106 protein-coding genes, 1 tRNA gene and 1 riboswitch (2 of these 108 only partly in view) are annotated in these 113,287 nt (G+C 63.8%); of the genes, 52 read left to right on the top strand and 55 right to left on the bottom strand.

Going from position 1 to position 113,287, the window contains the following annotated elements; genetic code table 11:
* From ACXAJV_RS13100 to ACXAJV_RS13090, 3 genes are all read left to right on the top strand, one after another.
* Positions 1-966, top strand: partial view of a type III PLP-dependent enzyme gene (locus tag ACXAJV_RS13100; protein WP_475085873.1) — the 3' portion only. Its footprint begins 288 nt before the window's first position; only the last 966 of its 1,254 coding nucleotides appear in the window; the start codon falls outside the window, past its left edge; it ends in the stop codon at positions 964-966.
* Positions 963-2,009: a 1,9-bis(guanidino)-5-aza-nonane synthase gene (locus ACXAJV_RS13095; protein WP_475085872.1), complete on the top strand. Its 1,047-nt coding sequence runs from the start codon at positions 963-965 to the stop codon at positions 2,007-2,009. Before ACXAJV_RS13100 ends, ACXAJV_RS13095 begins: the two co-directional genes overlap by 4 nt.
* Positions 2,010-3,588: 1,579 nt before the next feature.
* On the top strand, positions 3,589-3,984 hold the full coding sequence (locus ACXAJV_RS13090; protein ID WP_475085871.1) for a hypothetical protein: 396 nt from the start codon (positions 3,589-3,591) through the stop codon (positions 3,982-3,984).
* An 84-nt stretch (positions 3,985-4,068) separates the two neighbouring features.
* Here ACXAJV_RS13090 and cysN read toward each other — a convergent pair whose 3' ends face one another.
* The 3 genes from cysN to ACXAJV_RS13075 all read right to left on the bottom strand — a co-directional run bounded on the left by cysN (position 4,069) and on the right by ACXAJV_RS13075 (position 8,207).
* The gene (gene cysN / locus ACXAJV_RS13085) at positions 4,069-5,964 is read right to left on the bottom strand and encodes a sulfate adenylyltransferase subunit CysN (RefSeq protein WP_475085870.1); all 1,896 of its coding nucleotides are present in this window, start codon (positions 5,962-5,964) and stop codon (positions 4,069-4,071) included.
* Positions 5,964-6,932: a sulfate adenylyltransferase subunit CysD gene (gene cysD / locus ACXAJV_RS13080; protein ID WP_475085869.1), complete on the bottom strand. Its 969-nt coding sequence runs from the start codon at positions 6,930-6,932 to the stop codon at positions 5,964-5,966. Before cysD ends, cysN begins: the two co-directional genes overlap by 1 nt.
* Positions 6,933-7,079: 147 nt before the next feature.
* A complete protein-coding gene (locus ACXAJV_RS13075) occupies positions 7,080-8,207 on the bottom strand; it encodes a DegT/DnrJ/EryC1/StrS family aminotransferase (protein ID WP_475085868.1) in 1,128 nt (375 codons plus the stop codon).
* A gap of 276 nt (positions 8,208-8,483) precedes the next feature.
* Here ACXAJV_RS13075 and ACXAJV_RS13070 point away from each other — a divergent pair, with 276 nt between their 5' ends.
* Both ACXAJV_RS13070 and ACXAJV_RS13065 read left to right on the top strand, forming a co-directional pair.
* On the top strand, positions 8,484-9,245 hold the full coding sequence (locus ACXAJV_RS13070; RefSeq protein WP_475085867.1) for a glycosyltransferase: 762 nt from the start codon (positions 8,484-8,486) through the stop codon (positions 9,243-9,245).
* Positions 9,173-10,504: a glycosyltransferase family 2 protein gene (locus ACXAJV_RS13065; protein WP_475085866.1), complete on the top strand. Its 1,332-nt coding sequence runs from the start codon at positions 9,173-9,175 to the stop codon at positions 10,502-10,504. The genes ACXAJV_RS13070 and ACXAJV_RS13065 overlap by 73 nt, the downstream gene beginning before the upstream one ends.
* 55 nt (positions 10,505-10,559) lie before the next feature.
* On the opposite strand, the gene ACXAJV_RS13060 is transcribed toward ACXAJV_RS13065, so the two are convergent.
* The 5 genes from ACXAJV_RS13060 to ACXAJV_RS13040 all read right to left on the bottom strand — a co-directional run bounded on the left by ACXAJV_RS13060 (position 10,560) and on the right by ACXAJV_RS13040 (position 16,935).
* Complete coding sequence (locus ACXAJV_RS13060; RefSeq protein ID WP_475085865.1) at positions 10,560-11,408, bottom strand: FkbM family methyltransferase; 849 nt, start codon at positions 11,406-11,408, stop codon at positions 10,560-10,562.
* 49 nt (positions 11,409-11,457) lie between these two features.
* Positions 11,458-13,317, bottom strand: coding sequence for an exostosin domain-containing protein (locus ACXAJV_RS13055; protein ID WP_475085864.1), 1,860 nt, complete (start codon positions 13,315-13,317; stop codon positions 11,458-11,460).
* Between the two features lie 65 nt (positions 13,318-13,382).
* Complete coding sequence (locus ACXAJV_RS13050) at positions 13,383-14,306, bottom strand: sulfotransferase family protein (RefSeq protein ID WP_475085863.1); 924 nt, start codon at positions 14,304-14,306, stop codon at positions 13,383-13,385.
* A complete protein-coding gene (locus ACXAJV_RS13045; RefSeq protein ID WP_475085862.1) occupies positions 14,303-15,979 on the bottom strand; it encodes a hypothetical protein in 1,677 nt (558 codons plus the stop codon). The genes ACXAJV_RS13050 and ACXAJV_RS13045 overlap by 4 nt, the downstream gene beginning before the upstream one ends.
* The gene (locus tag ACXAJV_RS13040) at positions 15,976-16,935 is read right to left on the bottom strand and encodes a hypothetical protein (protein ID WP_475085861.1); all 960 of its coding nucleotides are present in this window, start codon (positions 16,933-16,935) and stop codon (positions 15,976-15,978) included. Before ACXAJV_RS13040 ends, ACXAJV_RS13045 begins: the two co-directional genes overlap by 4 nt.
* 176 nt (positions 16,936-17,111) lie before the next feature.
* Here ACXAJV_RS13040 and gmd point away from each other — a divergent pair, with 176 nt between their 5' ends.
* On the top strand, positions 17,112-18,185 hold the full coding sequence (gene gmd / locus ACXAJV_RS13035; protein WP_475085860.1) for a GDP-mannose 4,6-dehydratase: 1,074 nt from the start codon (positions 17,112-17,114) through the stop codon (positions 18,183-18,185).
* Between the two features lie 3 nt (positions 18,186-18,188).
* Positions 18,189-19,142, top strand: coding sequence for a GDP-L-fucose synthase (gene fcl, locus ACXAJV_RS13030; RefSeq protein WP_475085859.1), 954 nt, complete (start codon positions 18,189-18,191; stop codon positions 19,140-19,142).
* Between the two features lie 12 nt (positions 19,143-19,154).
* Here fcl and ACXAJV_RS13025 read toward each other — a convergent pair whose 3' ends face one another.
* Positions 19,155-20,132, bottom strand: coding sequence for a hypothetical protein (locus ACXAJV_RS13025; protein ID WP_475085858.1), 978 nt, complete (start codon positions 20,130-20,132; stop codon positions 19,155-19,157).
* Positions 20,116-20,808, bottom strand: coding sequence for a sulfotransferase family protein (locus ACXAJV_RS13020; RefSeq protein ID WP_475085857.1), 693 nt, complete (start codon positions 20,806-20,808; stop codon positions 20,116-20,118). Before ACXAJV_RS13020 ends, ACXAJV_RS13025 begins: the two co-directional genes overlap by 17 nt.
* A gap of 99 nt (positions 20,809-20,907) precedes the next feature.
* Between ACXAJV_RS13020 and ACXAJV_RS13015 the strand changes: the two genes are divergently transcribed.
* Positions 20,908-21,711: a sulfotransferase family protein gene (locus tag ACXAJV_RS13015; protein ID WP_475085856.1), complete on the top strand. Its 804-nt coding sequence runs from the start codon at positions 20,908-20,910 to the stop codon at positions 21,709-21,711.
* Here ACXAJV_RS13015 and ACXAJV_RS13010 read toward each other — a convergent pair.
* From ACXAJV_RS13010 to gspG, 5 genes are all read right to left on the bottom strand, one after another.
* A complete protein-coding gene (locus ACXAJV_RS13010; protein WP_475085855.1) occupies positions 21,704-22,906 on the bottom strand; it encodes a type II secretion system F family protein in 1,203 nt (400 codons plus the stop codon). The genes ACXAJV_RS13015 and ACXAJV_RS13010 overlap by 8 nt on opposite strands.
* 3 nt (positions 22,907-22,909) lie before the next feature.
* The gene (locus ACXAJV_RS13005) at positions 22,910-24,724 is read right to left on the bottom strand and encodes a GspE/PulE family protein (protein ID WP_475086003.1); all 1,815 of its coding nucleotides are present in this window, start codon (positions 24,722-24,724) and stop codon (positions 22,910-22,912) included.
* A 185-nt stretch (positions 24,725-24,909) separates the two neighbouring features.
* Positions 24,910-26,343, bottom strand: a complete 1,434-nt coding sequence (locus ACXAJV_RS13000; protein WP_475085854.1) for a hypothetical protein — start codon at positions 26,341-26,343, stop codon at positions 24,910-24,912.
* Between the two features lie 351 nt (positions 26,344-26,694).
* Positions 26,695-27,114: a prepilin-type N-terminal cleavage/methylation domain-containing protein gene (locus ACXAJV_RS12995; RefSeq protein ID WP_475085853.1), complete on the bottom strand. Its 420-nt coding sequence runs from the start codon at positions 27,112-27,114 to the stop codon at positions 26,695-26,697.
* The gene (gspG, locus tag ACXAJV_RS12990) at positions 27,111-27,620 is read right to left on the bottom strand and encodes a type II secretion system major pseudopilin GspG (RefSeq protein WP_475085852.1); all 510 of its coding nucleotides are present in this window, start codon (positions 27,618-27,620) and stop codon (positions 27,111-27,113) included. The genes ACXAJV_RS12995 and gspG overlap by 4 nt, the downstream gene beginning before the upstream one ends.
* A 138-nt stretch (positions 27,621-27,758) precedes the next feature.
* Here gspG and ACXAJV_RS12985 point away from each other — a divergent pair, with 138 nt between their 5' ends.
* From ACXAJV_RS12985 to ACXAJV_RS12955, 7 genes are all read left to right on the top strand, one after another.
* Complete coding sequence (locus tag ACXAJV_RS12985; protein WP_475085851.1) at positions 27,759-28,397, top strand: PulJ/GspJ family protein; 639 nt, start codon at positions 27,759-27,761, stop codon at positions 28,395-28,397.
* On the top strand, positions 28,394-29,437 hold the full coding sequence (locus ACXAJV_RS12980; RefSeq protein WP_475085850.1) for a hypothetical protein: 1,044 nt from the start codon (positions 28,394-28,396) through the stop codon (positions 29,435-29,437). Before ACXAJV_RS12985 ends, ACXAJV_RS12980 begins: the two co-directional genes overlap by 4 nt.
* Complete coding sequence (locus ACXAJV_RS12975; RefSeq protein WP_475085849.1) at positions 29,391-30,473, top strand: hypothetical protein; 1,083 nt, start codon at positions 29,391-29,393, stop codon at positions 30,471-30,473. The genes ACXAJV_RS12980 and ACXAJV_RS12975 overlap by 47 nt, the downstream gene beginning before the upstream one ends.
* Positions 30,470-31,036 (top strand): hypothetical protein, encoded by a 567-nt coding sequence (locus ACXAJV_RS12970; protein WP_475085848.1) that lies wholly within the window; start codon positions 30,470-30,472, stop codon positions 31,034-31,036. Before ACXAJV_RS12975 ends, ACXAJV_RS12970 begins: the two co-directional genes overlap by 4 nt.
* Positions 31,033-31,542, top strand: a complete 510-nt coding sequence (locus tag ACXAJV_RS12965; protein WP_475085847.1) for a hypothetical protein — start codon at positions 31,033-31,035, stop codon at positions 31,540-31,542. Before ACXAJV_RS12970 ends, ACXAJV_RS12965 begins: the two co-directional genes overlap by 4 nt.
* Positions 31,539-33,659, top strand: a complete 2,121-nt coding sequence (locus tag ACXAJV_RS12960) for a secretin N-terminal domain-containing protein (RefSeq protein WP_475085846.1) — start codon at positions 31,539-31,541, stop codon at positions 33,657-33,659. Before ACXAJV_RS12965 ends, ACXAJV_RS12960 begins: the two co-directional genes overlap by 4 nt.
* A 631-nt stretch (positions 33,660-34,290) precedes the next feature.
* A complete protein-coding gene (locus ACXAJV_RS12955) occupies positions 34,291-34,716 on the top strand; it encodes a hypothetical protein (RefSeq protein WP_475085845.1) in 426 nt (141 codons plus the stop codon).
* Here the strand turns inward: ACXAJV_RS12955 and ACXAJV_RS12950 are convergent, their stop codons facing one another.
* The 7 genes from ACXAJV_RS12950 to glmM all read right to left on the bottom strand — a co-directional run bounded on the left by ACXAJV_RS12950 (position 34,717) and on the right by glmM (position 43,623).
* Complete coding sequence (locus tag ACXAJV_RS12950) at positions 34,717-35,466, bottom strand: FkbM family methyltransferase (RefSeq protein ID WP_475085844.1); 750 nt, start codon at positions 35,464-35,466, stop codon at positions 34,717-34,719.
* Between the two features lie 50 nt (positions 35,467-35,516).
* Positions 35,517-36,317, bottom strand: coding sequence for an ABC transporter ATP-binding protein (locus ACXAJV_RS12945; RefSeq protein ID WP_475085843.1), 801 nt, complete (start codon positions 36,315-36,317; stop codon positions 35,517-35,519).
* 9 nt (positions 36,318-36,326) lie between these two features.
* A complete protein-coding gene (locus tag ACXAJV_RS12940) occupies positions 36,327-37,154 on the bottom strand; it encodes an ABC transporter permease (protein ID WP_475085842.1) in 828 nt (275 codons plus the stop codon).
* Positions 37,155-37,327: 173 nt separating this feature from the next.
* A complete protein-coding gene (glmS, locus tag ACXAJV_RS12935) occupies positions 37,328-39,151 on the bottom strand; it encodes a glutamine--fructose-6-phosphate transaminase (isomerizing) (RefSeq protein ID WP_475085841.1) in 1,824 nt (607 codons plus the stop codon).
* A gap of 175 nt (positions 39,152-39,326) precedes the next feature.
* Positions 39,327-40,847, bottom strand: a complete 1,521-nt coding sequence (locus ACXAJV_RS12930) for a phosphomannomutase/phosphoglucomutase (RefSeq protein ID WP_475085840.1) — start codon at positions 40,845-40,847, stop codon at positions 39,327-39,329.
* 27 nt (positions 40,848-40,874) lie between these two features.
* Entirely contained in the window at positions 40,875-42,185 is a 1,311-nt protein-coding gene (locus ACXAJV_RS12925; RefSeq protein WP_475085839.1) for a UDP-glucose dehydrogenase family protein, read from the bottom strand.
* A 91-nt stretch (positions 42,186-42,276) separates the two neighbouring features.
* Positions 42,277-43,623 carry a phosphoglucosamine mutase gene (glmM, locus tag ACXAJV_RS12920; protein ID WP_475085838.1) on the bottom strand — a complete coding sequence of 449 codons (1,347 nt, stop codon included), beginning with the start codon at positions 43,621-43,623 and terminating at the stop codon, positions 42,277-42,279.
* A gap of 140 nt (positions 43,624-43,763) precedes the next feature.
* On the opposite strand from glmM, the gene galU reads away from it, so the two are divergent.
* A complete protein-coding gene (gene galU / locus ACXAJV_RS12915; RefSeq protein WP_475085837.1) occupies positions 43,764-44,624 on the top strand; it encodes a UTP--glucose-1-phosphate uridylyltransferase GalU in 861 nt (286 codons plus the stop codon).
* 76 nt (positions 44,625-44,700) lie between these two features.
* Here galU and ACXAJV_RS12910 read toward each other — a convergent pair whose 3' ends face one another.
* Positions 44,701-45,675, bottom strand: coding sequence for an NAD-dependent epimerase/dehydratase family protein (locus ACXAJV_RS12910; protein ID WP_475085836.1), 975 nt, complete (start codon positions 45,673-45,675; stop codon positions 44,701-44,703).
* A gap of 226 nt (positions 45,676-45,901) precedes the next feature.
* Here ACXAJV_RS12910 and rfbC point away from each other — a divergent pair, with 226 nt between their 5' ends.
* Together rfbC and rfbD are read left to right on the top strand one after the other, a co-directional pair.
* The gene (rfbC, locus tag ACXAJV_RS12905) at positions 45,902-46,480 is read left to right on the top strand and encodes a dTDP-4-dehydrorhamnose 3,5-epimerase (RefSeq protein ID WP_475085835.1); all 579 of its coding nucleotides are present in this window, start codon (positions 45,902-45,904) and stop codon (positions 46,478-46,480) included.
* A 177-nt stretch (positions 46,481-46,657) separates the two neighbouring features.
* Complete coding sequence (gene rfbD, locus ACXAJV_RS12900; protein WP_475085834.1) at positions 46,658-47,575, top strand: dTDP-4-dehydrorhamnose reductase; 918 nt, start codon at positions 46,658-46,660, stop codon at positions 47,573-47,575.
* Here rfbD and ACXAJV_RS12895 read toward each other — a convergent pair.
* The 5 genes from ACXAJV_RS12895 to ACXAJV_RS12875 all read right to left on the bottom strand — a co-directional run bounded on the left by ACXAJV_RS12895 (position 47,572) and on the right by ACXAJV_RS12875 (position 56,921).
* On the bottom strand, positions 47,572-51,315 hold the full coding sequence (locus tag ACXAJV_RS12895; RefSeq protein ID WP_475085832.1) for a cadherin domain-containing protein: 3,744 nt from the start codon (positions 51,313-51,315) through the stop codon (positions 47,572-47,574). The two genes, rfbD and ACXAJV_RS12895, sit on opposite strands and share 4 nt — an antisense overlap.
* A gap of 172 nt (positions 51,316-51,487) precedes the next feature.
* Positions 51,488-52,795: a TolC family protein gene (locus ACXAJV_RS12890; RefSeq protein ID WP_475085830.1), complete on the bottom strand. Its 1,308-nt coding sequence runs from the start codon at positions 52,793-52,795 to the stop codon at positions 51,488-51,490.
* A gap of 9 nt (positions 52,796-52,804) precedes the next feature.
* Positions 52,805-54,124 carry an HlyD family type I secretion periplasmic adaptor subunit gene (locus tag ACXAJV_RS12885; RefSeq protein ID WP_475085828.1) on the bottom strand — a complete coding sequence of 440 codons (1,320 nt, stop codon included), beginning with the start codon at positions 54,122-54,124 and terminating at the stop codon, positions 52,805-52,807.
* The gene (locus ACXAJV_RS12880; RefSeq protein WP_475085826.1) at positions 54,121-55,818 is read right to left on the bottom strand and encodes a type I secretion system permease/ATPase; all 1,698 of its coding nucleotides are present in this window, start codon (positions 55,816-55,818) and stop codon (positions 54,121-54,123) included. The genes ACXAJV_RS12885 and ACXAJV_RS12880 overlap by 4 nt, the downstream gene beginning before the upstream one ends.
* A gap of 134 nt (positions 55,819-55,952) precedes the next feature.
* Positions 55,953-56,921 carry a KpsF/GutQ family sugar-phosphate isomerase gene (locus tag ACXAJV_RS12875; RefSeq protein ID WP_475085824.1) on the bottom strand — a complete coding sequence of 323 codons (969 nt, stop codon included), beginning with the start codon at positions 56,919-56,921 and terminating at the stop codon, positions 55,953-55,955.
* A gap of 412 nt (positions 56,922-57,333) precedes the next feature.
* Between ACXAJV_RS12875 and gpmA the strand changes: the two genes are divergently transcribed.
* Genes gpmA through ACXAJV_RS12860 form a run of 3 tightly spaced genes read left to right on the top strand, consistent with a single transcriptional unit; the run spans position 57,334 to position 60,068 of the window.
* Positions 57,334-58,059 (top strand): 2,3-diphosphoglycerate-dependent phosphoglycerate mutase, encoded by a 726-nt coding sequence (gene gpmA / locus ACXAJV_RS12870; protein ID WP_475085822.1) that lies wholly within the window; start codon positions 57,334-57,336, stop codon positions 58,057-58,059.
* Positions 58,060-58,061: 2 nt separating this feature from the next.
* Entirely contained in the window at positions 58,062-58,715 is a 654-nt protein-coding gene (gene ribD / locus ACXAJV_RS12865) for a bifunctional diaminohydroxyphosphoribosylaminopyrimidine deaminase/5-amino-6-(5-phosphoribosylamino)uracil reductase RibD (protein ID WP_475085820.1), read from the top strand.
* A 51-nt stretch (positions 58,716-58,766) separates the two neighbouring features.
* Entirely contained in the window at positions 58,767-60,068 is a 1,302-nt protein-coding gene (locus tag ACXAJV_RS12860; RefSeq protein WP_475085818.1) for a pentapeptide repeat-containing protein, read from the top strand.
* Positions 60,069-60,162: 94 nt separating this feature from the next.
* On the opposite strand, the gene ACXAJV_RS12855 is transcribed toward ACXAJV_RS12860, so the two are convergent.
* The gene (locus ACXAJV_RS12855; RefSeq protein WP_475085816.1) at positions 60,163-60,639 is read right to left on the bottom strand and encodes an Hsp20 family protein; all 477 of its coding nucleotides are present in this window, start codon (positions 60,637-60,639) and stop codon (positions 60,163-60,165) included.
* A gap of 222 nt (positions 60,640-60,861) precedes the next feature.
* Here ACXAJV_RS12855 and ACXAJV_RS12850 point away from each other — a divergent pair, with 222 nt between their 5' ends.
* A complete protein-coding gene (locus ACXAJV_RS12850) occupies positions 60,862-61,806 on the top strand; it encodes a class I SAM-dependent methyltransferase (protein ID WP_475085814.1) in 945 nt (314 codons plus the stop codon).
* Positions 61,803-62,495 (top strand): hypothetical protein, encoded by a 693-nt coding sequence (locus ACXAJV_RS12845; protein ID WP_475085813.1) that lies wholly within the window; start codon positions 61,803-61,805, stop codon positions 62,493-62,495. Before ACXAJV_RS12850 ends, ACXAJV_RS12845 begins: the two co-directional genes overlap by 4 nt.
* Positions 62,496-62,591: 96 nt before the next feature.
* On the opposite strand, the gene hisN is transcribed toward ACXAJV_RS12845, so the two are convergent.
* The 3 genes from hisN to ACXAJV_RS12830 form a co-directional block, all read right to left on the bottom strand.
* Complete coding sequence (hisN, locus tag ACXAJV_RS12840) at positions 62,592-63,389, bottom strand: histidinol-phosphatase (protein WP_475085812.1); 798 nt, start codon at positions 63,387-63,389, stop codon at positions 62,592-62,594.
* A 68-nt stretch (positions 63,390-63,457) separates the two neighbouring features.
* Positions 63,458-63,844 carry a helix-turn-helix domain-containing protein gene (locus ACXAJV_RS12835; RefSeq protein WP_475085811.1) on the bottom strand — a complete coding sequence of 129 codons (387 nt, stop codon included), beginning with the start codon at positions 63,842-63,844 and terminating at the stop codon, positions 63,458-63,460.
* A 120-nt stretch (positions 63,845-63,964) separates the two neighbouring features.
* The gene (locus ACXAJV_RS12830; protein ID WP_475086002.1) at positions 63,965-64,750 is read right to left on the bottom strand and encodes an N-formylglutamate amidohydrolase; all 786 of its coding nucleotides are present in this window, start codon (positions 64,748-64,750) and stop codon (positions 63,965-63,967) included.
* 226 nt (positions 64,751-64,976) lie between these two features.
* Here ACXAJV_RS12830 and cpdR point away from each other — a divergent pair, with 226 nt between their 5' ends.
* Positions 64,977-65,342, top strand: a complete 366-nt coding sequence (gene cpdR / locus ACXAJV_RS12825) for a cell cycle two-component system response regulator CpdR (RefSeq protein ID WP_475085809.1) — start codon at positions 64,977-64,979, stop codon at positions 65,340-65,342.
* 130 nt (positions 65,343-65,472) lie between these two features.
* On the opposite strand, the gene ACXAJV_RS12820 is transcribed toward cpdR, so the two are convergent.
* Positions 65,473-68,802: a TonB-dependent receptor domain-containing protein gene (locus ACXAJV_RS12820; RefSeq protein WP_475085808.1), complete on the bottom strand. Its 3,330-nt coding sequence runs from the start codon at positions 68,800-68,802 to the stop codon at positions 65,473-65,475.
* A 301-nt stretch (positions 68,803-69,103) separates the two neighbouring features.
* On the opposite strand from ACXAJV_RS12820, the gene ACXAJV_RS12815 reads away from it, so the two are divergent.
* A tRNA-Val gene (locus tag ACXAJV_RS12815) sits at positions 69,104-69,178 on the top strand.
* Between the two features lie 121 nt (positions 69,179-69,299).
* Positions 69,300-70,391, top strand: coding sequence for an Mrp/NBP35 family ATP-binding protein (locus ACXAJV_RS12810; protein WP_475085807.1), 1,092 nt, complete (start codon positions 69,300-69,302; stop codon positions 70,389-70,391).
* Between the two features lie 6 nt (positions 70,392-70,397).
* Here ACXAJV_RS12810 and ACXAJV_RS12805 read toward each other — a convergent pair whose 3' ends face one another.
* The 5 genes from ACXAJV_RS12805 to ACXAJV_RS12785 all read right to left on the bottom strand — a co-directional run bounded on the left by ACXAJV_RS12805 (position 70,398) and on the right by ACXAJV_RS12785 (position 76,123).
* On the bottom strand, positions 70,398-71,168 hold the full coding sequence (locus ACXAJV_RS12805; protein ID WP_475085806.1) for an ABC transporter ATP-binding protein: 771 nt from the start codon (positions 71,166-71,168) through the stop codon (positions 70,398-70,400).
* Positions 71,165-72,151: a FecCD family ABC transporter permease gene (locus ACXAJV_RS12800; protein WP_475085804.1), complete on the bottom strand. Its 987-nt coding sequence runs from the start codon at positions 72,149-72,151 to the stop codon at positions 71,165-71,167. The genes ACXAJV_RS12805 and ACXAJV_RS12800 overlap by 4 nt, the downstream gene beginning before the upstream one ends.
* Positions 72,148-72,945, bottom strand: coding sequence for an ABC transporter substrate-binding protein (locus ACXAJV_RS12795; protein ID WP_475085802.1), 798 nt, complete (start codon positions 72,943-72,945; stop codon positions 72,148-72,150). Before ACXAJV_RS12795 ends, ACXAJV_RS12800 begins: the two co-directional genes overlap by 4 nt.
* Positions 72,946-72,967: 22 nt before the next feature.
* Positions 72,968-74,866, bottom strand: coding sequence for a TonB-dependent receptor plug domain-containing protein (locus tag ACXAJV_RS12790; protein WP_475085800.1), 1,899 nt, complete (start codon positions 74,864-74,866; stop codon positions 72,968-72,970).
* 108 nt (positions 74,867-74,974) lie between these two features.
* A riboswitch (cobalamin riboswitch) is annotated at positions 74,975-75,186 on the bottom strand.
* Positions 75,187-75,238: 52 nt separating this feature from the next.
* Positions 75,239-76,123, bottom strand: coding sequence for a WecB/TagA/CpsF family glycosyltransferase (locus ACXAJV_RS12785; protein ID WP_475085799.1), 885 nt, complete (start codon positions 76,121-76,123; stop codon positions 75,239-75,241).
* A 145-nt stretch (positions 76,124-76,268) separates the two neighbouring features.
* Here ACXAJV_RS12785 and ACXAJV_RS12780 point away from each other — a divergent pair, with 145 nt between their 5' ends.
* Positions 76,269-76,514 carry a hypothetical protein gene (locus tag ACXAJV_RS12780; protein ID WP_475085797.1) on the top strand — a complete coding sequence of 82 codons (246 nt, stop codon included), beginning with the start codon at positions 76,269-76,271 and terminating at the stop codon, positions 76,512-76,514.
* Between the two features lie 9 nt (positions 76,515-76,523).
* Here the strand turns inward: ACXAJV_RS12780 and mnmC2 are convergent, their stop codons facing one another.
* From mnmC2 to motA, 3 genes are all read right to left on the bottom strand, one after another.
* Entirely contained in the window at positions 76,524-78,260 is a 1,737-nt protein-coding gene (gene mnmC2 / locus ACXAJV_RS12775; RefSeq protein WP_475085796.1) for a tRNA (5-methylaminomethyl-2-thiouridine)(34)-methyltransferase MnmC2, read from the bottom strand.
* 6 nt (positions 78,261-78,266) lie between these two features.
* Positions 78,267-78,818 carry an RBBP9/YdeN family alpha/beta hydrolase gene (locus tag ACXAJV_RS12770; protein ID WP_475085794.1) on the bottom strand — a complete coding sequence of 184 codons (552 nt, stop codon included), beginning with the start codon at positions 78,816-78,818 and terminating at the stop codon, positions 78,267-78,269.
* A gap of 102 nt (positions 78,819-78,920) precedes the next feature.
* Positions 78,921-79,793, bottom strand: coding sequence for a flagellar motor stator protein MotA (motA, locus tag ACXAJV_RS12765; RefSeq protein ID WP_475085792.1), 873 nt, complete (start codon positions 79,791-79,793; stop codon positions 78,921-78,923).
* Between the two features lie 209 nt (positions 79,794-80,002).
* On the opposite strand from motA, the gene ACXAJV_RS12760 reads away from it, so the two are divergent.
* A complete protein-coding gene (locus ACXAJV_RS12760) occupies positions 80,003-81,277 on the top strand; it encodes an MFS transporter (RefSeq protein WP_475085790.1) in 1,275 nt (424 codons plus the stop codon).
* Between the two features lie 41 nt (positions 81,278-81,318).
* Here ACXAJV_RS12760 and ACXAJV_RS12755 read toward each other — a convergent pair whose 3' ends face one another.
* From ACXAJV_RS12755 to ACXAJV_RS12740, 4 genes are all read right to left on the bottom strand, one after another.
* Positions 81,319-82,530 (bottom strand): lytic murein transglycosylase, encoded by a 1,212-nt coding sequence (locus ACXAJV_RS12755; protein WP_475085788.1) that lies wholly within the window; start codon positions 82,528-82,530, stop codon positions 81,319-81,321.
* A complete protein-coding gene (locus ACXAJV_RS12750; RefSeq protein ID WP_475085787.1) occupies positions 82,527-83,306 on the bottom strand; it encodes a DUF1194 domain-containing protein in 780 nt (259 codons plus the stop codon). The genes ACXAJV_RS12755 and ACXAJV_RS12750 overlap by 4 nt, the downstream gene beginning before the upstream one ends.
* A complete protein-coding gene (locus ACXAJV_RS12745) occupies positions 83,303-84,049 on the bottom strand; it encodes a DUF1194 domain-containing protein (RefSeq protein ID WP_475085786.1) in 747 nt (248 codons plus the stop codon). Before ACXAJV_RS12745 ends, ACXAJV_RS12750 begins: the two co-directional genes overlap by 4 nt.
* A gap of 106 nt (positions 84,050-84,155) precedes the next feature.
* Positions 84,156-84,785: a LysE family translocator gene (locus ACXAJV_RS12740; RefSeq protein ID WP_475085784.1), complete on the bottom strand. Its 630-nt coding sequence runs from the start codon at positions 84,783-84,785 to the stop codon at positions 84,156-84,158.
* Between the two features lie 307 nt (positions 84,786-85,092).
* Here ACXAJV_RS12740 and ACXAJV_RS12735 point away from each other — a divergent pair, with 307 nt between their 5' ends.
* From ACXAJV_RS12735 to ACXAJV_RS12680, 12 genes are all read left to right on the top strand, one after another.
* The gene (locus tag ACXAJV_RS12735; protein WP_475085782.1) at positions 85,093-86,148 is read left to right on the top strand and encodes an SDH family Clp fold serine proteinase; all 1,056 of its coding nucleotides are present in this window, start codon (positions 85,093-85,095) and stop codon (positions 86,146-86,148) included.
* 109 nt (positions 86,149-86,257) lie between these two features.
* Positions 86,258-86,383, top strand: a complete 126-nt coding sequence (gene ykgO / locus ACXAJV_RS12730; RefSeq protein ID WP_075188610.1) for a type B 50S ribosomal protein L36 — start codon at positions 86,258-86,260, stop codon at positions 86,381-86,383.
* Positions 86,384-86,487: 104 nt separating this feature from the next.
* Positions 86,488-87,093 carry an HAD family hydrolase gene (locus ACXAJV_RS12725; RefSeq protein ID WP_475085780.1) on the top strand — a complete coding sequence of 202 codons (606 nt, stop codon included), beginning with the start codon at positions 86,488-86,490 and terminating at the stop codon, positions 87,091-87,093.
* A 171-nt stretch (positions 87,094-87,264) separates the two neighbouring features.
* Positions 87,265-88,446, top strand: coding sequence for an acyl-CoA dehydrogenase family protein (locus tag ACXAJV_RS12720; protein ID WP_475085779.1), 1,182 nt, complete (start codon positions 87,265-87,267; stop codon positions 88,444-88,446).
* A gap of 3 nt (positions 88,447-88,449) precedes the next feature.
* A complete protein-coding gene (locus ACXAJV_RS12715; RefSeq protein WP_475085777.1) occupies positions 88,450-89,529 on the top strand; it encodes an acyl-CoA dehydrogenase family protein in 1,080 nt (359 codons plus the stop codon).
* A gap of 120 nt (positions 89,530-89,649) precedes the next feature.
* Positions 89,650-92,298: an ATP-binding protein gene (locus ACXAJV_RS12710; RefSeq protein WP_475085775.1), complete on the top strand. Its 2,649-nt coding sequence runs from the start codon at positions 89,650-89,652 to the stop codon at positions 92,296-92,298.
* Positions 92,285-92,764, top strand: coding sequence for a response regulator (locus ACXAJV_RS12705; RefSeq protein ID WP_475085774.1), 480 nt, complete (start codon positions 92,285-92,287; stop codon positions 92,762-92,764). Before ACXAJV_RS12710 ends, ACXAJV_RS12705 begins: the two co-directional genes overlap by 14 nt.
* 63 nt (positions 92,765-92,827) lie before the next feature.
* A complete protein-coding gene (locus tag ACXAJV_RS12700) occupies positions 92,828-93,409 on the top strand; it encodes a hypothetical protein (RefSeq protein ID WP_475085772.1) in 582 nt (193 codons plus the stop codon).
* Positions 93,410-93,414: 5 nt separating this feature from the next.
* Positions 93,415-94,386 (top strand): alpha/beta fold hydrolase, encoded by a 972-nt coding sequence (locus ACXAJV_RS12695; protein ID WP_475085770.1) that lies wholly within the window; start codon positions 93,415-93,417, stop codon positions 94,384-94,386.
* A 55-nt stretch (positions 94,387-94,441) separates the two neighbouring features.
* Entirely contained in the window at positions 94,442-94,732 is a 291-nt protein-coding gene (locus ACXAJV_RS12690) for a DUF2312 domain-containing protein (RefSeq protein WP_475085769.1), read from the top strand.
* A 29-nt stretch (positions 94,733-94,761) separates the two neighbouring features.
* Positions 94,762-95,229, top strand: coding sequence for a hypothetical protein (locus ACXAJV_RS12685; protein WP_475085767.1), 468 nt, complete (start codon positions 94,762-94,764; stop codon positions 95,227-95,229).
* Positions 95,230-95,339: 110 nt separating this feature from the next.
* On the top strand, positions 95,340-95,771 hold the full coding sequence (locus tag ACXAJV_RS12680) for a hypothetical protein (protein ID WP_475085765.1): 432 nt from the start codon (positions 95,340-95,342) through the stop codon (positions 95,769-95,771).
* 117 nt (positions 95,772-95,888) lie between these two features.
* On the opposite strand, the gene ACXAJV_RS12675 is transcribed toward ACXAJV_RS12680, so the two are convergent.
* Positions 95,889-97,349, bottom strand: a complete 1,461-nt coding sequence (locus tag ACXAJV_RS12675) for a sigma-54-dependent transcriptional regulator (RefSeq protein ID WP_475085764.1) — start codon at positions 97,347-97,349, stop codon at positions 95,889-95,891.
* A 185-nt stretch (positions 97,350-97,534) separates the two neighbouring features.
* Here ACXAJV_RS12675 and ACXAJV_RS12670 point away from each other — a divergent pair, with 185 nt between their 5' ends.
* Both ACXAJV_RS12670 and ACXAJV_RS12665 read left to right on the top strand, forming a co-directional pair.
* On the top strand, positions 97,535-98,383 hold the full coding sequence (locus ACXAJV_RS12670) for a lysostaphin resistance A-like protein (protein ID WP_475085762.1): 849 nt from the start codon (positions 97,535-97,537) through the stop codon (positions 98,381-98,383).
* 37 nt (positions 98,384-98,420) lie between these two features.
* The gene (locus ACXAJV_RS12665; RefSeq protein ID WP_475085761.1) at positions 98,421-99,374 is read left to right on the top strand and encodes an alpha/beta fold hydrolase; all 954 of its coding nucleotides are present in this window, start codon (positions 98,421-98,423) and stop codon (positions 99,372-99,374) included.
* A gap of 223 nt (positions 99,375-99,597) precedes the next feature.
* On the opposite strand, the gene ACXAJV_RS12660 is transcribed toward ACXAJV_RS12665, so the two are convergent.
* From ACXAJV_RS12660 to ACXAJV_RS12645, 4 genes are read right to left on the bottom strand one after another with little or no spacing between them, the layout of a single operon-like run.
* Positions 99,598-99,846, bottom strand: coding sequence for a hypothetical protein (locus ACXAJV_RS12660; protein WP_475085760.1), 249 nt, complete (start codon positions 99,844-99,846; stop codon positions 99,598-99,600).
* A gap of 46 nt (positions 99,847-99,892) precedes the next feature.
* Positions 99,893-100,495: a response regulator transcription factor gene (locus ACXAJV_RS12655; RefSeq protein ID WP_475085758.1), complete on the bottom strand. Its 603-nt coding sequence runs from the start codon at positions 100,493-100,495 to the stop codon at positions 99,893-99,895.
* Positions 100,492-101,613 carry a sensor histidine kinase gene (locus ACXAJV_RS12650; RefSeq protein ID WP_475085757.1) on the bottom strand — a complete coding sequence of 374 codons (1,122 nt, stop codon included), beginning with the start codon at positions 101,611-101,613 and terminating at the stop codon, positions 100,492-100,494. Before ACXAJV_RS12650 ends, ACXAJV_RS12655 begins: the two co-directional genes overlap by 4 nt.
* The gene (locus ACXAJV_RS12645) at positions 101,610-102,209 is read right to left on the bottom strand and encodes a DUF7010 family protein (protein WP_475085756.1); all 600 of its coding nucleotides are present in this window, start codon (positions 102,207-102,209) and stop codon (positions 101,610-101,612) included. The genes ACXAJV_RS12650 and ACXAJV_RS12645 overlap by 4 nt, the downstream gene beginning before the upstream one ends.
* 200 nt (positions 102,210-102,409) lie before the next feature.
* On the opposite strand from ACXAJV_RS12645, the gene ACXAJV_RS12640 reads away from it, so the two are divergent.
* The 6 genes from ACXAJV_RS12640 (at position 102,410) to ACXAJV_RS12615 (ending at position 106,280) form a co-directional block, all read left to right on the top strand.
* Positions 102,410-102,715 (top strand): aa3-type cytochrome c oxidase subunit IV, encoded by a 306-nt coding sequence (locus ACXAJV_RS12640; RefSeq protein ID WP_475085754.1) that lies wholly within the window; start codon positions 102,410-102,412, stop codon positions 102,713-102,715.
* A 118-nt stretch (positions 102,716-102,833) separates the two neighbouring features.
* On the top strand, positions 102,834-103,964 hold the full coding sequence (locus tag ACXAJV_RS12635; protein WP_475085753.1) for a Re/Si-specific NAD(P)(+) transhydrogenase subunit alpha: 1,131 nt from the start codon (positions 102,834-102,836) through the stop codon (positions 103,962-103,964).
* Positions 103,961-104,218 carry a hypothetical protein gene (locus tag ACXAJV_RS12630; RefSeq protein WP_475085752.1) on the top strand — a complete coding sequence of 86 codons (258 nt, stop codon included), beginning with the start codon at positions 103,961-103,963 and terminating at the stop codon, positions 104,216-104,218. Before ACXAJV_RS12635 ends, ACXAJV_RS12630 begins: the two co-directional genes overlap by 4 nt.
* Positions 104,205-104,537, top strand: coding sequence for a proton-translocating transhydrogenase family protein (locus ACXAJV_RS12625; RefSeq protein WP_271186975.1), 333 nt, complete (start codon positions 104,205-104,207; stop codon positions 104,535-104,537). The genes ACXAJV_RS12630 and ACXAJV_RS12625 overlap by 14 nt, the downstream gene beginning before the upstream one ends.
* Before the next feature lie 2 nt (positions 104,538-104,539).
* Entirely contained in the window at positions 104,540-105,943 is a 1,404-nt protein-coding gene (locus ACXAJV_RS12620) for an NAD(P)(+) transhydrogenase (Re/Si-specific) subunit beta (RefSeq protein WP_475085751.1), read from the top strand.
* A 49-nt stretch (positions 105,944-105,992) separates the two neighbouring features.
* Positions 105,993-106,280, top strand: a complete 288-nt coding sequence (locus tag ACXAJV_RS12615) for a 7(1) septoil knot domain-containing protein (protein ID WP_475085749.1) — start codon at positions 105,993-105,995, stop codon at positions 106,278-106,280.
* Between the two features lie 185 nt (positions 106,281-106,465).
* On the opposite strand, the gene ACXAJV_RS12610 is transcribed toward ACXAJV_RS12615, so the two are convergent.
* Complete coding sequence (locus tag ACXAJV_RS12610) at positions 106,466-106,942, bottom strand: DUF6265 family protein (RefSeq protein ID WP_475085748.1); 477 nt, start codon at positions 106,940-106,942, stop codon at positions 106,466-106,468.
* An 81-nt stretch (positions 106,943-107,023) separates the two neighbouring features.
* On the opposite strand from ACXAJV_RS12610, the gene ACXAJV_RS12605 reads away from it, so the two are divergent.
* Positions 107,024-107,581, top strand: a complete 558-nt coding sequence (locus tag ACXAJV_RS12605) for a DUF4269 domain-containing protein (RefSeq protein ID WP_475085747.1) — start codon at positions 107,024-107,026, stop codon at positions 107,579-107,581.
* On the opposite strand, the gene ACXAJV_RS12600 is transcribed toward ACXAJV_RS12605, so the two are convergent.
* Positions 107,578-108,318: a 2OG-Fe(II) oxygenase gene (locus tag ACXAJV_RS12600; RefSeq protein WP_475085746.1), complete on the bottom strand. Its 741-nt coding sequence runs from the start codon at positions 108,316-108,318 to the stop codon at positions 107,578-107,580. The two genes, ACXAJV_RS12605 and ACXAJV_RS12600, sit on opposite strands and share 4 nt — an antisense overlap.
* A gap of 95 nt (positions 108,319-108,413) precedes the next feature.
* A complete protein-coding gene (locus ACXAJV_RS12595; protein ID WP_475085745.1) occupies positions 108,414-108,743 on the bottom strand; it encodes a TraR/DksA family transcriptional regulator in 330 nt (109 codons plus the stop codon).
* A gap of 178 nt (positions 108,744-108,921) precedes the next feature.
* Here ACXAJV_RS12595 and ACXAJV_RS12590 point away from each other — a divergent pair, with 178 nt between their 5' ends.
* Together ACXAJV_RS12590 and ACXAJV_RS12585 are read left to right on the top strand one after the other, a co-directional pair.
* Positions 108,922-109,863 carry an ABC transporter ATP-binding protein gene (locus tag ACXAJV_RS12590; protein WP_475085743.1) on the top strand — a complete coding sequence of 314 codons (942 nt, stop codon included), beginning with the start codon at positions 108,922-108,924 and terminating at the stop codon, positions 109,861-109,863.
* Complete coding sequence (locus ACXAJV_RS12585) at positions 109,863-111,260, top strand: ABC transporter permease (RefSeq protein ID WP_475085742.1); 1,398 nt, start codon at positions 109,863-109,865, stop codon at positions 111,258-111,260. Before ACXAJV_RS12590 ends, ACXAJV_RS12585 begins: the two co-directional genes overlap by 1 nt.
* A gap of 269 nt (positions 111,261-111,529) precedes the next feature.
* On the opposite strand, the gene rpsU is transcribed toward ACXAJV_RS12585, so the two are convergent.
* Entirely contained in the window at positions 111,530-111,787 is a 258-nt protein-coding gene (rpsU, locus tag ACXAJV_RS12580; RefSeq protein ID WP_366917239.1) for a 30S ribosomal protein S21, read from the bottom strand.
* A 124-nt stretch (positions 111,788-111,911) separates the two neighbouring features.
* Between rpsU and ACXAJV_RS12575 the strand changes: the two genes are divergently transcribed.
* Positions 111,912-112,589, top strand: coding sequence for a COQ9 family protein (locus ACXAJV_RS12575; protein WP_475085740.1), 678 nt, complete (start codon positions 111,912-111,914; stop codon positions 112,587-112,589).
* Between the two features lie 8 nt (positions 112,590-112,597).
* Here ACXAJV_RS12575 and prpE read toward each other — a convergent pair whose 3' ends face one another.
* Positions 112,598-113,287, bottom strand: the 3' portion of a protein-coding gene (prpE, locus tag ACXAJV_RS12570; protein WP_475085739.1) for a bis(5'-nucleosyl)-tetraphosphatase PrpE. The gene runs 102 nt beyond the window's last position; the window shows 690 of its 792 coding nt (coding positions 103-792); its start codon lies beyond the right edge, outside the window — the gene reads right to left on this strand; it ends in the stop codon at positions 112,598-112,600.

Genomic DNA, 113,287 nt, shown 5'->3' with positions numbered 1-113,287 from the left:
GAGTCGATCCGGCGCGCCTATTATGAATTCGGCGTGCGCATCTTCGCCCTCGATTGTGAGGCGGAGATGGTCAAGATCCTCGAGGAGACGAACCACGCCGACGATCTCATCCTGATCGTGCGCCTGGCCGTGTCGAATGACGGTGCGATGTTCTCGCTCGCCGGCAAGTTCGGCGCGCCTGCCTATGAGGCGTCCGACCTGATCCGCAAGGCGCGCTCCCACGCGTGGGAGCTCGGTGTGAGCTTCCATGTCGGCAGCCAGTGCATGCAGCCCTCCGCCTATCGCTCGGCCATGCTGGAGGCCTCGCGCCTCATCGCCCAGGCCGGCGTGACCGTCGATATCGTCGATGTCGGCGGCGGCTTCCCCTCGATCTATCCGGGCATGACCCCGCCGCCGATGGACGAGTACATCTCGTCCATCGAGGACGCGTTCGAGGAGATGATGGTGCTGGAGAATGCCGACCTCTGGTGCGAGCCGGGCCGCGCCCTGGTCGCCGAGGCGGAAAGCGTTCTCACGCGGGTCGAGCTGGTCAAGGGCGACGCCCTCTATCTCAATGACGGCGCCTATGGCCGCCTGTTCGACGCGGCGCATGCTAAATGGCCCTTCCCGGTCCGCGTGCATCGCCGCAAGGGCAATGGCACCGCCGGCGACGCCGACGGCGAGACCGCATCCTTCCGCCTCTACGGCCCGACCTGCGATTCGATGGACGCCATTTCCGGCCCCTTCGACCTGCCGGCCGACATCGCCGAGGGTGACATTATCGAGATCGGCATGCTCGGCGCCTACGGCACCGCGCTGGCGACGAATTTCAACGGGTTCGGTGCCATCGAATACGTAACGGTTGAGGACATGCCCTGGCCGTCTATGTTCGAAGCTCAACCCGACAAGGCCGACGACAGCGAAGCGACGGTCATTTCCTTCGCCCGCGCCCGCCGGCGCCGCCCCAAACTCAGGAGACGCGCATGACCGATATGTCGAACCGGAAGGCAGAGCTGCTCGCCAACCCGATCCATCATATCGACATCACGGAATTCGACGGCCGCGAGCTGATCGACAGCTGGGAGAAGATGTCCTTCACCTCGCGCGATGCTGCGCGCGCCGCCCGCATCCTGCAGGCTGCCGTGGCCGATCCGGACTGTTCGGTGATCCTCACCCTGGCCGGCTCCACGTCCGCAGGCGGCTGCATGCATGTCTGGCGTGACATGGTGCGTCACAACATGGTCGACGCCATCGTCTCGACCGGCGCCTCCATCGTCGACATGGATTTCTTCGAGGCCCTGGGCTTCAAACACTACCAGGCCCGCGAGATCCCGGACGACCGCGAACTGCGCGATCTCTATATCGACCGCATCTACGACACCTATATCGACGAGGAAGAACTGCAGGCGTGCGATCACGTCACGCAGGAAATCGCCGACATGCTCGAGCCGGGGCCGCGCTCCTCGCGCTCCTACATCAAGGCGATGGGCAAATGGCTCGCCGACGGCAATGCCAAGAAGCAGGGCTCGCTCGTGCAGGAATGCCATGAGCAGGGCGTGCCGATCTTCTGCCCGGCCTTCTCCGACTGCTCCGCCGGCTTCGGCCTGGTGAAACACCAGGTGGAACGCATGAAGGCGAACAAGCCCTACCTGTCGATCGACAGCGTGGCCGACTTCCGCGAGCTGACCGATATCAAGATCAAGGCCGGCACGACCGGCCTGTTCATGGTCGGCGGCGGCGTGCCGAAGAATTTCGCCCAGGACACGGTCGTGTGCGCGGAAATCCTCGGCGAGGAAGTGCCCATGCACGCCTATGCCGTCCAGATCACCGTCGCCGATGTGCGCGACGGCGCCTGCTCCTCCTCCACCCTCAAGGAAGCCTGTTCCTGGGGCAAGGTGGACGTGGCCCTGGAACAGATGGTCTACGCCGAAGCGAGCACAGTGGCCCCGGTCATCGTCTCCGACGTCTACCACCGCAAGGCCTGGGAAAAGCGCCCGCGCCACCGCTATGGGGATATGTTCAAGGACTGAGGTTCAAGGACAGAGCTGGAATGAAAGAGCCCCGGTGCGCTGCGCCGGGGCTTTTTTGCTGTATTTATGCAAATGGGGATCAATTACTTGCCAGTTTCACCCATTCATCATTGCTCAAAAGAGTTGATCGATAAACCTTTAGCACACTTTCACCTTTTCCATTTTCGGCAATTTTGCTCGCATTTTTGATAGCCGTTTTCGTTACCTCCACAAGATCTGGGTGCAGTCGCGGACTGAGCACAACCTCCTTAACCGTCCCCGGAGGAAGAGTGAGCTGATAGCTGTCGATTTCCTCTTTCGATCTATATAGAAGCCTATGTTCCTCTTCACCTCGATAGGGGTACCGCTTCAGAAATGGCAACTGGCTCACTTCTGGTCGCTTTTTCCTCAAGATTTGCAAGGTTTCATACCTAACGGGGAGGAATTCGACTGAAGAATCAGAACTCACTGCCTCTTGGAGCTTTGATCGGTCCATGACCAATCGAACCCCGTCAGAGCCCGATGCAAAAACGCTCCAATGGTGGTTGGTTTCCGACGCGGACGTTAGGCAGAGCGCCAATACGCATTTTACTTCGGCACGCTCACTGTAAATTCGCATGTATTCTCTATCATTTCCATCTTCCCAACTTGCTGTAGGGAGAAGCGTTAGACTGTTGCTACTTAAGACATGTAGCGCAGATGCGAGACACGTATAGCGATGCACTGGCTTGTTTGAGACTTTGGCTTGTTGCGACATTCTCCCCCCCAGTTCACGTTGCAAACACCCGAAAAGCGGTGGCAAACCAGTTTCCGACACTACAAAAAACTTTGCGAGCTCCCCGCTCGCTTCCCCGCCTTGAACGTCTTGCAGGCAGTCCGCCTCAGTGTATTCGTCCGGTCAAGGGGCTTGCCCGCCATGCGGCGCCGGAGGCGCCCTTGACCGGACGAATACACTGAGGCCCTTTCCCGGCATGACATGCAAGGCTTGTTCTGTGGATGCCTCACACAAAGGCAACGGAAACTCCCTCTCTCCCCTCCCGTTTTCCCGGAAGCGCGGCAGCGCTGTCCGGGACCGACGGGAGACTCATCGCTGAAAGCGATCCGCGGTCGGTCCCGGCTCTGCGGCCCGCCTTCGCGGGCCATCCGGCCGGGACAAATTCGCGCTTATCCCTCTCCCCCGTCGCGGAGAGGGCTGGCCTGGCTGACAATCGGAAAAACTTGTCCCCACCCCCTCGCACCTCCCGCATAATCACCCCGTCTTCGCACCGCTCGAGGCCCGGACCGGTTATCCGGGGGTGCAAAGAGTACGGAGCTTGTCCGCGCCTGCCGGGTTGACCACGGCAGGCTCCGGCGAGGCCATCGGCAGGGACGACCGGCAAAAAGCTCGACCGGACCGTCCCCGCCGGTTTCGAGACGGGGCCCGCAAGGGACCCGGGTAAATCTCCGTGTGCGGGATGCCTCCGGCGCCACTCACACAAACACATAAACCCCCGGCTCCGGCCGGCATCCCGCACGCCCTCATACCGCCAGGCGAAACCGCCGTGACGCCAAAGGCGCACGCGCGCCGTTTCATCCAGCCGCAGACCTGAAGGACACCGACATGTCGAGAAAACGCCCCTCCTCCCACCGTCGCGCCCGCCGCAGCACGCCGCCGGAAGAGCGGCCGCCCGAAATCCTGATGAAGATCGTCGAGCGCATTACACCGGGCCGCGCGGCAGAGATATCCTTCGACAGTGCAAAAATGGCCTTGATGGACCAGGAGATGGGCCGGGCCGAACGCTGGCTCGGCCTGTCTCACCGTTTCGTCCTGCTCGGTCAGCGCTTCCACGCCCTCAACAAGGCAGACGATGACGCCCAGTATCTTGCGGAGCTCCGCGCATTTGGCGAGACCAATCTGGAAGAAGCGGCCCGCGAATGCGGGATCGATATCGATGCCGTCCTGCGGCGGGTAGAGGAAGAGGCCAATTCCGGCCCGGGCGGCGAAACGCCCGGCTGATCTGCCCCAGGCCGGCGCGCACAGCAAAACGCCGCCGCAGGTCAACCCGCGGCGGCGCTTATACTTTCCGGCGATCCGGCGAACCTAGCCGAGCCGGCCCATTTCCTTGAGCTTGGCGATCACCTGGTCGGCAGCCTCTTCGGCGGAGATCTGCGAGGTGTCGACCCGGATTTCCGGGGTCTCGGGCGCCTCATAGGGGCTGTCGAAACCGGTGAAATTCTTGATCTCGCCAGCCTGGGCCTTCTTGTAGAGCCCCTTCGGGTCGCGCTGCATGCAGACTTCCAGCGGGGTGTCGATGAAGACCTCGACGAACTCGTCGCCCTCCACCAGTTCGCGCACCATGCGGCGCTCGGACCGGAAGGGCGAGATGAAGGAACAGGTGACCAGAAGCCCGGCATCGACGAAGAGTTTCCCGACCTCGCCGATACGGCGGATATTCTCCACCCGGTCCTCGTCGGTGAAGCCCAGATCCCGGTTCAGCCCGTGACGCACATTATCGCCGTCGAGCGAATAGGTGTGGTGACCGGCCGCCGCCAGCTTGCGTTCGACGATATTGGCGACCGTCGACTTGCCGGCGCCGGACAGGCCGGTGAACCACAGGATGGCCGGCTTCTGGCCCTTGATCTGGGCCCGGTCGGACTTGGACACATCCATTGCGTGATGGTGGATGTTCGAGGCGCGGCGCAGGCCGAACTCGATCATCCCCGCACCCACCGTCTGGTTGGTGAAACGGTCGATCAGGATGAAGGCGCCCATATCCCGGATCTTGTGATACGGATCGAAAGCGATGGGACGGGCGGTCGACAGATTGCACTGGCCGATGCCGTTCATCTCCAGCTTGCGGCTGGGCTTCTTCTCATAGGTGTTGATGTCGACCCGGTATTTCAGCGACGAGACCGTCGCCGGCGTCGTCGCCGTGCCGATCTTCAGGAGGTAGGAGCGCCCGGGCAGGAGATCGTCACCGGACATCCACAGCACCTCGGCCGCGAACTGGTCGGTCACTTCCGGGCGAGCCTCGGCCGCCGCGATGACATCGCCGCGGGATATATCGATCTCGCGGTCGAGCACCAGCGTCACCGCCTCGCCGGCCACCGCCTTGTCCAGATCGCCATCGGCCGTGACGATGCGCTCGACCGTGGCCGTCAGGCCGGACTGGGCGACAGCAATGGCGTCGCCGGGCTGCACCATGCCGGAGACGACGGTGCCGGAATAGCCGCGGAAATTCAGATCGGGCCGGTTCACCCACTGCACCGGCATGCGGAAGGGCTCGTTCTGCACATCGCTGTCGATGTCCAGCGTCTCGAGATGCTCCAGCAGGGTCGGCCCCTGGTGCCAGGACATGCTCTCGGAGCGGCGGGTAACATTCTCGCCATAGCGCGCCGACATCGGGATCGGCGTGATGGTCTCGAAGCCCAGATCGTCGGCACTCTTGAGATAGTCGGCGACGATCTCGTGGAAGCGGCCGCGGGCATGGTCGACCAGGTCCATCTTGTTCACCGCCAGCACGATATGGCGGATGCCCATCATGCGGGCGATATAGGTGTGGCGCAGCGTCTGGACGAGCACGCCCTTGCGCGCATCGATCATCATCACGGCGACGTCGGCGGTCGAGGCGCCGGTCGCCATATTGCGCGTATACTGTTCGTGTCCGGGCGTGTCGGCCACGACAAATTTGCGCTTCTCCGTCGCAAAGAAACGGTAGGCGACATCGATGGTGATGCCCTGCTCGCGCTCGGCCTCGAGCCCGTCGAGCAGAAGGGCGAAATCGATCTCTTCACCGGCCGTGCCATGCTTGCGGCTGTCCTTTTCCAGAACGTTGATCTGGTCCTCGAACAACAGCTTGCTGTCATAGAGGAGACGGCCGATCAGGGTCGACTTGCCATCGTCCACGGAGCCGCAGGTCAAAAAGCGCAGCACACCACGCTGGCCGGACTGGGTGAGACGCGCGATCACGTCGGCGCGCGAAGTCTGGACGGTCATCAGAAATATCCCTCGCGCTTCTTCTTCTCCATCGAGCCGGCCTCGTCATGATCGATCAGACGGCCGGAGCGTTCCGAGGTGCGTGCGGTCAGCATCTCCAGCACGATTTCTTCGAGGGTCGTTGCGTTCGACAGGATCGCACCGGTCAGCGGGTAGCAGCCCAGCGTGCGGAAGCGGACCATTTTGAGCTCGGGCTTTTCGCCCGCCTTCAGCGGCAGGCGCTCGTCATCGACCATGATGGTCTGGCCGTCGCGCTCGACCACCGGACGCTCGGCCGCGTAGTAGAGCGGCACGATCGGGATGTCGTCTTCCATGATGTATTGCCAGATATCCAGCTCGGTCCAATTGGAGAGCGGGAAGACACGGATCGACTCACCCTGGCGGATCTTGGTGTTGTAGTTGTGCCAGAGCTCCGGGCGCTGGTTCTTCGGATCCCAGCCGTGATTGCCGTCGCGGAAGGAGAAGATACGCTCCTTGGCGCGGGATTTTTCCTCGTCGCGCCGCGCCCCGCCAAAGGCCGCATCATACTTGTGACGCGTCATCGCTGTCCGCAGCGCCTCGGTCTTGAGCAGCTGCGTATGCAATTGCGAGCCGCTGTCCCAGGGGTTCACGCCCCGATCCACGGCCTCCTGGTTGATCTCGACGCGCATCTCCAGTCCGAGCGCCTCGGCGAGCGCATCGCGATAGGTGATCATTTCGCGGAACTTGAACGTCGTATCCACGTGTTGCAGCGGAAAGGGCAGGCGCGAGGGATAGAAAGCCTTCAGCGCCAGATGCAGCATCACCGCGCTGTCCTTGCCGATCGAGTACAGCATGACGGGATTGGCAAACTCGGCCGCCACTTCCCGCATGATGTGGATCGATTCCGCTTCCAGCGCCTTGAGATGCGCCGACAGCGGACGCTCGCGCGTCTTCGCCGACTTGAAGCGGTCGGCATACGCCCGGACCGTGGCCGTGATATCGCTCATGTCACCCTCAACCTTCGCGGATGGCACGTCGATATTCCGGCCAGCCTCGTTTCAGGCCGATGTAAGACAGCTCAGCGCGGATTGCCACCCGCAGCAGGGGTTTTCGGCTGCACCGCGTATGGTATCAGCAATCACGCCCGGGCCGCGTCAGCCGCGAAAACCGGTCACCGCCGCCACGACCCGGTCAATATCGCCCTCGGGCATGTCCGGATGCATGGGCAGGGAGACGACACGTCCGGCCGCCGCCTCGGTCACCGGCAGACCGCCGGGCGCCACCGGATAGGACGCATACGGCACATGCAGATGCAGCGGGATCGGATAGTAGATCGCCGAGGGAACACCCTGTTCGGCCAGGTGCGCCCGGAAAGCGTCGCGGTCGTCGACCTCGATCGTGTACTGGGCCCAGGTCGACTGGGCACCATCGATGACTTTCGGCGTCTTCACCGCATTGCCGAGCCGGCTGTTATAGGCGTCCGCCACGCGCTGGCGCATCTGGATTTCCTCGGCGAAAACCTCCAGCTTGGCCAGCAGGATCGCCGCCTGGATCGTGTCGAGACGCGAGTTGAGACCGATGCGGGCGTATTCATAACGCGACGCACCTTCGCCGTGGACGCGCACCGATTTCATCGTGTCGAACAGGGCGTCATCCTTGCACAGCACCGCACCGGCATCGCCATAGGCGCCCAGCGGCTTGGCCGGATAGAAGGACACGGTCAGCGCGTCGGCCCAGTTCAGCGAGGCCTTGCCGCCCAGGGTCGAGCCATAAGCCTGGGCACAATCGGAAACCAGCTTCAGACCGTGCTCGCGGGCTATCGGCTCCAGGACCGGATAGTCGGCCGGCTGACCGAACAGGTCGACGGCGATCACCGCCTTCGGCGTCAGCTCACCCTTCGCCTTCACGTCCGCGATGGCGGCGGCGAGACTGTCGGGCGACATGTTATAGGTGTCCGGATCGATATCGACAAAGACTGGCGAGGCGCCGGCCAACACCACCACTTCCGCCGTAGCGGCGAAGGTGAAGGACGGCACGAAGACCGCGTCGCCGCGGCCGATTCCCCAGGCCATAAGCGGGATCAGGATGGCGTCGGTGCCGTTGGCGCAGCTCAGCGCGCGCCCCATGCCGGCGAACTCCGCCAGCTTCGTTTCCAGCTCGGTGACTTCCGGACCGAGAATGTAGCGCCCCTCATCAAGGACTTTCATCACCGCCGCATCGATGCGGTCCTTGATGCGCGCCCGCTGGGCCTGAAGGTCGATGAAGGGGATCATGTCGGTCATGAGGGAACACCTTTCGGCGCCGCGCCGGCGGGCCTTGTCGCTGCGGTATACCGGTGCGCTATAAAGGCGCCCCCCTGCCCCGCAAAGTCACGAAACATTTCGCTATTCTACCGTCAAACCGCGCTGGATCGCCGGACCTTGCAGCCCGCCCGGAACAGGCCTGGCCGGCAATGCGCTGCGGGCGCGTTTTGGAACGTCCGGAGTTTCAAGCTAAACAGGTCTCAAGGCGTCAAACGGTCTGGCCAACCCCCTGTCAGTCACGAGGAAATTGAAGCTGTGGCCACGCGCTCAAGCCCCTCATTCGCTGTCGCGATTCCGATCGGCGCGTGGCACCCGTTCATTCCCGCAGCCTTCGACAGCCTGGCCTGTCAGGATGTCGCGCTCGAAATCGCCCTGCTCGACGCTTCCGGCGACGACCGGGTTGCACAGGCGGCCGACACGAGCGGCCTGCAATTCACTTACCGCCGCCATGGCACCGACGCCGGACAATCAGCCGCCATCGACGAGGGCTGGCAAAATATCGGCGGCGACGTCGTCTTCTGGCTGAACGGCGATGACCGGCTCAAACCGGGCGCGCTCGAAACCGTTCGCTCTATTCTCGAGCAGCAGACCGAGGCCGATATTGTCTACGGACACTCGGATTTCATAGATGCCACCGGCAAGCTGATCGGCGTGCATGACCAGGTCGCGGAGATGTCGGACCTCCTCTACCGGTCGAACATCATCTCCCAGCCCTCCTGCTTCGTACGGCGCAAAGCCCTCGATGCCATCGGCGGGATCAACAGGGAGCTGCAATACGTCATGGACTGGGACCTCTGGGTCCGGCTCCGGCAGAATGGTGCTCAGTTCCTCCACACGCCGCGTACGCTTTCCGCGGTCTATATCGGCGATGACACAAAAACCGGTGAAATCCCGGCAAGACGGCTGAAAGAGGTCTACGATCTTGTTCGCCGGACATCCGGCCATTGGTCCGCATTCAAGTCCTCGGCATCCCTTGCCGCTCATACCCTCGAAAATCGCTGGCGGCGCGCACGATGACGAACACACGTCCCACCATAAGCCTGGTCACGCCGAACTATAACGGCGAACAATTTCTGGAAACGACCCTCAGGTCCGTCCTCGATCAGTCGTACGAGCCGCTCGACTATGTCCTGGTTGATGGCGCCAGCACGGACGGGTCGGCAGCCATACTCCAGCGCCATGAAGACCAGGTGTCCTCAGTCATCATCGAGCCGGACAACGGGCACGCAGACGCGATCAACAAGGGTTTCGCCGCGACGCAGGGCGAGATCATGGGGTGGATCAATTCCGACGACGTCCTTTTGCCCGGGTGTCTGTCCATCGTATCGCAAATCTTTGAACGCTACCCCGAGATCGAATGGATCACCGGCTTGCCTTCAACGTGCGACACGAGCGGCCGGATCAACTATGTCGGGCCGCTCAAACCCTGGTCACGCCTGCGCTTTCTCGCAGGCGATCACCTCTGGATACAACAAGAATCGACATTCTGGCGCCGCGGACTCTGGGACCGGGCTGGCGGCGCGCTGGACACGCAGTTCGATGTCGCCAACGATTTCGACCTCTGGGCGCGTTTCTTCCGCCATGCCGACCTGTATTCCGTCGACTCAATGCTGGGCTGCTTCCGCATCCGGGACGGGCAGAGATCGGTCGAAAGCCATGCGCTCTACATGCGGGAAGTCGATCGTATATTGAAGCGCGAGCTTTCCGAGGCAGATGCGGCGTTCAAATCGCGCTACGGCAGTCTGCTGCCGGAGTCTCCGCGCCACTTGTCACAAGCCGAGCGCACCGCGCTCACGCCGCAGCTGGGCGTCTGCGACCCTCCGCCGGTGACACGCCACGCACTCCGCTCAGGGTCACCGCTACTGCCGGACATCTCGGGTGATCTGCCAAAGACGAAGCTGGAGCCCGCATCGTCCTCATCAACGGGCTGGACCGGCGTTGCGTTCCGGAACCGGCATTTCATTGCCGGCGCGTTCATCGCCCTGCTCCTCGGCGCAGCTGTCGCGGCCTTGCTGCCTGCTGCAGCCATTTGGGTCGCACTCGCGCTCGGCTTGGGCTTTCTGGCAAGTCTGATCGCCGCTATCGCGATCAAGACACGGCGTATCGTCCGGACGCTCCTGGTCGCCGTTGAGGAGAGCCGCTCTTCCGGTGCGCGGGAAGCCTATGCCCGCCACATGATCGAGCTTGAACTGGACCGGCTAAGCCGCGTACGCGTTTCTGACGACCGCGAGCGCCACAGCGGCCAGGCTGCAGGAACGGCTTCAGAACCGGAGTGATCGGACCGGACAGCCAAGCGGGCCTGCCCGGTCCAGAAACACCTGATCCGGAGTTCTATCCCGCGACAAATCGCGGGTTTTCAGCGACCAGAACACCATCGCCCAGCTGGATTTCCCCGTAAGGCGTATCGCAAAGCTGGCCCCGTTCGTAATTCATACGGATTCGCCAGCCCGCATCCTCGAACAACCTCACCATGCCATGGTGCTTTTCGGACGAGATGTGCGTCCCGACGAGGATCGCTTTGACGTTCGCGTTCAGCAATTCCATGGACGGTGGAATAACATCGTACTCCACCCCCTGAATATCGACGTGCATGAAATCCACGGGGCCGGACAAGAGGCCAAGAATCTCTCCGATCGTGTAGGCGCGGACCGTCACATATCGCGGAGCGTTGGCGACATTACGCGTCGAGGCGCCATAGTCCTCGTCGGGATTGTCAATTTCCGGAAACGATATCTCGCCGGGGCTCGCGCTTACCGCTCCTCGAATGAGGTGCACACCATTCCCTGCAAGGGCATTGTTGGCAAAATGCTCCTTCATCCATTTCCAGTGCGTCAGATCAGCCTCGATTGCAGCCGCTTCAACATCCGTGACCGCACGGCTCTGCCTGCAAGCCGCCAGGGCCGCCGACGTCCAGGTTCCCCAACCGGCGCCGAGTTCCACAATGCGATAGCTGCCCCGGGCGCGCACGACACTCTCCAGGACCACGACCCAGTCCAGATAGTGCTCATTACGCACGGGAAGGTTTGGCGTGTAGCTCACGCCAGCCGGCTGCGCGAATTTCGCCCACCCCTTCTTGAACCGCACTTTCGTACCGACGCCCAGAAAATCATAGATCGACTCTCCGTCAGCCTCGACCTTCATCGCGCTGTATTCAGAGAATACCGGATCGTGTTTCAACATGTTCGAAGTCCCCATGAGCTTTTACAGACTTTCTGTGCCTGCCGACGGACTAGCCGACCTGCATCAGTTTCAGCACGTCCGGAACGAAATTCGCCTTGCCATACCGCGCCGCCAGAATCTTCAAGGCTGACCTGCGACGGGACAGCCCTTCCGGATCGTCCGCGATTGCCGAAAGCCGGTCGGGCAGAGCCCGGATGCTTTCGCGATCTTCCGGACATTGCAGAACGGCCTGCTCCCATATCGCCGGCGAACCTGGCGCCTTGTAGGTATCGGCGAGCACAACAGGTATGGCGCCACTCGCCATTGCCTCCCAGAGCCGTATCGAATTCGGGCCGGTTCCGGACGGGCAGAGCGCAAACTGTGTCTGCCGCATCACGGTCTTGAATTCGTCGGAGGCCGCACTGTCGACAAGGCCGACATGGCTCTTGGCCCGCCCGAGAACCTGGTTGTCGTAGACGATCCGGTTGTAGTGCCAGGTATCGCGATCACGGACCAGTCCGCGCGGATGCTCACCCAGCTCTTCTATCAGATAGGTCCGCGATTGCGTGAGATAGATCGGGGTCGCCTTGGCGCCCACAAACGAGAAAAGAAACTCGCGCTCGGCGATCGGTATCTCTTCGCCATCATGAACCTGGACAGGATAGAGCGGGAAGGGATGGATCTCGATTTTCCGATCTGAACCGAACCGCAGCCGGTCGTGGGTCGCGTGCGACCAGAATACATCCGTTACACCGGCTTCTTCGAACAGCTCGGGAAACTTGAGCATGTGGATATGCTGGCAGACGGTGACGATGCGACGGTGGCCAACAAGCGCCGCCGCGACTTGCTCAAGACCTTCGCGGAGTTCGGCGAGCCTCTCCGTATCCGTCTTGTTGTGATTGCTGACGTCTATCAGTGTCGCCCAGGGGAAGCCGAGATACGCGACCTCTCCTCCCCGCACCGCAAGCAATCTGACCTGATCGAAGGCATGCTGCTCGGTAATTGCCGGGTGTTGCCAATGAGCATCGAAGGCCGCAACGTTGCGATCAACATAGACCTCGCCCCGGCGCGACGCCGGGGACGGCTCGCTTTCGACGTTCAGGAAAGCGGGCTTCGACAGTGTGGCAAGCGGGTCCTTTGCAGATATGGGTTCGGGTCTGCGAACAACCGGCAGGCTGGTGCCGCGCTCGCCTGCCCAGCGTTCCAGTGACTTGTTGATCTTGACGGCGTCGAACTGGTCGGCCTTGACCGGCCAGACCTCTATGTCGAGCTTCGCGGGATCCAGAAGTCCATCGCTCGCATGCACCATGGCCGCGCCACCGACAATTCGCATGTCGCCTTTTTTGTCATAGGTCCGCAGCCCTGTTTCATGAACGTGAATACTCCGGACGACATGGCAGGGATTGTAGATGGCATGCCCATAGACCGCGAAAGTATAGGCGACCTTGTTGTCGCAGCGCGGGACACCGAGGGGAAAGTTCAGGCACCGGTCGCGGTCCGGGTTCGATGCATGCGACGGGCGATATGCCCACGTATCCTGCGACCAGTGGGGGTTGGCATGAAGGCGCGTCTGTTCACCAGTGAGCTCATACCGGCTGAGCGCAACAAACGCGGTCGGATCGGCTTCGAAGAGTTCTTCCAGGCGTGTCACCGTGTCATCGAAGTAGATGTCGGCATTCGCCAGAACAGAAATGTGGTCCGGGCACCACGCCTCGGTCAGGCGCGTCCAGTCCTGGTAAGTCGGACGCCGGTCCATGCGGATCACCGTCACCCGTCCGTCGCCCGTATCCACCTCAACATCATCATCGACCATGAGATAGATGTGAGAAAGCCGCTCATTCTCCCGGTTCTTATCGAGACAAAGCTCCAGCTCCCGCCGCCGCTCATCTTGAGCCGGCCGGAAATACGGCATGAAGAGACTAATCGACAAGACCACCACCCCTTAGAATTTCACCCAGCATCACCCGCTGCGATGCACCCCCGCGCACCTGACAACTAGTCCAGCGATGCGTCATAGCCCATTCTGTCGCACAACTCCCGATAAGCAAGGCTTGCCCGCGCCTCCTCAGAGAGTTCACCGGCGTATTCGCGGCGCGGCCTCGGCGAGATCCTGTCACCCCGCCGTCCGCTATCACCCGAGAGCTTCATGATGGAAATGAGCGCTTTCCAGTCCTGATTGTACGGGAGGTCCAGATGACGGCAGATCTCGCGCATGGTCTCGTCAGGATCCGAGACGAACCGTTCATATCTGATCGTCGGAATACCATCATACTCGTCCAGGAAGGCTGAGTAGCGCCGCGAGTACTCGTCGAGCGAGAATGGCGAAAAGTGACGCCAATTATTGCGGTCCAGAGCCAGAAATGAATCGACTGGATGCCTCACCGTCACGAGGGAATGCACCGGAACCACGCCGCGCAACATCCCGCCAAGGCTGGGTCGCGTCTTCCAGTCCACATCTGTACAAAACTGTGAATGCGCATGGTCTCGCAGAACAAGATTTCGGCCGGCCTTGCTCAGTGCGCGGGACAACACATCGAGCGACGCCAGGAACATGTCGACTGCAGTGTCGTCACCGATCGGGTTCAACGCACCACGCGCAAGCAGAACCGGGTCGGTTGGTGCAAAGCGCGACCTCTGAGTCTTCAACTGGATTGTACTGAGCGGATCCACTTCGCTCAGCAGCATCGTATTGGGTTGAGACTGCAGCCCTCTGGATATCAGGGTCCCGCCCGTGCAAGCGAAATGGTGTATCGTGCGTACAACAGGCCGGGTTGCAGCTGGCCGCTGCTCCAGTTTCCTGGCAAGCCCTGAAAGATCCTGCCGTGAAAGGCGTGCGATCACTTCAGCCGGCAGCTCATTGCCCCAGGAAGAATCCCGCGCCGACGGGGGCGTGCGTGAATGTGGCGTCAGCGCTGTCATGAAGACTGAGCCCGACTCTTCCTGCTGCGCCGAGCAGATTTGCTTCCTGAACTCTTCGATGATGCGCCGGACGGTGCCGCCAGCTGTTCATCATGCGTGGCCTCAGAAACCGCCATGGCCTGCGCGACATTCTCGGCAAGCTCGTCCAGAAACGCCTCCAGTTCGCGCTTTTCACCAGAAAGGGCCGCATAGCGGTCCTGAAGGTCGGCCAGATCAGCCTGGGCGATCCGCTGGATCCGCAACGACAGGCGATTGTCGTCGCGCAACTCCTCCAGCTCTGCGCCTAGCCGCTGCAAAGACTGGGCCTGCTCGTCCGCCCTTTCCGTTGCCGCTGACAAACTGCTTTTCAAGCGGTCACGCTCTGCTCGCATCGCCTCAAACGCTTGCAGATTGGCCTCGGAGTCCTTGAGCGCGCCGGCTCGAGCCTCCTTGAGGTTGTCCCGTTCCTCGCGGAGCTTCGCCAACTCCTCTTGAAGCTTTGCGAGTTCCTCCCGTGTCGACGCCAGATCCGCCTCGGCAGTCCCGCGCGCCTCATCCAGCGAATCACGTTCCTCGCGGAGCTTTGCCAGCTCCTCACGCGTCGACGCCAGATCCGCCTCGGCAGTCCCGCGCGCCTCATCCAGCGAATCACGTTCCTCGCGGAGCTTTGCCAGCGCCTCACGTGTCGACGCCAGATCCGCCTCGGCAGTCCCGCGCGCCTCATCCAGCGAATCACGTTCCTCGCGGAGCTTTGCCAGCTGCTCACGAAGCTGTGTGAGAGACGCCTGACGCGCTTCGGCATCCTGCAGCCAGCTTGCTTCGAGCGCCTCTCGCTCCTCACGCACTACATCCAATGCCCCACGGCTGGCCTCAAGATCAGCCGATACCCCTGACAATGACCGTTGCAGCGCGTCATTTTTTTCTGACAGCTCATCCCGCTCGGACAGCACACCTTCATATGCCGTCAAACTGCTCTGAGCCTCTTCGGACGCGACAGCGTATGAACGGCGCGCCTCCTCCAATGCGCCTTCAAGAGCTTCGATCTGGCTTTCGCGCCGGACGATCTTGGCCCGCCAATCAGGGTGCAGTCGCGCATAGCGGACATCAGGATCGGTCGGGTCTTCCTCCCAGGACAAGGTGTACTCGGCGTCGGCTATCCAGGCACCCAAGGCGCGGCGGTCTGCCCCTCCCTCGTGGAGCGGCTCCTCGGACACCCGGACGATGATATGCGAAAACTTCGCCAGCAGGCCGGCCCGGTGAAGATCATCCAGAACGAGCAGGACCTCCGACGGAGCGTCGACAATCAGCCCGCGCGGACCGTTGCTTGCGTCTTCCAGGCCAGCTTGAAACAGGTTTCGCGGTTTCACCGTCTTCACGGTGCATGTCTCCAGCGCCCGCACCCCGGGAAAGAGTGCGATGGCTCCGGTCCCCCCCCGCAGACTGTTCATGTCGGCGAAACTGGTTCTTCTGAAGGTTCCTTCGCCGTCCTCATCCGCAACGGCCGCCTCGACGAGTACGCCCGCGCCGGTTTGCTGCAACCATGTACGCGCCGACTGTGCCCGCTCGGGGTCCGGCTCAACCAGCATCAGCTTGTCCGCAATCCGCTCGTCGCCCAGGTAAGCGCGCTCGCCACACCCGATACGGACGAGCAGGCTGAGACGTTCGCCGTCGAAACCAAATCCGCTCTGCATCAATCGCGCACCTTCTTGGGAACCTGATTTCCGCGCAACCGCCGGATCGGAGCCGTCAACCGCCACGACGTCGAGTTCCGGGTTTGCTCGAGTGCAGTCCGCAACTCATCGGCATCCTTGCTCACCCAAGTGTACTGCTGTTCCAGCGCTGCCAGCTGGTCACGCAACACGCGGCTCTCCTTCCGCGCGTTCAGCAACTCCCGTTCGAGGCGCCTCTGCTCCAACCCGCCCTGCTTTTTGCTGGCCAGCTGATGATACCATTCCAGCTCGCCCTGACAGGCCACGAGCGCGTCCTGGAGCTCGCCGTTGAGCACACGCTGGGCATCCAGGGCCGAAACGGGCCCTTCCTCGATACCTGCAGGCATGCGATTGCCGGAACCACGGCTTCGCAGAAGCTGATTGGCCGCTTCAACAGCAACCTGGGCTTCCTGCGCTCGCAGCTCGGCGCTCGGCTCGGCATGCGCCATGCAAGCTTCCAGCTCGCGATCCAGCCGTTCAAGACGGGAGGATGCTTTTACGGCCGCCGCCGCCACAGACCGCAAAAGGAGCTGGTCGGCAGCGACTTCGACATACTCTGCACGGTCAATGCCCAGTGCCGGCTGCGTGCGATCCGAAAAGTACGCATCGATCACGGTGACCAATTTTTGCGAAGCGATGCCACTCGCCTCCACCGGCAGTATCAGCACTTTGCGCCGAGCCCTGCGGAAAATATCCAGAACTGTGGAGACAATCCCCTCAGCCTCCGATTTCGCATCGGCAAGCTGCTGCCCGTCGGCAAGAGCGGCAGCCAGCAAGTGCGCCGCAGGCGCAGCCCACATCACCAGCCGGGTACCAGAATCTTTTCCCAACCGGTCGAGGATATCCTTATGATCGAATGCGCACGCACGCCCGATTGGCGCGAGATTGGCCCCTGATCCGAGGGATAGTTCGGGACGCACTATCGTATACAGCAAACTCACACCCTCAATCCTCGCCCTTTTTCTCCGGATAACTCACCAGAGTTCGGGCAACAAGACTAGCGGCTAGCTCCGCCATCTCAAACACGTGGGTACGGGCAGGTGCAGCGCTTGTCATCGATCTGGTGACGGTCTAACAGGGCTCCTTCATGTCCCGTTGTTCAGCTACCGAGAGTTTAATGGCGAAGCGCGCACTTATCACCGGAGTTACCGGTCAGGACGGAGCCTTCCTGGCAGAATTGCTGCTGAAGAAGGGTTACGAGGTCCACGGGCTGAAGCGTCGGGCTTCATCATTCAATTCCCAGCGGGTGGACCATCTCTATGTCGACCCGCACGAGGCGAACACGCGTTTCTTCATGCATTATGGAGACATGACGGACTCGACCAATCTCATTCGCCTGGTTCAGCAAATTCAACCCGACGAGATCTACAATCTCGCAGCTCAGAGCCACGTAAAGGTGAGCTTTGAGACGCCCGAATACACGGCCAATGCCGATGCCATCGGAACGCTCAGGATTCTCGAGGCACTTCGCATCCTGGGGCTTGAGGAAAAGACCAGATTTTACCAGGCATCGACCTCGGAACTCTACGGGCTCGTCCAGGAAGTTCCCCAGCGGGAAACAACCCCCTTTTATCCGCGCAGCCCGTATGCGGCCGCCAAGCTTTACGCGTACTGGATCACGGTGAACTATCGTGAGGCCTACGGCATGCACGCTTCGAACGGCATTCTCTTCAACCATGAGGGACCGACGCGCGGCGAAACATTCGTCACCCGCAAGATCACACGCGGCGTCGCAGCCATTCATCACGGTCGGCAGCACAAGCTCTATCTCGGCAATCTCGACGCCAAGCGGGACTGGGGGCATGCGAAAGATTATGTCGAGGGCATGTGGCGCATCGTCCAGCAGGACGAAGCCGACGATTTCGTGCTCGCAACAGGCGAAACGCATACCGTTCGTGAGTTTGTCGAGCTGGCCTTCAAGGAAGTCGGCATAACCCTCGAGTGGACCGGAAGCGGTGAGGACGAGGTTGGGCGTTGCACCAGCACCGGAGCTGACCTGGTCGCAGTCGATCCGCGCTATTACCGGCCGACGGAAGTTGATCTCCTGATCGGCGATCCCAGCAAGGCCCGGGAGAAACTCGGCTGGACCCACAGCACCCCGTTCGCAGACCTAGTGGCCGAGATGGTCAAGAGCGACCTCAAGGTCATCGACATTGAGGCGACATACCGCTCAAACCACGGAGACGTTTGAGCCATGTACGAGCTCGCGGGCAAGCGAATCTGGGTTGCCGGCCACCGCGGCATGGTTGGTTCTGCACTCGTGCGCCGGCTTGAACGGGAACAACCTGCCCGGATCCTGACGGTGACGCGCAGCGAACTCGATCTCATCGACCAGTCGGCAACGGCACAATGGCTGACAAACAATCGGCCCGATGCCGTCTTCGTACCCGCCGCCAAGGTCGGCGGAATTTACGCAAACGATACCTATCCGGCTGAGTTTCTCTATCAGAACCTGATGATCGCCGCGAACATCATCCACGCAAGCCACGCCGCAGGTGTGGAGAAACTCCTCTTCCTCGGCTCGTCGTGCATCTATCCCAAGTTTGCCGACCAGCCAATTGTCGAGGACGCTCTGCTTACCGGGTCACTTGAGCCGACGAACGAATGGTATGCGATCGCGAAGATCGCGGGGATCAAACTCTGCCAAGCCTATCGCAAGCAGTATGGCGTCGACTTCATTTCCGCCATGCCCACGAATCTTTATGGTCCCGGGGACAATTATCACCTGCAGAACTCGCACGTGATACCGGCCCTGATCCGCAAGGCGCACCAAGCGAAGATCGACGGAGCCAGCTCCATGGAAATCTGGGGAACCGGCTCCCCGCGGCGCGAGTTCCTGCACGCCGACGACTGCGCGGATGCACTGGTTCATCTCATGAAGGTCTATTCCGGCTCTGACCATGTCAATGTCGGTTCCGGAGAGGATCTGCCAATCGAGGACCTCGCCCGCCTGGTCATGAGCGTCGTCGGATTTGACGGCGAACTGACCAAGGACCTGAGCAAACCGGACGGCACGCCCCGCAAACTGATGAGTGCGGACAGGTTGCGCGAGCTCGGATGGTCACCGTCGATCGGACTTCGCGAGGGTCTCGCCGACGCATACAACTGGTTCCTGCAACATGAAGAGCAGATCCGCGCGTCGTCATAAGCTGATCGATCGTCAGGCCTGCCTGGCCAGACATGCCTGTATCCGGCGCCACCAGTAGTCGATGCCGAGCTTCTCGATGATGGCAGGGCGTTCACGAGCGAGGTATCCGTTCCGGTAAAAGGCGTCGAACCAGTCATCGAGCTTGTCAGCGGATAGCGCGTCCGGCTCCCAATCATCGATCTGGATCGATGGAAAAACACTGTAGGCCTCAGAAACAGCCGTTCGCCGCATGACAGGGATGGAACCGTTCAAAAGTGTCTGCCAGGCCTTGGGTGACGGATCCAGCCCGCCCCCTTCCACGCAGAGGACAAAGGCATGGTTTCGGATCAACGCCGCGAATTCTGCCTCATCGACGGATTCTTCCAGAACAGTGGTGAAACCACGCCAATGGGATTTGGCGAGTTCGGTAACGCGTCGGCGCGGCTCCCATTGCCCGCCCTCCCGAACGCGGTGCGCACATAGAATCCGCGGATATTTTTGCCCGAAGCCTGCCCACTCGGGCACTTCCGACCGGACGTCGGCGGCGGCCTGGGGGTAGACCATTCCCAGCGGTAGTGGTGACTGCCTGGGATGGCTCTTCTGGTCAAGATTTTCGCAGAACCAGTGCACAAGCAAAGGATGGTCGAGCAGCCCGACCAGCTTCTCGCGCAATCCGCTATCCAGTGATGGCCAGCGCTGATCGATTTGCCGTGGCAGCGTTATATCCTCGGATCCCGTCACCAGCACGAATGGAGAAACAAGCTGCGGCAGAACGACGTCGAAGAAATGCGCAAGCGCGTGCTCGTGCGCCCTCATCGACACGAAGACTGTCCGCACTGAACGGACATCCGTGTGGATACGGTCCGCGACATAAGGTTCCTTGCGATCACTCAGGACGACCCAGTCACATCGCGCTGCAATCCCGGTCAGCGCGTATGCATCCGCGCCCTCGAATTTCGGAAAGAGGCGCGTGGTCAGCGGTTGGAAGGTGAAATCAGAGCGCACGTTCAAGCAGGCCGTCCCATACCTCACGGACCCGCACCGGCAGCTCTACCTCCCCGCTCTCATCCACGGTTTGCAGGGACGTGTCGAAGAATTCCAGCGGCCGGTCCGACGCAAGGCCGAGTGCGGCGAGCAATGCCGCCAGCTTGGTCTGCATGACGGCATTGTCGCGCACACATTGAATGACCGGAAAGCCAAGGCGCTTCTGCCAGTCCAGCAGACGCGAATTATACGCCAGCCAGAGGTCCAGCCCCTTCTCGACAGGGAACCCGTTGCGGCTTTCCAGAGACCTGGCGACCGCCAGAGGATGCCGGAAAATGCCCAGGGGCTGCGCCGACGGGAGCACGTCCAGCCAGCCGTCGAGGGTCAATAGCGTGCGCGGGTCCTTGAACCCCCAGGGACCGGCATCCCGCCGGGATTCGATGAACAGGTCACGGACAGCGGTATGCAACGGGCGCCATTCCACGCGCTCCGGCGGTTCGTTCCAGCTGCCGCCATTTGCTTTCAGCAGGTCCTCCTGCATGTAAAGGACGGCCGGGGGTTCCTGCAGCCCCTTGGGATTGCGCTGGATACTCTGGTCAAGCACACGTCCCAGATAGACACCCGCCTCGAGCAGGGTTCCGGTCAGCGCACTCGTGCCGCTGCGATGCATGCCAAGCACGATATAGCAGGTAGTGTCACTCATGATCGGCTTCCCCTTGACGCAGCCCCGGCAGGCTGGGGAGAAGGTAACCGATGCAGGCGGTCACGACGAGCCGCCGATACAGGCGCAAGGAGCCGCTGGATGCCGTCTTCCGGTCGTACAAAGCCGCATGTTCTCGTGATCGGCGCATTGGGTGGCTCCGGCACCCGTGCCGTTGCCGACGCCTTCAACCGGATCGGCTATGTCCATGGACCGGCGCTGAACCGGTCTCGGGACTGTCTGAGCTTCACCTACCTGTTTGTCCGCACCGGCTGGATGGACGAGCCCGTGCCGCCGGTCACAGACCGCCTCGCCGTGTTGCGCCAGGTGGCGATCTCGGGCACGGCGCCGGGGGCCCCGCCGCTCGACCGGCTCACGGATGCGGTGACGGAGCGGGTTCCGCCGGCCGGCAGCCAGCCCTTCATGATCAAGGAACCCAACAGCCACGTCTTCGCCGATGCGATTCTGGACGCGTGGCCGGATGCGCGCTTCCTCTTTGTCCACCGCCACCCGCTGGACATGGCCTTCAGCGAGAACACCAACCAGCTCAAACGGTGGGGGCCACAGCTGGGGATCGATGCGGCAGGCCGCGGCTCACTCGCGGCGGCCCAGCTCGATCTGTGGATCCAGGCCTACGAGACCCAGCTTCAGCGGCGCACGCGCTATCCCGGACGGACCGGCGAGCTGGACTATGACCGTTTCGTGCAGGCGCCCGAAGCCGTGCTGTCCGGAACATGTTCCGCGCTCGGCTTCGATCCCTCGGCGGATGTCCTGGCGGAGGCCTGCGCGGGCGTCGTGATTCCTGAAAGCGTCGGCCGCTGGCGGCAGGCCGACCTGTCGGTGTTTCGCGCCGACCAGATCGCCTGGTGCGCGGAGCATGGCTGGCTGGACGGACCGGTTAGTTGATCTGGAAGCTGTAGAGGCTGGACATCGCCAGGACGAGGCTGATCACGATCAGGCCGATGATCGAGGCGATGAAGGCGATCGCCAGGGGCTCCGCGAGCGAGGTCAACCGTTTGGCGAGATTGCGGGCCTCCTGCTCACCGGCCTCGGCGACGAAGATCAGCATCTCGTCGAGCGCGCCGGACAGGCGGCCGGTCCGCACGAGATTGAGTGTCATCGCATCGGTGGTTGTGTGAGCGCGCAAGGCGGTTTCCAGCGCTTCACCGGAACGCACGGCGCGGCGCACCTGTTCGAGACCCTCACGGCGACGGGGCGACAGCACGCCGCGCTCGGCCAGGGCCAGGGCGTCGATCAGGCCGGCGCCGGCCGACAGGGCGGTGCCGGTCACGCGGGCCCAGCGCGCCGTATCGCTGGACTCGAGAAACCGGCCGAGGACCGGCATCCGGAACGCCACCACCGTCAGCGCCCGGCGCGTGGCCGGCGCGCGCCAGGCCTGCACAATCAGCACCAGGGCGACGACCGCCCCGCCGATCACCAGGGGCGCGTTGGCGTTGAAGAACTGGCCGATGCCCAGAACGATCCGCGAGATGGCCGGGATGTCGGCCTGGGCGTTGTCGAGCAAGGCTGAAAAGCGCGGCACCACGAACATGAAGATGAAGATGACGGCGCCAACACCCGCGACGGCGAGGAAGGCCGGATAGGCCAGCGCATTGCGCACTTCCTCGACCGAGGCGAGGTCGCGTTCCATCTGGCTGGCCACCTCGTTGAGGCGCACATCGAGCGAGCCGGTGGCCTCGCCCAGCTCGACCAGGCGGGGCGCATAATCGGGAAGGACGGGCATATGCCGGCTCAGCGCACCGGACAGTCGCCCGCCGCCGCGCAGATCCGAGCGGATCAGGCGCATCTGTTCGGACAGCTCGCGGCACGGCTCTTCCTCGAGCAGGCTGTCGAAAGCTGCCAGCAGGGGAGAACCGGCTTTCAGCAGGGTGGCGAGCTGGCGGATGAAACGATGACGGTCCTTGGGGCGGGCGCGGCGGCGGTCGAAGCGCTGTCCCTGCCCGTCCGCCGAGCGGACCTCATAGGCCAGTATGCCCTGATTGCGCAGCTGGCTGATCGCCTCGGCATCGTCGGCGGCATTGATCCGGCCCTCGACCGAACCGCCATCGCGCTTGAGACCCTTATAGCTGAAACTGGTCATGCCCTAGCCCCGGCCGTGCGCGGCCTGCAGGGCGGCGGGGGCCTCGATCTCCTCGGCCCCGCCACCGAGCACGCGCATGACTTCCGCGACCGAGGTGACACCGGTGCGCGCCTTCAGCAGCCCGTCCTCCAGCATGGAGAGATAGCCCGCCTTGCGCGCGGCATCGAGGATGGCCTCCTGGCCGGCGGCGTGGGCGATGGCCTCCTTGACGCCCCCGTCCACGGCCGCCGCCTCATAGACAGCGATTCGGCCGGTATAGCCCTGGCCCCGGCAGGCATCGCAGCCGCGGGCGACACGCCAGTTGGCGGGGCTGTCGAAGGCATCGTCCGGCCAGAGGACACCGCGCTCGCGGGCGACGGCGATCAGGCGGTCAGCAGCGGCGACCTCGTCGGCCGGAGCGGGCGCCGCGCATTCGGGACACAGGCGCCGCAGCAGGCGCTGGGCGATCAGGCCGCGCAGCGAGGCGGAAACAAGGAAGGGTTCGACGCCCAGATCGGTCAGGCGCTCGATGGCGCCGAGCGCGGTATTGGTGTGCAGGGTGGAGAAGACGAGGTGGCCGGTCAGGGCCGACTGGATGGCGATGCGCGCGGTCTCGGTATCGCGGATCTCGCCGATCATGATGACATCGGGATCCTGGCGCAGGATGGCGCGCAGCCCGCGGGCAAAGTCATAGCCGATATCGGCGCGGGCCTGCACCTGGGTGACGCCGTCCATATCGTATTCGACCGGGTCCTCGATGGTGATGATCTTGCGCTGGCCATCATTGATGAGTTCGAGCGCACGATAGAGCGTGGTCGACTTGCCCGACCCCGTCGGACCGGTCACGAGGATCACGCCATTGGGTTCGCGGATGATGCGGTCGAAGACGCGCCGCTGCGGCCCGGCCAGTCCGAGACCGTCCAGCGAGGGCAATTCCTGGCGTTTGCGCAGCAGGCGCAACACCAGCGATTCGCCCCAGGCGCCGGGCAGGGAGGAGACACGCAGGTCGATATCCTGGCCGGCGAAACGCACGGTCTGGCGGCCGTCCTGGGGCAGGCGGCGTTCGGCGATATCCATGGCGGAAACCAGCTTGATGCGCGAGGCGACGGCATCGAAACGGGATTTCGGCTGGGTCTGGACCTGGCGCAGCACGCCATCGACCCGGAAACGGACCTGGAATTCGTGCTCGAAGGGTTCGATATGGATATCCGACGCGCCGTCCCGCAGGGCATCCTCGAACACGGCATTGACGAAGTCGATGACGGGCGCTTCCTCGGCCATTTCGCGCAGGCGTTCCACATCGGTCAACGCGCTCTCGCGGGTTCGGGCCCCGGCCGATTGCAGGCGGGCGAGCGCGCTTTCCAGCAGACGGTTGGGACCGAGAACGAGACGTGTCTCGCCGGACCAGGCACCGCCGAGGCGTTCCAGCAGGCCCGGATCGAGCGGGTTGCGGGCGAGGACGACGAGGTCGGCGGCGCCGGCGGCGGGCAGCGCAGCAACCGCCTCGCCGGTGAGCGCCGTGAAACCGGCATCGCCGGGTGCGCACCACCACAGGACAGCCCCTTTTTCTGAAAGCCAGCGCAAGGGCAGTCCGAGCGCGGCGGGCGCGGCGGCATAAAGGGCTTCCTCGCGCGGCAGCGCGGCAGGCGGCAGGACCGGCAGGCCGAGCTGGGCGGACAAGGCAGACAGGAGACGTTCTTCGGCGACGGCGCCGAGGCGCAGCAGGGCCTGGCCGAACAGGACGGGCGTCTCGCGCTGATAAGCGAGCGCCTGGTCGATATCGGCGGCCGTGACGGCCCCCGCATCCAGCAGCAATTCACCGATCCGGCGTCGATCCATCACGCACACCCTCCCGTCGTGCCGCCGCCCGGCACGCTCGACGAGTTAGACCGTGCCCCCGCCGTCAAGGCAAGCCCCGCGGCTGATGCGGGGCGGCCCGGAACGCGCATCGCCGCCGGAACGCAGACAAAAAGAAAGGGCGGCCGAAGCCGCCCTTTCCCAATTCTGTCGAGACAAGATTTGTCTTACGGGTTCGTCGGGTTGCCGTCGAAGCCCGTACCCGTCACGATCCCGTTCCGGGCGAGCACACGACGGATAACGTAGTCGGCATTGTTTGCGCCATCGACACCTGCCGCTTCGTCGCGACGAACACGCAGCTCAATATCGGCATTACCCTCACCAGCGCCGAGAGCGGCATTCAGATCGGAAGAACGCACAACTGCAGTCCACGTACCGTCTTGCGAAGCGCTGACAGAACTCGCGACACACTGCCAACCGGTATTCGCGATGGTCGTGTTGCTACGGCCGGCCTGCACTTCTACGCAAGCGCCCGTTGCCGACAGATCGGTCGGCATACCTGTGATGCGGAACACGCTATCGGTGCCACCGGAAGAACGAACACTCACCCACTCGAAGCTGTTGTTGGCGGGCGTGTCCACGTTCAGTCCATCATCCCACTCGATCACGGCAAGATCAGCGGCCGCCATATTGCCGACGCTGTAACCGGCGTTGGCAGTGACTTCGATCTCAACGGTCGGCGTTTGCTGCGGGATCGGGTCCGTATTGTCACCGGTGAAGGTGATGGCGCCCGCAGCATCGATGGCATCGAGCTCTGAACCCGTTACTGCGCAGGTAAAGCGATTGTTCGGCGCATCTTCAACACAGGCGGCTGCGACGCCCGTTACGGCAACCGAAGCAATACCATCCGTGCCCTGCGGGAAGTTCACCGCAAGAACTGCGCTTGCCACTGCATCACCAGCAGCGATTGCTTGAACACCGCCGCCGCCAATTGTAGTGCCATTGTCATCGATAAAGAAGCTATTGTCGAAACCAAAATCAACGCTACCGAGAGCGTTGGCCCCAGCAGTGATACCGGTTGCGGGCAGCGTGACAGTGGCACCCGCGACAGCAACGCGACCGGCAGCCGGATACGAATCGTCTTCGTCAACAAGCGTAATGGTCGGATCAGCATAATCCGTGAAGCCTGCGCAATCTGCCGTACAAGCATAAGAGACATCGACCGTGCCGTCGACGCCGGCAGTCGAACGCTGCAGGTCAAACTCGAAGATCCGCGTTTGAGCGCAGGTTTTGAAGTTTGTACCAGTCGCAGAGGTTTCGAAAGTCACCGACGAAGCACCAAGTCCACCGCCCAAGACAGCAGTGAAATCACAATTAACATCCCCAACACCTGAGACGTCGGTAGCGTCGATGGTTTCCAGGAATGTCAGATTGGTAAAGTCGAAAGTCACCCGCATCTGAGAACCGTTACCCAGACCGGCAAAATCACCCGTAGCGGCGGTCGTGTCGACCGTTACGGTGGCTTCCGCACCGATCGTACCCTCAAACTCAGAGGCATACGTTTCCACGAGTTCACCACCACCTGTAGCAGTCTGCGCTTGCGCTGCACCAGCAACGAGGGCGATCGCCGCCGCACCGGTGAGAAGTTGAGTCATTTTCATAGGGAAAACCCCCTCTTTCCTACATAAAGTCATGGCCATGACAGCAGCCACGACGTTTTTCAAACGATCCAGGTGACGGTTTCGTTAATGACGGGCTGCGATGAGCAGCCGGTGCCTCCCCCTCACCTTTCGCGCCAGAGAAACCCCGTGACGCTGCGGAGCAAGAAAGCCGATCAGCGGGCCATCTGTCAACCGGAAACAATCACGTCGCACCGCAACACTTCCAGCGCGACACGAAAGCCACACTGTGTCCGTCACCGGATTGTCACGGGGCTGAAAAAAAACGGAAAACCGGTCGTGTGTGCGGGCTCTTCCACTGGCAGAGCCCCCGGGCTGAATCCGCGTGCTTCATCAGGACGACACAACTTCAAATTCGGCGCGACAGGCCGGCGGGGTGACGGGGCGCTCCCAGATGCGCTCGCGCGGGCTGGTCATGCGGATACGGCCTTCGCTGCAGGCTCCGGACGGGTGAAGCCTCCAGGGCTGGACGAGCTCGGCCTGCCAGCCGCGCGGCAGGCCGGGCAGGCCGGCGAGCGGACCGGCGGCATGGCTTACAGGGGCTCCGGCGAGGCGGGCCGCCGTGCGCTGGTCGAGCATCCAGGCATTGAGTGCGGCAAAGGCCTCGCGCACCTGCTGGCGTTCATGCAGTGCGGCCATGGAGGGAATGGACATGGCCACTGCGAGGGCGAGAATCGCCAGGGCGATCATGACTTCCAGCAGGCTGTAGCCGCCCTGCCGGCCGGCAGGGCCGCGGGTGCGGCACCGTGTCACCCGACCGTGTCCTGGCCTTCAACAGCGGCGCCGGCGCGCGGATCGATATCGGCATTGAGGCCTTCGCCACCCGGTGCGCCATCGGCACCGAGGCTGAAAATGCGGCCGCGGCGGGACAGGTCCTCGCCGGCCTCATACTGATAGACCGCGCCCCAGGGGTCCTGCGGCAGGCCGCCATCCATATAGGGCCCGTTCCAGTTGGCCCCGGCATCGGCGCTGGGCGCAACGAGAAGGGTGAGCCCTTCTTCCTGGCTGGGATAGCGGCCCAGATCGAGGCGCATCGTGTCGAGCGCCGTCTCGATCATGCGGATCTGGGTGAGGGCTGCGGCCTGTCTGGAACTGTCGAGCTGACCGAACAGGCGCGGCGCAACAAGGGCTGCCAGGGTGGCGATGATGGCCACCGCGATGAGGACTTCCATCAGCGAATAGCCGGCTTCATGCTGAGCGCCGCGGCGGCGGAAACCCTTGCGAACCCGGTCGGCGAATCGTCTGGCCAAACGCATCATTGCACACACTCACATCCTGGCGGCCGCATCCTGGCGGCGTATCCTCGAGGCGGCGGAGCCCCGCCCAGAGTGCGGGGACTTGCATGCCGGCTACTTGTCAGTCACTTACCATACGGCCCGGCGGCATTCTAGGACGAGATGACACAGCGAGACGACAGGTGCGGGGGGTTCACCCTGCTGGAGACGCTGATAGCGCTGGTGATCGCATCGATCACGGCGCTGGTCCTCTTGCAGTCGATCGCCTCGGTTGCCCAGGGCAGTGCGCGGGTGAACCGGGCGCTTGCCAATGCGCTGGAGCGGGAGTTCTCGGTGTCGGCGGTGCGCGATGCGCTGGCGGCGGCGGCGCCGGATTATCTGGACAAGCCGGGCGTCTATACCGGCGACACGGCCCGCCTGGCCGGCCTGACCCGGCGGCCCGTACTGGGATCGCATGGCGTGCCCGCACCGTTTTCCATGACGCTCGCCCCTGCCGGCGGCGGCACGGTGCTGGCCTATCGCGAGGGCGATACTGCCTTCGAGGTGATGCGGTTCGAGGCGGCGGAGGCCGAGTTCCGCTATGCCTACCGGACGCTGACGGGGCTCTATGCCGGCGAGCCGCCGGAGACAATGGATGTGTGGCCGCCGGAAGCGGATTTCGATCCTTTCTACGATCATTTCCGCCCGCCGCCGGAACTGGTGATGGTGGTGGACAGCGAGGGCACACTGTTGTGGGCGGTTGCATCGGCGGGCTGGCACACACCGCCGATGCGCGGCAGCGATGTGGAGGACATCCTGTGACCGGCCGGCGCACGCGCCGCCATGCCGGCGGGATACGGCGCGGCTATGTCTTCCCGCTGGCGCTGTGGACGATCGCCATCATCGCCGTGCTGCTGGGCGCGGCCTACACCGCGATGAGCGTGGCCAATGCCACGCTGGCACGGCTGCAGGACCGCGATGCAGCGCTGGACGATTTCGCCCTGGCGGAGCACACACTTGTCACGCTGCTGCTCACCGAGCCGATGGGGCTGAGCCAGCTGCGGGTCGGCGGCGTCATGAACCCCGACCCGGTCAGCGGCGGTTTCGGCGAGGGCGGCGAACCGGTGTCCACGACGGGCGATCCCTATCTGGTCGACGCGCCGGGCGGGCCGGTCGTGGTGCGCCTGGTCGGGGTGAACGGGCTGATCAGTTTCAATGATGACACCGGGCCGGCCGCCCGCGCACTGCTGCAGGCGCTGGGCATACCGCGCGCCGATGCCGAACGGCTGGCGGCGCGACTGGAGGATTTCATCGACGAGGACGATCAGCGGCGCCTGGGCGGCGCGGAAACGGCCGAATATCCCGAAGGCCGCACGCCGCGCAATGCACCTTTGTCCACCGCCGCCGATGCCTGCGGCGCGCTGGGCTGGTCCGAGGAAGTTGCCCTGTGCGCCGATCCGCGGCTGATGGATCTTTACGCCTTTGCCGGCGCGCCCGGCGTGATGAGCGGCCGGCTGGCGCCGGAATACCTGCTGCACCGGCTGCTGGACGACGAAACGGCCGTCGAGCGGGCCATGGACGCGCTGGAAAACCGCAACGCGCTGGTACGATTTTCCGATCTGGGCATTGAGGGACTGGACACGCTGGAAGACAATTCGGCCCTGCCCGGGCCCAGCTTCCTCATCATCACACACCGCCCCGAGGCGCGCTTTGTGCAGCTGACCCGGATCGACCTGACGCTGGCAAGCTTGTACAAACCCTATGATATTGCGTTTACGCATATCGTCGGGGGCTCGGAAATCGAAGGGGCGTTCCATGTCGAAGAGGTCGGCGAACTTGCCAGGCTTCCTCAGACCGATTGACCGTCGCGTGACAGCGGGCGGCGTTGCGCCGCGCCCGGCGTCCGCGCTTGTCCGCGCCGTGCTGTTCGGCGAACGCTTCGTCGTCAGCCGGGCCCTTTTGCACTTCGAACGGATCGAGCGCCCGGCCGGTCGTGCTGACGAGCGGGTCCGCCGGGCCGTCGAACTCGCAGCAAGAAACCGTGCGCCCTTCACCGATCCGGGCCTCTCGATCAGCTGGGGCCAGCGCCACGCCATTGCCTGGTCCTGGGATCGTACCCGGCTGGAGCGGCTGGGCGTTCCGGCGAATGCCTGGATCGTTCCGGAACCTGTCCTGGCCGCGCCCGCCGAACCGCCCGCCGACGATTTCAGGCTGCGCGAGCTGCAGGATGGTTATGAAGGCCAGGTCTTCCGGCGGGGCGAGTTGTTTGCCAGCCGCTTCTGGGAGCGCCGCCCCTCGCAGACCGATCTCGACCTGTTCGTGCGCAGTTGCGGCCTTCACGGACAGGACGAGGAAACGGCAAGGCCGGCCTCGGCCATCGAGACGGCCGAAGGACGCGTGCGCGATCACTTGTCCCGCGTCACGCCGCTTCATGCGGCTCTGGCCGCCCTGCTTCTGGTCGGCACCCCCCTGCTCTACCAGGCGGGCAACCAGATCCGGATCAATCTGGAACTGCAGTCGGCACGCTACCAGCTGTCCACCGTAGTGCAGGAAAGCTCGGCCCAGTTCGATGCGCTGCAGCGCTACCAGGCCAACAGCGCCCGGCTGGACAGCTATCGCACCGCGCTTGACCTCGCGCACCCGCTCGCACCGGCCACGGAGCTGGCGGAAACCGCACAGGCGATCGACGGCCAGCTGAACCGGTTCCGCATCGTGCCGGGGCGGATCGAGGCCGTTCTGGGCACGCGCACCGAGACCGATCCGGCCGAGATTGTCCGCGCGCTCGAGGCAACCCCCTCGCTCGCGAATGTCGAGATCCGCCGCGCCCGCGCCCAGGGGGACTGGGAAATCGAGGCGGACCTGGTTGCCGCCGGAACGCCGCAGGAGCCGGAATCATGACCGTATCCGAGACCTTGCGCACGCGCCTCGGCAACGTCCTCACGCCTCGGGCCCAGCTGGGACTGATCGTCCTAGTGACCCTGCTCGGCGTGGTCGCGGCAATGGACCTGGCCAGCCGGAACGCCCTGCTGGAACAACAATTGGTGACAGTTCGCACCGAGCTTGCCGGTCGCGAAACCGCTATCCAACAGCGTGACTGGAACAGCGTCCTGGCCAGCTCTCAGGCCGAGGTCGAGTCCGTCGAATCGCGCTTCTGGCGCGGCTCCACGACCGGGCTGGTCAGCGCGCAGATACTGGGCGCCGTCGAAGCCGCTGCGCGCACATCACAGCTGACCAATCCGCGGGTCTCCGTCTTGCGGAGCGATGCGCTGGCCGGACAGGCCGTCCTTTTCGAGGTCGAGCTAACCGCACGGAGCAATGGCGGCGGGTTTGCCACATTCCTGGAGGCGCTGACCCAGGCCGACGGCGAACTGCGGCCGGGCGAACTGGAATGGGAGGGCCGCAACCGCCCGGTAACGATCCGGCTCGTCGCTCCGGCCATCATCGAGGACAGTGCGGCATGATGTCCTTGATGCAGCTCAGGTTTGCGGCCGCAGGAGCGGCCTGCGCGGTTGCCGCGATTGCCGGCATTGCCCTGCCGCCACCGGCCCCGTCCGCCCCGCCGAACAGCCAGGCCCGCGACCTTGCCGCGTTGACCGGTCCCAGCCGGGCCGATGTCGAAGCGCTGGTCGCCCGGCTTGGCGCAACAGACTTTTTCCCGGCAGCGCGAACAGTCGCCGCTCTGCGGGATGCAGAGAACGGCGCATCTTCCGGCGGTGAATCATCCGGAGATGGCGCCGATACGATGACGCCGCACAGCCCACCGATCCGCGCGCTCGTGCGCCGCGAAGCCGAATGGCGCCTTTATACAGCCGACGAGGAGAACCTCACCGACGTTTTCGTGCCCGGGGAGGAACTGTTTGACGGCTGGGTTATCGTCGAGATAAGCCCGAGGACACTGCGCCTGGAGCGCGACGGGGACTACCAGACCATCGATGTCTTTCTTTCGAATGATGCGGAGCCGCTATGAATCGCTTTAGGCAACTCACTCTCGGCTCCCTCAGCCTGGCAGCACTGACCGGCTGCGCCGCCACGACTTTCAGCCCGTCATCCCAACTGGCTCCCGTCATCGAGACGCGCCGGGACCAGCTTGCCGAGCGCCCGCAATCAGGCCCAGCCGACATCGACGGCGGCGAAACCACAGCGCCGCAGCAGGAGGATCTGGTCTCGGGGCAGCGCCGCGTCCCCGGCCCGCGCGGCTCTTCAAGCTCGGGCGAAGCCTTGAGCGCAGCACTTTCGCCTTCAGGGCCAGCAATCAATGCAACCCTGCCCGCCCAGCCCCTCGCCGGCTTCATCGATACTGCGCTGGGCGAAATCCTCGGCATCCCGTACGCTCTCGGGCCGGGGGTCGCCGACCGCGACGATATTGTTTCGCTCCGCAGCGTGCAGGACATGTCGCCAACGGCCTTCCTCGGCCTGTTCGAAGCCGCGATCTCCGAGTACGGCCTGGCAATCGAAGTGCAGGACGAGATGGCGATCGTTGTCGAACGCAGCGATCTGCGCAGCAACATGCCACAGATCATCAGGGCCCGCGCCCGCGCAAACGTGTCGGCTTCACTGCGGCCGGTCATACAGTTTGTGGAATTTGAGTTCTCGGACGCCGCAGAGATGGAGGCCATCCTGCGTCAGGCCTTTCCGGACCAGCAGGAATTGTCGATCCAGGTGCGTCGCGACATCAACTCGATGACGCTGACCGGGCTTTCCGACGTGGTCGACAGTGCGCTCGGTCTGATCCACGAACTCGATCGCGCCCGTTTCTCGGGCGCCGCAGCGGTCACCCTGTCCCCACGCAACTGGGACGCTGCAGAGCTCGCCCAGACCCTCGTCGATATCCTGTCGCTCGAAGGATATCAGGTCGGCCTCGGGACACGGCAGGCCCGTCCGCTGTCAATGCTCGCGCTCGAGCAGACGAACCAGATCCTGATTATGGCCCACAATGAGGACACGCTGGCCCATCTCATCCGGACCGCGCGCCGGCTTGAAGATGCCGCCGAGCGCGAGGACAATACGCGATCCTACGTCTACCAGGTTCGCAATACCGATGCGGAAGAGCTTGCCACCATTGTCCGGACCGTGCTTGGCGAAGCCTCCCGGCAAACAACGGGGCCGGAGACTGAAGCGGGCAGCGCCGCCGGCTCATCCAGCTCACTCAACTCGAGGCTCGCAGTCGACACGTTTGGCAACCGCCTGATATTCACAGGCGCACGCGACGAGTATGACAACCTCGCCCGTCTGCTCGAGCAACTCGACACACCGGTGGCCGAAGTGCTGGTGGAGGTCACCATCGCTGAGGTCGTGTTTTCCGATACCACGCGGTTCGGGTTGGAATTCTTCCTCGACACCATGGGCGGCGATGTCCAGCTCGGCACACAGGACGGGCTCGGTCTTTCAAGCGGCGGGCTTTCAGCTGTCGTGAGGTCCGGGCAGGTAGACATCGAAGCTGCTGCAAGCGCAACAAACTCGCGGATCAACATTCTTTCTGTCCCGCGTATCGTGGCCCGGTCCGGAGAGTCTGCCGAAGTGCAAGTCGGTACCGACGTACCGATCATCACGTCCCAGCGCGCCGCCAACACCCAGGACTCGGGTTCAACCGACATTCTGCAATCGATCCAGTATCGCTCCACCGGTGTCCTGCTGACCGTGGAACCGAGGGTCTTCAGCAATGACCGGATCGACCTGGCCATCACCCAGGAAGTCAGTTCTGCTGATGAAAACCCCAACCAGGCGATCGGCAGCCCGATCATTTCAAATAGGCGAATGACGTCGGCGATCACGCTTCAGGACGGCCAGACTGCGGTTCTCGGCGGCTTGATCAGCGAGAACATCAACCGAGGCTCCTCCGGGGTTCCCCTGGTGCAGGACATCCCGCTGCTCGGCAATCTCTTCAAGACCGAAACATTCAACAACGACCAGCGTGTACTACTCGTCCTGGTGACGCCGTTCATTCTCAATGACCGGACCGATCGCCAACGAATTGTCGAAGCCTTCAGAGGCGAGATAAACGAGGCGTTTGTTTCGCGGATTGGTGCCGGCGAGACGTTCCTGGAGCTTGAACGCCCCATGCAGGTCCCCGGCACCGGCGATTGATGCCCCAACTGCCGGAGAGCGTATTCGGCTGCCTCGGAATCGCGGGTCTCACCGTGGCGGTTGCCGTGATCATGTCACCGGCAGCAGCATTGCACCGCCACTCCCGGCGACGCCGTGTTTTCCTGACAACCATAGTGATAGCCGCATCCTTTGCGGCTCTCTTTTGCCTTCATGCGCCCAGGCAATCCTGGATCCCCGCGCTTTTCGCAGCAACATGCGGCTGTGCCGCAGCCAGCGCCGCCCTTGATATCCTCATCGGCCGCATTCGCGACATATGCTCTCTTCTCATTGCCCTATCTGGATCCGCCAGCGCATACCTGTCCGCGACATGGCCCATGCCAGTGCTGGCAGCGTCAATGTCGATCGCCGTCCTGCTACTTGCACGGCAGCTGACTTCGAACCGCACGCGCGGGGCAAGTATTGGTTGGGGCGATATTCTCTTCGCCGGCGCGTGCGGGACATGGATCGCGCCCGGCACGGTCCCATTTGCTCTTCTCGCTGCCGTAGCAGCAACGGGTGGCATCGCACTTGCCACCTCACACGCAGCCAGGCGCAGAATGCCGTTTGCCCCGGGGATTGCGGCCGGATATGGTGCCGTGCTTCTGCTTCAGAACTTCGTGACGTTACTTGAATGAATAAAGGTACGCAGGGCCTGCGGCGCGCCTTCAGTGTCATCGAGTCACTCGCAGCTGTTGCGCTCCTCGCAATTGCACTTGCTCCGCTGTACTCGATGCTGGAGCAAACCGTGAATGCGGCTGTCCGGATTCAACGATACATCGAAGCCCGCGAGGTTTTGGGCACAGTATCCGACCTGGCTCAGGCCGGACACGAGGTTCCGCAAGAAATCGACGGATGGACTGTTGTGATGGCGGACACGGAGACCACTCCTCCAGCTGCACTCGACGGTTATCTTGGCGGTCAGTACTTCATGATCGGCCGCTCAACGACAATCGCAACGGTCCGGAGAAGCGGCTTCTCAACATCGCGAACGCTTCACCTCCTGGACATCACGCCTGTCTACGCGACGGAAGAGGAAGCCATATTCAGTAACATGTAGCTATTTGAATATTTCGTACTTCGAGAAATCGACGCCCTTGTCGGAAATCGTATCAAAGCTGATTCCCATAATATCTTTCCTGACAAAAATTATGTCCACCTGCCACAAGGCGCCGTCGTAATAGCAAGGCTCGACTATATCGAAAATCAGGAAGCCCATTCCGAACATCAGCTCCAGAATTCCGTTAATATTGGCGTTTGTGGACTCAATAATCACGACAGAGCATTTGCAGATGAATTCGCCGCCACCCTGCAGGACCGCTTCCTCGTGACCGTCGGTATCAATCTTCAACAAGCACTCTTCAAAAGGCCCTGCCTGAGCGTTGAATGTGTTCAGGGATATTAGCTCCACGGATCGGACATCTTCGCCTGTTGCGCGCTCTACATGAGCGCTGGATGCCAGCGCCCCCGCCTCGCCGCGTATCCGGAGGCTACAATGACCATCCCGGTCCCCGACCGCCTTCTGGACGAGCGTGTAGTCCACATTCCGATAGACTTTTTCAATCTGGGATGCGCATTCGGCGACGGGTTCGAACAGGATATGTGGCAGATCGGAAAACACATCCACGAGCTCAGGGGTGCCGTGGAGCACACCTACATCCACGATACTCGTAATGCGAACCCCCCTGTCTCGCAGTATCTGGAGAGCTTCCAACTTCCGGGGCGTTCTCGAAGCGCCGCGCCGCATCGAACGGATACGCTGCATCAGTCTGCGCGGACCGAGAAAGAGCTCATTGACATCGAATCGCACCGTCGCACCCCTCTTGGAACCACGGCACCGCGCAGTTCTCCAGTTCTCACTCAGGCTCGCGCCGTCGCACCGACCAAGCGGTTTCCGTCCTGCTCATAGGCCTTCAGGACTTCCTCGATAGGGCCATCAAGCTTCAGCTGCCCGTCATCGAGCCAGAGGCCCCGCGTGCAGTTCTCCTGCAGCAAACTGACGCTGTGGGATGCAAGGATCAGAATACCGGCTTGCCCGACAAACTCGACCATTCGCCTGGCTGCAGCTTTGCGGAACTTGGCATCGCCCGCAGACAACCACTCATCGAGGATCAGGACCTCGGGCTCGAAAGCCGTGGCGATGGCAAAGTTGAGACGCATGCGCATACCGGCCGAGTACGTCGAAACAGGAAGGTCAATAAACTCGCCCAGACCAGCAAATGCCGCGATCTCGGCGCGACGCGCTTCGATCTCCGACCGCGTTCGACCGGAAGCAAGGCCGCGCAACGTGATATTCTTGTTTCCAGTCGCCTCGCTGCTCATGCCCAGATTGATGTTCACAAGACTGGTAGTGCGCCCTTCGACCTGAACCCGCCCTTGCTCCGGCGAATAGATTCCCGCCAGCACCTGCAGCAGCGTTGTCTTTCCGGAACCATTGGCCCCCACGAGACCAATCCGCTCGCCCTCCTCAACCCGGAACGATACGCCGTCGAGTGCCCGCACTCCCTTGACATAGCCGCGACGGTCCCGGACGAGGCGCTGACGAGCGCCGCCGAAATCTTCCCCCGCATCCAGTGGAGCTGTTTGCGTATCGAGTGAGCTCTTCGCCCTGTTGAACAGGGGATAGGTAACAACAAGATCTTCGACAACGATCCGAGACATTTGTCGCCCCTAGAGCCAGTAAGGGAGTCGACGGCGAAAGGCTGCGGCGACAACTGCCACCATACCCCACACCATGATCGTCAGTATCACCACAACAAGCCAGCTTGTTGAGCGCGGCATTTCACCGAGAAGCGGCGCCCGGAATATCTCGACGTAGTGCGTAAGGGGATTGAGATCAGCGGCAAACGCCCGCGCGCCCTGCAACCCCTCGCGGACCCACAGAATAGGCGTCACAAAGATCATCAGCCGCATGACTGACGTCACCAGATGGCCAATATCCTGGAAACGGGTAGCAACCAGTCCAAGCAAGTACTGAACAGCCACGGCATTGATCAGATAAACCAGAACAGCAGGCACAACCAGGAGCATTTCTATGCCGGGGCGAACTCCCGCCCACAGGATGATTGGAACGACAACAATCATCTGAAGGAAAAAAGTCAGCAATGACCGAAAAAGACTACGATATACATGCACCGAGTAAGGCAAAGACATCGCCTTGATCCAGACACTGGACGACGTAAAGACTTGGCATCCGTCTACGAAATTTCCGGTTATGAATATGAATGCGGCGTATCCTATGGCGACATAGGCTACAAAGCTCTCGACGCCTCTTCCGGAGAAACCCGCGAAGAAGAGCGATACGCCAGCTACAAACATGAGGAAAGACAGTACGATCCACGAGATACCGAGCGCGCTTCTACGATATCGATGCTGGATTTCGTCCCAGGCAAAAGCGCGCCAAAGCTCCACCATGGAAAGCCCGACCCAGAGATCGGACAAAAAACCCGTCACACCACGCGAGGCATGCGGATCATAAATCTTGGTTGCTGGGTTCATGGTGGCAGGTACGGGTCAGAAGCTCGCGATCACTCGTCTTCTCCCGGGGGTAAATGACCCGTCGCATAGTGTCCATCCCGATATACGGCCGTTCGTGGTTTGCGCCCATGGATACGTAGCCGGCGGCGGTAGTTCAAAACGGCTTCCCGCCCCCGGATCGAGGCCGTTCCGGCCTACTCAACCGTCACCGATTTTGCCAGGTTGCGCGGCTGGTCCACATCAGTCCCCTTGAGCGCCGCAACGTGGTAGGCAAGCAGCTGGATGGGAATTGCTGCAACGATCGGCCTTATGACCTCCGGACAATCCGGTATGGTGATCACCTGCGAGACGGTTTTTCCAGCCTCCGCCGCACCCCGGCTGTCAGTGATCAAGATTACCTCGGCGCCCCGCGCCGCGACTTCATGAACACTCGAAAGCGTCTTTTCAAACAGCTGGTCATGAGGGGCAACAACGACGACAGGTGTTCCCTCCTCGATCAGCGCGATCGGACCGTGCTTGAGTTCGCCGGCTGCATATCCTTCAGCATGGATATAGCTGATTTCCTTCAGCTTCAGCGCGCCCTCCATCGCAAGGGGATGGAAGAGGCCACGCCCGAGATAGAGCACATCCCGCGCAGAGGTCAGATCGTGCGCCATCCGCTCGATCTGCGCTTCGGCCGACAGCGCGGCATTTACCAGGCGGGGTGTCTCGAGGATCGCTTTCGCGAACGCCGTCTCGTCCGCCTCTGACAGCACGCCTCGCGCGCGACCGGCCTCGATCGCCAGGCAGAGCAAAGCTGACAACTGGGCGGTGAACGCCTTCGTCGATGCGACTCCGATTTCAGGGCCCGCATCGATCATCGCGACCGTGTCGGCCTCCCGGGCGATCGACGACTCCGCAACGTTCACAACGGCGAGTGCCTTGGCTCCCGCAGCCTTGCAATACCGAAGAGCGGCAAGCGTATCGGCGGTTTCACCCGATTGGGAAACAAAAAGCGCCGCATCGCCCTCGCCGATCACCGGATCCCGGTAGCGGAACTCCGATGCCACGTCGGTCTCGACCCCCAGACGGGCAAGTTTTTCGAACCAGAACTTGGCGACGCACGCAGCGTAGTAGGCAGTGCCGCATGCCGTTGCGGTAAGCCGGCCGACCCGGCCCCATTCCAGTCGGTTTTCGTCACGAAGCCGGCCGGAGCCGGCATCCAGATAGCGGGAAACCGTTCGAGCAATCGCGTCGGGCTGTTCGTAGATCTCCTTCACCATGAAATGCCGGTGATTGCCCTTGTCGGCGAAGCCGGCGACGGATTGGGACACTGTCACCGGACGCACGATTTCGGCTCCGTCCTTGTCGAATATCCGGGTGCCGTCGGCGTGGACCGACGCAAAGTCGCCATCGTCGAGATAGATGACCCGATTGGTCCAGCCGGCAACGGCTAGAGAATCCGAACCGACATAGTTCTCGCCCTGCCCCAACCCGATCACGAGAGGACTCCCGGCTCGAGCGACCCATATGGCGTCCGTTTCACGCGCGTCGATCGCAGCAAGCGCATAGGCACCGCGCAGACGGTCGATCGTCGCCCGGAACGCATCGCCCATGCTCAGCCCCGACTTGATATGTGAAGCAATAAGGTGGGCGATCACCTCGGAATCGGTCTGGCTTTCGAACAAAAAGCCTTGGGCGATCAGGTCGTCCCGGAGTTCCTGGTGATTTTCGATGATTCCGTTGTGCACGATCGCAACGGGACCCGACGCATGAGGATGCGCATTTTCTTCGGTCGGTGCACCATGGGTCGCCCAGCGGGTGTGCCCGATGCCGAGCCCGCCGTCCAGCGGCGCGGCCGCTATCCGCGCGTCGAGCTCCGAAATCTTGCCTTGTGACCGGCGGCGTTCCAGCTTGCCGGCATCATTCAGTACGGCAATACCGGCAGAGTCATACCCGCGATACTCCAGCCGCCTCAACCCTTCGACCAAGCGATGAGTGACCCGGCCAGAGCCGATAATTCCCACGATGCCGCACATACCTGGCTCCTGAACCGTTTCGGGATGCTTTGTTACGCCCAGGCTTACCAGATCGGCACGACTGCGCGCCCGCCGTAGATACACTCTTGCAGTAAACAAGTACTGCAAAGCATTTCACAGTCAGCGAGCCCCGTTCAGGCCGGTTGACCAGACTGATCCGCCAGCGTGTATGGCTCTAGAGCGTCTGGTCGAAAGCGCCGACTTCCGGGAATTGCGCCAGCACACTCTCGATCCCGGTAAAGATCGCCGCCACATCCTCTTTGGAGTTCGGGCTTTCGATCACCACCACCAGGTTCGGCGTGTTCGACGAAGCGCGCACCAGGCCCCAGGCACCGTCGGTGAGCGAGAAGCGCACGCCATTGACCGTATTGATGTCGGCGATCGCCCGCCCGGCCACCTGTTCACCCGCGGCCTTCTTGTCCTCAAAAACCTTCACGATGCGCGCGACGACATCGTATTTCTTCTCGTCATCGCAGGCCGGTGACATGGTCGGCGAGCCATAACTGACCGGCAGCGCCCGGCGCAGATCCGCCATCGACTTGTCCGGATTGCGGTCGAGCATCTGCAACACGGCGCGGGCGGCGACGAGACCGTCATCATAGCCGCGGCCGATCGGCGGCTGCAGGAAGAAGTGACCCGATTTCTCGAACCCGGCCAGGGCGCCCAGCTCCTTGGAGCGGCGCTTGATGTAGGAGTGGCCAGTCTTGAAATAGTCGGTCTTGCAACCGTGCTCCTTGAGCACCGGATCGATGGTGAACAGGCCGGTGGATTTCACATCGACCACGAAGGTCGATCCCGGGTGCAGCGGCGCGAGATCGCGCGCCAGCATCAGGCCGATCTTGTCGGCGAAGATCTCCTCGCCCTCATTGTCGATCACGCCGCAGCGATCGCCATCGCCGTCAAAGCCCAGCCCTACATCGGCGCCATGCTCCAGCACTGCATCGCGCATGGCGTGCAGCATTTTCATGTCTTCCGGATTGGGATTGTAGCGCGGGAAGGTGTGATCGAGTTCGCAATCCATCTCGATCACTTCGGCGCCCATGGCCCGCAGGGCCTGCGGCGCGAAGGCGCCGGCCGTGCCATTGCCGCAGGCGGCCACGACCTTCAGCTTGCGCGTCAGCGACACACCGTCCGCGACATCGGCAAGATAGCGTTCGGCCACGCCGGCCTGGCGCACATAGCCGCCGCCGGACCGGGTCTGGCCCTGCCCCGCGAGCACGATTTCCTTCAACCGGCTCATCTCGTCCGGCCCGAAGGTCAGCGGACGCTGGGCACCCATCTTCACACCGGTCCAGCCATTGGAATTATGGCTCGCCGTGACCATCGCAACACACGGAATGTCCAGATCGAACTGCGCGTAATAGGCCACCGGCGACAGCGCCAGGCCAATATCGTGCACCTCGACCCCGGCCGCCATCAGGCCGACTTCCAGCGCCTGCTTCACGCTCAGCGAATAGGAGCGGAAATCATGGCCGACAACGATTTTCGGCTCGACACCGAGCTCGTGGATCAGCGTGCCAAGACCCAGCCCCAGCGCCTGGACGCCATAGAGGTTGAGATCCGGCGCCTGGTCGGAACCGGCATGGCCGAACCACCAGCGCGCATCATACTCGCGAAAGCCCGTCGGCTTGATCAGGGCTTCATTTTCGAAAGCCCAGCTATTGGGTGTCAGCGCGGCGTGCGGCTTGGCGGTCATGATATCTCCCCGGAACAGGTTAAGCGGCTAGCCGTGCGGCCGGCCCACGCTGGTGTATTCGAAGCCGGCATTGGCGGCTTCGCCGTGGGTGTAGATATTGCGCAGATCGATCAGAACCGGCGCCTTCATCGTCGCTTTCAGCCGCGGCAGATCCAGAGCGCGGAACTCGTTCCACTCGGTGATAATCACAAGCGCATCGGCACCTTCGGCGCAGAAATAGGGGCCGGAGACGAATTCCACATCGGACAGGAGCTTTTCCGCCTCGACCGTGCCGGCCGGATCGAAGGCGCGGATCGTGGCACCAGCCTTCTGCAGGGCCGGGATGATCTCCAGGCTCGGCGCCTCGCGCATATCGTCTGTGTTCGGCTTGAAGGTCACGCCCAATACGGCGATTGTCTTGCCCTTCACATCGCCGCCGCAGGCTGCGACCACCTTGTCGGCCATCGCCCGCTTGCGCGCATCATTGACCTCGACCACCGTCTCGATCAGGCGCAGCGGCGAACCGGCATCCTGGGCCGTGCGCGTCAGGGCCAGCGTATCTTTCGGGAAACAGGACCCGCCATAGCCGGGACCGGCATGCAGGAACTTGCCGCCGATCCGGTTGTCCAGCCCCACACCCTTGGCGACTTCCTGCACATTGGCGCCCACATGCTCGCACAGATCGGCGATCTCGTTGATGAAGGTGATCTTCATCGCCAGGAAGGCGTTGGCGGCGTACTTGATCAGTTCCGATGTCCGCCGTGCGGTAAAGACAATCGGCGTCTCATTCAGGAAAAGCGGACGGTAGAGATCGCGCATCAGGGTGCGGGCGCGATCGTCATTGGTACCGACGACAACGCGGTCAGGCCGCTTGAAATCGTCGATCGCCGCGCCTTCGCGCAGAAATTCCGGATTGGAAACGACGGCGAAATCGGCATCCGGACGGGTTTCACGGATGATCCGCTCGACCTCATCACCCGTGCCTACCGGCACTGTCGACTTGGTAACCACGACCGTATAACCGTCCATAACCTCGGCCACTTCCTTGGCGGCGGCATAGACGTAGGACAAGTCGGCATATCCGTCGCCGCGGCGCGACGGTGTGCCCACGGCGATGAAAACCGCATCGGCTGTGCGCACGGCATCCGAAATATCCCGGGTGAAACTCAGGCGACCTTCGCGCACATTGCGCTCAACCAGAAGATCAAGACCCGGTTCATAAATCGGGATCCCGCCGGAATTGAGCATCTCGACCTTGGACGCATCCTTGTCGACACACACGACCTCATGTCCAAAGTCGGCGAAACAGGCCCCCGACACCAGTCCGACATAGCCCGTTCCGATCATCGCCACGCGCATGCGCCACTCCTATTCTCGCTGGCCCCGGTATCGCCGAGCCTATGCGGCGGCGCAAGGCCCAAGGCGGATTAGGTACAGCATTTTCTGCGTGTCAGCCCACCACGTCTTCAATGGCAGTCCGGATGTCGCCAACAACCTGCTGGATCTTCGCTTCATCGCCCTCGGCCATGACCCGGATCACCGGCTCGGTACCAGAGGCGCGCACCAGGACACGACCATCCTTGCCGAGGCGCTTCTCGCCCGCCTCGATCGCCTTTTTGACCGCCTCTGTTCCCAACGGATCGACGCCCTTCTTGACCCGGACATTCTCGAGCAATTGCGGCGCAGGGTCGAACACTTTGAGGAGGTCACTCGCGCGCTTCTTGCTCTCGTTCACGACGCGCAGAACCTGCAGCGCCGCTATCAGACCGTCGCCGGTCGGGGCGTGATCGGGCATCACGATATGGCCTGACGCCTCGCCACCCAGATTGATCCCGCTTTCCTTCATGCGCTCGGTGACATAGCGGTCACCGACCTTGGTGCGCTCCAGCGAAAGTCCGATTCCGGACAGATATTGCTCCAGACCCAGATTGGACATGACGGTGGCGACGATCGCGTCCTGGCTCAGCTCTCCCTGCTCTTTCCAGTGACGCGCCAGGAGGCCGAGGATCTGGTCACCGTCGATCACACGGCCCTTTTCGTCACACAGGATCAGCCGGTCGCCATCGCCATCCAGTGCGATACCCAGATCGGCGCGGTATTTCACGACTTCCTTGGACAGGCGCGCCGGAGCGGTGGAACCGCATTCCTCGTTTACATTGAAGCCGTTCGGCTCGACACCGATCGGAATGATGTCGGCACCCAGCTCCCACAAGACGTCCGGCGCCACCTTGTAGGCGGCCCCATTGGCACAATCGAGTACCAGGCGAAGACCCGACAGGCGCTGCGCGCGCGGGAAGGTCGATTTGACGATTTCGATATAGCGCGCCTGAGCATCGTCGATCCGCTTGGCCCGGCCCAGATCCGCCGGCTTGGCCAGATCGTCGGTCAGGCTCCCGTCCATGCGCTTTTCGATCTTCAGCTCGGCCTTGTCGTCGAGCTTGTTGCCGTCCGGGCCGAACAGTTTGATGCCGTTATCATGATAGGGGTTGTGGGATGCCGTGATCATCACGCCGAGATCGGCCCGCAGCGAGCGGGTCATCAGGGCGACAGCCGGCGTCGGCAGCGGGCCGAACTGGAAGACATCCATGCCGACCGAGGTGAAGCCGGCGACCAGCGCCGACTCGATCATGTAACCGGACAGGCGGGTATCCTTGCCGATCACCACCGAATGGCGACCGGAGTGGCGCACGAAATGCTTGCCGGCTGCCATGCCCAGGCGCAGGGCCGTTTCCGCCGTCATCGGGAATGTGTTCGTCAGCCCGCGAACGCCGTCCGTGCCGAAATACTTCTTGCCCATGTGGCCGCCCTCATCTTTTCCCGGCCTCCTATATAGAAGCTTCTGCCTTACGCGAAGTGAATCGGTGCGCTGGACGCTCGTACTGCTATGGGCTAGGCGTTGGAACTCGCTCAGGGTTCTGACAGCGTTCGGGGGAAGACATGTCGCCAATTCGTAAAGCCGTTCTGCCCGTGGCCGGGCTGGGAACGCGGGTCCTGCCGGCGACCAAATCGATCCCGAAGGAAATGCTGCCCGTCTTCGACCGGCCGGCGATCCAGTATGTCGTCGACGAAGCGCGCGCCGCCGGGATTGAGCATTTCGTCTTCGTTACGGGCCGGAACAAATCGGCGATCGAGGATTATTTCGACAGCGCCTATGAGCTCGAGGACACGCTGCGCGAAAAGAACAAAACCACCATCCTCAAAGAACTTGAACGCATCCGGCCTGCGCCGGGGTCGATGAGCTTCGTGCGCCAGCAGGCCCCGCTGGGACTGGGCCACGCCATCGCCTGTGCCCGCGACATTATCGGCCGGGAACCGTTTGCAATCCTGTTGCCCGACATGCTGGTGAAGTCCGCCAAGAGTTGCCTCGCGCAGATGGTCGAGGCCTATGACAAGGTCGGCGGCAATGTGATCGCCGTAGAGCCTTGCGAAGACCCGTCCGCCTATGGCGTCATTGATCCGGTCGACCGGTCAGGCCCTCTGATGAAGATGAAGGGCATGGTCGAGAAGCCGCCACGCGAGAGCGCGCCGTCGAATCTCTTCATCACTGGCCGCTACATCCTGCAGCCGGAAATCTTCCCGCTACTGGAAGACCAGGGCGCCGGGGCCGGCGGCGAGATCCAGCTGACCGATGCCATGGTGCGCCTGATGGACAGCCAGGACTTCCACGCTCTGGAATATGACGGCTCGTCCTATGACTGCGGCAGCAAGCTGGGCTATTTCCGCGCTAACCTTGCTTACGCGACGGCCGATCCGGAGCATGGCGAAGCCGCCCGAGCAATGTTGAAGGATTTCAGCTAGAGCGTGATCACGCGACGGCTCGGGATTCTGGGGAGGCGCGCTTCCACAGGAAACGATCCTGCTCTGCCCCCGGCTCTCAGACCGTCCCCTCGCGCCAGTTCCGGTACCAGTCCGCAAAACGTGGCAGACCGTCTTCCAGACGCGTGGTCGCCGTGTAGCCATAGTCGGCTTCCAGCTTTGTGGTGTCGGCAAAGGTGCGGGTCACATCGCCGGGCTGCATGGGCAGCATGATCTTCTCTGCCGTCACCCCCAGCGCGCGCTCCAGCGTCTCGATCATGTCCATCAGCCGCACCGGCGACGAGCCACCGATATTGTAGATCGCATGACGACCACGCGCCGGGACGTCGTCCAGGATGCGGCAGAGCGGTTCGACAATATCGTCGATATAGGTGAAGTCCCGCTCCATATCGCCATTGTTGAAGACCTTGATCGGCCGGCCCGACAGCATGGCATCGGCGAACAGCCAGTAGGCCATGTCCGGCCGCCCCCAGGGCCCGTAGACCGTGAAGAAACGCAATCCGGTCGCCGGAATGTCGTAGAGCGAACAATAAGATGCACTCATCAGCTCGTCGGCGCGCTTGGTGGCCGCGTAGAGTGAGGCCGGCATCTCCGACGCATCGTCCTCGGCGAACGGCACCTCAGAGCGCTCGCCATAGACCGAGCTGGACGAGGCATAGACAAGGTGTTCGAGACCATCCCCCAGCGCCCGTGCAGCCTCGAGCACCGACAGGTGCCCAATCAAGTTGGACTGAGCGTAGGCAAAAGGATTGGTCAACGAATACCGAACGCCGGCCTGCGCCGCCAGGTGCAGAATACGGGAGGGTTTTGCGGACAGGATTTCCAAGCGAACCCTCTCATGATCCGCCAGATCAGCCGCAACGAATCGAAAACCGTCACACGCCTCCAGCTGTGCCAGGCGTGCCCGCTTCAGTCCCGGATCGTAATAGTCATTCAGGTTGTCGAGACCGACGACTTCCTTGCCGGCCCGCAGCAGTGCTTTTGATACGTGATAGCCAATAAAGCCTGCTGCCCCAGTGACAAATACGGTCAACTACGTCCTCCCTGAACCCTGCCCGGTGCTACATAGCGCAGTTTGCCGCCAATTGGCCCACCCACAACAGCAATCCCGGATCGGCGGACTTGGCAAGGCGAGCATAAATGCTCAGACATTGCAGCTGACGCTCGAACCTGCCGCCCGCCTAGAGTAGAAGGCCGACCATGGTGACCGACGGATCGGAACGGCTTGAGTCACGACGCAAACCCGGACATATGAGACCATGCCCAATGCCCAGCCAGCAATTCGAGAGCTGCCACTCTCCGGCGCACTTGAAGTGACTTTTCCGCGTTTCGAAGACGAGCGCGGATACTTTTCCGTCCCGTTCAACAAGCGCGACTTGCAGGACGCCGGTGTCAAAGCCGACTTCATTCAGGATAATCAGTCCCTGTCACGCCGGGCCGGCACGGTAAGAGGGCTCCACTTTCAGGCCCCGCCTTTTACACAGGCCAAATTGGTGCGGGTTCTCCAGGGTCGGATACTTGATGTCATGGTCGACGCGCGCAGAGGCTCGCCAACATTCGGTCAGCATTGCCGTCTCGAACTCGACGCTGAATCCTGCCGGGCTGTTTTTGTCCCGCGCGGCTTCCTGCACGGGTTTGCGACACTTCAGCCGGATACCATCGTCCTCTACAAGGTCGACAATGACTATGCCGCCGGACACGATGGTAGCGTGCGCTGGAATGATCCCGATCTTGGAATTGATTGGGGCCTGGACGCGCGTGATGCGATACTCTCGAACAAGGATATCGATGCGACGTCCTGGACATGTTTCGAGACCCCCTTCACCTACCAGGATTGACGTCCCTTGTCCTTCGGGAAGCCATGTCATGACACATCGGATTGCATGGGGAAAATACGCCGAAAGGGGTGCGATATCCGCCCCGCCCATCCGGCCCCGCCTTGGAGTTCTGGCCGCTAGAGCACCGGGCCGCCCATGGAAAACTCGGCCCCTTGAAAACGGCGCCCCGACGGATCCATGACACGCGCAAATCCGATCATCATCGGGCGCAGCGGCCAACTGGCCCGGTCACTCGCAAGCCTCGCGGAAACGGCGGACGCGCCAGCGCCCGTTATCGTCGGACGGCCTGAATTCGACCTAACCGACACAAGCAGTGTTCGGGACAAGCTGCTGCGACATGTCGACCATGTGCGCGTGTCCGGAGGCGAGCCCGTCATCGTCAACGCCTCGGCCTATACGAATGTCAGGGCAGCGGAGACCGACCCGGAGGCAGCTCGCCTCCTGAATGCGGAGGCCGTCGGCGCCCTCGCCGAAGTCTGCAACAGCGCCTCAGCCTGCCTGATCCATATCTCGACAGACTACGTGTTCGACGGGCTTGCAGCGTGCCCATACCGTGAAACAGACCCGACCGGGCCTCTCACCGTGTATGGCCAGTCCAAACTGCTTGGCGAAGAGGCCGTTCGCGCCGCGGGCAGCAATCACCTCATCGTTCGCACCGCCTGGCTATACTCGCCGTTCGGCCGCAACTTCCTGAGCATCATGAAGCAGCGCGCCGAAGCCGGAGACACTGTACGCGTTGTTGCGGACCAGTCGGGATGCCCGACATCCGCCATTGATCTCGCCGGCGCAATCCGGTCCCTCTCGAACCATATCGCGGCCGGATCAACAGCACGCGGGACCTATCATTTCTGCGGCCCGAGCATCATGACCTGGCATGCGTTCGCAGGTGCCATTTTCCGGGAGATCGGTGGCGAAACGGCGAGCCGCCGCGTCCTGTCCATCTCGTCGGAAGAATTTGGCGATGACGTGCCCCGTCCAGCCTATTCTGCACTGGACTGTCAGGCGATAAAGCGTGATTTCGGGATTGAGGCTCCCGACATGGAAGCCTCGATGACCCGTGATCTTCGCAAGATGGAACCGCTCAGCTCCGGCTAGATCCAGACACCGTCCGGCACTGCTGCCACGACTGGCTCCGGCATGTCCGCGAGCGCTGCAAGAGCGTCATCACAATCCCTCGGATCAGCTGCAGACATGACCGCCATGTCGTCGGCCTGCGGCGCAGAACGCATGTCAGAACCCACATCGGTTCCAGGTACCCGCTCATCTGCGACATCGGACACATCGATATCGCTCAACGCTTTGAGCTGGCCGGAGGGTGGGGCGTCATTCGTCAGGTTTTTCATTCCCCAGCTGGCAATCTCGGCCCAGTCGTCCGGGTCCAGTTCCGGGAAACCGACATCATGATGATGTTCCTTTTCATCGCCCTCATGATGCAGATCAACGTGATCGCTGTCGCTCAATCGTTTGAGCACACCGTCACCGCCGAGCCGCGCGCCCGCGAGATCGATATCCACTTGTACAGGCAGTTTGTCGGTACTCTTGGCCGACAGCGCGACATCACCGACCGCATCGCCCGTGAGCGTTTTCATGACCAGACCGTCTGCATTCAGGGGCGCGCCGGGCACGTCAGTTGCTTGTGCGACGAGCTTTGACGATACGCTGGAATTTTCAAAAATGCCCGGATAGAAGAACGCCCCCTCATACTCGATGTTCTCGATGTCGATGAGTTCGACAACGCCATCCGGCGAGCCTGCACGGTTGTCAGTGACGACCGTATTGCCTGCACCATTGGTCGTGACGGTGTAATCGCTCTCCAGTCCGGAGAAATGCACGGTGTCGATACCCGCGCCGCCATCGAAGACATCATTGCCTCCTCCAGCCGCGTAGAAGCGGTCATAGCCGTCATTGCCGCGGAGCACATTGTCCGCCGCATTACCGACAAACGTGTCCCGACCCGAGCCACCGATCGCGTTCTCAATGACGGTGCCGTAGGCGATCCCGATATTGCCGCGCAGACCAAGAACATTCGAGTAGTGGCCTTCGCGAAGGTCCAGAAACTGCGCTTCGGTTTCCAGGGAATAGTCGAATGTGTCGGTCCCACCCGCATCAAACACCGTGAAAGTGGTGGCGTTGGTAAAGCCGTTACTGGCGTTGTAGACCGTACCGGCGTTGGAGTTGAAACCGTAGACGGTGTCCCCGACGCGTGTGGTGGTCGAAAACCCGTACATATCCCCGGCGGCGATGATATCGGCGACCTGAAGCCCCACCACGAACGCAACCGAAGCATCGACCTCCGTATTCTCGTTCTGGGAGAAGTACGACATGATCGTCGCCTGCCAGGAGTCGTTCAGGTAGATATTGTCGACGCCGTAAACTGCCGATCCGTCATAGGGACCGGCATGCCCGAGACCGAGCGCGTGCCCGATCTCGTGAATGTAGGTCTGGAAGGAATAGGTATCGAGAGATGTCCCGTAAGTGTCGAGCCACTCCGTTCCGACATTGACCGACGATGCCGTGAAAAAGCCGCCGGAGACCGCGTCGGGCCCTGCAAACGCGCCCTCCTCCTCATCATCGAAGGTGATTTGCGCAGCACCCATGACTTCCGAGAAAATCAGCCCGGTCACGCCGGACCAGACATCCAGAGCGGCTCTTGCGAGCGTCTGCCCGGCCGTAGTGAGGCCGGTCAGGTTTACCGTCAGGGTATCGCCCGAGCTGGCATTGAACTGCGCCCCGCCAAACCCGGACCGCAGATAGTCCGCGATTTCCTGGTAGGTCCAGTTTCTCAGAGGGTCGGTGTGAGAAATCTCCAGCGTATACTGGCCCGTTCGTTCGTCGACACTACCCCCGTCCCATGAACTGACTTCGATGTAGTAGGTCCCGGACTCAGTGGCCGTGAAGCCCAGCCGGGAGTCCCGGATGACCCCGGTCGAAATGTCATCATTCTCGGCAATCAGGTTCCCGGAGGCGTCGTAAAGGCGGATGAGCGTGTCCTCGACCGGCTCCACACCGGTACCGGTCAGATCGAACTGATAGCGCTGGCCGGCCGTGAGTTCGACACGCACCCAGTCCTCATCACCCGATCCTTCAAGCTGGCCCACATACTGACCGCCGGAAACCATGTTGATCTCCGTCGTATTGTCATCGGGCACCTCGGCGCCATCAGCGATGTCTGACACTGTGATCGCGACCGACTGGCTGTTGGCGCCAGCTCCGTTGGAGGCGGTAACGGTGATGTCATAGACATTGTCACCCCCGGCATCCAAAGGCACCTCGAAATCAGGCGCGGTCCGGAAACTCACCTCACCGGTCTCGCTGTCGACAGTGAAAAGCGAGGCGTCAGTGCCTGAGATGGAATAGGTGATGGTCGCATCGGGATCATCGGTTGCGCGGATCACATACGCCGAAGTCTGGGCCTCCGAGACAGTGCCCGTCGTGCCGGACACAATGGCCGGTGCACCTGCCTCCTGCTGATCCTCGACCGTGATCGTCACCGCCTGCTGGACCGTATTCGTTCCGTCAGACGCCTGGACCGTGATCTCGTAGACATTGTCGGCATCAGCGTCGGCTGGATTCTCGAAGTCTGGCGAGCTTACGAACGAGACTTCACCCGTTGCACTGTCGATCGTGAACAGGCCGGCATCGGCACCCCCGGCCAGCGAATAGACGAGGCTGTCATTGTCAGCATCCGTTGCGTCTGCGTCATAGGCTGGCGTGCTCAGATTCTCCGGCACGGACACTGCGGTGGCGGACGTGAACACCGGAGCGGAATCATTGCCATCGGTCACGGCAATCGCGACATCCCGGCTGGACGTATTCGTCCCGTCCGATGCGACCACGGTGATGTTGTAGGTGTTATCGCCACCGTCATCCTGCGGATTCTCGTAGTCCGGCGCGGACTTGAAGGACACCGCACCTGTCGCGGCATCGACATTGAACAGACCCGCGTCGGTTCCACTGATGGAGTAAGTGACCGTTTCACCTTCCGGATCCGTTGCGGCAATCGTGTAGATCACCCCGGTGCTGTTCTCCGCGACGCTGACCGACTGACCGGAGGAGATCACCGGCGCCTCGTCCTGGTCCGTAATCGTGATCGTGACCGTCTGCTCCGCCGTCGCCGTTCCGTCGGAAACCCGCACGGTGACGACGTAGACATTGTCCCCGTTTGCGTCAGACGGATTCTCGAAGTCCGGCGGCGAGGCGAAAGAGAGTGCACCGGTCGACGCGTTGATCGAAAAGCGCGACGCATCGGCCCCGCCGGAGATCGAGTAGGTCAGCGTGTCTCCGTCCGCGTCCGTCGCCACCGCAGTGTAGATTGCGCCGGACGTGTTCTCGGCGCCGCTGGCGGTCGTTGCCGACGTAAACGCCGGTGCGTTGTTCGGGGTGGGCGGCGTCGGCGGCGTCGGCGTTCCGCCGCCTCCGCCCCCACCGCCACCGCCTGCGGCTGCGCCCAGCAAGGCCCCGCCGCCGAGCACACCCAGCGCCAGCCCTGCACCACCGCCACCACCACCGGCCGATGCCACGGCAAAGCCGGCGCCGTCGATCGCCGATTGCGCGAGATAGACCTGCCCATCAACCACGACCACATCGGCCGCCTCGAAGACGAGAACGCGGCCATCCGACAAGGTCAGCTGCAAGGATCCGTCGGAGATCGTCCGGACGTCCACGACATTGGGCAGATCCGATGCCGCCTGGAAGCCCTCCAGCACGCCGCTCTGTGCAGACTGCGCCTGGGCAGTACCCGCCATCAGCGCCAGCCCCCCGGTCGATGCGAGGATCGATCGTGACAGCATTTTGCTCAGCTCGGCACGGCGCTCATTTGCGGCGTCTTTGATCATGGTGGCGTCCTTCCCTCTTTCGCCGGAACACGGTCTGATACCCTTGGCTGGGCATTGTGATGACCGTCTGATGCCGGGCGCATGAAGCCCGCCACCCCCGAAATATCGTTAATAACTTTGAATCCAAACGCAAAACCTTCGCGCGCCTCGAATACAAAATGAGGAACCAGCGCTACTGATCCCCGGAACCGCTGGTGACCGGCAACCTCCCGGTCAGATGAAGCAGCTCGACCTTTTGCCGCAAAAGTGCATACCGTGCGGAAATCACGTCCAGCTCGGCCCGCTCATGCTCGAGGCGAGCATCTACCAACTCCGGAAGTGTGCCCAGCCCGAAATCAAACTCCCCGGAAATAGCGTCAAAATAATCTTCCTGGCTGGCCGCGACGGCTTCGCGCCGCGCGAGCTGGGCTTCCAGCGACATCCGTCGCCTGAATGCAATTTCGGTCTGCTCCCGCAATTCGCGTTGCGATATCCGCAGCGCACTCTGCTCAAGGGCAATATCGGCTCGGGCACGATCCCGGCGCGCATCGAGTGCGCTACCAGTATAAAGCGGGACGCTGACATCCACACCGATCCGGTCCCGGCCCTCCCAGTCTTCACGCGTGTCGTCATAAACGTAAGAGACGATGCCGACCGCTTCGATTACCGGCAAATGACTGCGCCGGGCGCGGCTCAATCCGGCTTCAAGACTCCGGATCGCATTCAGTCTCGCCTGTATCTGCGGATTCTCACGCAATGCGACCGTCACAACGCTGTCCAGTGTCTCGAGCCCCGACAGCGCCCGCTCCATGTCGTTTCCCGCGCCATTCCGTGAACAAAGTACAGCACCTTGCCGCTGGGTGTACTCCCGCACGCGGGTAAACGCCCGGTCGGCTCTGAATCTCAAGTCCAGCACATCAGCATCGGCAGCGGCCAGCTGCGCCTCGATCTGTGCCCGGTCAGCCCGCGTCGCTCCGCCGGTTGAAAGCAATTCGGTAACCGCATCGCGCTGACGTGCGAAGTAGGACCTGCGTTGATCAATGACCTCGATCATCTCGAGTGCCTCGAGCCGTGTCAGATAGGCGTCGGCGAGCGTGTATGCGACAGCAAGCTGTTGTTCGCGTATTTCGAACCGCCGCTGACCGAGCAATCCGGTGGCTTCCTGTTCTGCAAGACCGGCATCGCCAAAATCGAAGAGACGCTGGGAGACTTGGAGTCCGACCTGGTTCTCCAACCGATTGCTGGTCAGGCCATTGTCACCGGTCGCGGTCCGCCCGAATGTCGAAACCTGTGGACGCCGCAAACTCCTTGCCTCCTGAAGATCGGCCCGGGCCCGGTCCCGCCGCGCTTCGGCGGCCGACACTTCCGGCGCCCTGGCCGACGCCAGCTCCAGGGCTTGCTCAAATCCCAGACACGCGTCCGGTTCGCCTTGCTGTGCCGCAGCACCCGGACATCCCGCTCCCAGAGCCAACACAAAAGTCAAGAAGCCACGCGCGATCATCCGGTTCTCCTAACTTCTCCGGGCGCCGCGAAACAGGGACTCGCCGATCGGTTCAAAGATGTAGTCGAGCGTGGTCCGGCTGGTTCCGGAAAAAATGAAGACTTCGACCGGCATGCCTGGAATGACGTCAAGCCCTGCCAGCCGGTTCGCTTCGTCAGCAGGTATACGGATTCGCACCTCATAATATGGAGCACCCGTTGCCTGATCTGTCTTGAGGTCGGCCGACACGCTGATGACCTCGCCGTCCAGGCGAGGCGTCGTCCAGCTCTTGTAGGCGGTCAGGCGCGTCCTTACGGACTGCCCCTCATAAACCGCCGCCCGGTCAGCCGGCTGGATGCGCGCAGATATGGTCATTTCCCCAGCGGCTGGAACAATTTCCAGAATGGGCTCGCCCGGTCGCACGACCCCGCCCTCTGTAGAGAACCGCAGATTGAGCACCTCGCCTGTCGCGGGCGCATGAATGACCGCCCGGTTCAGCACATCCTGCGCCGCGTTCAGTCGTTCGCGAACCTGGGCAAGCCGGGTTCGCACCTCCAGCTGATCGGCGGAGACCTGCCTGAAGAACGCGGCACGCGTCTGCTCGATCTGGCCGTCGAGGTCCTGCTCCAGCGTGGCCGCTTCCTGCATGCCGGCGCGCAAGCTTGATATTTCCGCTTCAAGCGCTGCGGTGTCGCGTTCCATGGCCCGGATCTCGTCCAACCGCGCCATCTGACGACCATAGCGGTCGCGCAGCAAATCGAGCTGGGCACGAGCCGCGTCGAGCGCCCGGTTTGTCGCCGCGATCTGCCGGGCCTGCAGCGCCTGAGATGATCGCGCGCCGTCCCGGCGTGCCGTCAACACTGCTATATCGGCCGTAAAGGCATCTCTTTGCTGATCGAACAGGTCGCGTTGTCGAAGCTCGACCTCCATGCGCTCCGACGCATTCAGGCCAATCTCGTTCAACGGCAAAAAGTCCGGCTCATGCTCGCCGCTGCGTAGGGCTTCCAGCCGCTGCAGCGAACCGGTCAACGATGCGATTTCCTGAAGCACTTCATCGCGCGCGGCCTGCGACGCCGTTTCCTGAAGGGTCAGGAGTGCCTGGCCCGCCTCCACCCGGTCGCCATCACGAACCAGAAGTTCCTCGATGATGCCGCCCTCAAGGTGCTGGACGACCTGCCGCTGGTTCTCCACCACGACCTGCCCGGCGGCCGGCACACCCTGAGCCAATGGCGCAAGAGCCGCCCAGCCCAGGAAACCGCCGAACCCCAGCAAGCACATGAGCGCCGCACGTCGCACGAAACCGTCCTCGAACGGGCTTGCAGGATCTTCCTGGAGAAACGCATGCGTCATGCCGTCTTTGCCCCCGTGGCAACGCCCTTCTCGCCCCCGCCGCCCGCTGCCAGCTCCAGGAACTGGCGAGACGATGCAGCCATCGCTTCGCCATTGCGCAGGTAGAGCACGGACGAGGCCCGCTCGATCAACCGCCGGTCGTGGGTGGCAGCCAGAATGATCGTTCCCTGCTCCGCAGCGGTCTCCAGCGTATCGATTACGCTTCCGGCAGCGGACGTGTCGAGATTTGCCGTCGGTTCATCCAGCAAAAGCAGAACAGGCCTGTCAAAGAGCGCGCGTGCAAGCCCGATGAGCTGGCGCTGACCGGCAGACAGGTGGAGCCCGCCCGGCCCGACACGGGTGTCATACCCGTGTGGCAGGGCGAGAATGGTTGAATGCGCCCCGGACGCCTCTGCGGCTGCAACAACGGCCTCGGCTCCGCCCTCGCCCAGCCGCGCGATGTTGTCACGCACCGAAGCCGGCAATAATTCAACATCCTGAGGCACATAGCCTTCGAACCGGCCCCGGTCGGCGGAGTTCCACTGGTGCAGATCGCGGCCACCGAGCCGAGCTGTACCGCTCCCGGGCAGCCAGGCGCCCGACAAGATCTGGAGCAGGGTTGTCTTCCCGGCACCATTTGCGCCAACGATCGCAACGATCTGCCCTCCCTTCACCGACCAGGAGAAGGGATGGATAAGCGGCGCGCCGGCACCGGGAACCACAATGGACAGACGCTCCAGGGACAGTTCCGGTGCCGGTCTGGGTAGCGGCGTGTAGTCTTCGACCGCACCGATATCCGACAGCGTGTTTTCCAGCTGGCGCCACGCCATCCAGGCCTGAACGCTGTTCCGCCATCCGCCGACGATCTGGTCGATAGGGCCAAGTGTGCGCGCAAGGATGATGGACGAAGCGACAATCGCCCCGGGCGATATCTCCTGCATCAATGCGAGCGCCGCGCCGCCTCCCAGAACGAGTATCTGCAGGATCTGCCGCGCGGATTTGGACAGCGACGAAAACACGCCGTCCGTCCGGGCCGCCTGCATTGCAAAAGCGCGCGCCTGCCCGTGACGGCTGCGCCAGACCCGGAATGAAGCCGATACCAGCCCCATCGCCGCCATGGCAGAACGCTGGCGCTCGAGCCCCCCGGCAAAATCGGAGGCCTCACGCAGCGCCGCGTGGGATACCTGCCCGGCCTGCCGCGTCGTCATCTCTGCGGCGACCGCGACCGCAAACACCAGAACACCACCAGCCAGCCCGAGCAGGCCGAGGAACGGGTGGATGAGAAACAGGGCGGCGAGAAAGATCGGCGTGAAAGGCAGATCAATGAAGGGCAGAACACTTCCGCTTTGCAGCGCGCCCTGAATCCTGGCCAGCGCACCCAGATCCCGGCTGAGCGTCGGAGATGAGCCGGTGCTGCGCTCGAACTGGCGGAACACCTTCGGCGCGAGCATCCGCTCGATATCGTCACCAGCGAGCGCGCAGACCCGCCGCCGGCCGGCCTCGGCTACGCCATAAATGCCCAGCAGGAAAACCGCGAGCACCGTCAGCCACACCAGCGTGTCGCGCGACCCGGAACCCAGCACGCGGTCGTACACCTGCAGCATGTAAAGCGGGGCAACAAGGAGGAGCAGATTTGAAACCAGCGAGAAGCCGGCCAGCGCGATGACATGCGGGACAAGGCGCTGCTTCACTTCATGCACAAGCGGTGTCTGCATAATGTCTCCGGCGCGGCCCGCTCTGGCGGTGTTAGCCGCAAACACCCGACCGCAGTCAGCCGCCGAGCAACCAAGATTGCGAGAGTAGCCGTGTGAGAAATGTTCGGCCACCCCGTTCGGTCAGGCCGCCAAACTCAGCTCAGGCCGACACGCAGCAGGTCGTGCAGGTGCAGGATGCCGACCGGCTTGTGGGCGTCGTCGACAATGAAGAGCTGGGTGATTTTCAGCGAACCGGCCGTCATCTCCCGCAGCGCGTCGGCGGCCAGCGCCTCGCTGCGTCCGGTCTTGGGATTGCGCGTCATGACTTCGTGCGCCGGGCGGTCGACCAGATCATTGCCCATATGGCGGCGCAGATCGCCATCGGTGATGATGCCGGCCAGGCGGCCATCATCATCCAGCAAGCCGACACAGCCAAAACTCTTCGCCGTCATCTCGATCAGCACTTCGCTCATGGGCGCATCCTGCGAGGCCAGCGGCACCGCATCGCCGGCATGCATGACATCGGCGACCGATGCGAGGGCCGCACCCAGCGCACCGCCGGGGTGGAAGGTGCGGAAGTCGGCAGCCGTGAAGCCGCGCGTTTCGAGCAAGGCAACGGCCAGGGCATCGCCCAGCGCCATCATCAGCGTCGTCGAGGTGGTCGGCGCGCGGGTCTCGCCACACGCTTCCGGTGCGTCGGGGACGGCCAGGAGATAGTCACCCGCCCGGCCCAGCGTGCTGTCGGCCTTCGCCGTCATCGCCACAAGCGGCACACCGAAACGGCGGCAATAGGCGATGAGATCGCCCAGCTCTTTCGTTTCGCCGGACTTCGACAGCGCCAGCACGACATCCTGGTCGCCGATCATGCCGAGATCGCCATGGCTCGCCTCGGTGGGGTGGACGTAGTAGGCGGGCGTGCCGGTCGAGGCCATCGTCGCGGCGATCTTGCGCGCGACGTGGCCGGACTTGCCAACCCCGGCGCAGATGACCCGCCCCTTCATCTCCGCGATCCGCTTCACCGTGGCGACAAAGGCCTCGCCGATCGACCCGGCCAGCAGGTCCAGCCCGTCCCGCTCGGTTTCTATGACGCGGCGGGCCGATGCGGCGGGGTCGAACTCGGGCATGGGATTTCCTCGGGCGAACGCTGGGCAGACAGGACAGGTGCGCTCCCATACCAGAACCGCGCACGTCCGGGGAAGAGACGTGCGCGGCCAGAGCGGCGTTGTCGCGTGGTCCATAAGGGGGACGGAGAGGGACCAGGCATTCGTGACGCCGCGACTGTCTGCCGGATCAACGGGCCCTCACACGGCCCTGCAGAACGGCCCTGCAGAACTGCAAGACAGGAACGGCCCGGCAGGGACGCTCCCTGAAACGCAAACCCGGAACTACTGGAGGTATCATACCACAAGACGCAAGACTTGCCCATGCCCGACTTTGTCCATGACGCCGGCCGCGGGCGCCGCGCCTTGCCCGGGCGCGGCAGGCGGGCTATCGCTGCGCCGGCGCCGCCCGCAGACGCTGCAAGAGGAGACTGACATGCCGCAACTCGCCCTCATCCGGCACGGCCAAAGCGAATGGAATCTGCAGAACCGCTTCACCGGTTGGGTCGATGTCGATCTCACCGATGAAGGCGTCGCCCAGGCCCGCCGCTCCGGCGAGCTTCTGGCGAAGGCGGGCTTCAAGCCGCAACGTGCCTATGTCTCGGTGCTGAAACGGGCGATCAAGACGCTGAACCTCACCCTGGAAGGCCTCGACCGGCTGTGGATTCCCGTCGAGAAATCCTGGCGTCTCAACGAGCGGCACTACGGCGCTCTCGCCGGTCTCGACAAGGACGAGACGCGCGCGAAACACGGTGCCGACCAGGTGAAGATCTGGCGCCGCTCCTTCGACACACCGCCGCCGCCGGTTGCCGAGGATCATGAATTCCACCCGGCCAATGACGAGCGTTATGCCGACGTGCCGCGCGAACGCCTGCCGGCCGCGGAGAGCCTCAAGCTGACGCTCGACCGCGTCGAGCCCTACTGGACCTCGGAAATCCTGCCGCACCTGAAGAAGGGCGAGACCCTGGCCGTCGCCGCGCACGGCAACAGCCTGCGCGCCCTGGTGAAACTCCTGTTCCAGGTGGGCGATGCGGAGATCATGGAGGTCGAGATCCCGACCGGCAATCCGCTGCTGATCGATCTCGACAAGGACGGCACCACCATTCTCCGCGCGCGCTATCTCGACGAGAGCCGCGCCCAGCCCCTGCCGCCCCTTCCCTGATCATGGCCAGCGTCGCCGACCGCCGCTTCATGGGCCTGGCCCTGGCGCTGGCCCGCGGTCAGCTGGGACGCACCGCGCCGAACCCGGCGGTTGGCTGTGTCCTGGTGAAGGACGGGCAGATCGTCGCGACCGGTGCCACGGCCGATGGCGGACGACCCCATGCAGAACGCGTCGCTCTGACCCATGCGGGCGCCATGGCGTCGGGATGTACCGCCTATGTCACGCTTGAGCCCTGCGCACATTACGGGCGCACGCCCCCTTGCGCCCTCGGCCTGATCGAGGCCGGTGTCGTCCGCGTCGTCATTGCCTGCATCGACCGCTACCACGAAGTCGCCGGACGCGGCATTGCCATGCTGGAAGCCGCCGGCATCGAGGTCGCCACCGGCCTGGGCGAAGCGGACGCGCAAGCGCTCTACGAGGCCTTTTTCCACCGCCTGGAGACCGGCACCCCCCTGCTGTTCGCCGACAGCCGGGCCGCCGGTTATGAAACCGTGCTGGATCCGGCCCCGGTCTTCGGACTGGATGCAGCGCTCAAGCAACTGGGAAAGCGGGGTTTTTCCCGGGTCCGGATTGCACCGGATAAAGAATTCGCCCGTGACCTGGTCGCCCGGGGTCTTGCACGCCAGGCCGAACACAGCCGGGACACCGTGTATTAACACTCGCGCGCTAGCGTGGTTCTCTGGTGTCTCCACCGACAGGACCTGCGAATGCAAGGGCGGAAAATCGAGTTCAAGACGCTGAACCAGGCGCAGGTCGACATGATTTGCGAACGGCATGAGCGTCTGTGGTCCGGCCAAGCCGGCGGCGCCCGAGCGAGCTTTGCCTACAGCATCGTCGAGAATCTCGACCTGTCGAACCGCGACCTGTCCGATGCCGATTTCTCCGGCGCTGTGTTGCGGGGCGCAAATCTTTCCGGCACGACGCTGAACAGCGCGATCTTCTTTGCTGCGGACCTGCGGCGCGCCAGCCTGGAAGGCGCCTGCCTGCGCCGAGCCGATCTGCGCGGCGCCATCATGCGCGGCGCAAACCTGACGGGCGCCGACCTTACCGAGGCCGATCTGCGCGAAGGGGCGATCGCCCAGATCGACAAGGAAAAGGGTCTCGCGGTTCTCACCCACAAGACCCAGGGCAATGATTCCGACACGGCCAACTTCACGGGCGCAAACCTGTCCCGCTCGAAAATGGCCGGCATCACGGCACAGAAATCAGACTTCACCGACGCGATGCTGCTGGGCACGCGGATGATCCGCGCCAATCTGCGCGGTTCGTCTTTCCAGGGCGCAAACCTGGAAGGCGCCGACCTGTCCGGCGCAGACCTGACAGATACCGATTTCACCAATGCCGTCCTGATCGGCACCAAGACCGTCATGGCCAAGAAGGACCGGATGCGTACGGATGGCGCGCTGACCGAGGCGCCGGTCGGTATCGATGCGAACACGCTCGACAACCCGGTCGCCAACCAGATCGCCGAACACATGAAGTGGTGCGAGACGAACGGGCGCGAGGGCAAGCCCTCCCTGTTCGACGGCACCGATCTGCGCGGTCTGACCTCGCTGGCCGGCAAGACACTGACCGCCTTCCACGCCCGGGGCGCGACACTGTACGGGCTCGATCTGGAAGGCGCGCAGCTGCAGGGCGCACGGCTTGAAAAGGCCGACCTGCGCATGGTCTCGCTGCGCGGGGCCGACCTGCGCGGCGCCGACCTGACCGGCGCCAATCTGTCCAATGCCGACCTGCGTGATTGCCAGCTGGGACCGCTGCTGCTGGAAGGCAACCGTCTCCTTCCGGCTTCCCTGGCGGGCACCCGGGCACGCTATACCGATTTCCGCGGCGCTGATCTGCGGCAGGTAAAAGCTACCGGTGCCGACTTCTCCTACGCGCATCTGGACGGATCCGATGTGCGCCGCGCCCTGTTCGGCGGTTCCTGTTTCACCGGGACGTCCTTCGACGAACGCTTCCTGGAGCAGGTGGCCTCGATCGAGGGCGCCGTCGATCTCAACGCGGCCTGACCGTCCCGCGCCACTCTATCCCGACAACAAAAAGGGCGGCGGACACCTGTCCGCCGCCCAGTCATTGGGGGGATAATCGTGAGTACAGACGCGATCAGGCAGCCTTCGTCTTGCCACCCTCGATCAGCTTCGCCTTGGTCTTGCCGGATCCGGCCTTGATCTCGATCCGCTTCGGCTTTGCGGCCTCGGGGATTTCGCGAACCAGGCGGATGGTCAGCAGGCCGTTCTTGAGACCGGCCTCGGTCACTTCGACATGGTCAGCCAGGTGGAAGCGGCGCTCGAAGGCGCGCTCGGCGATACCACGATGCACGAAGCGGCGCTCGTCCGCGTCGATCTTCTCGGCAATCCGGCCGGACACGGTCAGCACGTTTTCCTGGACTTCCACGGTGAGGTCTTCCTCACCGAAACCGGCGACAGCGAGCTCTATCAGATACTCGTCATCGGCGACGTGCTGGATGTTGTAGGGGGGATAGCCCTGGGACTCGATCTTGGTGGCCGAGTCCATCATGTCGGCCAGGCGGTCAAAGCCGACGATCGAACGGTAGAGCGGGGTAAAATCAACAGTACGCATATCAGTCCATCCTCCTTCAGAGCGATAAACAGGTCCGGACAGGCCGGACGGTTAACGGGGACCGCCACGCACACTGGCCGTGGCCGGTCCGCAGGTCCCGTTTCGGCAACCTGCGCAAACTAGTTGGGGAGGCGATCACGATTTCGCAAGCCCCGAGCGAAGCAATTGCGCCATCGCGCGGGCTTGGCTAGGACAGGTCAACGGAGACAGGGAGAATTCCATATGCGCACCAAGGCCCTCGCCGCCCTTCTTGGCGGCTCGATTTTGCTGGCATCCTGCGGAAACCCGCAGACCGATACGGACACGGATACCCAAGCGGCCGCACCGGAGACCGCCGCCGAAACGGCTCCCACGCCGGAAGCGGAAACCGCACCGGCCCCGGATTATTCCGACATTGAGACCGTCCTGGCCGGTGACTGGCGGGGCGAAGCGGCCGAACGCGACGAATGGCGTCACCCGCGCGAAACGCTGGAATTCTTCCAGATCGATCCCGGCTCCACCATCGTCGAGATCTGGCCGGGCGGCGGCTGGTACAGCGATGTGCTGGGCCCCTGGATCGCGGCCAATGGCGGCACCTATGTGGCCGCACACTTCCCGGCGGACGCGGCCAGCAACTACCAGCAGCGTTCGCGCGCGGCGTTCGAAACGCGCATCGAGAACAACGCCCTGTATGGCGAACCGCAACTGGCGGGCTTCAGTGCCGATGGCGGTCTGGAGATGGAAGACGGCAGCGCAGACGCCGTGCTGACTTTCCGTAATGTCCATAACTGGATGAATAACGGCTTTGCCGAACGCGCTTTCGCGGAATTCTATGATGCTCTTCGCCCGGGCGGCGTACTGGGTGTCGTTGAACACCGCCTGCCCTCCTCGCGCGAACAGGATCCGATGTCGGCCAATGGCTATGTCCAGCAGGCCTATGTCATCGCCATGGCCGAGGAAGCCGGGTTCGAACTGGTCGACACCTCGGAGATCAACGCCAACCCGGCCGACACGGCCGATCACCCGCTGGGTGTCTGGACCCTGCCGCCTGTGCGCCGCTCCCCGCAGGAAGGCGATGAAGGCTACGAGGATTTCGATCGCGACCATTTTGACGCGATCGGCGAAAGCGATCGCATGACCCTCTTGTTCCGCAAGCCGGTTGCCGGCTCGGAAGGCGATGAGGAATGATACGCAGCATTCTTGCCATGGCTGGCGCCGCGCTCCTGAGCGTGGCGCCGGCGGTCGCGGACGATACGGCCAGCGAAGTCATCAGCGAGACTGAACGCGTTGCCGGCCCCCTGCCGCGCTTCTTCCCGCGTCTGGACAGCTATCTCCAACTCCCCGAAGACCGGCGTAGCCATTTCCGCCTGGCCTATGTGGTGAGCTCGGCCGAGGGCATCCCGCCCGAGGATATCCGCATGTGGTACGATCATGATGGCGAGACGCATCAGTTTGCGCTGGATGCCACGGGACGCATTACGCAGCTCCCCGGCCTGCCCGCGCTGGATGCCGAACCGGATGTGTTGATCAACCAGCCGGCCGGCGGCGGTTTTTCCCTGTCGATGCAGTTCGAATATTCCGGCCCCGGCGGCACTGCGTTTTCTCGCGACGCGCTCGCCATGAGTGTCGAGCAGGCCAACCGGGCGATCCGCTCGGCCGCCGGCGTTGCCGCACTGTTTGCCCCGCGGATGGAAGCCGTTGTCTTTGTGTTCGATGGCGCCGCCCCCGAGGCCTGGGCTGTCGATCAGGACGGTGAGCGTTCGCCGCTGACGGTTCAGGAAAACCGCGCGTTTTTCAGACCGGCAGACCGGCGCAGCCGCTCGGTCGAACATATCGAGTTCGGCCGCGAACCGGTCCGCATCCTGCTGGACAGCTAACGCAGGCCGCTTCCCGGAGAACCGCCCCTGTTCCAGGATCCTGAGGGGTCGCGTGATCGACCCGGTGAACCAGTGTCCACTTCACCCGATCACGCTTTAGGGTGCCGCGGCGGCGAGAAGGGGCAAAACGCTTTCAAGCAGAGCCTCTGAAGCCGCCGCCACCACCTGACCGCCACCGCTGGGATCGCCACCGCGCCAGTCAGTCACAACGCCCCCCGCACCCAGAATGACCGGCATGAATGCCTGGACGTCATAGATCTGAAGCCCGCTCTCGATCACCAGATCGACGCCGCCGGCGGCGAGCATGGCATAGGCATAGGCGTCATACCCGAAACGGCACAGCCGGGCTGTCCGGCGAACCTGCTCGAACGCCGCCGCCTCGTCGCCGCTGAACAGATAGGCATCGGTCGTCGCAAGGATCGCCTCATCGAGACTGGTCCGCCCGCTGGTACGCAATTCCCGCTTCGCACCGCCATGCCACAGCGCTGCACCGCCGGGCCAGCCTGCGAACCGTTCACCGATATGGGGCTGGTCGATGACACCGATTTCAGGCCGTCCACCCTGTTCGAGCGCGATCAGCACGGTCCAGGTCGGAAGCCCGGCGATAAAGGCCCGTGTCCCGTCGATCGGATCGAGAATCCAGCGCCGTGTGCCGCCGCGCACCGTTTCGCCGAATTCCTCTCCGAGGATACCGTCATCGGGCGCCCGCTCCGCCAGAACGTCGCGCATGGCCTGTTCCGACGCGCGGTCCGCAGCTGTCACCGGATCGAAGCCCGCCGTCAGCTTGTTTTCCACGGCCAGCCCGGAGCGGAAATAGGGCCGGATCGCCGCCCGGGCGGCATCGGCCATCCGGTGTGCGGTTTCAAGGTCGTATGACGGGTCGTAGCCAGACATGAAAAGGCGCCTAGCATGGCCCTCGCCGCCACGCCAGACGCCTTGTCGTTGTCCCCCCGGACCTCGTATCAGGCGGCGTCGTTTGCCGGCTCGTCCGGCTCGAGCGACTTGGCCAGTTCCAGCAGGCGTTTGCGCGGACGCTCGCCCAACCGGTAATAGGCGCGGATCAGATCCATCGTCTCTTTCTGAGAGAGGATATCCGCCGACAGGCGCGTGTCGCTGTCGACCTGGTCGCGCTGGGACAGGCCCTCATAGAAATACTGCACCGGCACATCCAGCGACTCGGCCAGCTCAAACAGCCGGCTGGCGCTTACGCGATTGGCGCCGCACTCATACTTCTGGATCTGCTGAAAGCGGATACCGACGGATTCCGCCAGCTGCTGCTGTGTCAGCCCCAGGAGCCGCCGCCGGCGGCGCAGGCGCTTGCCCACATGAAGGTCGATATCGTTCGTCATACTACTCGCCGCCTGTTCTTCGCGTCCCGAAATGCGCCGCATTGGGACGCACACCTCACAGGGGAGCAAAGCGCGTGCCGGGCGAAGGCACGTCCTTTATTTCGCGCAGGATGGGTATTGTCAGGCCGGCACGCGGCGGGACCAGTCGGTGTGAGACAATTCCCTGACAATCTTGCGCATTTCGGCTTCGAAGCCGGCGAAGCCCGGCGCCATCGCGACCCGTGCCTCGTCGAGGTAAAGGCTGCGATTGATCTCGATCTGGATCACATGCACCCCGTCGGCGGGCCGTCCATAGTGTTCCGTGGTGTAGCCACCGGCATAGGGAATGTTCCGAACTGTGACGTAGCCCCGATCGCGCAGCACGGCCTCGACCCGGTCCGTGATCCGCGGATCGCAGGACGAACCGAACCGGTCGCCCAGGACAAAATCGACACCGCGCGCACTGGCGTCCGGCATGGAGTGCATGTCGATTGCCAGCACGAAGCCGTGTGCGTCCTGCAGATCCGACAGCAGCCCCTCGAGGGTCGCGTGATAGGGCTCGTAGAAGCGCTCGATCCGGCTGCGCGCTTCGGCATAGCGCAGGCGGCGGCGGTAGAGGGCACGGCCCTCGACACCGATTCGCGGCACCACGCCGAGCCCGGACGCGGCCCGCCGGGAGACGGGGGCCGTCTGATCCGGCAGGCGATCCGAAAACATGCCGGGATCGAGTTCCCATGGACCCCGGTTCGGATCCACGAAAACGCGCGGGAACTGTGCTGTGACAAGATGGGCGCCGAACTCCGGCGCGGAGGCAATCAGCGTGTCGACATAGGCATCCTCGGACCGGCGCAGCTGGTCGAGTGTCAGGCAGGTCAACGACTGCATTTCCGAGGTGTAGTGCCGCCCCGAGTGCGGCGAGGCGAACACGACCGGCCGGGCCGGGCCGGACGGCCACGCGACCCGGACCGCATCGGCCGAAGCATTTGGATTTGCCGAAACATCCAAGGCGAGCGATGATGGGTTTGCAGCGTCCATGGGTCAAAGAGTGGGCAGCTGCACTCCGCCGGTCAAGCGCTACAGCGCGTTCAGCGGGTTTTTACCAAGCGCGTGTAGGTTGCCGTCAATTCGAGTTTTCGCAAGGGTGGGACCTGAGATGGCAAAAATTCTTCTGGCAGAAGACGACGATTCGATGCGGGACTTCCTCGCCAAGGCCCTGAAGCGGGCCGGGCACGAGGTTCTCGTGTGTTCCGATGGCGAAGAAGGGCTGGATGCGATCGGCGAACAGGCGGCGCAGTTCGACCTGCTTCTGACCGACATCGTGATGCCCGGTGTCGACGGGATCGAGCTGGCACGGCGTGCCGCGGAGATCGATCCGGCACTCAAGATCATGTTCATCACCGGTTTCGCTGCGGTCGCCCTGAACCCCGGCTCCGGCGCTCCGACGAATGCGAAAGTGCTGTCCAAGCCTTTCCATCTGCGTGAGCTGGTCGACGAGGTCGCGCGGGTGATGGCTGCCTAGGGCAGCCGTCTCCGGCAAGCATTGAAAAGCGCGCGAGGCCATCGCGCGCTTTTTTTTATGCGCAGACGCCGGCGGATACAAAAAGGGCCCGCCGATCGGCGGGCCCTTCCTGTTTGAGCGTGAACTCGACTTAGTACTGGACGTTGACGCCGACGAAGAAGCGGCGGCCCCAGAAGTCGAAGTTGTCAGCCGAGGTCGACGAACCCAGCCAGCGAGCCGGCTCGGCGTCGAAGGCGTTCACGACACCAGCACGCAGCGTGAGGTTTTCACGCGGCAGGTAACGCACGGTGAAGTCGTGCTGGCTGAAGTCGCCGGTGGTCGTGTAGCGGAATTCACGGCCATCGGGGTTCTGACGCCAGTCGTCTTCGTCGATGATTTCCTGAGACGACTGCCAGTCCCAATCCCACGAGAAGATCAGCTGTTCCACCGGCGTCCAGGAGACGGTCGACAGGAGGCGCACGTGCGGTTGACCCAGGCCACTGTCATAAGCCGTCTCTTCACCCGGATTGGCGATGTTGACGAAGTCGTTCTGCTCGATGAGGTAGGTACCGCGCAGCGACCAGTCGAAGTCACCAAACCGGTCGGTTTCGAAACCGTAGGACGACGTGAAGTCGATACCGCGGGTTTCAAGACCGGCATAGTTCAGCGAGCCCTGGATGAAGGTGTAGATACCATAGGCCGGCTGTTGCGAGATCTGCGGCGTTGCAGAACGCTCGAAGGTCGAACAGGCACCCGGGTTGACCGAACCGATGTTCGCGCCAGACGCGCCCACACACTGGTTCATCGCCTGCTGGATCGTCACCGAGGAAATCACATTGTTGATCTCGATGTCGAAATAGTCAGCCGTGACGGTGAAGCCCGGCAGCCAGCTCGGCGTGTAGGCAACACCGAAGGTGTAGGAGGTCGACTCTTCCGGCTCCAGGTTCGGGTTACCCGAGTTGAAGCCCGGAATACCGCTGGGGTACTGGATGAGCGTACCCGTGTTCGGCGTATCCGTACCCGGGTCATAACCGGCCGGCATGGTCGCCAGGCAGTTTGCCCGGATCGCAGCACGGTCGGCCGCATCGTCACGTGCACGGATGCGGTCTGCATCGCACGGATCCTGCAGACTGTTGCCGAAGGTCTGGCTCGGCGGACGGAAGTTTTCGCCAAGGTTCGGGATACGCGTGGCTTCGCCGTAGGTGGCACGGATGAAGATGTCATCAACCGGACGCACCGAGCCCTGCAGGCTGAGGCTCTCGACTTCACCAACCGTGGTGTAGTCAGAGAAGCGGTACGCTGCGCTGATTTCCGCGCTTTGCATCCACAGCTGGTCATCCAGAAGCGGGACGCGAACTTCGGTGAAGATCTCGTTCGCTTCGTAGCTGGCCTGCGGGAAGTCCGGACCGGTGTTCAGGAACAGGTTGCGGCCCGCAGTGTCGCGGTCACGGCCCGTGCCTTCGGTTTCCTCACGGCGGAACTCGTAACCGAGCGCCACGCCGATCGGACCGGCACCCCAGAAGTCAAAGGTCTCGGCAGAACCGAACGCCAGGAAGTTGTGCTGGCGGTTGCTGTCGGTCACCTCGATCGCAGCCATCAGATAGGCTTCCTGCTCCGGCGTCAGACCCGGACGGCCACCGCCACCGGTTGCATCCGGATGGTTGGCGTCGGCACGGTAGTCGGAACCGAAGATATTGATCGGGGTACAGCCCGTGATCGCTTCGTCGGTCGCTCCGGGCGTGTCGCGCGTGATACGGCAGACCACGTTGCCGCTACCGTCGAAGACGGCGTCAGCAGCATAGTTGAAACGATCAATGTCAACGCCAGACTCGAGGTTGGTGTTGTTCATTTCGCCGTAGGTGTAGCCAGCTTCCCACGAAATGTTGCGCAGGAACCCGATATCCGGAGCCACACCTTCCGCACCCAGCACGAAACGGGTCAGGTCACGGTTGTTGAGCTGCGAACGGGACGGACCGAACATGCCGAAATAGGCGCGGCGGTCATTGACCGTACCGATCGCCTGGCTCGGCGTCGTGTCGGTCGGTGCGCTGTAGATGGTGCGCTGGTGGTTGTTGATCAGATCGGCCAGGCCGCTCTGAAGCGCATAGGCGTTATCCGTGTAGTCCAGATAGAAGCTGTTACCGGTGTAGTAAGAGCCTTGCGAGGCGCCGAACAGCGATGCCGTATCCCACAGCGTGATCTGCCAGAAGGTCGGCTGGCCGGTGTCGAAGGTTTCTTCTTCGACATACTTGGCTTCACCGAACAGCGTGACAGACGGGTTGAGCTCGAAGTTGAAACCGGTCTGGAAACGGTAGGCTTCCGAACGCGGGATACGCGAACCCTGGCCAAACTCCGTACCGGAATTCAGACCATCGCCGCCAGCATTGGTCCGGCGGGAAGCACCGGTCTGGTCTTGCGCATAACCGAAATCGAACGGACGCGGCGTGCCATCGGCGTTAAACGCGTAGACATTGCCCGTTTCCTGGGCGATCGGACGGCAGCCCGCCGGCATGAAGCCAAACGGCGTCGAACAGCTGGAGAAGCTGACATCCGGGTCATTCGTCGCGCTGCCCGGCGCTTCGCCGGCGAGGACCAGCACGCCGCCGCGAGCAAAGTACGCATCGCGGAAGTCGCGGGCCAGAACCACGTCACGGACGCCATCGTTGGGAGCGGACGACGGATCGGCATCATTGCCCATCAGCGCCCAGGATTCACGCTTCCAGTCGATGTCGAAGTCGAGGACTTCTTCGGTGTCCTGATATTCGCCGAACGCATAGACGTTCAGGCGGCCATCGAGGAAATTTTCACCCCAGGCGGCCGAGATGCGCGAGTTGAGCTGACCATCCTGGTTGATCTGTGCAACCGTCGCGTCAACCTCGATACCGTCGAAGTCGTCACGCAGGATGAAGTTCACCACACCGGACACCGCGTCGGCGCCGTAAACGGCCGACTGGCCGCCGGTGATGACTTCAACGCTTTCGACCAGCATGGACGGAATGGTGTCCACGTCGACCGACAGCGTGCCCGGGCTGGAACCGACATGGCGGCGACCGTCAACCAGCACCAGCGTACGGACAGAGCCGAGATCGCGCAGGTTGAGCAGCGACAGGCCGCCATCGTTCAGGTTCGAACCGGTGGTGTCTTCCGGCACCACAGAACCCTGGAGGGCCGGAACGTCGGCGAGATAATCGACGATGTTCGGCTCACCCGAAAGGATGATATCGTCGCCGTCCAGCTGGATCAGCGGCGTCGGCGCGTTTGCCGCGGAACGTGCAATGCGCGAACCGGTGATGACAATGCGGTCTTCGGTGGTGTCAACTTCGCAGGCGCCATTGACCAGGACTTCACCCGGACGGCAGTCTGCTTGCGACGTCTGCACGGCGTCCTGGGCGACGGCCGGCGCAAAGGCCAGACCCGAAGCCGCGAAGCCAGCAAGAACTGTGGAGCGCAGCAAGCGCTCCCGATCCCAAGTATTGCTCACGATTGTACCCCTTGTAAGTCGAGTTGCGCGCCTGCCCTTTTGGGCTTGTAAAAACACGCATGGAGGGTCACCCCTACCTGCGTCGCACTATGTCGAAACTCGCAAACGCTTTAAAGCGCCAGACACAACATCGCCGCTTTTCGTGCCGGCATTGTTGCAGAAAAGTCATACAGCCCAAATCAGGCTGTACCAGCCAGCCCGACCCGCAAGAAGCGAGCTGCAAGATCTGAAACTTCCTGCACACATCCGTCTTGCGCTTGTGGCGCGCTGACGCTAGAACCCCGGCTCTCTTGTGACGGATGGGCGATTAGCTCAGCGGGAGAGCACTTCGTTGACATCGAAGGGGTCACTGGTTCAATCCCAGTATCGCCCACCATCCACCCCACAATTTTCCTGAACACACCGCGCGGCTGAATCGGTCGCAGCTGCCATGTCTTCCCGTTCTGCCGCGAAGCGCCTAAGTCAGGGCCTCGATCATTGCGCAGCAGGACAGCATCATGGACGACCGCCTTCGCACAGCCCTTCAATCGGTGACCGAACGCCAGTCGGGCCGGAACCTCCTGGATGCGGGCCGCGTCGAGGCCGCGTCAATCATGGGCGACACGGCAACGATTATCCTGTCGCCGCCCGTTGCCGGTGAGCCGGATCTGGACCGTCTGCGCCCCGAGATCGAAGAGGCCGTCGCCGCGCTGGACGGGATCGGGCGCGTGCGCACCGTAATGACCGCGCATCGCGAGAATTCTGGCGCCAAAGGCCGCCAGAAGCCGCAGAAGCGTCAGCAGGACCGGGCGGCCCCGGCGCCAAAGCCGGCAAAGCGCATCATCGCCGTCGCTTCTGGCAAGGGCGGCGTGGGCAAGTCGACCATCGCCGCCAATCTCGCCGTGGCCCTGGCGCGTGAAGGGCTGAAGGTCGGCCTGCTGGACGCTGACATCTACGGCCCCTCCGCACCGCGCCTCTTCGGCCTCACGGATGTGCCGGGGCTTCAAAAGACCGATGCCGGCGTCCAGCCCGTCATGGCCCACGGCGTGAAGATCGTGTCGATGGGCTTTGTGGTGAAACCCGGGGCCGCCATCGTCTGGCGCGGACCGATGGTGCAGGGAGCCATCCGGCAATTCCTTGCCGACACCGACTGGGGCCAGCCCGATGTGCTGATCCTCGACATGCCGCCGGGCACCGGCGATGCCCAGCTTGCCATCGCCCAGGACATTCCGGTCGACGGGGCCGTGATCGTCTCGACACCCCAGGATCTCGCCCTGGACGATGCCCGCAAGGCGATGAATCTCTTCGACCAGACCCATGTGCCCATTCTCGGCATGGTCGAGAACATGTCCGTCTTCATCTGCCCGCATTGCGGCGAAGGCAGTCATATCTTCGGCCATGGCGGCGTGAAGGCGGAAAGCGAGGCCTTGGGCATCGATTATCTGGGCGACATCCCGCTTCACCCCGATCTGCGTACGCGCTCCGACGCCGGCGAACCGATGGCGCTCGACGACGGCCCGGTCGGCAAGGCCTTTGCCCGCGTCGGCCGCGCCGTCATGTCTGCAGCGGAAACGGCGTCCAAGCCGGCACCGGAAATCGTCTTCGACTAGATTTTCCTAGCGGTAGACTGGAAGCGGTGCCAGGCGGGTCGGAAGGATGCCGCCCGGCGCACGGACCTCAAAGGCCTCACTCACAACCGCTTCGGACAGGGCGGTCTCCGCCGGGCCGTCTGCCAGGATGCCGCCCTGCTTCATCACCAGGACGCGGTCGGCGAACCGGGCCGCGAGGTCGAGGGCGTGCACGGCGACAATCACCTGCGTTCCCGCCTTCGACGCGCCCTGCAGAATCTCCATCACCCCCAGCTGATGCCGGATATCGAGAGCGGCCGTCGGCTCGTCGAGCACCAGCAAGGGCGCATGGCCGGCAAGTGTCCGGGCGATCAGTGCGCGCGCCCGCTCGCCGGACGACAGCGTGTCGAACCGCCGTTCAGCCAGATCGGCAATGCCGGTCTGTTCCATGGCCTGATCGATTGCGGCACGGTCCTCTGCCCCGAGGGCGCGCAGGGGCTGGCGCCAGGGTGCACGCCCCAGCGCGACAAGATTGCGCACGGTCATCGGCCAGGCGGACCGTCCGTCCGGCGCCAGATAACCGATCATCCGGGCCCGTTCGCGCAGCGGCATGTCGCCAAGCGACCGCCCGCCCAGCTCCACGCGCCCGCTCGCCGGTTGCAACAGGCCGGCGGCCAGCTTCAGAAAGGTCGACTTGCCTGCCCCGTTCGGACCGACGAGCGCAGCAATACCGCCGCCCTCGAAGGACAGGCTGGTCCGGCGCAGCAACAACCGGTCGCCATAGCCGAAATCGACATGATGGAAATCGAGCCGGTTCATGGTGCCACCCGTTGCGATGTGCGCACCAGCCAGAGAAAGAAGGGTGCGCCGATCAGCGCGGTGACCACACCCAGATAAAGCGGCATTCCGGGCCCGGACGCGAGCCGCACGAACAGGTCGGCCAGGGTCACCAGGAGGGCGCCTCCCAGCATGGAGGGCAGAATCAGGGCGCCGGGGCGGTGCGCCACCAGCGGACGCAGGAGATGCGGCACCACGAGCCCGACAAAACCGATCGCACCAGCCACCGCCACACCGCCGCCGACAGCCAGCGCGGTCCCGGCGACCACGGTCAGGCGTTGCCGCCGCAAATTCACACCCAGGCTGACCGCCGTCTCCTCACCCAGGCTGAGCGCATCCAGACTGCGCCCTGTCGTCGACAGGATCGCCAGACCGGCAAGGATCAGCGGCGCCGCGAAGGCGATCTCCGTCCAGCTGGCATCTTTCAGCGACCCCATCAGCCAATAGGCGATCTCCGCCAGCGCCCACGGATTGGGCGCCAGATTCATCAGCAATGCCGTCAGGGCGCCCGCCATCGCATTCACGGCCACCCCCGACAGGATCAGCGTGGTTGCGGACGCGCCGCGCCCCGCGATCAGGAAGAGCAGGGTCACGCCGGCGGTTGCGCCGAACACGCCGGCCAGCGGCAGCGCCAGCGCAAACAGGGAGGCCAGACCGAAATACAGCGCCGTCACAGCCCCGAGGCCGGCACTCGCCGACACGCCGACAACGCCGGGATCGGCCAGCGGATTGCGGAAGAAGCCCTGCATGACAGCCCCGGCGGCGCCCAGCCCGGCGCCGACCAGGACGCCCAGCAGGACGCGCGGCAGCCTGAGCTCGCGCAGGATCAGGGTGTCGAGCGATGGCGTCGCGGAAAACAACCCGCCAATTGCCGGCAGCCCCGTACCGCCGCAAAACAGCGACAGGCCGGTGGCCACCACCAGGCCGGCCGCCAACCCTGTCACGAGAAAGCCCCGCCCGCTCATGACGGCACCCGCGCCGACCAGTCGTCGATGATGTCGGCGATCCTTTCGGCAGCATCGATCAGGCGCGGACCGGCACAGGGCCAGTCGCTGGCAGGAATGGTCCCGGTTTCACCCTGTGTGAGTACCCGGCGGTAGGCGGAATGCCGCGCCGCACGGCTCGACAGTCCGGTATATCCGTCGTTGAAAAAGCTCGTGAGCACGATATCGGCCTCCACGGCGAGCACGGTCTCGGGATCGCCGGGCGGCCAGCCGGTCACACCGTACTCCGCCATGACATTGAGGCCACCGGCCGCCTTGATCGCTGCGTCAATATACGTCCCCACACCGGCCGTTCCGCCGGATGCGCTCAGATAGAGCACACGCGGCGATACGCCCCGTTCCGCGCTGCGCGCAGACAGCGCCGCCAGGCGGCGGTCGAGCGACGTGATCGCCGCTTCGGCTTCCGCGTCGCGCTGCAGATGACGGCCCAGCGCGACCAGATTGGCACGCACGCCGTCGAAATCGCTCGCCCAGCTCAGCTCGAAGGTTTCAAACCCGGTCCGTTCCAGCATGCGGCGCGTACGCGCGCCCTCGCCCGCCCCGAATACCGTCAGGCCCGGCGCCAGGGCGTAGAGCCTTTCCGCGTCGTTCCACGCCGTCGGGAGGCTGCGCGCCCAGTCCGGGGCGGCCGAAACCGGGTGATCGACCTGCCAGGAGAGGGCCGCAATGCGACCCTCTCCCGCCAGTTCAAGGACGTAGGCATCGGCACACAGCGACGTCGACGCGACCCCGTTCGAGGTCTGCAGGACGCGCACGCCGCCGCCGGCAAATGCCGGACTAGCCGTTGCGCAGACGCAGGCCAAAATACAGGCCGCGGCCCGGCGTATGATAGCCGAACACATCCTGATACTCCTCATCGAGCAGGTTTTCGCCGCGCACATAGAGCTCCAGTGCATCGCTTGCCTTCCAGCGCACCTGGCCACCCACCAGGGTGTAAGCGTCCAGCGTCACTGTCTGGAAGGACCCGAAATCCGTATCCAGCTGATCGCCGGTATGGTCGACCGTCAGCGCACCGGACCAGTCGAGGTTTGCCGGATGCCAGTCGAGCGTCAGCGATGCCAGCTGCTCCGGCCGGCGAATCTCCGCAACGCCATTCTCCTCACTCTCCAGCAGGGAGAGCGAGCCGAATGCCGACCAGCTGCCGGAAATGTCCCAGCTGCCCGAGAGCTCGACACCCGACCGGTTGGACAAGGATGCGGCGTTCAGTGCGGTCGACGGGAAGCTCGAGAAATCGGTGTAAATCTCGCCCTCGAGCTCGGACTCGAAATAGACGGCGGAAAGGGTCGCACGCCCCTCCAGCAGGGTCTGGTCCCAACCGATCTCCCAGCCCGACGAGCGCTCGGGATCCAGGTTCGGATTGCCGACAAAGCTGCCCGGGAAATAGCCGAACAGCTCGTAGATGCCCGGATTTTTGACCCCTTCGCCAAAGCTCGCCCGGGCCCGGCCATCGACAGAATCAAACGCCCAGCCGGCGCCGACCCGCCAGGTCGTGGCATCGTCAAACCGGTCATGGATGTCACGCCGGACAGACGCGGTCAGTGTGAGCGCGCCATGGTCCAGACCGTAATCGGCCGCGAAAGCACTCGCTTCGATCGACGGTGACTGGTTCGATCCCGCCCCCGGCGCCGTGAAGGATTTCAGGCGATCGCGGTCGTGCTCGACAAGACCTGTCAGACGGTGCCGCGTCTCGCCCGTCGACCAGCGGCCGGTGACTTCATAGTGAGACTGAAGCCGCTGCCCCAGCGAACGGCCCGTCACCGCACCGTCCGCAAAATTCTGGACCTCGTCATCGGTAAGCTGCACAGCCAGTTCGTGCTCGACCTCGAAACCGCCGGTCGAATGTTCAGCCAGCAGCGCAGCCCGGGCAAAGACGATCTGTCCGTCCGTGTTCCGGTCGACATCGTTCAGCAGGCCGTCGAAATCGGTATCGCTGTCGAACGCGCTTTCATAGGACAGCCAGCGCGCCGAACCCTCAAAACGGACAATATCGTTAAGCACATATCCGCCCGCGAGATTGACGGTTTCGTTCTCATAGCCATCTTCCTCGCCGCCGGTTCCCGACACGTCGATCCCGTCGCTGCGATAGGCACTGCCGGACAGGGTCAGCCAGCCTCTTTCGAAGGTCGAGGCGATCCGGCCATCGCCGTGGAAGGTCCCGAATTCACCGCCCTCAAGCCCCAGCGACGTCGTCATACCCGCCGTGGGTCGCGCCGTGGTCAGACGGACAACACCGCCAATGGCATCCGCCCCCCACAGGGCCGACTGTTCGCCGCGCGACACCTCGATCGAACCGAGATCGCTGAAGGCAAAGTGCGCAAAGTCCGCTTCACCGGTGAAAGGATTGTTGGCCTCCACACCATCGATCAGTACGAGAACGTGATTGGCCTCGGCGCCGCGGGCACGGATCTGGGTCAGCGCACCGGGCGCCCCGGAATGCGAAACCGCCAGGCCCGGAACAGCCCGCAGGATATCGGCCGCGAAAACCGATCCACGGGCCTGGATATCCGCAGCGTCCAGGCGGGTGATACTCGCCGTCGCATCGTCGGCCGGTATCGGCACGCGAGCAGCGGTGATCAGGATGACATCATCGTCCTGCGCGTCCTGGGCCAGGACGGCGGGTGAAATCAGGATTGAACTGGCCGCCAGCGCCAGCGGCAGCGATTTGTGTATGCGCATGTACCACGTCTCCACAGCATGGTAACCGGCCGCACACGCGACCGGCAGGTTGCAAGGAGTCGTCGAAAACGGAAAATCCGCGCCAGCCTCGTGTTTTCCCGCACGAGCGGACAGACGACGGCGATGGCAGGTCTTCCGGCTTGCGGGTCCATGCGGACGATGCCCCTTCCCGGAGCCTCAGGCTCCAGTGGTTACTTGCATCGCCGCTCGCCGCTTACGGCTGCGGGCACAGCGCCGGACTTGGCCATCACCTGGAAAAGTGGTGACCGCACCGGCTTCCCGATTAATCCCGTGAGGGAACCATCGCGACGCGGACGCTAGGGCCGGCCGCGGCAAAAGGCAATGCCGGTGCCCCGCATGCAACAGCGCGTATCACTCACGTGACGCCAACTGGGCTTCCAGGTTGCGGATACGCTGGTGAAGTGCGCGCTCTTTGACACGGTCCGGCTGCGAAAGCGTGCGTTCGAGCGCGCGCAGCTCACGCTGGCTTTTCCGCCAGCGCCGCCAGAGCAGAAACACTTTGGGACCTTCAACCAGATAGCGGCGCCACATGCGGCCCGGCTCCTGCACCAGACGGTGCAACCACTCCAGCCGTGCCCGCTGAACCCAGACCGGTGCCCGCCGGGCCTTGCCGCCCAGGAAGTCCAGCGATGCGCCCACGCACAGTCCGACGCCCGTGCAGTCGCCTCGATCAAGACAGGCTTCCGCGATCATTTCCTGCTGCGGAGACCCCACGCAGAACAGTACGAAGCGCGATGGATTTTCAGCAACGAATTTTGCGCACTCGGCGACGGCCTCCGGATTGTTCCGCAATCCCATCGGCGGTTCGTGCCAGCGCACATCCTTCAGACCGTAGCGCGCCGAGACGGCGTCAATAACGGCCCGGCTACCGCCAATGATCGTCAGCGGTGCCGCCGGATCGATTGCGGTGTCGAACAGGCGCGCCGTCAGATCCGAACCCGGTGCGATATCGATACGCTCACCCGACATGCGGCCGATCAGTTCCAGGACACGGCTGTCACAGACCGTCAGCCAAGCCTGGGCGTAGAGTGTGGCAAGCACGGTGTCGTGCTCGAGCCGCACCAGATGATCGACATTGGGCGTGACGACAAAGGCGAAAGGACGGACCGGATCGCGTTCGGTGATCCGGTGCAGGGCCGTATCCAGACCGATCTTGTCGAAGGCCGAGTTCAGAAACCAGATATGACGCGAACCGCTACGCCGTTCGACGAAACTGCCGCTGGCCGCTGCCTGCATGATCTGACATCCCTTGTCCCGTTACGCACCACGCGCAACCGTTTCACCCCCACCGATGCAAACCGCGCGCCGTTTTCCCCGATGACGTGCATCCAATCGGACCTCCTGCGGCATCCAGAAGAGCAAAGGTCGAGGAGGACCCGGCATGCTTGTGAAAGCGGGAGTTCTGGCAGCCATGGCGGCACTGTCCGCCGTCTCGCTTGCGCTGCCGCCGGTGACCGGCCTGAATGTCACCTTATCGATGGGCGCGTATTCCGTCGTTCTGGACGCCGGCAGGAGACCGGATTTCCGGATCGATGCGACCTGTTTCGCGACACCCTGCCCACTTGCTGAACTGCGCTTCGAGAAGTCGGACGAGACGCCTGACGATCTGCTGCCGGAGGTCGTCTAGTCTGGCGCTTTAGCCGCCGCGTCTCTGGCGGCGCATCTCGAAACGGGCCGGACCGAATGCTTCGGCCGCGGATCGTGGCAGTGCGAGCACATGCCCATGAGCGAGTGCTGCGACATGCTCGGCCAGCAGGGGCGCATGAGCGAAACCGCGCGAGCCGAGACCGGAGAGAATGAAAGTTCGCGGCCCCATCGCTCCGGCGACCGGGAGCCGGTCCGGCGTCGAGGCCCGCACACCACGCCAGGTCTGCACGACCTCGCCGGCCTTCAATGAAGGAAAGTGCCGCTCGAACGCCGCGCGGAAATCGGCAATCACAGGCTCGTCCGGCCCAGCATCCTCTCCGGCGACATGGGTGGCACCGACCAGCACACCGCCCGGCGCCGCACAGGCATAGCCGCCCCAGGTCACAGGCTGCGCCGGCGCTTCGCCTGCAAAGACCGCGACCTGTCCGGCGCTCGCTGAAATATCCGGATACCAGGCCGCTGTACCGGCCCCACAGGCAAACACAACGCAATCCGCACGGCACAGTGTTTCGCCGTCTGCATCCGCCAGCAGAACGTCGCTGTCCGTCTCGGAGATCGTTGAAATCCGCGCCTCGTGGACCGGCACATCGCCCAGCATCTGGGCCACGATCCGCGCCGGTTCGATGCGGGCCGCAGCATGCATGTGCAGCACGGAGCCATCCCACTCGACCCGCTCGTCCATCAGGGCGGCGATCCCGGCGAAACGCTGCGCTTCGCGCTCATCCTTCGCCAGCCGGACGACCCCGCCGGGATAGAATCCGTCGAAGTCTTCATAACATCTGCGCGCATAATCAAACGCCGCCAGGGTTGCGCGGACATGGGGCCGGTCGGCGCGCTCCAGGCGCGGCGTCAGAAGACCGGCCGGTGCACCCGAAGCGCCGCCCGCCGGCCCGGCTGCATCAAACACGACGATTTCACTGCCCCGGCCTGAAAAGGCACGGGCCAGACTGGCCCCGGCAATTCCCGCACCGATGATCGCGACCTTCCGCGGCAATGGCATTGTTGCGGCGGATGTGCCGGGAAAAACGGCTTCCAGCCGCTCGCGCTTGCGCCCGAAGCCGGGGCGTTTGGCGACCTCGAAACCAGCGGCCTGCAGGCCCCGCCGGACATGACCGGCCACCGTGAACGTACCGATCCGCGCGCCGGGCGCTGACAGCCGCCCGACTTGGTCGAGGACATCCTGTGACCACATGGCGTCATTCTTTGCCGGCGCAAAGCCGTCGAGAAACCAGGCATCGGCCCGGAAATCCATATCGGCCAGTGCAGCCTCGACCGTGTCGTGAATGACGGTGATCGCGAACCCGTCCTCGGGAAACACCAGGCGATGGACGCCCTTTTGCCGCGATGGCCATTGTTCCAGCAGACGCGATGTGAGCTCTTCAAGACCCGGCCAGGCCGCGAAGGCCCGGCCGGCCTCATCGCGGCTTAGCGGATGTTTCTCCACGGAGACGAAATCCAGCCAGGCGCCAACCGGCCGGGTCTCGCGCCAGAGCTGCCAGAGCGCCAGCGCATTCAGCCCGGTACCAAAGCCCAGCTCGCCGACAACAAAGTGCTGCCGCCCCTGCCAGGCCTCGGGCAGCCCGCAGCCGGCCAGGAAAACCGCCCGCGTCTCCTCAAGCCCGTCCTCAGCAGAAAAATAGACATCGCCATAGTCGGCCGCACGCGGACCAGACGGCTCGCTCCAGTCGAGCCGGGCCGGCTCGCAAACCAGGCTCTCCCCGGTCATCTCGACCTAGAGCGTCTGGGTGAAGCGGGCGAAGGCCATCAGGCCTTCCGGCCAGGGGCCATGCCCGCTTTCCGGCTCGAAATGCCCGGCCTCGCCGGCATTGCCGAAATGAATGCCCCAATCGCGCGCCCAGGCTTCTGCCTTGGTGATATTGCAGGTGGGATCGTTGGCGCTTGCCAGCAGCAGACCGGCAAAGCCGAGCGGCTGGCGCGGCACAGGATCAAAGCCATGATCGCCATAGGTCGTCTTCAGCTCGGGACGCTCCCAGTCCGATGCGCCCACCAGAAAGGCTCCCGCAATCTTGCCGGTGAGCGCCGGGGCCGCATGGGCCACCGTGAGTACGCCCAGCGCATGCGCGACGAGAATGACAGGCTTCTCCGCCTCGCCAACCGCATCGACCAGCCGCTTGACCCAGGTCTCGCGCTGCGGCTGGTTCCAGTCATCCTGATCCACACGACGTGCCGTGGACATATTGCCCTGCCAGCGCGTCAGCCAGTGGAAGGGAGAGGGATTGCCCGCACCGGGCACGATGAGAATGTCGGCGTCCTTGATCTTCATGACGCCCTTCTACCGCCGATCGGTGCAAACGCCATCCCCCCAAAATGAAATGGCGCGGAACCGGTGGGTTCCGCGCCAGTTGTCCTCGTACGGCCTTGTCGATCAGCCGACTTCGGAGGGTATCTGGTCCAGGGCGGCTTCCAGCTCGGCAAAGCTGGGCTGCATCTTGGAAGGGACGCCGCCGCGGCCGATCTCGACCGAGATCTGGGCAGCATTCCCGTGCAGGTGCGCCACGAGCACATCCTGGATGATCTTGTAGAAGCTGTGTTCTTCGTCATAAACGGCCTGCATGTAAGCCGCGAAAGGACCGACGAAACCGTAGGCGACGAACACGCCGAGGAAGGTGCCGACGAGGGCGCCACCGATATAGCCCCCCAGAATGGCCGGCGGACTTTCGATCGCGCCCATCGTCTTGATCACGCCCAGCACGGCAGCCACGATACCCAAGGCCGGCAGGCCGTCCGCCATGGTCTGCATGGCGTGGGCAGGATCGGCGGCTTCGTGATGGTGCTTTTCCAGCTGCTTTTCCATCGCGTCCTCGACCTGGTGCGGGTCTTCCAGGTTCATCGTCATCATGCGCAGCGTGTCGCAGATGAAGTCGACGGCGAAATGGTCCTTCATGATCCGGGGATAACGCGTGAAGATCGCGCTGTCCTTGGGGTTCTCGATATGACTTTCGAGCGCGATAACCCCTTTCGTCTTCATTGTTTTTGTTAGCAAGAACAACAATGAAAGCAGATCGGTATAGTCCTGCCCCTTCCATTTGGGGCCGGTGAAGATCTTGGCGAAGTCGCCGAGGGTCTTCATCACCGTTTTCGGCTTGTTGCCGATCAGGAAGGCGCCGACTGCAGCGCCGCCGATCATCATCAGCTCGAAGGGCATGGCTTTGAGGATGACGTCGAAATGGCCGCCGGCCAGCGCGAAGCCGCCGAACACCATGACGAACACGACAATGATGCCGATAATCTGGAACATTTTGTACCGTCCACCGCTCTGGTAGGCCGTTTCTCGACCCCGTTTGACCGGCACTATGACGGGACAAGCTTAATGTCCGGTTGAACGCGCGTTATGCGGGTGTTTACGGATGGGGGGCGGCGCAGCCGGTTCGGTGACCGGTCATTCAGGCATACCCGCTCTTTAAAAACTCATTGGACGGTCGGAAATCGGCAGTCTAGATCAGCATCATGACCCCGCCCCAGACTGCGTCCACGCCCACCAGTCCCGCCGAACGGCGCCAAGCCTTCCGCCTGCTTTTCCTGTGCCTGATGGCAACCGGTATCGGCAATAACATGCTGTTCGCGATCCTGCCGCCGCTGGCGCGCGGACTGGCGGTGCCGGAATACTGGGTCGGCGCGATCTACACGGTATCCGCCGTTCTCTTCATGACCATGACACCGGTGTGGGGCGCGCTTTCTGACCGCCGGGGACGCAAGCCTTTCATCGTGTTCGGTCTGTGTGCCTTTGCCTGTTCGACTCTGATCTTTGCGGCCGCAGCCTGGGCCGGGGAGAGCGGCTGGATCCCGCCCTTGGGGGCAATCTTCGCCATGGCGCTGGCTCGAACGCTGTTCGGCGGTCTGGGTTCGGCAACCAATCCGTCTGCACAGGCCTATGTCGCCGACCGGACCAGCCCGGGCGAACGGACCGAGGCCTTGGCCGGGCTCACAGCCGCTTTCGGCCTGGGCGCGGTGATCGGCCCCACCCTCGCAGCAACCCTTGTCGAACTCGTCGGCGTGCCGGTCTTCATGGTGATCATTTCGGCAATAGTCGCCTCGGGCGCCTTCGCAGTGTGGTACCGGTTGCCCGAACAGTCCCCGCCCAAACAGCAGAACCGGCCCATCAATCCCTTTGCACAGTTCGCCTTCGGGGCCGATCCGCGGATTTTCCCCTTCGTGGCTTATGGCTGTGTTGCCTGGATCGTACAGTCGCTCAGCCTGTCCACGCTTGCCTTCTTCGTGATGGACTCGCTGCAACTGGACGAGGCCGCCGGCCTGCAGATGTCGTCCATCGCGCTGGCCGCGGGCGCCGGCGCGCTCATCGTCGCCCAGCTGGTGGTGATCCCGGCCCTGCACGCCAGTCCGCGCATCCTGATGTCGCTGGGTGCAGGGATCACCATGGCGGGGTTTGCCCTGATGATCGTGGCGCCGAACTATGCCGGTATTGTCACCGCCTACATCCTGATTTCATTTGCGTTCGGACTGGCCCGCTCGGGTTTTGTCGGCGGTGCGTCGATTGCAGTAGAGCCGGAAGAGCAGGGACGGGTTGCTGGCCTGACCACGGCGACCGCCGGACTGGGCTTCATCCTCGGCCCGGTCGGCGGCCTGTTCATGTATAACCAGCTGGGCCATCTCGTGCCCTACTATGTCGCCTTCGTGCTGGCCGCTATCACGCTGGCGCTGGCTTGGCTGCACCCGGGCATCAAGCGTGTCGCGAATATCGTCGAGGTCAAGCCGGAGCCCTGAGCAAGCCAAGGCCCCGGTGACATCACTTCAGAACACGAGGACTATCGGGCCGCTGCAGCAGCGATCACCGCATCATACATCGCCTGGCCGACATAGCCGTCGGCGAGATGGCCGTTGGAGCGCTGGAAAGCGCGCAGCGCGGCGCGCGTATTCGGTCCGGCAAGCCCGTCCGGCGTGCCGCTGTCGAAACCGAGCGCGTTGAGCGCCGCCTGCAGCTCCCGCGTCTGGCTGCGGGTGATCGGCGGATTGTTTTCCGGCCACGGCCCTTCGAAAGACTCGCCCCCGGCAATCCGGTCTGCGAGATGCGCGACACCGATCGCGTAACTGGTGGAGTTGTTGTAGCGCAGGATCACGCGGAAATTCGGGAAGGTCAGGAAGCCCGGCCCCGAACCACCGGCCGGCAGATCCAGCCGTGCGGCCTGCATCAGCAGGTCGGCCGCCCATTCACCGCGAGCCGGCGCGATGCCAAGCACCGCCCATTGCGACACCAGGCGCGACTGGCCCGGGTCCCAGGCGGCGAAATCAAAGCTTTCCGGCACATCGACTTCAACGACTGCAGGCTGGCCTGCCCGCCAACCGGCCCGGCCGAGCAGGTTTGCGGCAGACGCCAGCGCATCGGCCTTATTCGTCCAGATATTGCGGCGGCCATCGCCATCCCAGTCATGGGCGCGTTCCAGATAGGTGGAGGGGATGAACTGCATCTGGCCCATCGCGCCGGCCCAGGAACCGGTGAGCTGGTCGCGCGTGGCATATCCATTATCGATCATGGTGCCGACGGCAATCAGCTCGCCTTCAGCCCAGTTGCGGCGACGGCCTTCCCAAGCCAGCGTCGCAAGCGAACGGACAATGTCGTTATTGCCGGGGATCTCGCCATAGGAGCTTTCCAGCCCCCAGATCGCGATCAGGATTTCCGGGCGCACCTCGAAATGCGCAGCAATGGCATCAACCGTCTCACGGTTTTCGGCATAGGCCGCCCGGCCGTTGCGGATACGCAGGTCGGACGCCGCGATATCGAGATAGGACCAGAGCGGCCGCACGAATTCCGGCTGGCTGCGGTCGCGCTCGATGATGCGCATGTCCGGCTCCAGCCCGTCCAGCATGGATGCGACGGTGTCCGGCGTGGCGCCGGACACTTCCAGCCGGCCACGAAATCCGGCCAGCCAGTCAGCAAAACTTTCGCCGTCGGGCTGGGCGTGTGTGGCGGCAGACAGGGACGTAACAAGGGCCAGGCTGGCCAGTAGCGTACGGATCATCCATTCCTCGTGAAGCGCAGCGGATCGAGATTGGCGATCTCGATGATAAGCTTCCGTTTCAATGCGTCCACGAAATCATGATGTTCGTTTGTTGGCGAAATGAAGGCGCCGGGCCCGGCGATCACCTCGTTTTCAAAATACGCGGCCACATTGATCGACACGGATGGCCGGAAAGGATGCTGGCGGGCATTGTCGATGGGCAGGCCGTTAATGGTGATCATCTCGGCCTCGGCCCGGCTGCGCGCGGCCGACAGGCTCGGACCGGCATTCTGGGGGCCGTCGCCCGACAGGTCGATCACCCGGCGTACGCCGTCATAGCGATTGTCCGCGATCAGGCTGACCGAATTGTCGATCGCACCGCCAATTGCGGTACGCCGGCCGGAAATGAAGGGCGCTGTGGCCAGTGTCGCGGCGAAAGCCCGGGCATCGTCTTCCGTCTCGATGACCGTCCAGGGCGCGACGACGCGCTGGAAGTCGGCATCGGCCCATTCCAGATACATCACCGCGATGCGGCCATAGCCGCCGGACTGGATCGCGGAGATCACTTCCGGGTCGGCGAGTGCCGCGACGTGACCTTCCCGCTGACGCCGTGCCTCGACCTCGTCGATCGAGGACGACACATCGACCGCCAGTACGAGTTCTAGGTCGACCATCTCGCGGCCATCCTCAGCGTACTGGATCTCGCGGGTATACCAGTCGGGCGTGGCGGCAAGATTGCCGCCGGTCAGGCAAAGGACGGCCAGGGTCGAAAGGCCGGCCCGGACGGCAAGTCTCATGGCGCCAGCCCCGTTTTCGACGCAGCCGCAGGACGGGCGGGATCGCGGCCAAGTTCTGCCGGCGATGGCAGTGCGCCGGCGATCTCGATCACCAGCTTGCGCAGGATTGCTTCGCGGAACTCCGCCTCGGTGCGGGCCGGCAGGACGAAGGCGCCCGGACCAGTGATGACGTTTTCCTCGAAATACCCGTCGAGATTCATCTCGACGGGCCGCACCCAGCGCCCGTTGCCGGCGGAGATTACCGGCAGTCCGTTGACCACCACGCCGGCCGCATCCGCACGGGCCCGCGCCTGTTCCAGCGGCAGTCCCTGGTTCTGCGGCCCGTCGCCCGAGATATCGATAATGCGGCGGGGTGCCGAGTGCAGATTGCTCTCTATACGCTGCACGCTGTCAGCGATCGCAGCACCGATCGCCGTGTAGTGGCCGCGTTCGAGCGGGGCGGCAGCGACGCGGGCGGCAAACTCCAGCGCATCTTCCTCGCTGGCGATCACGGTCCAGTCGGCCGCGGCGCGCTGGAAGCCGCTATCGGCCCATTCCACATAGGTCACGGCGATCCGGCCCAGCGGCCCGCCCTGGATCGAGCGGATCACATCTTCCGAGGCCAGGGCAGCCACATAGCCCTCGCGCTGGCGGCGCGCCTCTTCCTCGTCAACGGAATAGGAGATGTCGACGGCGAGCACGAGCTCGACATCCACGTCGTAGTCATAGGTGAAATCGTCGTACTGCGCGCTGGCGCCAGCCACGAAAAGGGCCGCTGCCGCGACCCCGAAGCATACCCCGAACCCTGTCATGGCGCGCACACTATGAAGGGTTTGCGGCGCGAACAACTGACGATGTGGTAAGCTTCGCTCACGCTGTGCGCCGCAAGCCCGCCAGCAGGCCACCGACAGCAATCTGGCACACGCCGCACACGCGCTCGCGCCAGACAAGACCCACCGGTCCGCGCACAAAGGCCCCGCCTGTCGCCCCCAGCGCAGCATAACCGGCAAGAATCGGCAGTTCGGTACCGTGCATGATGGCCAGCATCAGAAGATAGTCGGCCCCGCCGGTCTGCCCCGGAATGATGAATTGCGGCAGCAGCGCGCCGAAGAACAGCACCGATTTGGGATTGCCCAACTGCTTGACCATCCCCTGGGTGAAGGCCGGTCCGGCCAGCTCCGAAACCGTTACCGGCTGCGGCCGGGCCGCCACCGTGCGAGCATTGCGCAGGGTAGAGATCCCCAGCCAGACAAGATAGGCCGCGCCTGCCCACTTGATCACCGTAAACAGGAGCGCCGAGCTGACGAGGACCGCGCCGAGCCCGAAAACCGACAGCGCGAAATAGATCGTATTGCCCGCGAGCACGCCCACCGCCGTCGCCACGCCGGCCCAGAACCCGCGCGCCATGCCCTGGGTGGAGACCAGAAGCACGGCCGGCCCCGGGCTCAGCGACATGGCGATATGCATGCCCGTGAAGGTGAGGATGAGTTCGGGTGTCATGGCGGGCTCCAGCAGAACAGAACCCTTCGGCTGAGGATGAGTTCGGGTGTCATGGCGCGCTCCAGCAGAACAGAACCCTTCGGCTAATGCAGGCACGGACGGGGATACATCTCAAATCCGGCGGAGGCGCGATTGTCCGCGCTGTCTGCCAGACCTGGTAGCACGCCTGCCCGCAAGTGCGGCACCGTGGCAAACCGAAGACCTGGTTCATTCGATTCGCCCCGGCGCGCGCGTTGATATAAAGTGGTTAATGCGAATGGAGACGGACGCGCCGTCCAGGCGGCGCTCGGGGCAATCGGGGAAGTACATGTTCGATATGGTTACCGGTCTGGGCGTGACCGGCTGGTCCGGCATTGCAATGATCTGTGTGCTACTGGCAAGCTTGGCAGCCTGGCAAAACCATCGCATTATCCAACGCGAAGACGCGCGTGATGCGCGCGAACGTGCCGAAATGGCGAGCCGGTCGGCGCCCGCGGGCACAACTGCTGCCCCCCGCAACGCGACGGCAACAGCCACCGCCCGCGACACACAGGCACCGCTTCGTCCCGCCCCCGTATCGGCCAGCCAGCGCACCGGCCCTGGCAATGGATCCAATGACAGCCTCTCACCCTATGAGGCCTACCGGGCCATGATCGACAAGCGCGTGCAGGATTTCGCGCGCTCGCGCGGCAGTCTCGTCCTATCGATCGTGCATCACGAGGTAGACGAGTATATCGATACCGATACGGCTATCGAGGCGATCAACCTTATTCGCCACGCACCGGACAATGCCCCGATCGACATCATCCTGCACACGCCGGGCGGGATCGCCTCGGCGACCCAGCAGATACTGCATGCGCTGAAGCACCATCCCGGCCGCAAGACCGCTTTCGTGCCCTATCGCGCAAAATCAGCGGGCACGATGATCGCCCTCGCTTGTGACGAGATCGTCATGGGCACCAGTGCCGTGCTCGGCCCGATCGATCCGCAGTACGCCTGGATGCCCGCGCCGATCCTTGCCGCACTGACCGAACACAAGTCCGCCGACCGCGTGAGCGACGAGATGCTGATCCTCTCGAAGATGGCCAAACAGGCTGTCGAGGAGGCGCGACGTTTCTCGTGCGACTACGTCAATGACGCCCACAAACAGGACGGCACCTGCGCCCTGACCAACGACCTGATCGGCGGCGGGCGCAATCACGACTATCCGATCCTGCCGCAGGAGGCCGCCAGCTTCGGACTGAACATATCGACGGCGATGCCGGAAGCCGCATTCGGCATTTGCCAGCCGCCACCGAAGGACGATCCCGTGCTGATCGTGTCGATGATGAACAGCCAGCCGGAACGCGATGGCGGCGCCCCGGTCGCGCCGGTCTTCCGCTGAGCCGCGCATCAGGCGCAGATCGAGCGCACAGACGATGTTGACAGGACGCTCCGGCTCCCGTATCTCCCGCGCTCCTTTTTAACACGCTTACCAACGTGAAGGCCGAACGATGAAAGTCCGCAGCTCGATCAAATCGCTGAAGAACCGCCACCGCGATTGCCAGGTCGTGAAGCGCCGTGGCCGTATCTACGTCATCAACAAGACCGATCCGCGCTTCAAGGCTCGCGCCGGCTAGCCGGCTGCTGCCGGGCCTGCTTGCAGGTTCCAGCGCGCCCAAATCGACTTGTCGCATAACCCGTGCACCCCGGTGCGCGGGTTTTGCGTTTTGGAGGCACCAGCATGACGACCAAAGCCGTCCTGTGGGATCTGGGCAATGTCCTTCTCGACTGGTCCCCGCGCCGCTTCTACGAAAAACTGTTCCGCACCTCCGAGGAAGTCGATCACTTCCTGGGCGAGGTGTGCACGATGGACTGGCATGCGGCGCACGATCGCGGCGTGCCCATGGCCGAGAATCGCGAGCACCTGATCGCGAAATATCCCCACTATGAAGACGCGATCCGCGCTTGGGAAACCGGCATTGACGGCATGCTCGACGGCAGTGTTCCGGGAACCGATATCGTCATGGACACGCTCGCCGAACGGGGAGTGCCGCAGTACGCGCTCACCAACCTCCCGGCAGAATGGGTGGAACCGGTCAACACGCTCTACCCGCAGATGGCGCACATGAGGGACGTCATCGTCTCGGCCCATGAAGGTGTGATCAAGCCGGACCGCCGAATTTACGAGATCGCGGCCATGCGCCTGCCCTTCGCGCCGGAGGAGATCGTCTTCTTCGACGATCGAGACGACAATGTCACCGCGGCGCGCGAGTTCGGTTTCGATGCCGAAGTGTTCCGGGGTGAAGGCCCGCTGAAAGCCGCCCTGACAAGCCGCGGACTGCTCTGACCGGCCAGACCCGCGCCGCACCGCCGCACCAGATGATGCATCTGCGCACTATTCACCACGCATCCTTTCGCCTTTAATGCGTACCCAGTCATCGAAAGCGGGAAATTCGGCGTAAGACCGGGTACCGCATTCGTTCGGGAAAGCGGTCGACAAGGGCGCGAGGAGACAAGCATGGACCTGAATTTCACCCCGGAGGAGGAGGCCTTCCGCGAGGAAGTACGCACTTTCCTCAAGGACAATCTGTCTGAAGATATGGCAACCAAGGTTCGCAATGGACGCGAGCTGGACAAGCAGGACATCGAGAGCTGGCACGCTCTGCTGCAGACCCGCAGCTGGCTGGCAGCAACCTGGCCGGAAGAGCATGGCGGCCCTGGCTGGAATGCCGTTCAGCGCCACATCTTCGAAGAAGAATGCGCCTTCGCGAACGCGCCGCGCATCGTTCCCTTCGGCCTGGGCATGCTGGGCCCGGTGCTGATCAAGTTTGGTACCGAGGAGCAGAAGAAAACGATCCTGCCGCGCATCCTGTCCGGCGAGGACTGGTGGTGCCAGGGCTATTCGGAACCCGGCGCCGGTTCCGACCTGGCCAGCCTGAAGACCCGCGCCGTGCGCGATGGCGACGACTACATCATCAACGGCCAGAAGACCTGGACCACGCTCGGCCAGTATGCCGACAAGATTTTCTGCTTGGTGCGCACCTCCACCGAGGGCAAGCCGCAGCAAGGCATTTCATTCGTGCTGGTCGATCTCGACACGCCGGGCATCGAGATGCGCCCGATCAAGCTGATCGAGGGCGGTTATGAGGTGAATGAGGTCTTCTTCACCGATGTGCGTGTGCCGGTGGCCAATCTCGTCGGTGAGGAAAACCAGGGCTGGACCATCGCCAAATACCTCCTGGGCCATGAACGCACCAATATCGCCGGCGTCGGGGCCTCCACCGAGGCGCTCAACCAGCTCAAGGCGCTGGGCCGCAAGGTGAAGCGCTATGGCAAGCCGCTCGCGGCCGACCCGCTCTTCGCGGCGAAGGTGGCCGAGGTCGAGATCGACCTGGAAGCGATGCGGATGACCAATCTGCGCATGCTGTTCGGCACATCGGACGCCCAGGGCTCGGTCTCGTCCATGCTGAAGATCAAGGGCACGGTGATCCGTCAGGCGATCAATGATCTGGCCCGCCGCGCGCTCGGTCCGGCCGCCGCGCCCTTCCCGTCCGAGGAGGTGATCGGCAATTACGGCATTGCGCCGCCCGAGGCGACGGCCAATGCCGCGAACTATTTCAACAATCGCAAGCTCTCGATCTTCGGCGGGTCCAACGAGATCCAGCGCAATATCATCACCAAAGAAACCTTCGGAGCCTGATCCATGGATTTCACACCGACAGACGATCGCCGGATGATCGCGGACAGCCTTCGCCGTTTCCTTGCCGATACCTATCCGCCCGAACACCGCAACAAGATCGCCTATGAAGGCGATTACCACGACCCCAAGGGCTGGGCCGGCCTGGCCGAGCTGGGGATAATGGGCGCCCTCGTCGCCGAGGATGATGGCGGTTTCGGCGGTGCCGGTTTCGACATCACCACCGTGTTCGAGGAGATCGGCCGGGCGCTGTGTCCGGAACCCCTGCTGGGCAATCTGATGGCGCTTCGCCTCTATGCTGCCTTCGGCAAGTCCGATCGCATCGAAGCGATCATCGCCGGCAGCGAACGTGCCGCCTTCGCCTTCGATGAGAGCGACAGTTTCGGCGATCTCGGCGAGATTGCCGCCCGCGCGGAAAACGGCAAGCTGACCGGCCGCAAGACGGTGGTCTATGGCGGTCAGGCGGCCGACCGCATCCTCGTCGCGGCCAAGTCCGAAAACGGGCAGCTGGGTCTGTACGAGATCGAGGCGAAAGACGCCGAAATCCTGGCCTATCCGATGATCGATGGCGGCGGTGCCGCCGAGATCGTGCTCGACCGCACCCCGGCCGACTGCCTGGCCGACGACGCGGCCGAGGCCATCGAGGCGGCGCTCGACGCCGGTCGTCTGGCCCTGTGCGCAGAGGCCGTGGGCGCGATGGATGTGCTCAAGGAGATGACGCGCGACTATCTCATGCAGCGCCAGCAATTCGGCCGTCCGATCGCCATGTTCCAGGCACTGCAGCACCGGCTGGTCGATTTCTCCATCGAGATCGAGCAGGCCCGCTCCATCGTCATCCATGCCGGCGGCAAGTTCGAAACCGGTGAGCGCGCCCTCGCGGTCGCCAAGGCGAAGAACCTGATCGGCCGCGCCGGAAAGCTGGTGGCCGAGGAGGCCGTCCAGATGCATGGCGGGATCGGCATGACCTGGGAATATGCCGGCTCGCACTATGCCAAACGCCTGATCATGATCGATCATCAGCTTGGCGATACCGAAGACCAGCTGCGCAAGGTGATGGCGCTGACCGACATCAACCGGGCAGCCTGACATCATCCGGAACCCGCGTGAAAAGCCCCGTGGCCCGGCCACGGGGCTTTTTTTTGCGGTTTTCCGTCGCAACGAATCGCAGGCTTTCTTTCCGGCCGATAAGGGGAGACCTTGGCGCGCATGAATGCCACCGTGAAACTTGTCGCTGTCGGCCTTGCCTACACCCTGCTGGGCGAGATCGCGCTTCTGCTCTCCGTCCCCCCGGGCTTTTTCGTCCCCGTCTGGCCGGCCGCCGGCCTGGCCGTGGCCGCCACGGCGCTGTGGGGCCGGACGATGCTGATCCCGATCGGGATTGCCACCCTCATCGTCTCTGCAGACCTCGCCCTCCGCCAGTTCGGCGCCTCGCCGCGCGATGCGCTGTTCTTCGCCCTGTGCGGCACCGCCGGCTCTCTCGCTCAGGCAGAAGTCGGACGGTATGTGCTGACCCGGGTCAACCGGGATGGCAACTGGCCGCTGGAGACCGGCCGGGAGATCTTCTTTCTCATCCTGGTCGCAGCGCCGCTTGCCGCCCTGCCGATGGCGGCCGCCTTTCCTGCAGCCACCGCCCTGACCGGTCTGGAAACCGCTTATTTCCACGCCCCGCTTTACCTGCGGGCCTGGCTGTCGAGCCTCGTCGGTATTGTCGCATTCGCGCCGATCTTCCTGTTGCTCGCCGACCGCCACCAGGTGACACGGCGGCGCAAGATTGCCGTGGTCCTGCCCATGGCGCTTTTGCTGGTGACGATACTGACGATTTTCGGCTTCAGCCGTGCCGAGGGCATTCGGGACCGGCGCGAAACCTTCGCCGCGATCGCCGCCGCCGAGCAGCAGGCGATGAAGGATACGCTCGACCGGCTGCACCGCCGCCTGACCGAGCTGGGCGGGCTGTTCGCCGCCTCCGAATCCGTCACACCGGAAGAGTTCGAAACCTTTGTCTCGATCGCCTTTTCCCGCCAGGTCCGTGTCGAGGATATCCGTTGGGGCCCTCGCGTCTCGGTCCTGGCCGAGGCCAGCGGGCTGGAACGTTCGGCCTTCGGCGAGCGCACGGCCTCCCCGCTCGCCCTTTACCCGCTCGACCCGGCCGCGCCGGAGGCCGGCGGCATCGCCACCAGTCTTTCCGGTATCGGCATGCCCGGCATGATCGAGGCCGTACTGGCCGGACGGGTGCCGGTTGCCCGCTTGCTGGAACGCCGCGATGACGGGCATGCGGGCTTGTTGAGCGGCGTCCATTCGCTGGTGATAGCCGCCCCGGCCTATAGCGGCGGCCCGGCCCCCGAGACGCCCGAGGAACGCCGGCGGCGGCTGAGCGGTCTGGCACTGGGCAGTATCGACCTCACCACCCTCATCACCTCGATGACGCTGCGCCACGGCACGGATTACCGCCTGCATGTCGAGGATCGTTCCTCCGGCGTGCCGCACACGGTGTTCGGCCAGGCGCCCGCATCCTTGCGGTCAAGCGTCACCCATCTGATCGAAATGGAGGGCCTGACGCTCGCGCTGACCTATACGCCGACCTCGGCCTTCCAGGCCGCGCATCAGGACTGGGTCTCCTGGTCGCTGCTGGTGATCGGCATCGCCTTCATCACCCTGCTCAACGCCCTCACCCTGCTGACGACGGCCCGCACCGACCTGGTACAGCGCCTGGTCGAGGAGAAGACGGCCGAGACGGTGGCCCTGTCGCGCAATCTGGCGCTGATCCTGGAAAACGCCGCGGACGGCATCATCAGCACCGATGCGGACGGGATATCGACCATCGTCAATCCGGCCGCGGCGCAATTGCTGGGCTATACGCCGCAGGCGCTGACCGGCACGGTGCTGCACGATGTGATCCACCCGGTCGATGCCGACGGCAGGCCGCATACCCGGGCCGATTGCCCGATGGTCACCGAAACCCGCGAAGCCCCGGTGCGCAACGGGGTCGAACCCTTCCGGCGCAAGGACGGGACGAGCTTTCCGGCGGAATATTCCAGCGAACCCATTTTCGACGAGACCGGCGGGCTGGTCGGGGTGGTGACCGTGTTTCGCGACATCACCCGCCGCCAGGAGGCCCAGGCCGAACGCGAACGTTTCATCACCGAGCTGTCCCGCGCCAATGAGGAGCTTGAACGCTTCGCCTTCGCGGCCAGCCACGACCTGCAGGAGCCGCTGCGGCTGATCTCCAATTTCAACGCCCTGCTGGCGCGGCGCTATGACAGCGCTCTGGACGATTCCGGGCGCAGCTACATCCAGCACTCCATCAAGGCGGCAGAACGCATGCAAGCCCTGATCGCCGACCTGCTGGCCTATGGCCGGCTGAACTATGATTCCGAACCGCGCGAAGTCGATGTTCCATTGGGCGACATCGCTGAGGACGCGATCCGGAACCTGCAGACCGCAATCGACAAGACACAGGCCCGGATCGAAGTGTCCGACCTGCCCTCAATTCGCGGCAGCCGGGCCCAGCTGACCCAGCTGATGCAGAACCTCATCGGCAATGCCATCAAGTATCACAGCTCCGGCAATGCCGTTCACGTCAGCGTCGATGCGCACGAAGAAGACGATGCCTGGCGGATCAGTGTCGCCGACAACGGCATCGGTATTGCGCCACAGTACCGCGAACAGATTTTCCACCCTTTCAAGCGCCTGCACGCCAAGGACGAATATTCCGGCACCGGAATGGGATTGGCAATTTGCCGAAAGATTATTGAGAGTCATGGAGGTGTGCTATGGGTTGAAGAGAGCCCCTCCGCTGGAAGCCTGTTCCTTTTCACCCTGCCGAAAGCCATCGAACCGACACATGATCAACGCTGACAAGTCCGCCTCGAAAAGACCGCATATCTTGCTCGTCGAGGACAATGCCGGTGACGAATTCCTGGTCCTCGATGCGTTCGAGCAGGCCAGCTTCCCCTACGAGATGGAAGTGGTACGCAATGGCGAGACTGCCCTGCAGCGCCTGCGCGGCGAAGGGGAGTTTGCCGGACAGCCCGTGCCCGATCTCATCCTTCTGGACCTCAACCTGCCCAAGCTGGACGGCCGGGACGTGCTGCGAATCGTCAAGGGCGATGCCGACCTTGCCCAAGTCCCGGTCCTGATCCTGACGACCTCGTCCTCGCCCAGCGATGTGGACATCTGCTACGCGCTCCACGCCAACGCCTATATGACCAAGCCTTTCGAAGTGGATGGCTATGACGCGATCGTCCAGTCGATCGGGGCCTTCTGGTTCAATGTCGCGACACTGCCGCACCCCATGAGGCATGGCAGCCGCGTGTCGCCTTAAATCCTATCCACAATCTGTTTGCGGGTGCTGGACGCAGCCGGGGCAAAGGCTATCCTCTGCACCATGATGAGCCTTTCAGCATTCGTCCTGCTCGCAGGCTTGGCCTTGCAGGAGACGCCGCCGGCCGATGTCGAAGTCGCACCGCGCACGGAATTCCGCACGCCGGAAGCCCGGCTGGAGCAGCGGCTGGACGCGCTGGCGCAGGCGCAGACGCCGCGTGAGGCGGCACCGCTCGTCGATGAAATCCGCGCGCTGTGGGCACATTCCGGCAGCGACACCATCTCCCTGCTGATGGATCGCGGCGGCGCAGCGGAAGCGGCGGGCGATGTTGATATCGCTATCCGCATGTACGACCACGTCACACGGCTGGATCCGGACTTCGCCGAAGGCTGGCTGGCCGCCGGCCGCATGGCGGCCCGCGTCGAGGACTGGGCCTATGCCCTGGAAACGCTGAACACGGCGCTGACGCTGGAACCGCGCCGGTATGACGCCTATCTGACGCTCGGCCGGGTGCTGGAGCGGGCCGAGGAAACCCAGGCCGCGCTGGAAGCCTATGAAGCGGCGCTGGCGATCTATCCGGCCCATGAGAACGCCCGGCAGGCCCGCGATCGTCTCGCCGACGCACTCGCCGGCCGGTCCCTCTGAGGGCCATGCCCTTTTGGCTGACCATACTGGCCGGTGCCTGTGTGCTCGCCGGTCTGGCCGCACTTCTGGCCCGTCACACGATACGCCGCATCGAACAGGCACACCCGCCCGGCGGCCGTTTCGCCGACATTTCGGGAACCCGGCTCCATTATCGCCGCAGCGGCGATCCGGCACGCCCTGTCATCCTGGTCCTGCACGGGGCGGCTTCCAATCTGGAAGAGCCGCACATGGCCCTGGCCGAGGCCCTTGACGGCGAGCATGTGATCTGGCTCGACCGGCCCGGTCTGGGCTGGTCGCAGCGTCCCGGCGGGACCTGGTCGCCCCGTCGCGAGGCCGCACTGATCGCGGCCTTTCTGGACCATCTCGACATTCGCGCCGCCACAGTGATCGGGCATTCCTGGGGCGGGGCCATTGCGATGCGCATGGCGATCGACCATCCGGCCCGCGTGGACGGGCTGGTCCTGCTGGCCCCGGCTCTGTCAGCCTGGATCGGCACTGCCGCCTGGTTCAACTCGGCCAGTTTCTGGCCGGTGATCGGCCCGTTTCTGTCCCGCATTGCCGTCCCGCTTGCCGGCCGCGGCCAGGCAGCGTCGGGGGCCATCTCGGCCTTTCACCCGGAACCGGTTCCGGATGCCTATCTCGACCGATCGGCGCTTCTGCTCCTGCTTCGCCCGCCGGTCTGGAAGGCCAATGCGCGGGACATGGCGATGGTCAATTCGCACCTGGAAGACCAGGAGACCGCCTACAGCACAGTCGAGACGCCGGCCGTGATACTGGCCGGCAAGGCCGACACCGTGGTCTGGTCGCACCGGCATGGCGGCCAGGTCGCGGCGCGCATGCCGCGCGGCGAGATGCGCTGGATTGCCGGTGCCGGCCACAATCTGCACCACCACCACCCGCAGGCCGTGCTGCAGGCCGTCCATGATGTACGCCGACAACTGCGCGAAAGCGTGCACTCGGCTGGCGGAGCGGCTTGAGGCTGCCCGCTCGCGGATTTAGTCTCCCCGCCCGTCCCCAGAAGAGGTTTGCGACATGGCTTTCTCCGACAACGTGCTTGAAGACTCCGGCCCCATCGACCAGTCCGACGCCATCGGCGGCGCCGCACGCGAGCAGATCAAGGCCTTCGTCGCCCGGATCGAGCGCCTCGAGGAAGACAAGGCCAATGTCATGGCGGACATGAAAGAGGTCTATGCCGAAGCCAAATCGATGGGTTTCGACACCAAGATTCTCCGCAAGGTGATCTCGCTGCGCAAGATCGACCGCCGGGAGCGCCAGGAAGCCGACGCGCTTCTGGAATTGTATCTCGGTGCCGTGGAAGGCTAAACTGGCCGCCTCCCCGCAAAGGAGGCCCGATGTCTCGCAAGATCGACGAGAAGAAGACCAAGCGCGCCCTGCGCCGCCTCGACCGTGCCCGCAAGGCCGCGGAAGAGGCGGGAACGCCGGATCGCGAGCTGTCTGAATGGGAAGGCGAATTCCTCGGATCGCTCGAGGAACGGCTGGAAACCTATGGCTCGGCCTTCAACGATCCGGACAAGGGTAATACCGAGGACGCGCTCTCGGCCCGCCAGACACTGAAACTCCGCGAGATCGAGAAGAAGGCGAAGGGCAAGGCGCGCAAGCCGATGTCGCGGGGCAGCGGTTTTCGGCGCAAGGCGACGTCCTTTGCGCCCCGTAGCCGTGACATTCATGATGATCTGGAGCCCGACAACGGTGACATAGGTGCAACGCGCGGTGACATTTCGCCGGATCCGGTGGAAACGCCGGAGACCCGCCGCGCCCGGTTCCGGATTGTCGACCCGTCCGGGGACCCGGAAACATAGCGCGCCGACATCGCGGCGTCTTAGCCTCCCGTTAAATCTGATACCGGTTTCCGGGCGCGCCGACGCGGGCGCGCGGGTATCGTGTGGCGATCAAGAAAACGGTATCGCCCATGCCCAACAACATCGCCCTTATCGGCCAGCTGGAAACGGCCCTTTTCGATGCGCTCGACGAGGCGGAAACTTCCGGCCTCGGCACCGAAGCCGGTCGTAACGCCTTCCGCCGGGCCATGACGTCGCTGGACAGCACCGTCGAAAGCCGCACCGAGCATCTCTACACCCCGCTCTCATCCGATCCGCTGACCCGGGACTATGTCTCCCTTCTCGACGGCCAGCTGAACGGGCTGACAGCCCGGATCGAGGTCTTGCGGGCCCATATCGAGCTGGGACTGGAAACCGGCAGCCGGGAAATCACCCGGCTCGACGCCTCGCTGACCCGGCTGGCCCGGCAGCTGAAAGTCCGCTTCAGCCGCGAGGCCGCCCTCATCCCCGTCTATTTCAGCTGGTGCGACCGCCACGCCGGCGACGCGCTCGCCAGCGCCTGATTCCGTCCCGCAGACGACAGACCGGGCCGGGCAGCCCTGCCCGGCCCGGTCCTGTTCTTGTGTGCCCCACCCGGTCTGCCCGTTGTCCCGTTGGCAGGCGCGTTCCGGATGTCCGGATCAGCCCGCGGCGCGGACCCCGTCGACATCGAGATCGTATTCGCGGACTTTGCGGTAAAGCGTCGAGCGGCCAACACCGAGACGGCGGGCGACTTCGCTCATCCGGCCGGCATAGGTCTCGATGGCGAACTCGATCAGATCGCGCTCAATCTCCTCGAGGGAGCGCAAATGCCCGCCTTCATCCATGATTTCGACCGGGCCCAGATCCGGCGCATTCATCGCCATCTCTGCGATATCCCCGGCGAGCGTCTCGGCACCCGGCGCCGGTGCTGCGGCCTCGAAATCGGGCGTCAGGCCGGAGATCTGCGGGAAGTCCTCGGGCTTGAGCATGTCGCCATCCGACAGGACGACGGCGCGGAACACCGCATTTTCCAGCTGACGCACATTACCCGGCCAGTCATAGGCGGCCAGCAGCGCGTGCGTTTCCGGCGCGGCATCGATGATCGACTTGTTTTCCTGGGCGTTGAAGCGGCCGATGAAATGGCGCACCAGCGCGGGAATGTCATCCTTGCGGGCCTTCAGCGAAGGCACCTCGATCGGGAAGACGTTGAGACGGTAGAACAGGTCCTCGCGGAAATTGCCCGCGGCCACCTGCTCAGCCAGGTCGCGATTGGTGGCGGAGACGATCCGCACATTCACCTTGACCGGACGCTTGGAGCCGACCGGGTCGACCTCGCCTTCCTGCAGGGCGCGCAGCAGCTTGACCTGCATGTCCAGCGGCAGTTCGCCAATCTCGTCGAGGAAGAGCGTGCCGCCATCAGCTTCCTGGAACTTGCCCATATGCTTGCCGACCGCACCGGTGAAGGCCCCCTTTTCGTGACCGAACAGGGTGGATTCCACCAGGTTTTCCGGAATGGCGCCGCAGTTCACCGCCACAAAGGGAGCATCGGCGCGCTTGGAGGCGGCCATGATGGACCCGGCGACCAGTTCCTTGCCGACGCCGCTTTCCCCGGTGATCAGGATCGGAATGTCCGATTGCGCCGCGCGCTCACCCAGACGCACGACCTGTTTCATGGCCGGCGCGCCGGCAATCATGTCGGCAAAGCCCAGCTTGTTCGTCGCCTTGCGCGACAGACGCTGCACTTCGCCCGACAGGTTCTGCACCTTCAGGGCATTGCGGATCGACACCGCGATGCGTTCCGGGCTGGCCGGCTTGACGAAGAAGTCGGAAGCCCCGGCCCGCATGGCCGCAACCACCGTCTCGATGCCGCCGGACGCCGTCAGCACGATGACCGGCAGGTTGATCTGCTTGCGTTGCAGGGCTTCCAGGGTCTCCATCCCGTCCATGCCGGGCATGATCAGGTCCAGCAGCATGACGTCGACCCCCGGGGACGCCACACGATCCAGAGCAGCCTCGCCGCTTTCGGCGGTTTCGGCCTTGTAGCCCTGCTTCTCGATCACCGCCTGCAAAAGGCGGCGCTGTGTCGGATCGTCGTCCACGATCAGAACTGTTTTCACCATCTCACCCACGCCTTTTCGGTCGCCTTGTTTTCGCCGGGCCTTTGGCCTCGCTGTCCGTTCTGGACAGGGCGTTGATGCGAACCGTTATGGGACAGTCTTCTAAATTTCACGTTTAAGAGGCGGCAACGAGCGGTTAAGCATAAGGCGGGGACCCCGTCCGATTGCGGGGATGCGAGGGAGACAGAATGCCGCCGGACAGCAACACGCCTGCAGGCCGTCCTGCAGCGGATGCCGTGCACTGGCCTTTCGGGCCCGGCGACGCATTCGCGCAGCTGCGTGCAGAAGACCACCGTCTCGCGCTGATCCACTCGCTGCCCGGCATGGTGGTCTGGCCGTTGGTGCTGGTTGCCCTCGCCTTTGCCTTCCAGTTTGCCGGCGGTTTCCTGTGGGCCCTGGCCGGGGGCCCGAAAGGGATGATCCAGCTGGATACCGTCGCCTTTGCCGCCATGTCGCTGGCCTATTTCGCCTTTGCCGCCGTGATGTGGCGCTGGCTGCAGCGCGCCGGCGTCCATCGCGGCACGTTCGCATTCTGGCCGCTGCGCGCCTCGGATCTTCTGGCGACAGTGCTCATCATGATCTTCATGATCTTCGTCGCCGGCCATCTGACCCTGGCCTTCCACGAGTTCGCCATGCTGGATTCCAGCCTGACCCTGTCGGGTGGCGCCTCTCGCGACGAGGTCTCCAATGTCGACAATTTCACCCACTCGAATGCGGCGCTCTGGTCGATCATCCTCCTGACCCTGGTCGCGGCGCCGCTGGCCGAGGAAATCCTGTTCCGCGGGTGGATGCTGCCCATGATGATCTCCCGCGGCGTGCCGGCGGTGTTTGCCATCATGATCTCCGCCCTCGCCTTCGGCCTGCTGCACACGCCGCAGGGCCTGATGGTGATGACATCGACCTTCCTTCTGGGCATCGCGCTGGGCATTGCCCGCATGGCGACCGGCCGGGTGACCGCACCCTTTCTGGGCCATGTCGCCAACAATGCCTGGGCGGTGTTTGCCGTTCCCGCCATTCTCCAGCAGGTCTCCACGTGAGATTGACCTTCCCGGAGCGGAGGTCTAGCGCTAGGTCATGAACAAGAAGAACACCGCGGCCTCCCCGCGCCCGCCCGCACCACTGATCCAGTTCGCTGGAGAAAAACCGCCGGCCCCCGACTGGTTTGCCAATGCCCTGGCCAAGCCGACCGAAGCGGGTGCGGTGACGGTCGAGGGGGCGACGGTGTGCTGGAAAGCCTGGGGCCAGCGCGGCATGCCCGGATTGATCCTCGTGCACGGCGGCGTGGCCCACAAGGACTGGTGGGACAGTATCGCGCCGTTCCTGGCCGATACGCGCCGCGTCGTGGCGCTCGATCTCACCGGCATGGGCGACAGCGATCACCGCGAGCGCTACTCGATGGACACTTACGCGCGCGAGGTCATTGCCGCCGGCGAGACCGGTGGCGCCTTCGATGCGGGCAAGCCCTTCCTGACCGGTCATTCCTTCGGCGGCTTCGTGTCGCTGGCAACGGCCACGGATCATGGCGAGAAACTGCGCGGCGTGGCCGTGCTGGACAGCCCGATCCGGCCCGCGGACGAACAGCGCCGCTCCTCACCGCCCAGCCGTGGCGGCACGGTCTATCCCAGTTTCCAGGCCGCCATGGAGCGCTTCCGCCTGTTGCCGGAACAGCCCTGTGCCAATGCTTTCCTGCTGGACCATATCGCGCGTCAGAGCCTGAAACAGGCGACCCGGCCCGACGGGTCGCCCGGCTGGACCTGGAAGTTCGATCCGAAACTCTGGGACAAGCTGCACTATGACCGCCCGCCGCCTGCCCAGCTGGCCGACCGCCTGAACACCCGCGTCGCCCTGTTCCGCGGCCAGGACAGCCGTCTGGTCACCGACGAGATCTGGGCCTTCATGCGCGAGACCTTCGGTGAGGAAACGACCATGGTCTCCATCCCCGACGCCCAGCACCACCTCATCCTCGACCAGCCCATCGCCGTGGCCGCCGCACTGGAAGTCCTGACCGGCCCGGGCTGGGGGGTGTAGGGCTCCCTTCTCCCCGGCGGGGAGACGGTGGGCGAAGCCCGGATGAGAGACGCCGAAACCAGGGCTCGCCCCGCTTGCGGGGCAGCTGTCCGCGTCAGCGGACTGAGGGGGCGGTGCGGAGCACCGCAGAGCGCGGCAGCGCGCATTCACTCACCCCCTTCGACCTCACCCGGCCCGAGGCCGGGTTCGGCCACTTCCCCCGCTCACGCAGGGGAAGCCCACCCTATTCCGGATGCGAGTCCAGCTCCTGGGCGACGTCTGTCGGGATGTCGGCGGGGCGGGAGGTGAAGGTGTTTTTCAGGGCGCTGAAGATGGCCGCCAGAACGACAAGTGCCAGCCAGACGCCGCCGATCTGCAGCGCTCGCTGCGGCAGCGGATCGAGATAGCCGAAATCGCGATAGGCCAGCGCCACCAGCGCGCCATAGACGGCCAGGGCAATCACGGCTGACCAGACGGCAAACGGTATCTTCATGGCAGCGACCTCCCTTGAGAGGAAAGCTAGCAAGCGGGATGCCAGCTCACAACCAGCCACGCTCGCGGGCAAGCCGGGCCGCCTCGATCCGGTTGGCAGCACCCAGTTTGGAAATCGCGCTGTGCAGATAATTGCGCACCGTGCCCCGTGCCAGCCCCTCGGCCTCGGCGATGGCGGGACTGTCCATGCCGGCTTCGGCCAGGCGCAAAAGACGCCGCTCGGTATCGGTCAGCGGATCGGCTTCGCTCCAGGCCTGTTCGGCCAGGCCCGGCGCGATGACCCGCTCGCCCGCGGTAACGCGGCGGACGGCTTCGGCGAGTTCAGTGGAGGGTGTGTCCTTGAGCAGGTAACCGCTCACGCCCGCCTCCAGCGCCCGGCGCAGATAGCCGGGCCGGTCGAATGTGGTGACGATCAGCACGCGCGTCTTTGCACTGTCACGGCGCAGCTGGGCCGCCAGTTCCAGACCGGTGAGACCGGGCATTTCGATATCGGTGACGAGGACGGCCGGTTCGTGACGGCGCACCAGATCCAGCGCCTCGCGGCCGGTCGCTGCCGTTCCGGCAACGGCGATATCGCTTTCCAGCGAGAGGAGTGTCGCCAGCGCATCGCGCAGCATGGTCTGGTCTTCGGCGATGACGATATCGATCATGAAACCTCCCCCTCAGCACTGGCCGGCCAGACCGCGCGCAAGGCACTGCCGCGCCCGTCCAGCCCGCGTGCGGTGTGAAGCGTCATGCCGGCTTCGGCCAGCCGCTGGCGCAACCCGTCCAGACCGCCGCCGGCAAAACGCGCGCCGCCGCGGCCATCATCGGCCAAGGTGAGGACCAGGCCGTCCTCATCCGCATGCAGGGAGATGACGACACGGCGCGCACCGGCATGGCGCAGCACATTGGTCGCGCCCTCGCGCACCACCATGCCGAACGCCCCCGCGGCCATGTCGGACAGGTTTGCATCTGCCAGCAGATCGAGGCTCACCTCCAGACCGGCATCGCGCAGGCGGCCGGCGATCTCGCCGGCGACCTCGGGCAGCGGCCGCACCCGCAGCCCCGTGACCGCCTCGCGCACCTCGGCCAGGGCGTCGCGGCCGATCTGCTGGATCGCCGCCAGTTCCGCCCGGGACCGTTCGGGATCGGCATCGAAGAGGCGGTTGGCAAGGTCGGCCTTCAGCGTGACGACCGACAGCGTGTGGCCCAAGAGGTCGTGCAGGTCGCGGGCGATACGCTGGCGCTCGGCCTCGACGGCGCGGGCGGCGGCATCGGCCTCCATCTCCTCGCGCACGGCCTCGCGCTCCTCGCTGCGGGCCGACCAGGCCGTCGCCGCCGCGATGATCGCGCCGAAGACGAGATAGGCCAGCCCGTAAAGCCAGGGCACGCCCGTTGCCAGACAGCCGGCCACCAGGGCGGCGAGCCAGGCAACGAGACCGATACGCTGCCATTGCCGGTCGCGGATGCGCGCCATCATGGCGACGGCAAAGATCAGATAGACCGCAGCGCCCGGATTGACCGTCAGCAGCCAGAAGCCCAGCAGCTGGACTGCCAAGGCCGCCGGCAGGCTGGTCCAGTCGCGGCGGATCATGGCGAACACGAAGAGGCAGAGGAAAAGCGCCGTCGCCATGATGGTGACAGCGAGGGTCTCGCCCACCGGCACGCCGTAGAACCACGGGGCAAACGGCAGCACCAGATAGACCAGATAGATCCAGGGCCGGTGGGGCGAGAGATGCCGCCACCACCGGCCTTGTGTCTTCTCGTTCTGCAGGCGTGCCTTCACGCGGGCTGCTCCGTCATCGTCATGGCCTGAAGGCCCTTCTTACGGCGCAAACGGCCCAGTTCCCAGCGCATCCCGCCCGCAGCCAGCAGGTAGAGGGCGGCGACAGTCAGCGGCAGCACGTCGAACCGGCCTTCCGGGAAGGCGTACCAGAGCACGGTCACGGCAGCGACGCGCACGATGGCGTGGATCAGGCAGACGCGGCTGCCATAGGTCCAGCCGATGACCGGCCAGTGCAGCGTCATGCCGATGGCCAGGCTGAGCGGGGCCGCGTCCGGCGAGAGGCCCAGAACGATGAAGTGGACCGGCCAGAGCATGTTGATCGACATCACCGAAAGGAGGCCGACCCCGGCGATCGGCGATTTCGACTTCATGAAGGGCGAGGCGAGCGGTTTTTGCAGCAGAAGGCCCAGCGGGAAGATCATGCCGGACAGGGCCGCTGCAGTCAGGGCCCAGTCTTCCGGCGGCAGATAGCGGCTGAGCACGGCCAGGGCGATCCAGTAGATCGCGCCGGCCACGGGCAGGGAAATGCCGCCGCCGGCATCGAGATAATACTGGTCCTTGACGCGCTGCAGCTGGGTTTTGAAATCCTGGGTCATGTGAGGCTCCGGTGTTCGTGTCTGGAACCACTCTCGCCCCCGGACCGCCCTCGCGGCAGAAACAGGTCTCATCGATCGGACATGACAGGTGTCATGCCGGGCATGGCGCCTGCCGCCGGCGGCAGCCCCGCATCTTGGCGGGGGGCGCAACGCGTGCTATCCGCTCGGTCACATGGCATCTTTTGACAGGGGTTGCAGCAATGGCGGCTGATCACGTTCGCGGCGAGATGGACATTTCCCAGCACAAATCCACGTTCGACGGTTTCATGGCCGTCAGCACCTGGGGCTCTCTGCTCACCGGCGTGACGGTGCTCTACCTCACGCTCGCCTTTGCCGTCGGCATGGACTGGCTCGCCTCGCTGATCGGCGTCGCCATTGTCGGCGTCATCGCCGGCCTCGTCCTGCAGATGAAGATGAGCTGGTATGTCACGGTCGCCGGACTGTTCGTGTTCGGACTGGTCTGCGGCGGCGTTGCTCAGCTCTTCAGCCTGGCGATCAGCGGTTAAATCTGCCCCGGCGGCAGCGCTATACTGCACCGCACAAAGAAATTTTTCTGCAGGCCTTCCCCTTCGGGAAGAATTCGACCATGCTCGCCGCAAACAAGCCAAAAAGCGGCGGGAGACCATGCGAATTGCCATTCTGAAGGAGCGACATGCGGGTGAGACCCGCGTGGCCGCGACCCCCGAAACTGTCAAGAAATTCGTCGGTGCCGGCCATGAGGTCGCCATCGAGAAGGGCGCCGGCGTGGCTGCTGCCATTCCGGACGACGCCTTCGCCGAGGCCGGCGCCAAGATCGGCACGGCAGCGGCAACGCTGAAGGGCGCCGAGGCGCTGTTCGGCGTGCGTACACCGGACGAGGCCACGCTCGCCAAGCTGAAGGGCGTGCTGCTCGTCTGCCATCTGGAACCACACGGCAATACCGCCAGGGCCGAGGCCCTGGCCAAGGCCGGGATCGACGCGCTGGCGATGGAATTCGTGCCACGCATCACCCGCGCCCAGGCAATGGACGCCCTGTCCTCCCAGGCCAATCTCGCCGGCTATCGCTCGGTGATCGAGGCGGCGCAGCTCTACGGACGTGCCTTCCCGATGATGATGACGGCGGCCGGCACGGTCGCCCCGGCCAAGGCCTTCATCATGGGGGTCGGTGTTGCCGGCCTGCAGGCCATCGCCACGGCCCGCCGCCTCGGTGCCGTCGTCACCGCCACGGATGTGCGTCCGGCGGTGAAGGAACAGGTCGCCTCGCTGGGTGCGAAATTCATCGCGGTCGAGGACGAGGAATTCAAGCAGGCCGAGACGGCCGGCGGTTATGCCAAGGAAATGTCCAAGGAATACCAGGCGAAACAGGCCGAGCTCATCGCCAGCCACATCGCCAAGCAGGACGTGGTCGTCACCACCGCGCTGATCCCCGGACGCCCGGCCCCGAAACTCGTCTCCAAGGCGATGGTGGAAAGCATGAAGCCCGGTTCGGTGATTATCGACCTGGCTGCGCCCACGGGCGGCAATTGCGAGCTGACCAAGGCCGACGAGGTGGTCGAGCACAAGGGCGTGAAGATCGCCGGCTTTGCCAATCTGCCGGCCCGGCTCGCCGCTGACAGTTCTGCGCTCTACGCGAAAAACCTCGCCAACCTGCTGCCGCTGCTCGTCGACGATAACGGCAAGAAGGCGCCGCACTGGGATGACGAGGTTATCCAGGGCATGGCGCTGACCAAGGCCGGTGAAGTGGTGCACCCGAGCCTGGTGAAGGAAGGCGCGTGATTTTCGCATCCCTCCGCAATGTGATGGCGTGGCTGGCGGCCATTGTCATCGTGTCCGGAGTGATGCTGTTGTTCCTGGGCGCGTTCTCCGGAACTTTGCTGGCGGCCGAACCCTTTGACGAATACGGCCGCCAGGCCGGCCTCAGCGCCGACGCCCGACTTGTTACGTATGCCGCAGGCATTGCAGCCCTTCTGACGGGCGCTGTTCTGCTCTTCGGCCGGAGCCAAATTGGAGGTTTCAATGGAAGCCGTTGATCCCGTCATCTTCCGCCTGGCGATCTTCGTCCTGGCGGTCTTCGTGGGCTATTACGTCGTCTGGTCGGTGACCCCGGCCCTGCACACGCCGCTGATGGCCGTCACCAATGCCATTTCCTCGGTCATCATTGTCGGCGCGCTTCTGGCGGCAACAGCGACGGCCGGCAGCGAGGTCGCAGGCCAGGCCGCGTCCGGCGGCGGTGCGGGCTTCTCGCGCGGGCTGGGCTTTGTCGCCATCATCCTGGCGAGCGTGAACATCTTCGGGGGCTTCCTGGTCACCCGGCGCATGCTGGCCATGTACAAGAAGAAGGAGCGCTAGACATGTCCGTCAATCTGGCTGCCCTCCTCTATCTCGTCTCCGGCATTCTCTTCATCCTGGCCCTGCGCGGCCTGTCGAGCCCGGAAACCGCCCGCCGCGGCAATCTGTTCGGCATGGCCGGCATGGCGCTGGCAATCGTCACCACCCTGCTCGCCGTCGACCTGGACGCGCTGTCGCTGGTGCTGATCGTGGCCGGTATCGCCATCGGCGGCGGGGTCGGCGCGGTGATCGCGCGGCGCGTGCCGATGACGGCGATGCCGCAACTGGTCGCTGCCTTCCACTCGCTCGTCGGCATGGCGGCCGTACTGGTCGCCGCGGCCGCGCTCTACGCGCCGAACGCCTTCCACATCGCCGACGCGCTGGGCAATCTCAAACAGCTCTCCCTGTTCGAACTGTCCCTGGGCACGGCGATCGGCGCCATCACCTTCTCCGGTTCGGTGATCGCCTTTGCCAAGCTGAACGGAAACATGTCCGGCGCGCCGATCATCCTGCCCGCCCGGCACATACTGAACATCGCCATCGGCGTCTTCATCGCCCTGATGATCGCCTTCCTGATGGCCTCGGGCGGCGATGCGAAACTCGCCTTCTGGCTGATCACCATCGCAGCCCTCGTGCTGGGCATCACGCTGATCATCCCGATCGGCGGCGCCGACATGCCGGTCGTGGTGTCGATGCTGAACTCCTATTCCGGCTGGGCCGCCGCCGCGCTGGGCTTCACGCTGGAGAACACCGCGCTGCTGGTCACCGGTGCGCTGGTCGGCTCGTCCGGTGCGATCCTGTCCTACATCATGTGCAAGGGCATGAACCGCTCCTTCATTTCGGTGATCCTGGGCGGGTTCGGCGCCGACAGCGCTGCAGCCGGCGATGCCGGTCCGCAGGGCAATGCCAAGATGGGCTCGGCCGACGACGCCGCCTTCGTGATGAAGAATGCCGGCAAGGTCATCATCGTGCCGGGCTATGGCATGGCGGTCGCCCAGGCGCAGCACGCGCTGAAGGAAATGGCCGACATGCTGAAGGAGGAAGGCGTCGAGGTCTCCTACGCCATCCACCCGGTCGCCGGCCGCATGCCGGGCCACATGAACGTCCTCCTGGCCGAGGCCCAGGTGCCCTATGACGAGGTGTTCGAGCTGGAGGATATCAACTCCTCCTTCTCCAATGCCGACGTCGCCTTCGTGATCGGCGCCAATGACGTCACCAATCCGGCCGCCGAGGACGATCCCGGCTCGCCGATCTACGGCATGCCCGTCCTGCAGGTCTGGAAGGCCCGCACGGTCTTCTTCGTCAAGCGCTCGCTGGGTTCCGGCTATGCCGGCGTGGAGAACCCGCTCTTCTTCCGCGACAACACGATGATGCTGCTGGGCGATGCGAAGAAAATGGTCGAAAACATCGTGAAAGTGCTCGATTGACCATGACGGTTCAGCGGCCGTTCAGCCTCGCGCCTCAAGGCTGAACGGCATGCTGGCCGAACTCGCCCTTCTCGCCTCCGGTCCCGTATCGGACGACTGCACCTGGAACGGCATCCCGCTCTATGGCGAGGTCGCGGTGGTCGACAGCTTCCCCGACATCCGCGTGCAGATCGTGGACAGCTTTCCCGACCTGAAGGTGAAACCGGTCGAGAGCTTTCCGGACAATTGCGGCGAATGGGAATTCGTCGACAGCTTTCCGGACTTCACGATCCAGTTCGTCGACAGCTTCCCGGATATCCGGATCGAATATGTCGACAGTTTTCCCGGGCGTCCCTGACGCGCCTCACACCACGCCCGCCAGCCCCCTGTAGACATAGCCGGACAGGCGCTGCGTCTTCGGCATGCAATCCGCCTCCGGACGCTCGATCCGGAAACCGCGATCGCCGATCATCCGCTCGACGGAACGGGTGCCACCGGCACAGGCGGCCAGACTGGGCAGTATGCGTTCGCAATCAAAGCCCGTCAGCGCACGCGCTGGAAGTGGAATTCGACGGTGCTCACCACACCCTCGGCGCTGCGCATATCGAGATAGGCCCGCATCGCATCCTCCCCGTCAGGCTCCAGCACCAGGCCAGAGAAAACGGCACGGTCGCCGTCCAGGGCCTGGAACTCGAATGTGACCTGTTCGCCGCTTTCTTCCCAGCCGGTGAAGTCGCGGTTGAAATGCTTCACGTGGTAGCCGAACTCGCCGTCGGGATTGTGACCGATCATCAGCATTTCGGAGAATTGCAGCGCGCCGCCGGCACTGTACTGGAAGGCGCCGACCAGTTCGCCCGATGCCGTGCGCATCCAGCATTCCGACATCTCGCCCGCAAAACCGGGCCCGCCCCAGCACCCTTCCAGCCAGCCCAGAGCGGCCAGCACCTCGTCCGGCTCGTTCGCCAGCGACGAGGCCGGGAGCAGACCCAGCCAGACCGTTGCAATCAGAAAGACACGCATTTGAAACCCTCCAGCAGCCCGCACTGCCCACCTGGCAGCCATGGCGTTGACACTCGGACACTCTCGGTAGAAAGGCGTGTCATGCCTTGCGATATCATACCGGTGCGCGAAGCGCGCGCCATTCTCGACCGCGCGGACGTGTTCGGCCGCCTTGCGCCCTTCGATCCGCGTTGGGTCGGCTCGATCCCGCTGGATGTGCACGGGCCGGATGCCGATGCCGATATCGCCTGCACGGCCGGCCCCGATCTCGCTGCCTTCCGCGACGCCCTGATCGAGGCTTTTCCCGGTGCTGCCGTCGCCGACAATGAACACGCCGGCGAAGCCTCGGTTATCGCCCGGCTGACACTGGAGGGCATGCCGGTGGAGATTTTCGGCCGCTGCCGCCCGGTGGAGACCCATGAGAGCTATATCCACTGGCTGGCCGAGGACCGCCTTCTGAACCTGGCCGAAGACCGGTTTCGCAACGATATCCGCGCCACAAAGGCCGAGGGGCTGAAGACCGAACCGGCCTTTGCCCGGGTGCTGGGCCTGGGCGGCGAACCCTTTGCCGAAATCCTCAAACTCGCCTCGCCCGGCGACGACGCCCTGCGGACGCTGATCCGCCGCGCCGGCTATGCCAAGAGGGGCACAGCGTCCTAGCTGCCGCCCGGGCCCGGATCGGTACCCGTGCGCAACCAGCCGGTGATCGAGACCCGTGCGCCTCGCACCTGGTCGCCGACGCGTGTCACGGCGTGCGGTTGCGGCACCTTGAACATCGACAGCGTGTTGCCGCGCGGTACGAAGGCAGTCTCGATGCTCCCGTCCGGGCCGTAGAACTCCAGCAAGCCGCCCCAGCCCTTTTTCCAGCCATCGGACAGGGTCAGCACATAGGCCGCAACGCGGTTCTTGCCGGCCACACCATCATCATGCGTGGTCAGGAAGTGGCCGCGCGTATAGCGGGTCAGCTGGGCATCGGCGAAGGCGATGCCGGGCGCGCCGAGGATGGTGCGCATCGGGTCCAGAAAAGCATCCGAATTGATCAGCTCGAACAGGTCGCACAGCGCCGGCACTTCCCGGCGCAGCTCGCCGCGGTGCCATTTGTCGTAGATCGAGTAGGTATCATAGAGATAGCCGAAGCCGCGCCTAGCTTCGGCATCGACATGGCGCTGGAACTCGGCCTTCTGGGCCGGAGATTGCTGTCCCATCGCCGCGGAATCGAGATCGATATGGCGGCCATTGAGCTTGGTCACCAGCGTCCAGCGCGGCACCGTATCGATGGCCGCACGCGCCGCCGCCAGCGTGTCATCGTCCAGCAGGCTTTCCACCTGGCAGCGCGTGGTGCCGGCCATCGCCTGGCGCGGCGTTTCGATATCCAGGGTTGGCGAAAGTGCAGACATGTCTTCCTCGTTCCGGGCCGTGCGGCATAGCTCTGGTTTTTGAGTGGTCGCATTTTCGAACCGCAAAACCGGTCCCCACTTTTGCTGAAAATGCTCTAAGCACAACCGGCGCAGCGCGGCGTTGCCGGATCAATCTCCAGCCGCCGCGCCTCGATCGTTTCACCACATTCCACGCACCAGCCGTATTCGCCAGTCTCCAGCCGTTCGAGCGCCGCGTCGATGCGACGAATTTCCTGCGCCCGCCGCGCCTCGGCCGCCTTGGCCATCGCCTGCACCTGCAGGGAATCCTGGCGCGACAGCCGGCCGACCGATTGCTGATCGAGCGCCACGGGCTGCCTGTCCTCGCGCGCGGCCGCGGACAGATCCCGCAATTCCTCACGCAGCGCGACAAGCCGCGATCTGGCTGTTTCCGGCTCGATGAACATGGTCTCCCCGACGGTCTGGCCGGACGCACTATCGCCCTGCGAGCGGTGCGGCCCAAGACCGGGCCGCAGCCGCCCGCCCGGCAGGGGGCGGGCCGGGAGGGACGCTTCGCTGTTCAATACCGGTGGATCACAGCGCGGTCCCACTCTAGTTTTGGAGGACACGATACTGAGGGGCATCATGTCAGAGACCATTCTCGCCTTGGACAGCGTCTCCAAGACGTTCAACGGCAAGCCCGCCGTCCGCGATGTCAGTTTTTCCGTGGAACGCGGCCAGATCACCGGCTTCCTGGGCCCGAACGGCGCTGGCAAGACCACCAGCCTGCGGATGTCGCTGGGCATTCTCACACCCGATCGGGGCACGGTTTCGCTGTTCGGCGGTCCGCCGCGTCCCGCGGCGCTGGACCGCGTCGGCTTCCTGCCGGAAGAGCGCGGCATCTATCGCAAGATGAAGGTGATCGATGTGATCGTCTTCTTTGCCCGGCTGAAGGGCGTTGCCCCCGCTGAGGCACGCCGCCGCGGCCTGCAGATGCTTGAGGAATTCGGCCTCGCCGAAGTTGCCGAGAGCAAGGTGAAGACCCTGTCCAAGGGCATGGCCCAGAAGGTCCAGATCATCTCGACCCTGGTGCATGAGCCGGAATTCATCATTCTGGACGAGCCCTTCTCCGGCCTCGACCCGGTGAACCAGTATGCGCTGGAGCAGGTGGTACGCCGGCAGGCCGAGGCCGGGCGCACCGTGCTGTTCTCGACCCATGTGATGGAGCACGCCGAACGCCTGTGCGACAAGATCGTGCTGATTGCCAAGGGCCGGAAAGCCTTTGACGGCACGGTCGCCGAAGCGCTCGGCCAGGTGCCGCGGCGCGTGACACTGGAGATCGTCTCCGATCATGATCTTTCCCAGGTCCTGGCCGGCAAGGGCGAGGTTCGCCGCGAAACCCAGGGCGAGCACGAGGTCTGGATTGTCGATCTCGCTGCGGGCGTCGATGCCCAGGACATTCTCAAAGCCTGTGTCGATGCCGATGTGAAGCTGACCCGGTTCGAACCGGTGCGCGCGCATCTGCACGATGCCTTTGTCCATCTCGTCGGCCGCGAAGCCGCCGCCCCGGAAGCGGAGACCGTCTGATGCGCAATATCTATCTGATCGCCCGCCGCGAATTCCTCTCCTATGTCGCGACGTGGGGCTTCTGGCTGTCGCTGCTTTCCGTGCCGCTTTTCATGGCGCTGGGCTTCGGCATGCCGATCCTGATCGAGAACTCCCAGCCGACCCGCTACTACGTGCTGGTCGACGAAACCGGCGGCCGCCTGGAAGAGGCCGTGTTCGAGCAGATCGGCCAGTCCCGCGCCGACGAAGCGGAACGCGTGCGCGAGGCAGCCAGCGAAATGCTGGGTGACAATCCGCAAATCCAGGCCGCACTGGATCAATCAGTCCAGCTGGAGGATGACAGCTATATTCGCGTCGATGCCGGCACGACTGATCTCGACGCGTTACGCCCCTATCTCACCGGCGATGCAGAGCTGGAAACAGCTGACGGTCCGCAGCCGCTCTTTGCCGCCATCTTCCTCAGCGAGCCCGTGCCGGGCCGCATCGAGATGGCCTACTGGAGCACCAATCTCACCGATCGCGACCTGCGCCGCGACATCCGGGGCGCCCTGCGCGACTACATGCATCTGCGGCACCTGGTGGAGAATGGCGTCGACCCGACCCTGATCGAGGCCGCCGAAGACCTCCAGCCGGTGGTGCGCGAGCTCAACCCGGAACGCACCGAAGAAGCCGCCGAAGTCACTGAAAGCGAGCGCCTGCCCATCGTGATGGGCGTGGCCACCGCCTTCGGCCTGTGGATCGTGATCTTCTCGGTGGTCAACATGCTGCTTACCGCGATGATCGAGGAGAAGGGCAACAAGGTGCTGGAAATGATGCTCGCCTCGGCGCGGCACCATGAAATCCTCACCGGCAAGCTGCTCGGCGTTGCCGCGGTCTCCGCCACCTTGCTGTTTTTCTGGGGCGGACTCGCCTCGATCGGCGGCCTGGCGATCCAGCAATTAATGGCTGCAGCCGACATCCCGGCGGCGGAAATCCTGGCGGCCCTGTTCGATCCGGCACTGCTGGGCCCGGCGATCGGCTATTTCATCGTCGGCTATCTGATGTACGGCGCCGTCTTCCTGGCGATCGGTTCGCTGTGCGAGACGATCCAGGACGCCCAGACCCTGATGAGCCCGATGATGCTGGTGATGATGATGCCGCTCTTCCTGGTGATGATGGCCATCGAAACGCCGGACTCACCCATCGTGGCGGTCGCCAGCTGGATCCCGCTGTGGACGCCCTTCATCATGCTGGTCCGCCTGCCCCAGGATATCGGCATGATCGAGATCATCGGCTCGACCCTGGGCATGGTGGTCACCGCCATGATCGTGATCTGGGGCGCCGGCGTCCTGTTCCGCATGGGCGCCCTCAACCAGGCCAACCAGGACACGGTGAAGAGCTGGTTCCAGTTCGGCGGGAAGAAGAAGGCGGCGGGATAGGGCGGCGCGGCGCCTACCGCACACCCCTTTCCGTAAACGTCACCAACACCCGTCATTCCGGCGAAGGCCGGAACCCAGGTCATAGGATCGGGTTGAGCCAAGTTTGGCACGATACTGTTCTGGGATCTGGGTCCTGACTTTCGTCAGGATGACGGATTGTGGGGCAGCTGGAACCCCGCTCCGCGGACCGCAATACCCAAAAGGAAAACGCCGCGCCCCGGATCCGGGACGCGGCGTTTTCGCGAAACCTGTATCAAGGTCTGGCGACCCTAGCGGCGACCGCCACGCTTCGCGATGAGACCCTCGCGCTGAGCCCGCTTGCGGGCCAGCTTGCGCGCACGGCGAATGGCTTCAGCCTTTTGGCGAGCCTTCTTCTCCGACGGCTTTTCATAATGATTGCGGCGCTTCATCTCGCGGAAAGTACCTTCCCGCTGCATCTTCTTTTTCAGCGCGCGGAGCGCTTGCTCCACATTATTGTCGCGCACAACGATCTGTACGATGGCTCTCTCTCCATTATCTGGACGCAAGGACCATCCTCACGCCGCTAGTTCGCCAGAGGCGGGGCTACTACCAGAGCTGCGACCCTGTGTCCACTCTGTCAGCGCACACGGGCGTAGTGACGCGCAGGCGCGTCTGGTCTAGGAATGACACATGACCGATGCCGCTTCTGACACCCGATTCCGCAAGTCTACCACACGCGAAGCCCTGCTGCAGCCCATGCTGGCGCATGCGGCCTTCGACGGCTGGACGGCCGACAGTTTCCGCGCCGCCTGCGCCGATGCCGGGATCGATGAGGGCCAGGCCCGCCTGGCCTGCCCGCGCGGCGAGCTGGACATGCTGGTGCACTGGTCACGGCGCCTGGACGACGCCGTGCTGGACGCGGTGAAGGCGGCAAACCTCGCCGAAATGAAGATCCGCGAGCGCGTGCGCTTCGGCGTCACGGCGCGCCTGGAAGCGCTCTCGGGGCATGAAGAAGCCGCCCGCCGCGCCCGCGCCCGCCTGATGCTGCCGGATGCCGCTGCAGACGGCCCGCAATTGCTGTGGGCCACGGCAGACACGATCTGGCGCGCCATCGGCGACACCTCGACCGACGTCAATTTCTACTCCAAGCGGACGATTCTCTCCGGCGTCTTCGGCACGACCCTGGTCGCCTGGCTGAATGAGAGCGATGCCGCAAAGCCCGACGCCCGCGCCTTTCTCGACCGCCGCATCCAGAATGTGATGGATTTCGAGAAGACCAAGGCGCAGCTGACGAAGATGACTGCCGACCTGCCCGACCTCGCCGGCCTGCTCGGCAAGCTGCGCTACGGCCCGGGACCGCGGGTCTAGCGAATTAGCTAACCCTCCCAGCGCGGCGAGCTGAACCAGGCCTGTTCGGCGGCCACCTGGACGAGCTCTCTCTCCGGCCAGCGCAGGGCCGTCAGATGGCCGCCGAAGACACAGCCCGTATCCACACAGACAACATTATTGCGCTCGCGCACGTCCGGCTCGGCGACGTGACCGTGCACCACGGTCGCGTCACCCGAATAGTTCCGGGCCCAGTCGCGGCGGACGGGCAAACCGTGTTCGTCGCGTTCGCCGGTCACTTCGCCGAACATGGCGAAGGCCCGCACGCGGGTCGTGTCCTCGCCATGCATGTCGGCGTGAACGCCTGCATGGGCGACCACCAGATCGCCGCCATCAAGCAGGAGATGGTGCGGCAAACCGTCGATGAAATCGGCGGCCCGGCGGCGGAACGCCTCGCTCTCGCGCTCGAACTGCGCGATCGTTGCCTCCAGCCCGTGGCTGACCTTCACATCGCGCCCGGCGAGCCAGCGGCGGAACTTGTCGTCATGATTCCCGACCACGCAATGGCCCCGCCCCTCCTCGACCAGATGCATGGCCAGACGGATCACGTCCGGCGTGCGCGGCCCGCGATCAACCAGATCGCCCAGCAGGACGGGCTTGCGGCCCTCGGGATGGTGGATGCGATAATCGCGCGCGCCGGACGCACCCTCATAGCTCACATTGTAGCCGAGCCGATGCAG

It is taken from the genome of Maricaulis sp. ABE4_448 (genome assembly GCF_056160825.1).
This window is presented reverse-complemented; position numbering and strand designations above follow the sequence as displayed.

What these genes read in the sequence shown, in the direction of transcription:
- ACXAJV_RS13095 (WP_475085872.1), top strand. Translation starts at nt 963, where the DNA reads ATGACCGATATGTCGAACCGGAAGGCAGAGCTGCTCGCCAACCCGATC.
- ACXAJV_RS13090 (WP_475085871.1), top strand. Translation starts at nt 3,589, where the DNA reads ATGTCGAGAAAACGCCCCTCCTCCCACCGTCGCGCCCGCCGCAGCACG.
- cysN (WP_475085870.1), bottom strand. Translation starts at nt 5,964, where the DNA reads ATGACCGTCCAGACTTCGCGCGCCGACGTGATCGCGCGTCTCACCCAG.
- cysD (WP_475085869.1), bottom strand. Translation starts at nt 6,932, where the DNA reads ATGAGCGATATCACGGCCACGGTCCGGGCGTATGCCGACCGCTTCAAG.
- ACXAJV_RS13075 (WP_475085868.1), bottom strand. Translation starts at nt 8,207, where the DNA reads ATGACCGACATGATCCCCTTCATCGACCTTCAGGCCCAGCGGGCGCGC.
- ACXAJV_RS13060 (WP_475085865.1), bottom strand. Translation starts at nt 11,408, where the DNA reads ATGTTGAAACACGATCCGGTATTCTCTGAATACAGCGCGATGAAGGTC.
- ACXAJV_RS13050 (WP_475085863.1), bottom strand. Translation starts at nt 14,306, where the DNA reads ATGACAGCGCTGACGCCACATTCACGCACGCCCCCGTCGGCGCGGGAT.
- gmd (WP_475085860.1), top strand. Translation starts at nt 17,112, where the DNA reads ATGGCGAAGCGCGCACTTATCACCGGAGTTACCGGTCAGGACGGAGCC.
- fcl (WP_475085859.1), top strand. Translation starts at nt 18,189, where the DNA reads ATGTACGAGCTCGCGGGCAAGCGAATCTGGGTTGCCGGCCACCGCGGC.
- ACXAJV_RS13020 (WP_475085857.1), bottom strand. Translation starts at nt 20,808, where the DNA reads ATGAGTGACACTACCTGCTATATCGTGCTTGGCATGCATCGCAGCGGC.
- ACXAJV_RS13015 (WP_475085856.1), top strand. Translation starts at nt 20,908, where the DNA reads ATGCCGTCTTCCGGTCGTACAAAGCCGCATGTTCTCGTGATCGGCGCA.
- ACXAJV_RS13010 (WP_475085855.1), bottom strand. Translation starts at nt 22,906, where the DNA reads ATGACCAGTTTCAGCTATAAGGGTCTCAAGCGCGATGGCGGTTCGGTC.
- ACXAJV_RS13005 (WP_475086003.1), bottom strand. Translation starts at nt 24,724, where the DNA reads ATGGATCGACGCCGGATCGGTGAATTGCTGCTGGATGCGGGGGCCGTC.
- ACXAJV_RS13000 (WP_475085854.1), bottom strand. Translation starts at nt 26,343, where the DNA reads ATGAAAATGACTCAACTTCTCACCGGTGCGGCGGCGATCGCCCTCGTT.
- gspG (WP_475085852.1), bottom strand. Translation starts at nt 27,620, where the DNA reads ATGATGCGTTTGGCCAGACGATTCGCCGACCGGGTTCGCAAGGGTTTC.
- ACXAJV_RS12985 (WP_475085851.1), top strand. Translation starts at nt 27,759, where the DNA reads ATGACACAGCGAGACGACAGGTGCGGGGGGTTCACCCTGCTGGAGACG.
- ACXAJV_RS12975 (WP_475085849.1), top strand. Translation starts at nt 29,391, where the DNA reads ATGTCGAAGAGGTCGGCGAACTTGCCAGGCTTCCTCAGACCGATTGAC.
- ACXAJV_RS12970 (WP_475085848.1), top strand. Translation starts at nt 30,470, where the DNA reads ATGACCGTATCCGAGACCTTGCGCACGCGCCTCGGCAACGTCCTCACG.
- ACXAJV_RS12965 (WP_475085847.1), top strand. Translation starts at nt 31,033, where the DNA reads ATGATGTCCTTGATGCAGCTCAGGTTTGCGGCCGCAGGAGCGGCCTGC.
- ACXAJV_RS12960 (WP_475085846.1), top strand. Translation starts at nt 31,539, where the DNA reads ATGAATCGCTTTAGGCAACTCACTCTCGGCTCCCTCAGCCTGGCAGCA.
- ACXAJV_RS12955 (WP_475085845.1), top strand. Translation starts at nt 34,291, where the DNA reads ATGAATAAAGGTACGCAGGGCCTGCGGCGCGCCTTCAGTGTCATCGAG.
- ACXAJV_RS12945 (WP_475085843.1), bottom strand. Translation starts at nt 36,317, where the DNA reads ATGTCTCGGATCGTTGTCGAAGATCTTGTTGTTACCTATCCCCTGTTC.
- ACXAJV_RS12940 (WP_475085842.1), bottom strand. Translation starts at nt 37,154, where the DNA reads ATGAACCCAGCAACCAAGATTTATGATCCGCATGCCTCGCGTGGTGTG.
- glmS (WP_475085841.1), bottom strand. Translation starts at nt 39,151, where the DNA reads ATGTGCGGCATCGTGGGAATTATCGGCTCTGGCCGGGTCACTCATCGC.
- ACXAJV_RS12930 (WP_475085840.1), bottom strand. Translation starts at nt 40,847, where the DNA reads ATGACCGCCAAGCCGCACGCCGCGCTGACACCCAATAGCTGGGCTTTC.
- ACXAJV_RS12925 (WP_475085839.1), bottom strand. Translation starts at nt 42,185, where the DNA reads ATGCGCGTGGCGATGATCGGAACGGGCTATGTCGGACTGGTGTCGGGG.
- glmM (WP_475085838.1), bottom strand. Translation starts at nt 43,623, where the DNA reads ATGGGCAAGAAGTATTTCGGCACGGACGGCGTTCGCGGGCTGACGAAC.
- galU (WP_475085837.1), top strand. Translation starts at nt 43,764, where the DNA reads ATGTCGCCAATTCGTAAAGCCGTTCTGCCCGTGGCCGGGCTGGGAACG.
- rfbC (WP_475085835.1), top strand. Translation starts at nt 45,902, where the DNA reads ATGCCCAATGCCCAGCCAGCAATTCGAGAGCTGCCACTCTCCGGCGCA.
- rfbD (WP_475085834.1), top strand. Translation starts at nt 46,658, where the DNA reads ATGACACGCGCAAATCCGATCATCATCGGGCGCAGCGGCCAACTGGCC.
- ACXAJV_RS12895 (WP_475085832.1), bottom strand. Translation starts at nt 51,315, where the DNA reads ATGATCAAAGACGCCGCAAATGAGCGCCGTGCCGAGCTGAGCAAAATG.
- ACXAJV_RS12890 (WP_475085830.1), bottom strand. Translation starts at nt 52,795, where the DNA reads ATGATCGCGCGTGGCTTCTTGACTTTTGTGTTGGCTCTGGGAGCGGGA.
- ACXAJV_RS12885 (WP_475085828.1), bottom strand. Translation starts at nt 54,124, where the DNA reads ATGACGCATGCGTTTCTCCAGGAAGATCCTGCAAGCCCGTTCGAGGAC.
- ACXAJV_RS12880 (WP_475085826.1), bottom strand. Translation starts at nt 55,818, where the DNA reads ATGCAGACACCGCTTGTGCATGAAGTGAAGCAGCGCCTTGTCCCGCAT.
- ACXAJV_RS12875 (WP_475085824.1), bottom strand. Translation starts at nt 56,921, where the DNA reads ATGCCCGAGTTCGACCCCGCCGCATCGGCCCGCCGCGTCATAGAAACC.
- gpmA (WP_475085822.1), top strand. Translation starts at nt 57,334, where the DNA reads ATGCCGCAACTCGCCCTCATCCGGCACGGCCAAAGCGAATGGAATCTG.
- ribD (WP_475085820.1), top strand. Translation starts at nt 58,062, where the DNA reads ATGGCCAGCGTCGCCGACCGCCGCTTCATGGGCCTGGCCCTGGCGCTG.
- ACXAJV_RS12860 (WP_475085818.1), top strand. Translation starts at nt 58,767, where the DNA reads ATGCAAGGGCGGAAAATCGAGTTCAAGACGCTGAACCAGGCGCAGGTC.
- ACXAJV_RS12855 (WP_475085816.1), bottom strand. Translation starts at nt 60,639, where the DNA reads ATGCGTACTGTTGATTTTACCCCGCTCTACCGTTCGATCGTCGGCTTT.
- ACXAJV_RS12850 (WP_475085814.1), top strand. Translation starts at nt 60,862, where the DNA reads ATGCGCACCAAGGCCCTCGCCGCCCTTCTTGGCGGCTCGATTTTGCTG.
- ACXAJV_RS12845 (WP_475085813.1), top strand. Translation starts at nt 61,803, where the DNA reads ATGATACGCAGCATTCTTGCCATGGCTGGCGCCGCGCTCCTGAGCGTG.
- hisN (WP_475085812.1), bottom strand. Translation starts at nt 63,389, where the DNA reads ATGTCTGGCTACGACCCGTCATACGACCTTGAAACCGCACACCGGATG.
- ACXAJV_RS12835 (WP_475085811.1), bottom strand. Translation starts at nt 63,844, where the DNA reads ATGACGAACGATATCGACCTTCATGTGGGCAAGCGCCTGCGCCGCCGG.
- cpdR (WP_475085809.1), top strand. Translation starts at nt 64,977, where the DNA reads ATGGCAAAAATTCTTCTGGCAGAAGACGACGATTCGATGCGGGACTTC.
- ACXAJV_RS12810 (WP_475085807.1), top strand. Translation starts at nt 69,300, where the DNA reads ATGGACGACCGCCTTCGCACAGCCCTTCAATCGGTGACCGAACGCCAG.
- ACXAJV_RS12805 (WP_475085806.1), bottom strand. Translation starts at nt 71,168, where the DNA reads ATGAACCGGCTCGATTTCCATCATGTCGATTTCGGCTATGGCGACCGG.
- ACXAJV_RS12800 (WP_475085804.1), bottom strand. Translation starts at nt 72,151, where the DNA reads ATGAGCGGGCGGGGCTTTCTCGTGACAGGGTTGGCGGCCGGCCTGGTG.
- ACXAJV_RS12790 (WP_475085800.1), bottom strand. Translation starts at nt 74,866, where the DNA reads ATGCGCATACACAAATCGCTGCCGCTGGCGCTGGCGGCCAGTTCAATC.
- ACXAJV_RS12785 (WP_475085799.1), bottom strand. Translation starts at nt 76,123, where the DNA reads ATGCAGGCAGCGGCCAGCGGCAGTTTCGTCGAACGGCGTAGCGGTTCG.
- ACXAJV_RS12780 (WP_475085797.1), top strand. Translation starts at nt 76,269, where the DNA reads ATGCTTGTGAAAGCGGGAGTTCTGGCAGCCATGGCGGCACTGTCCGCC.
- mnmC2 (WP_475085796.1), bottom strand. Translation starts at nt 78,260, where the DNA reads ATGACCGGGGAGAGCCTGGTTTGCGAGCCGGCCCGGCTCGACTGGAGC.
- ACXAJV_RS12770 (WP_475085794.1), bottom strand. Translation starts at nt 78,818, where the DNA reads ATGAAGATCAAGGACGCCGACATTCTCATCGTGCCCGGTGCGGGCAAT.
- motA (WP_475085792.1), bottom strand. Translation starts at nt 79,793, where the DNA reads ATGTTCCAGATTATCGGCATCATTGTCGTGTTCGTCATGGTGTTCGGC.
- ACXAJV_RS12760 (WP_475085790.1), top strand. Translation starts at nt 80,003, where the DNA reads ATGACCCCGCCCCAGACTGCGTCCACGCCCACCAGTCCCGCCGAACGG.
- ACXAJV_RS12755 (WP_475085788.1), bottom strand. Translation starts at nt 82,530, where the DNA reads ATGATCCGTACGCTACTGGCCAGCCTGGCCCTTGTTACGTCCCTGTCT.
- ACXAJV_RS12750 (WP_475085787.1), bottom strand. Translation starts at nt 83,306, where the DNA reads ATGAGACTTGCCGTCCGGGCCGGCCTTTCGACCCTGGCCGTCCTTTGC.
- ACXAJV_RS12740 (WP_475085784.1), bottom strand. Translation starts at nt 84,785, where the DNA reads ATGACACCCGAACTCATCCTCACCTTCACGGGCATGCATATCGCCATG.
- ACXAJV_RS12735 (WP_475085782.1), top strand. Translation starts at nt 85,093, where the DNA reads ATGTTCGATATGGTTACCGGTCTGGGCGTGACCGGCTGGTCCGGCATT.
- ykgO (WP_075188610.1), top strand. Translation starts at nt 86,258, where the DNA reads ATGAAAGTCCGCAGCTCGATCAAATCGCTGAAGAACCGCCACCGCGAT.
- ACXAJV_RS12725 (WP_475085780.1), top strand. Translation starts at nt 86,488, where the DNA reads ATGACGACCAAAGCCGTCCTGTGGGATCTGGGCAATGTCCTTCTCGAC.
- ACXAJV_RS12720 (WP_475085779.1), top strand. Translation starts at nt 87,265, where the DNA reads ATGGACCTGAATTTCACCCCGGAGGAGGAGGCCTTCCGCGAGGAAGTA.
- ACXAJV_RS12715 (WP_475085777.1), top strand. Translation starts at nt 88,450, where the DNA reads ATGGATTTCACACCGACAGACGATCGCCGGATGATCGCGGACAGCCTT.
- ACXAJV_RS12710 (WP_475085775.1), top strand. Translation starts at nt 89,650, where the DNA reads ATGAATGCCACCGTGAAACTTGTCGCTGTCGGCCTTGCCTACACCCTG.
- ACXAJV_RS12705 (WP_475085774.1), top strand. Translation starts at nt 92,285, where the DNA reads ATGATCAACGCTGACAAGTCCGCCTCGAAAAGACCGCATATCTTGCTC.
- ACXAJV_RS12700 (WP_475085772.1), top strand. Translation starts at nt 92,828, where the DNA reads ATGATGAGCCTTTCAGCATTCGTCCTGCTCGCAGGCTTGGCCTTGCAG.
- ACXAJV_RS12695 (WP_475085770.1), top strand. Translation starts at nt 93,415, where the DNA reads ATGCCCTTTTGGCTGACCATACTGGCCGGTGCCTGTGTGCTCGCCGGT.
- ACXAJV_RS12690 (WP_475085769.1), top strand. Translation starts at nt 94,442, where the DNA reads ATGGCTTTCTCCGACAACGTGCTTGAAGACTCCGGCCCCATCGACCAG.
- ACXAJV_RS12685 (WP_475085767.1), top strand. Translation starts at nt 94,762, where the DNA reads ATGTCTCGCAAGATCGACGAGAAGAAGACCAAGCGCGCCCTGCGCCGC.
- ACXAJV_RS12680 (WP_475085765.1), top strand. Translation starts at nt 95,340, where the DNA reads ATGCCCAACAACATCGCCCTTATCGGCCAGCTGGAAACGGCCCTTTTC.
- ACXAJV_RS12675 (WP_475085764.1), bottom strand. Translation starts at nt 97,349, where the DNA reads ATGGTGAAAACAGTTCTGATCGTGGACGACGATCCGACACAGCGCCGC.
- ACXAJV_RS12670 (WP_475085762.1), top strand. Translation starts at nt 97,535, where the DNA reads ATGCCGCCGGACAGCAACACGCCTGCAGGCCGTCCTGCAGCGGATGCC.
- ACXAJV_RS12665 (WP_475085761.1), top strand. Translation starts at nt 98,421, where the DNA reads ATGAACAAGAAGAACACCGCGGCCTCCCCGCGCCCGCCCGCACCACTG.
- ACXAJV_RS12660 (WP_475085760.1), bottom strand. Translation starts at nt 99,846, where the DNA reads ATGAAGATACCGTTTGCCGTCTGGTCAGCCGTGATTGCCCTGGCCGTC.
- ACXAJV_RS12655 (WP_475085758.1), bottom strand. Translation starts at nt 100,495, where the DNA reads ATGATCGATATCGTCATCGCCGAAGACCAGACCATGCTGCGCGATGCG.
- ACXAJV_RS12645 (WP_475085756.1), bottom strand. Translation starts at nt 102,209, where the DNA reads ATGACCCAGGATTTCAAAACCCAGCTGCAGCGCGTCAAGGACCAGTAT.
- ACXAJV_RS12640 (WP_475085754.1), top strand. Translation starts at nt 102,410, where the DNA reads ATGGCGGCTGATCACGTTCGCGGCGAGATGGACATTTCCCAGCACAAA.
- ACXAJV_RS12635 (WP_475085753.1), top strand. Translation starts at nt 102,834, where the DNA reads ATGCGAATTGCCATTCTGAAGGAGCGACATGCGGGTGAGACCCGCGTG.
- ACXAJV_RS12625 (WP_271186975.1), top strand. Translation starts at nt 104,205, where the DNA reads ATGGAAGCCGTTGATCCCGTCATCTTCCGCCTGGCGATCTTCGTCCTG.
- ACXAJV_RS12620 (WP_475085751.1), top strand. Translation starts at nt 104,540, where the DNA reads ATGTCCGTCAATCTGGCTGCCCTCCTCTATCTCGTCTCCGGCATTCTC.
- ACXAJV_RS12615 (WP_475085749.1), top strand. Translation starts at nt 105,993, where the DNA reads ATGCTGGCCGAACTCGCCCTTCTCGCCTCCGGTCCCGTATCGGACGAC.
- ACXAJV_RS12610 (WP_475085748.1), bottom strand. Translation starts at nt 106,942, where the DNA reads ATGCGTGTCTTTCTGATTGCAACGGTCTGGCTGGGTCTGCTCCCGGCC.
- ACXAJV_RS12605 (WP_475085747.1), top strand. Translation starts at nt 107,024, where the DNA reads ATGCCTTGCGATATCATACCGGTGCGCGAAGCGCGCGCCATTCTCGAC.
- ACXAJV_RS12600 (WP_475085746.1), bottom strand. Translation starts at nt 108,318, where the DNA reads ATGTCTGCACTTTCGCCAACCCTGGATATCGAAACGCCGCGCCAGGCG.
- ACXAJV_RS12595 (WP_475085745.1), bottom strand. Translation starts at nt 108,743, where the DNA reads ATGTTCATCGAGCCGGAAACAGCCAGATCGCGGCTTGTCGCGCTGCGT.
- ACXAJV_RS12590 (WP_475085743.1), top strand. Translation starts at nt 108,922, where the DNA reads ATGTCAGAGACCATTCTCGCCTTGGACAGCGTCTCCAAGACGTTCAAC.
- ACXAJV_RS12585 (WP_475085742.1), top strand. Translation starts at nt 109,863, where the DNA reads ATGCGCAATATCTATCTGATCGCCCGCCGCGAATTCCTCTCCTATGTC.
- ACXAJV_RS12575 (WP_475085740.1), top strand. Translation starts at nt 111,912, where the DNA reads ATGACCGATGCCGCTTCTGACACCCGATTCCGCAAGTCTACCACACGC.